The following is a 115,343-nucleotide window of genomic DNA, read 5'->3' as shown; positions in this document are numbered from 1 at the left end:
AGCGCAAGCTACAATAGGAGGAAAATAATGACACGTGATTCAGAAGAACAATTCAGTTTGCAAACGCGATTATTACATCATCAACATAAAATAGATAAAGCATCTGGAGCTGTGAGTGTTGCGATTCAGCCAGCATCTACGTTTCATCAAGAAGGACTGGATGACTTCGGAGAATTTGACTACGCACGATCTGGAAACCCGACTAGGCAAGCATTAGAAGAGACGTTTGCTGAAATGGAAAATGGAACGGCAGCATATGCCTTTTCTTCTGGCATGGCAGCTATCTCAACGACGTTTATGATGCTCTCTGCTGGAGATCACCTTGTGATCACAGAAGATGTTTACGGTGGAACATTCCGCTTTACGACAGAAGTTCTCACGCGCCATGGAATAGAGCATACATTTGTCGATATGACGAACGTTGATGAAGTAAAGAAGGCGATTCAACCGAATACGAAAATGATTCATATGGAAACCCCGTCGAATCCGACGATGAAAATTACACCGATTCGAGAAATTGTTTCATTAGCGCGGGAAAATGGCTGCTTAACCGTGTTAGACAATACGTTTATGACACCTGTATTGCAACGTCCGTTAGATTTAGGTGTCGATGTTGTTGTTCATAGTGCAACGAAATTTATTGGTGGTCACAGTGATGTCGTGGCTGGACTAGCGGTTGTAAAAGACACGGATTTAGCTAATAGACTGAAGTTTTTACAAAATAGTTTTGGTGCAATATTAGGACCGAATGACTGTTGGCTTATCCTTCGTGGGATGAAGACGATGCATACGAGAATGGAAGCTTCCTCAAAATCAGCGATGCAAATTGCGAAGTGGCTAACGGAACAACCAGAGGTGGAACGTGTGTATTATCCTGGTTTGGAAGATCATCCAGGTTATGCGGTGAACGAGTCACAGGCAGATGGACCAGGTGCGGTTCTATCATTTGAATTAACGAATCGAGAGGCGGTTAAACAAGTGGTCGATGCTGTTGAAATCCCTGTTTTTGCAGTGAGTCTTGGAGCAGTAGAGTCGATTCTTTCTTATCCTGCTAAGATGTCTCACGCTGCGATGCCAGCGGATGAAAGATCTAAGCGTGGAATTACCGATGGTCTTCTTCGACTTTCGGTAGGGCTAGAAAAAGCAGAAGATTTAATCACAGATTTTAAACAAGCGTTTGAAAAAATTACTCGCTAAATGATCGGAAAGGAGAGTACCTAGATGGGCTTTATTGAACAATTACAACAAGGCATTCTCATCGGTGATGGAGCCATGGGTACCTTGCTATATCAACAAGGGATAGATGGATGTTTTGAAGAGTTGAACGTCTCAGGTCCTGATAAAATAAAACATGTTCACGAAAACTATATTCAGGCTGGTTCGAATGTTATTCAAACGAATACGTATGCGGCTAACTCTTTGAAACTTGCTCGCTACCAGTTAGAACATCGAGTCGAGGAATTGAATACTCAGGCGGTTGTGATAGCAAAAGAGGCGGCGAAAGAGAAAGCCTTCGTATTTGCGACGATCGGTGGTATTGGAAGTATCCACCATAAGGAGTACCGAGAAGAGGATATTTATGAAAGTTTGAAGGAACAAGCGGATGTTCTTTTAAAAACGGATGTTGACGGCTTTTTACTAGAAACGTTTTATGATTTCGAAGAACTTCGAAACGTCGTTAACTATTTACGATCGAAAACAGAAAAGCCGATCATTGCCCAAGTAACACTTGGTGATATTGGTGTGTTGCAAGGAGGATTAGCATTAACAGACGCACTAAAACGATTAGAATCGGAAGGCGCGGATGTGGTTGGATTGAACTGTCGAATGGGACCGTATCACATGTTACGATCGTTAGAAGAAGTTCCCCTGTTGGAAAAAGCGGTCCTATGTGTTTATCCGAATGCTAGTTTGCCGAATGTGAGAGATGGCCGTTTCTTTTACCAGTCAAATCCAACGTACTTCGGCGATATGACAGAAGCCCTTGTCAAACAAGGGGTGCATCTCATTGGTGGATGTTGTGGAACGACACCTGAGCACGTGGAGGCAATAAGAAACGCTGTGGAAACAAATCAGCTCGTTCCTGTAACGGAAAAAGAAGTAAAAGAAACGAAGCGTCCATCTGTTACTGTTCATACGCCAACTCTCCAAGACCGGTTACCTGATTTTTCGAAAAAGCGGCGGTCCGTGATCGTAGAACTAGACCCTCCGAAAGCTTTATCTCAAGCGCCTGAATTTATGAAAGGTGTAGAGGTTCTAAAGCAAGCGGGAGCGGATGCGGTAACACTTGCAGACAATTCGTTGGCTTCAGCAAGAATTGATAATCTGTCTCTTGGAGCATTAATGAAACAACAAACGGATGCAAGGCCTCTACTCCACGTTGCTTGTCGAGATAGAAATATGATTGGGCTTCAGTCCCATTTGTTAGGTCTTCATACATTAGGTATTCACGACGTATTGGCGATTACAGGTGATCCTGCTAAGGTGGGTGATTTTCCTGGGGCGAGCTCTGTGTATGATATGTCGTCGTTAGATTTGATACGATTAATGAAGCAATTAAACGAAGGGATTTCCTTTTCAGGAAAGGACCTTGGTGCAAAAACATCGTTTACAGTCGGGGCGGCGTTTAACGCCAACGCAAGAAGGCTTGATCGAGAAGTGAAACGTTTGGAAAAAAAGGTGGAAGCTGGAGCAGATTATTTCATGAGCCAACCAGTATATAGCGAAGAACGCTTTAAGGAAATTTATGAAGCGACTAAACATCTTCCTGTCCCTGTTTTCGTTGGTATTATGCCGTTAGTGAGTAGCAGAAACGCAGAGTTTTTGCATCACGAAGTTCCAGGAATTTCATTAACGGAAGGCGTGCGAGAACGAATGGCGAAGTTTTCTGGTGATCGGGAAGCAAGTCAGCGGGAAGGGTTACGCTTAGCAAAATCATTAGTAGATGCAGCGTCCGAGTATTTTCAGAGTATATATTTGATTACGCCATTTTTACGCTATCACATGACAGCAGAGTTAACGAGACATATCTTAGTAGGCGAGAATGCTACTCCTCAATCAAATTGAAGCCGGGAGAATCGAGAAGGAAAATGTTACGAAAGAAAGGGACGATCAACATGGAAAAGTCATCCTTTGAACAAGCCTTAGAGGAAAGAATTTTAGTCCTTGATGGTGCCATGGGGACGATGTTACAAAACGCTGATTTAACTGCTGATGATTTCGGTGGTGAGGAATATGAAGGTTGTAACGAATACTTGAATCTTGTCTCTCCTCATGTCATTGAGAAGATTTATCATGATTATTTAGAAGCTGGGGCAGATATTATTGAGACGAACACATTTGGTGCGACGAATATTGTCTTAGCAGATTATGATTTACAACACCTCGCGTATCGCTTAAATAAATTAGCGGCAGAATTAGCTGTGAAAGAAGCGGAAAAATTTTCAACAGAAGACAACAAACGTTTTGTCGCAGGTGCGATGGGGCCAACAACGAAGTCATTATCCGTTACTGGAGGCACGACATTCGATGAACTAACAGAGTCGTATCGTGAACAAGTAGAAGGACTTCTTGACGGTGGTGTCGATATTTTACTATTGGAAACAAGTCAAGACATGCGTAACGTGAAAGCCGCTTATGTGGCGATCGATCAAGTAGTCAGTGAGCGAGATATTCATGTGCCGTTGATTGTTTCCGGAACGATAGAGCCGATGGGAACAACGTTAGCAGGTCAGAACATCGAGTCATTTTATATTTCGCTTGAACATATGAATCCAACGGTCGTTGGACTGAACTGTGCCACAGGTCCAGAATTCATGCAAGACCATCTACGTTCCCTTTCAGATCTTTCCACAACATATGTCCATTGTTATCCGAACGCAGGACTCCCTGATGAAGAAGGGCATTACCACGAATCACCGCAATCGTTAGCGACGAAACTGGAAGGTTTTGCGAAAAAGGGCTGGCTTAATATTGTTGGTGGTTGTTGTGGAACGACACCTGAACATATTCGAGTAATGAAAGAATCGTTAGCTGGATATAAACCACGTCAAGTAGTTGCCGATCATCCACATACGGTGTCCGGGATTGAACCTTTAGTCTATGATGATTCGATGCGTCCGCTGTTAGTTGGTGAAAGAACGAATGTGATAGGGTCTCGAAAATTCAAAAGACTGATTGCAGAGGAGAAGTTTGAAGAAGCTTCTGAAATTGCTCGTGCTCAAGTGAAAAGAGGTGCGCACGTCATTGACGTTTGTTTGGCGGATCCGGACCGAGAAGAAATGGATGACGTAGAGAATTTCTTGCAGCACGTCATTAATAAAGTGAAAGTGCCACTAATGATTGATTCCACAGATGAAAAGGTCATTGAACGTGCGTTAACATACTCGCAAGGAAAGGCCATCATCAACTCGATTAACTTAGAAGATGGAGAAGAACGATTTGAAGCTGTTGCCCCTCTCATTAGACGTTTTGGTGCAGCGGTTGTCGTTGGAACGATTGACGAAGAAGGCATGGGTGTAACCGCTGAAAAAAAGCTTGAGATTGCGAAAAGGTCGTATGATTTATTAGTGAATAAATATGGCATATCAGGTCAGGATATCATTTTTGATCCTCTCGTATTTCCAGTTGGTACAGGGGACGAGCAGTATATCGGTTCTGCGCAAGCGACGATTGAAGGCATTCGTATGATCAAAGAAGCATTACCAGAGTGTTTAACGATTCTTGGTGTAAGTAACGTTTCCTTTGGTTTACCCCCATTGGGACGAGAAGTGTTAAACGCAGCGTATATGTATTACTGTACAAAAGCAGGGCTTGATTATGCGATTGTTAATACGGAGAAATTAGAGCGCTACGGATCGATCTCTGAAGAAGAAAAGCAGTTAGCTTATAAGCTGCTTTATGAGACGAATGATGATACGTTAGCGACGTTCACTGCTTTCTATCGCGAGAAGAAGCCAGAGAAAAAAATAGAAGCATCAACGATGACGTTAGAAGAACGTTTAGCTAGCTATATTGTTGAAGGAACAAAAGAGGGGTTATTCAAAGATTTAGATGAAGCATTGCAGAAGTATGATACTCCTTTGGAGATAATCAATGGCCCATTAATGGATGGCATGGACGAAGTTGGGAAACTATTCAACAACAATGAATTGATCGTAGCAGAAGTACTCCAAAGCGCCGAAGCGATGAAGGCAGCGGTGGCCCACTTAGAACCATATATGGAAAAGAAAGAGGATGACCGTGGTAAAGGGAAGATTTTACTTGCTACGGTGAAAGGCGACGTGCATGACATTGGGAAAAACTTAGTCGAGATCATTTTGAAAAATAATGGATTCCAAATCGTCAATTTAGGGATAAAAGTGACGGCCAACGAACTCATTGAAGCGGTAGAAAGGGAAGATCCAGACGCCATTGGTTTGTCAGGACTTTTAGTGAAATCAACCCAACAGATGGTTTTGACAGCAAATGATTTGCGAGAAAGAGGCATATCAATCCCAATTTTGGTTGGAGGCGCAGCATTAACTCGTCGTTTTACGGATAATAAAATTTCGAAAGAGTACGAGGGTCTCGTTTTGTACGCGAAAGATGCCATGAACGGATTGGACTTGGCAAATCAACTTGCTAGACCAGCAGATCGAGAGCAGTTGATTGTAGCCCATCAAGAAAAGCAGAAGCAGATTCGTGAAGCCGAGGCGAATGGGGAAGGCAAGGATAAGGGAGCACCTGTAGCGACAATGGAGCTTCCGCGGTCTAAAGTGAACAAGAATGCTCCGTTGTTTAAACCAGAAGACTACAACCAGCATGTCTTGAAAAACTTTCGCTTAACTCACCTTCATCCTTATATGAATATGCAGACATTGCTTGGTCAACATCTAGGGATCCAAGGGAATATCCAACGTAACATTGAAAGAGGAGATAATAAAACGTTGGAGCTTCGAGATAAAGTCAATGATTTGATGCACCGTGCTGATAAAGATGGACTATTAAGAGCAGATGGAATGTACCAATTCTATCCAGCTCAATCAGATGGAAATGATGTCATTGTTTATGATCCAAATGATCATAGCAAAGTCGTAGAACGATTTCGTTTTCCTCGTCAGCAAAAAGAACCACATCTTTGCTTAGCGGACTTTTTGAGATCTGTGGATAGTGGAGAGATGGATCATGTTGGATTTTTGACTGTCACAGCAGGAAAAGGTGTACGGAAATTAGCGGAAGAAGCAAAAGAAGCCGGAGAATACCTCGACAGTCACTTAATTCAAGCAGTCGCTTTGGAAATAGCTGAGGCGTTTGCAGAACGAGTGCACCAGCTCATGCGAGATAAGTGGGGATTCCCAGACTCGCCAGACTTTACGATGAAGGAGCGCTTCTCTGCTCGATACCAAGGTGTTCGCGTATCATTTGGTTACCCAGCTTGCCCGAATTTAGAAGATCAGGCAAAGTTGTTTAACCTCATTGACCCAGGACAAATTGGCGTTCAACTAACGGATGAATACATGATGGAGCCAGAAGCAAGTGTATCTGCGATGGTTTTTGCTCATCCAGAAGGACGATACTTTAGTGTTTAAATGGAAAACAGTGTCAGCATTAGCTGGCGCTGTTTTTTTATCGTTCAAGAGAAAGGTAGTGGTGATTAGAAAATAATTCCTCAACAATGCGTATAAAAGATTCCTTTTTAAAAACACTAGTAAAAATGTGACAAATAAAAAGAGAAATCAATTTCGCAGTGTCTTATGAAATGAGGGATTAATTTTTGGAACAAATTCAGAGAATTTCATGGACTCAGTTAGCAGGACTTATCATCGCAACGAAATTAACAGGTACTTTAACATTCGGTTATATTGTTACGAGCGAACCTTTTGCAAAAGAAACATGGATGGTACCTTTCATTGCTGGAACTATCGGCATGTTATTTGGATTGTTAGCTTATAAGCTTTCTAGCCGATTTCCTGGAGAAACAGTCTATCAATACTCCAAAAAAATAATGGGAAAAGGATTAGGATGGATTGTTAATTTATTTATTGTTCTCTTGCTCATTGATTGGGGAGGTATTTCGATACGTCAATATTCAGAATACTATGTAAGCCTCAAATATCTAGAAACACCTGCGTTTGTTTTTTCTATCATTATTGCTCTTTTGTCCGTGCAAATAGTTCGAGCGGGTGTAGAGGTTTTAGGAAGGCAAGGCGTCATCATGGCGTTTTCTGTTATTGTCGCCAGTTTATTTATCTATTTTGGATCTTTCAACCGATGGGAATTAGAAGCCGTTCCAGCCCCGTGGGATGCAAACATGATGCATTTGATGAAGCATTCCTACACTCCGATTGGTGTTTTTGGAGAGGTTTCTTGGATTATATTACTTATGATTCCGTTTCTAAATCGTTATCAACATGGACCTCGTACAATCATATTTAGTACGGTTATTAATTCCATCATGGTAGCTCTGGCATCTATCATTCTCATTGCTGTACTAGGAGAAGATTTAATTAACTTGAGTATTTTTCCCACGTTTGAAGTGGCTCAATCGATTTCATTTGGTGTCGTAGTTGAACGAACAGAATGGCTTGTTTCGTTATTATGGCTAGGGTCGATGACCGTGAAGGTAAGCATTTTGCTTTATGGAGGAGCGGAAGGTGTACAATCGTTGTTTCAAATGAAACAGCGCAAATATGCGATTTGGATCGTAATAATATTAATGTATATCTGGTCATTTCTTGTCTTTACTAACATTCATGATGTGGCAGATTTTATTTTGCCAGAGCGATGGTTACTTCATGCTTTGCCTTTACAGTTAGGTATACCATTATTATTAATACTTGTGGCTATTATTCGTCGAGTAAAAAAGGGTGATGAATATGATAAATAATATTGAAAATAAGTTAAAATCCATAGAAGTGCTATTTGGTGAAACAGAAGATTTAGTTATTCGACGATTTACATTAAGAGAGGATAGTCACCGACGAGCGGCAGCAATTTATCTCGAAGGACTAGTAGATACAGAAGTAATCAGTCAACAGATGGTTAGACCATTAATGAATGATACAGTTCAAATCAAATCTCTAGAATCCTTAGAGCAAATAACAGATCTTATAACCGTTTCTGAAACAAAAGTTGTAAAGACTTTAGAAGAAATGGTGGCCCTAATTTTAACCGGAGATACTTGTATAGTAGTCGACGAATTAGAGGGAGGTGTGATTGCTTCCTCTAAAGGCTGGGAACAGCGAGCGGTAGAAAATCCTCTCATAGAGAGAACGACAAGAGGTCCCCATGAAGGATTTGTAGAATCGTTACAGACAAATATCGGTCTTATTCGAAGTCATGTTAAACATGGAAATTTAATATTTGAAAAATATGAGATTGGAACGGTTTCTTCTAACTCCGTGATGATTGGCTTTATAAAAGGGAAAGCAAAACCTACTGTCGTTGAGGAAGTGAGACAGCGACTTACGAAAATTGATATTGAAGCAGTATTAGAGTCGGGTTATGTTGAGCAATTAATTGAAGACGACCCTTTGTCTGTGTTTCCATCAATGAAAGTAACAGAAAGACCTGATATCGTTTCTGGAAATATTCTAGAAGGGAAAGTATGCATTCTCGTAAATGGCAGTCCGTTTGTTTTGATTGTTCCTGCCTCCATTAATAGCATGATGCAATCAAGCGATGATTATTATGAGCGTTATCCTCAAGTTATTTTAATGAGGGGGGTTCGTTGGATTGCACTCCTCATCGCGTTACTACTTCCTGCCTTTTATGTTGCAGGTACAACGTATAATCATGAAGTCATTCCGACGCCATTACTTTTTACTATTGCTGCTACAAGAGAAGGTATCCCTTTACCTGCTGTGTTAGAAGCGTTGCTAATGGAAATAGCCTTTGAAATATTACGAGAAGCAGGCATAAGACTTCCCCAACCAATTGGACCAGCTGTAAGTATTGTTGGAGTATTGGTCATTGGGGAAGCGGCAGTAAATGCAGGAATTATTAGTAATATTATGGTTGTCATTGTAGGTATGACGGCTCTATCGACTTTTGCGATACCACAATACAGTTTTGCAAATGCGGTTCGTTTTTTACGATTTCCGATGATTATTCTAGCTGGGAGCTTAGGTTTGTTAGGTATTGGAGCTGGAACCATTGTGTTACTCACTCATCTGTTGACGATGCGTTCCTTTGGAAATCCGATGATGGATCCATTTGCTCCTTTAGCACCTGATGACTTATCAGACAGTGTCATTCGATTACCGTGGAAGACGAGTATGTTAGCTCCTTTAGAAAAGTTAAGAAAGATGTTTTAAATATTTTGGAGGTTAAGATATGAAGAGAAAGCTATTATCAATCGTCATCGTAACGTTTGCTTGCCTTTTCATAACAGGCTGCTGGGATCGTCATGAAATTGAGGAAGCGGCATGGGTGACAGCACTTGGGTTTGATTTTGAGGAAGGAGAAGAACCGTTTCATGTCCACCAAACGGTCGCATTAACAAAATTACTTGCTGCTGGTGACCAAACTGGAGATGGGGAAGAGGAAGCATTTTTTGTCATATCTGATGAAGCGGAATCTGTTCAGAAAGCGGTGTATGGCGCAACAGAGTTTTTAGCAAGAGAACCGAAATATGGTCATGTATCAAACCTTATAGTAGGGGAAGAACTGCTGAGAGAAAAAGGTATTACACCTATTATTTCTTATGCGGTTCGAAACCATGTCATCCGTCCGTTTGTATGGATTTCGGTTGGGTCACCTTCAGCATTATCTGTTATGGATCATCCAACAGGATTAGAAGATATCCCTAGCCAAGCATATTTAGGGTTAATGGATCATGCTGAAGAATCAGGCGTAGGATTTGCAGTTAATTTGTTAGAAGCAAGTAAGCGATTCCTTAATGATAAACGAGATTTAGTTTTACCTATGATGATTTACAAAGATGGGCAAATACATATTGAAGGATTAGCTGTATTCCATGAAGATAAAATGGTAGATGTTTTGAAAGAAAAGGATGGGCGTGGGTTATCTTGGGCTTTAGAAAGAGCGGACGGAATAATATCGGTTCTATCAAAAGATGAGCAAATGGTAACTGTGAATTTTCGAGATGTGAATTCGAATATTACTGTTGAGACAGTAGAAGAAGATAACTTGGAAATTAATTTAGAAATAGAAATGACAGGTGATATTACGGATCTTCACAAACAAAACGCTCGAACCATTCTCTCTTTAAAAAAAGAAGATATTTCGGAAGTAACAAAAGATGTGGAAGATGAGGCAAAAGCAATTATTGAGAATTCTTTGACTAAGGTTCAAAAAGCACAATCTGATGTATTAGGTATAGCAGAAATGATTGAAGACGATTTTCCTGAAAAATGGGAAGAAATGAAAGATAAGTGGGGCGAAGAGTACTCAGCATTACCAATTAGTGTTGAAGTTAATGTAGATTTGAAAAGAAGTAAACGAATTAAGTAAAAGAGTGAATGTGGTGAATCATGGTCATACTTAATTGGAGAGTTGTGGAGGTTAGGAGTAGGGTTTAGGACCCATGAGAGCATCGTTTTGAATGTATGGGTAAGTAGAGAAAGAGATTAGTGACCCATAGGAGCGAAATTTTGAATGTATGGGTAAGAAGAGAAAGAGATTAGTGACCCATAGGAGCGAAATTTTGAATGTATGGGTAAGAAGAGAAAGAGATTAGTGACCCATGGGAGCGAAATATTGCTGGTAAGGGTAAGTAGAGAAAGAGGTTAGTGACCCATAGGAGCAGAATTTTGAATGTAAGGGTAAGTAGAGGAAGAAATTAGTGACCCATGGGAGCGAAATATTGCTGGTAAGGGTAACTAGAGGAAGAGGTTAGTGACCGATAGGAGCGAAATTTTGAATGTATGGGTAAGAAGAGAAAGAGATTAGTGACCCATGGGAGCGATATTTTGAATACAAGGGGCACTAAGGTGTGTTTTGTGTACCTAGAGAAGCAAAAATAGCACCCACATCGGGTGCTATTTTTGTTGTACTGACAATTTTATTGTGTTTCCTGCTGGATCAACAGTATAATACTCGTCTTCGATTTTATCTGTAGAAAAACCAAGTTTGTTTACATTCTCGATGGCATGTTCTCGACTTACCAAACTAGGGTATACGATCTCAAACCAATGAATACCTGCACTTGATTTAGCCGGAGCGGGAGCACCAACTCCTGCCCATGTGTTTAATCCGATATGATGATGATAATCTTGACTAGAGAGAAATAATGCTTGATCGCCAAGTTGGCTCACTTTATCGAAACCTAAACCACTGCAATAAAATACTTCTGCATCATCTAAATTGGCTACATGCATATGAATATGTCCCATGATTGTTTTAGGTGCGATACCAGACCAAACTTTTCCTTCTGCTTCAGATAGGAGACCTTCTACATCCAACGGATCGACGGTCATTTTTACGTTATCGCCATTCCATTCCCACTTACTAGGTGGCCGGTCAATGTAGATTTCTATTCCATTCCCTTCTGGATCGGCTAAATATATCGCTTCACTGACGAGATGGTCAGATGCCCCTTGTAAGGGGTATTTTTCGTCAATTAAATGTTGTAATAATAAGCCTAACTCCGCACGGGTTGGCAGTAAAAGAGCAAAGTGATATAACCCCGTTGTCCTCGGTTGGTTTTCCGTTACATTGTCTGGTTTTTCCAGAGTGATTATTGGCGTTTTGCCGTCGGCTGTGAATACAGCTGATCGCTCCGTTTTCTGGAGTAATTGCAAACCTAAAGATTTTTCATAAAAATCGCAAGTTTGCTGCAAATTTATAACCTTTAGGGAAACTTCCCTTACATATGTTGCAGGGGGCTGATGAAAAGCCATAAAAGAACCTCCTAATATATTTTTATTTACTAACTTAAAGTAAGTATATTCGATAAACACTGGAAGATCAATAACGTGATTTTTCGAAAAATGAAATGAATTCGGTAGCAGCGAAAGGATAAGAAGTTTCTTCCTTACAACGGTGACATTCTCCCTTTTTACATGATAAAATAAACCGTATTGATTAGAGTAAAGGGAGTGTCATGTCATGAGTGAAGAAAAAGTGTTGATTTTTGGGCACCAAAACCCAGATACGGATACGATTTGTTCAGCGTTAGTGTATGCTGACTTGAAAAAAGAATTAGGAAAAAATGTTGAGCCTGTTCGCCTTGGTGAAGTTGGAGGCGAAACGCAATATGCATTGGACTATTTCAAAGTAGACGCACCGCGTTTAGTGGAGACTGTAGCAAATGAAGTAAACCAAGTCATTCTTGTGGACCATAACGAAAGCCAGCAAAGTGTAAAAGACTTGGATAAAGTTCAAGTTGTTGAGGTGATTGATCATCATCGAATTGCGAACTTTGAAACGGAAGGACCTCTTTATTATCGTGCTGAACCAGTTGGTTGTACGGCAACGATCTTGAATAAGCTTTACAAAGAAAATGGTGTAAAAGTTAAGAAAGAGATAGCAGGATTAATGGTTTCTGCGATAATATCTGACTCCTTGTTATTCAAATCTCCAACATGTACAGAGGAAGATGTAGCTGCTGCAAAAGAATTGGCGGAGATTGCTGGATTAGATATGGATGAATACGGTCTTGAAATGCTCAAGGCTGGAGCAGATATGAGTGGAAAAACGGTGGACCAGTTAATTTCTCTAGATGCAAAAGAGTTTACAATGGGCAACCACAAAGTGGAGGTCGCTCAAGTTAATGTCGTGGATACAAATGATGTACTTGGACGAAAATCAGAAGTGGAAGAGGCAATGAAAAAGGTTATTTCTGAAAAAGGTCTAGGATTGTTTGTGTTAGCAGTCACTGATATATTAACGAATAATTCAGTTGTTGTTGCTGTCGGAGACGAAACAAGTGCAGTAGAAAAAGCATTTGATGTAAAACTTGAAAATGGACAAGCAACATTAGAAGGTGTTGTTTCTCGTAAAAAACAAATCGTACCGCAATTAACTAGTGCGTTATCATAAGAGAACGATGAAGTTTTAAACATACGTTTAGGAGGGTGGAAATCTTCTTAAACGTATGTTTTTTCGTTTAGACGTAGAAGGGAAAGAAGTTATAGGAATAGTAGCGGATGGCAAACGCGGAGATAGTTACTTGCGCGTCCTGTTTTTCTGCCAAAGAAAACGAAATTTTATCAAATCAGAATGTTTACGAACCTATTAAAAGGCTTTTCATAGTAGGTGTCGAATAGTTTCATATAGAAGAAATGGAGTTGATTTGGATGAAACCTTTAAAAGACAAACTTGCTTTAGTGACGGGGGTGAGTCGCACGAATGGAATTGGAGCGGCCATATGCCGAGAGTTGGCTCAAAAGGGAGCAGACATCGTATTTACATACTGGACGAATTATGATGACGAAATGCCTTGGGGAGTAGCAGAAGACGAGCAAGAAAAAATCAAAGCGGAACTCGAAACGTTTGGAGTGAGAGTTGAAAAAATAGAGTTAGATTTAATGGATACGGAGTCTATTTCCATCGTATTTAACTATATTAAACAAACGTTCCATTCAAGTCCTGACATTTTAGTTAACAACGCTGCTTTTTCAGTAAATGATAACTTGGAAACAATCTCTGCTGATAAGTTAGATCAGCATTATTTCGTGAATGTTAGAGCCGTTACGTTATTAACTCAAGCATTTGTTCAAGCTTTTTCAAATAAACAAGGGAGAATTATTAACATTGCAACCGGTTGGTCTCGGGGACAAATGCCTGAAGAATTGTCGTATGTGCTTACTAAATCAACTGTTGAAACGTTAACTTATACATTATCTTCTTCACTGGCAGCGAAGGGGATCACAATAAATACGATTAACCCAGGACCGACAAATTCAGGTTGGATGAATGACAAAGTGAAAGCAGAATTATTACCAAGGTTTCCTACTGGTCGATTAGGTGAGCCATCTGATGCTGCGAAACTGGCTGGTTTTTTAGTAAGTGAAGATGCAGCTTGGATTACGGGACAGGTTATTCATTCAGAAGGTGGATTTAAAAATGGGGATGACTAATGAAGTAGTGTACAGTAAAAATCAACAATACATTTAGAGATCCAATGCTTCATGATCTAAACAAGTTCATAGATTGGCGTGACGCGTATGAATAAAATGTCTTTCTTTCTCGTCCTTTTCGGGGCAATTCTTTGGGGAACGACAGGAACAGCACAGCATTTTGCTCCTGAAGGGGCTCACCCAATCGCTGTGGGGACGATGCGACTTGCAGTAGGTGGATCAGCTCTTTTTATAATTGTCCTTTTTACAAAGAGAATAAAACCAACCAAATGGCCAGTGAAAGCAATGTTGATAGCTGCGGTTGCGATGGCCGCGTATCAACCTTTGTTTTTTTCGGCGGTAGCGACAACAGGGGTTGCAATTGGTACAGTGATTGCTATCGGAAGTGCTCCAATATTAACAGGATTCATGGAATGGCTCATATATAGAAGGCGTCCAGATCGTCAATGGTGGCTAGCGACAGCACTCTCGATCATTGGATGTATTCTTCTTTTTGTTACACAAGGCGACATCAAACTTGACCCTATAGGTTTTGTCATGGCTATTGGTGCAGGGTTGTCTTTTTCAGCGTACACCCTTGTGAATAAACAAATTGTGCAAAAAGTGTCATCTGAAATGGCAGTTGCTGTCGTGTTTATACTGTCTGCAATCTTGTTGTCTCCGTTACTATTTATTTATGATGTTAGTTGGGTGTTCGAACCGTCAGGAATGATTGTTGTTTTACAATTAGGATTTGTCGCAACAGCGATTGCTTATTTACTCTTCGTAAGAGGGTTGATGGGAGTTCCAGCTTCGTCAGCAGTAACGCTATCGTTAGCAGAACCTTTGACAGCGGCAATACTTGGGGTAGTCGTTGTTGGAGAAGTGCTCACTCCACTGGCAGTTGTTGGTGTATGTATGATTTTTTTAGGTTTAACCGTTCTTTTTTATACACCAAAAAAGAATCGGCATGTTCTATAATGGTTTACGTATTTAGGAATCTATTTTTGAATTTGCATAGTAATACCATGGAAATTTTACCCACTCTTTTTCTCAATATTGTCTTCATAGAGTTTCCAAAAACTACGTGATCAAATTTCATGCAATATAATAAACCAACTTTTGTTCTTCATCCATAAATATTTTTACGGCAGATTGGTAGGGCTGAGTCTAGTATTGTACTAGACTCAGTCTTTTCAATTAGCTTTCGTTCGTCATGAGATTTCCTATGCTTTGATGAAATAATTGGATATTTATGTTAATATTGTATTGTAGAAAATAGATTGCTGTTGTGATAGGTTTCATTATCCTATCAGGAAGATTAGATAACGGATTGTTCATTTGGCATGCATAATAGTAGTTGTTTATAGGATGTAAATTGGAGGGGTGGGAGACTTGATTAAAAAAGGGTTGATGTTGTTTATTTCGATTTTGTTTTTAAGTGCCTGTAGTGATAACCTTGACGCTTCTGAGCAAAACGAATTAAAGCAAAAGTTGATAGAAGTTAATCAAATAAGTGATATTGGAGAACTAAATAAAGCGCTTATTGATGATGCGTTAAGTGAAGCGTCTCAGTTAGACCTTGAAGGAAAAGATAAAGATTGGTTTGTTCTATATTATTTAATTTACGCTACTACAGGTGAAGAAGCAGACAAAGAGAAAGCTTATGAGCACAGTCAACTAAGGATGCTGTATGAGCAAACATGGCAAGACTTAGCTTTTGAAAGATATGGAGTTGAAATAGAAGAAGATGAGTTGCAAGAAATGTTAGATAAATATTTAACTCCCTTAAAAGAGGGTGTACTTTCTTCTCAGACTTCGGAACTTGAAACACAGCTTTATCTTGCAGAGAAACTTGGTTATAGTGTGGACGAATATTTTTACCAAATTACGATACACATTTATGAGAACAGGGTGATAAGCGAAAGCTTATATCCACTGTTAGAAAAAGAATATGGCATGGATGACGAACATGGAATTAGTTATCAATACCGTATGGAAGTAATTGATGAAATAGTAGAAGCGAAATCTTGAGCTACCGGAAAAGCGTTAGTTCAAAAATAAATGACTAACAGAAAGGCATAGGGAACAATTCCCTATGCCTTTTCAAATACAAATAGTCATGCGATTTAGGTTGTAAAAGTGACATAATTTCTTATATATTTTATCCCACAAGAAAACTCGACAAGAATGATGATATGCGTCGGGTCTCCATTTTATATTTCACCGTATTTTTCAAAACGTTTCTCCAGATAGTTTTGTAATACGGTCATTATTGAGCAAATGCCCCAGTAAATCAAGGCGACTAAAATAAACATCGTCATGTAATCCATTTCTCGTCCAGCAACAATACGAGACATTTGAAAGATTTCTGGTACGGTAATCATGGCAGCTAGAGAAGATGCTTTGATCAAATCTAGAAGCACATTTGTTAAAGGTGGAACAGCGATGCGAGATGCTTGTGGTAATACGATGCGTCTCATCATCATCCAGTAAGAAAATCCTAGTGACCTAGCTGATTCCCATTGTCCTCTTGGTACAGCAGAGATAGCTGCTCGGTTAATTTCAGCCATGTATGCCGCACTATTTAAACTGAAGCCAATGATTGCTGCAGTAACAGCTTGAAACTCGACTCCTACAAATGGAAATCCAAAATAAAGAAGAAATAAGATGATGAGAATGGGAACACCACGCATAAAAGAGATGTACATACGTGCTGGCCAACGGAGCCAAAAACGATCTGACGCTCGAGCAATCGCTAGCAAGAGGCCAATTGCTAAACCGATGACCATACTTATTAAGGAAATGAATAGCGTATACCAAATACCTTGAAGGACATAAGGAAGGGACTCTATTGCTAATTGTATATCAAAAATGTGTCCCCATTGAATATCACTCATTTTTATTCTCCTTTATTCGTCAGCAAAATCGATGTCTGGTTCTTGAGATACGTCTTGCCCTCCGAAGAACTGCTCAGATAGTTCTTGAATCGTTCCGTCTTCTAGCATTTCTTGAATAACCTCGTTAAGATTTTCTTGAAGTTCAACATTATCTTGGTTCATGATCATTGCTTGATTATTTGGGTGATAAAATAAGTCAGGGTGAATGATAACGTCTATATCTGGAAGAGCTTCAATGGCTAATGATTGAAGGTAATAGTCATTCATGACAACATCTAATCGTCCGTTTTCAATGTCACGTAAGTACGTATCGTTCGTAACGTTTTCATACGTGACTCCCTCTGCTCCATACTCTTCTGCGATCTCCATGTAAATCGTTGTGGCAGCTCCTCCGTGGCGTTTTCCATCAAGGTCTTCTAGAGATTCGATGCCAGAGTAATCATCTGGTCGAACGATCATCGCCCCATAAGAAAATTTATATGGATCAGTAAATAGAAAGTCTTCTTCCCGTCTTTCATTGACATCGATATCATTTACAGCAATATCTACTTGCCCACTTTGAATGGATGTGAGCATTCCGTCAAATCCCATATCAGTAAAGTCTGCTTCGATTCCGAGACGTTCAGCAACTTCTCGAGTTACCTCTACTTCAAACCCTGTTAATTCATCCGTTTCATCTGAATAGAAAGAAGTCGGATAAAGTGTACCGGAAGTGGCGACTTTAATAACTCCCTCGTCTTGAATTTCATCCCACCTTGTTGGCTCGTCTTCTTCTGCAGTCTCATCATTTCCATTATCTCCACATGCAGCTAGTAAAAGTGTCGTGGTTAACACGGTTACAAAAAATAGGCTCTTTCTATTTCTAAATAATGTTAACATGTATGTTGTTCCCCCCTATTAGTATATGTGATAGTAAGTCCCTTAAAAACATAGCATGTAACTTGGGATTCAAGCAATGACAATGCTTGAAATTAATAAAGTTAAAATATTCAGTTAAAGAGACATCTAAACAAAAGTTTCAAAAAGGTTATACAAAGATGTTAGAGATGATATAATCTTGGGTATATAAAAGTTATTAATGATAAAAATATACGGAAGGTTTGATGAAAAAGGAGAATAGTAAGCATGAGCCGTAAAAAAACGATGGACCAATCTCAATTATTTTATGAGACAGAAAAGTTGATCTTGGAGTCTGGCTATGCAGGATTCCATTTCAAAGCACTTTCAGAAAGACTTGGAGTCGCTAGGAGTACAATATACAATTACTACACGAACAAAGAAGAGTTGATTACCGATTACATGCTCCACCTCCTTAATGGAGTAGTGGAAAAGATGGAGCAAGTCGAAAAGGAAGAGGAACCGCTAAAATACTTAATTTATCTCTGGTCTCGTTATGCTCATATGCACCAAATGTTGCAAATTATGCCTTATATTGATCAACATTCAACGGCACGAGTAGAAGAAAATATCAAAAAAATGTTTGCGCTTTTTCATGAAATGAAACAAAAAATTGAATCAATTTTAAAAGATGGACAAAACCAAGGTGAGATACGGACAGATATTCAAATGAAAACACTTGTTGGTTTAGTAATGGCGACAGTTCAAGTTCCTGTTCAACATACAAGTCAATCACAGTGGATAGAGGAAGTTTACCAACTAGTCGCACACGGGTTAAAAAAAGAAAAATGATTTTTTTTGATACAAAATGACACAACTGTCAACTATTTTCTCATTATGCAGATAAGGTAGGAGGAAGCCAACATGTTTCAAGCAGTTATAAAGAGTCCTAAAATTACAATGATGTTTGTGCTTATTTTGGTGGTCGTAGGGATTTTAACTCTCTTTCAACTTCCACAACGTGAAATACCAGAATTTTCGTTTGATATCGGAACCGTTTCAACCGCTTATCCAGGAGGAACTCCAGAAGAAGTGGAGCAACAAGTGACGATTCCATTAGAAAATGCAATCGAAAATATTGACGGTATAAGTGATATGAACTCGGTTTCTACATCGGGTTTTTCCAACATCGTTATTGAAATCGATGATAGTGCAGATAAAAATGACGTTTTTACTGATATTCAGCAAGCTATTTCCAGAGCTGAAAGTGAACTTCCAGAACAGGCGATAACCCCTGACTTCACTCAGGCTGCGGGATTAGGTGCTTTATCTAGTTATCATATTTTAAATGAAGATAGAGAAGAGTTATACGAATTAAAAGATTTGGTTCACGACTGGCAAGGGGAAGTAGAGTCTATTCCAGGAGTGGATGGAACAATCGTTAAAGGTTTTCCAGATCAACACTTTCAAATTGATGTTGACTCGGATGAATTGTTTTCAAGAGGATTGCAAATTCCAGATGTGATTGAAGGCGTCGATCAAGAGTTGAATACACAACCATTAGGAGTTCAGCAAATGGATAATCAAAATGTCCAATTAGCTTTATCTACTCTTGAAGAAGAAGGGGAGATTGGTTCGATTTTTATTGGTCTTGATTTTGATGATGATCCAGTTTACCTCGAAGATATTGCCGACGTTGGAAGGATGAATGAAACTCCTGATAACTTGATTTCATTTGAAGATAAGCCTGGGATATCATTTACGATCATTCCTAGTAGTGGTGTGAATATCCCTCAACTTCATGATGAGGTGGACGAACGAATCATGACTTTGGCGGAAGATGTTCCGGAAGAAATGTCTTTTGAATTGTTTTACACACAAAAAACAATTGTAGATGAAATATTTGGCGATTTAACGTTATCTTTTGCGTTGGCAGCACTATCTGTTGTAGTAGTTACACTGCTTGGACTTAACTTGTCCTCTGCGATTATCGTGGCGTTAGCGATTCCTACATCTGTATTAATTGGTCTTATCCCTCTTCCATTTTTTAATGTGGATTTGAACCAAATCTCCATTATTGGAATGATTATTGCATTAGGGATATTAGTCGACGATGCGATTGTTGTTGGAGATAATATTCGCAATAAATATCGTGAAGGATTATCCCCTTTAAAAGGGGCGCTTGCAGGTAGTAAAGAAGTTCGTGTATCGATCATTACGTCAACATTAACGATCGTATTTACTTTTTTACCACTCGTATTTATTTCTGGCGGTAGTGGTGACTTTATTAGTGCATTACCAACGGTGTTAATTGCGACGATTCTAGCCTCGACCGTTGTCGCACTAACATTTGTTCCAATTTTCTTAGTATGGCGACAGAAGAAATTGCTTCGAAAAAAGAAGAATACTCGAAGGGCTCAAAAGGATGGTCTTTTAGGTAAACAATTAGATTCGTTAGCCAATTGGTATAGTGATTCTATTCTAAAGAGAGTTGTTCGTCATCCTTGGAAAGTGGCGATTATCGGTTTTGTTATTACGACTAGTTTTTATGCGCTCATTCCGTTTATACCAGTGGAATTTTTCCCATCAACAGACAGACAAGAAGTAACTGTTGACGTACGAATGCCTGCTGGGACAACGATTGAAGACACGGAAGCTACTTTAGAAGACATGAGATCATTTATTTTAGAAGAAGATGAATTTGTTTTCGAAACAGCGATTTACGCGGGGGAAGGGTTACCTCCATTATTCGGTGAAGGTATATCTAATAGTGGAGAAGAGACAGGTAATTTACTGTTAAGAGTTGATCGAGAAGAACAGTCTGCGGTAGAAACGATTTCAAGGTGGACAGAGCCTTTACAAGAAGAATTTCCAGAGGCAGAGATTGAATTGACGACCATTGAATCTGGCCCTCCTGTTGGGGCGCCGATTGCAATTAAATTGCAAGGGCCTGAAGTAGAGACGTTAATAGATCTGAGCAATGAGTTACAGGATCGAATTGCTGAACTACCTGAAAGCGGAACGGTTCTAGATGATATGGGTCCTCTTCGACCAGTTGTTGTTTATGAACCTGTTCGAGAGGAATTAGAGGAAAACGGCATCACACTAAACCAAGTGAGTGAACAAATTGGTTTAAGGACAGACGGTATTCCATTACTGACATTCCGAACAGCTCAAGATGCCATTAACCTTCAATTGACATTAGACCGAGTGGAAGGAAATGGAGAGTTAGATTTATCAGAAATGGTGATTCCAAGTCAAGCTGGTGGTGGAGAGGGTGGTCCGCCTGAATTGATTGAACTAGACACGCTTCTTGAATCATCAGAAGGGCAAGAAATTCCTCAAGTTATTCGTGAAAATGGAGAGCGAACGATCACTGTCAGAGTTTTCCCTGCAAATGATAGCGATAGTGTATTAGAAGATGAGATTGAAGAAATAACCGATGATGTCCGAGCATCTGTAAGCAGTGATTACACGGTAAGTCTCGGAGGAGAAACAGAAGCAAGAACCGACTTCATTCTTGAATTAGCTACTCTATTTCTAGTCGTGTTATTCCTTATTTACATCGTGATGGCGATTCAATTTAACTCATTAACGATGCCGTTGTTGATCATGAGTACCGTTCATATTGCCGGAGCTGGTGCCGTAATTGGATTATTTTTAACACAGACAGGGTTAGGATTCATGGCCTTGATGGGCATTGTTTCTCTAGCAGGGATTGTTGTGAGAAACTCCATTGTTTTACTTGAATTTATTAAGCAACGTAGAGCGGAAGGAATGTCGATTGAGAATTCTGTTATTGAAGCAGGTCGAGTGAGATTAAGACCGATTTTATTAACAGCATTTACAGCTATCGGTGCATTAACTCCTGTTGCATTAAGTGGAGATGTTCTATTTGTCCCACTTGCGATTTCGATTATTTCTGGTTTGTTATTCTCGGCAATGCTAACTGTCATCATCGTGCCAGCCGCTTATACGGCATTTGCTACGAAGTTTGGAAAATAAAAGCATCTAGAACAACCCCCGGCGCTGGAAATAGGTGCCGGGGATTTTGTCGAATATTGTTATAATGCACTTTCGGGAGTCTATAATGCACTTTCACACATCTATAATGTACTTTCGAGCATCTATAATGCACTTTCACACATCTATAATGAACTTCCACCGTCCTATAACGCACTTCATCGTAATCAACCATGATTAAAGGTATGCGAGTAAAGCAGTTGCAACGGTGAAATAAATCATTAATCCAACTATGTCATTAACTGTCGTAATGAATGGGCCAGAGGCTATGGCAGGGTCTAATTTTAATTTATTTATAATTAGTGGAACGATCGTTCCAATCACTGTCGCCACACTTAAAGATAAGAAGATGGATACACCGACGATAAATGCTAATAAATAACTTTCATGAATGAAAGGAATTATAATAAGTAAAACAGCCGCACAAGTTAATCCTAATAACACGCCGGTACTAAATTCTCGAAAAATCATTTTTCCAAGCCCTTTTTTCTCTAAATTTCCAAGTGCAAGAGAACGAACAGCTACGGCTAGTGACTGTGTACCAGCATTACCAGCTGAACCCATGATTAAAGGAATAAACCCAGCTAAAAGGACAACAGCTTCTAGAGTTGCTTCAAATTGAGCGATAATATTTGCTGATATCATACCAAAGAACATTAATAAAATAATCCACGGAGCTCGTTTTTTTGCAGCTGTAAATGGAGTGATCGTTAAATCAGTTGCACCACGAGAGGCAGCAAACTCATCTAAATCCTCTGAAGCTTCTTCTTCCATTACGTCAAGAATATCATCAACAGTGATGATCCCTACTAGCTTTTTGTGTTCTGTTACAACTGGTACGGCAAGGAAATCATATTTTTTAAATAAGCTAGCGACATCTTCTTGGTCTTCGTTGACTTTAACTGACACTACACGAGTACTCATCACTTCTTCTACCAATGCATCAGGTTCTGATGTAATTAAGTCGCGTAATGATACCACACCGACCAACTCTTCTTTTTCATTCACAACATATAAATAATAGATCGTTTCTGCGTCGGGACCTTCGTGTCGCAGCAGTTTGATAACATCACGAATCGTAGAAGAAGCGTGAAGGTTAACAAAGTCTTTAGTCATAATTGATCCGGCAGTTTCATCTTCGTAACTGAGTAGTTCTTTAATGTCTTTCGCATCTTCTGCTTCTAATCCGTCGATGATTGCAAATGCTTTTGCTTCTTGAATCTCAGCTAAAAAATCAGCGGCATCGTCCGTAGACATATGAGAAATGACATCTTGAGCGTAATGTTCATCAAGTTCTTGAATGAATTTCTTTTGATCATCTAGTTCTAACTCTTCGAAAATCTCAGCAAATTCATCTGGAGAAAGGAATTCATAGATATTTTTTCTTTGAGGTTTGTTCATAGACAGATAGACATCAACTTGGTCTTGCGGATGAAGTTCGAAAAATAACTGTCTGAACTGTTGGATATGACTTTCATCTATGGCATGCAAAATGGACTGAGCATACTCTTCACGATTTTGTTCGGTTAATTTCACCATTTCGAATGGCCTCCTTTATTTAGGGACACCAATCTCTCAGAGGTGTGATGTGCTCGTAATGGAGTCCCTTTAGTATTCGGTTTGTTTTTATAATATTACAACTGGGATCAGGTACCGAGTCCATTCCACATCACTCCTTTCGGTAAATTTTGAATGCTTAAAATAGTAGGACCACTTATTTTTTGAAAAATGAAATGGATGATTCTCAAGCTAATTAGGGGAAAAATAAAACACCTTCATATCGAATGAAGGTGTTTAAGCCAAAGTTAAACAAGCCATGATGATTGAGTCATCATGTCGCCCTCCATTCGTAGAGCTTTAGCACTGTGCGGCATAGGAAAAATTCCAGCTACGTTAAAAACCACCTTATGTCGATGGTTTCTGTTGACCCATTGGCGTCTTTGGACGTTTTTGGGCAGCAGCATATCTCCAGCACAGGAGCCTCACCTAACGAGGAATGATATTTTTTCTAACAGGTGAATTATAAACGTTAAAAGAAGAGGATGTCAACCTGATCAAAGATAAAAAGAATAAAGTAGTACCAGTATGTTTTAAAAAACGATTTATCGTGCCTTTCATTCTATTCACATTTAACCTTAATCCCTTTATAATGAAGAATGAGGATGATTTTTTGATAACTAATTCTTGTTTTTATTTGAGTCTAGAGGACTTTCTAAAATCAACATTTACTTTTAACATAGCGAATAAAAATAAATGGCATTAATGTGTATGTTCAATCCATAATTATTGATTAAATGAAGCATTTGATGAACAAAGCCAAAAGTAAAAGAGGGAAATACAATGAATATTAAAGATATATATGAAAAGCTCACACTAATATCTGGTAGTCATTCCGTTTATAAGAATGAACCGATGAGTGAGCACACGTTAACGAAATTTGGTGGAAAGGCTGATTTCTTTGTTTTGCCTAACACTTATGAACAAGTAGCAGAAATTGTTCGCTTGAAAAAAGAAGAAATGATTCCTTTTATGTTGCTAGGTAATGGGTCGAATATGATTGTTCGAGACGGTGGCATCCGAGGGTTAGTGATGCACATGGAACACCTGTCCTCCATATCAGTAATAGGTAATCAACTTGTCGCTCAAGGTGGAGCAAATATCAAAGATGCCTCTCAAGTAGCATTGCAGCATCACTTAACTGGTTTGGAATTTGCCTGTGGTATCCCTGGATCTGTTGGTGGCGCGATGGTTATGAATGCGGGGGCATATGGTGGAGAAGTAAAAGATGTGATTGACCATGTGAAAGTAGTGGATGAGCAAGGGGATATTCTCAAGTTAACGAAAGAAGAGCTACAACTTAGCTACAGATCAAGCATTATAGGAAAAAGGAATATGATCGTTTTAGAAGCCGTCTTTAACCTTGCTCCAGGGAGCGAAGCAGAAATAAAAGACAAAATGGATGATCTTACATTCCAAAGAGAATCGAAACAACCATTAGAATTTCCATCAGTAGGTAGTGTATTCAAACGGCCACCTGGGTATTTTGCGGGAAAGTTGATTCAAGATAGCGGTTTGCAAGGAAAAGGTGTTGGTGGAGCAGAGGTATCGACAAAACACGCTGGTTTTATTGTTAATAAAAATGGTGCGACTGCAACAGATTATATTAATACAATTGAAATGGTTCGTAAAACTGTGAAAGAAACATTTGGTATAGAGCTAGAATTAGAAGCAAAGATTGTTGGTGAAGATTTAGATTAAACCCGGATATAAATAAGCTGGTTCTTTTATAAAGAACCAGCTTTTCATTTATTCGCCTTGGTTTGTGAAAATTAGAGGAATACTTTAAAAATGAGCTAATTTTGTAACGAAACGTTCAGATGTTCGTTTGATTGAATAGGGTTAACCTGTTAAAATATAAATAAACGATTATATAAAAACTTTATTATATAGAGCGATAACATTTAAATAAGGAGGGTGTATTGATGGAATCAGTGAAGAACGTTTCATTAGAAGAACAGGCACAACTTTTTAAAATGATGAATGACGAAAATCGATTGAAAATACTGTTGTATTTGTCTGAAGAGGAACTATGTGTGTGTAACATTATTGATTTACTTGATATGAGTCAGCCAGCCGTTAGTCAGCATCTAAAAAAACTTCGACAAGCGTCTATTATTCAAATACGAAGTCAAGGCCAATGGAAGTTTTATCGACTTAATGAAGATTACCAACATCTTCCTTTATTAAAAACAATATTAGCGGAATTACCTTCATTAAAACATGAAGTTGAATCACTTAATTCCAATGGTAAGCGAGTGTTATGTACAACAATTCTTACAAAATAAATCGAAAAAAGGATGATTAATGTGAGTGCGAAAATTGAAATATTTGATCCGGCATTATGTTGCCCAACAGGTGTCTGTGGACCGAGTGTTGATCCAGAACTAACTAGGATTTCTAGACTTCATCATCAATTAGTGAATAAAGGATATGATGTGAAACGATATAATTTGGGGCAAGAACCAGATCAATTTGCAAATAATAAACAAATAAATGACCTTTTAGGATCTGATGGACCAGATGCACTTCCGGCAGTAGTGGTTAATGGTGAACTAAGCTTTTATGGACGTTATCCAACCGTTGGGGAGTTTTCCGAGTGGTTTGGCTTTGATCCAAAAGACATGCAGGGGAAAGAACCAAAAAAGCAGTTGAATATTACATTAAAATAGGCCCTGTTAAAAATTTGCTTCAGTTAGAAGCTTTTGCGGACAGCAATCGGGATTGCTTTTCACTTCAGAAGAACAATAAAATTAAGTTTGCGAAAATACCTGAATATTAAAAGCACGCTCATTTTAGGATGAACTAAATGAGCGCGCTTTTTTGTATTCTATTACCTGCTTGCAACTTAAGGATTTCTAAGATTACCCACAGGTATTTAAAGAGATTTTTATCACTGAGCTTTTCGCTCCCAAGATATCATTTGCAGTTCCTTCCTGACTGGAACCATGTTTACTTTATTTAATACACGTATTGAAGCATCGTTGTCATGTCGACATACTGCTGTTATACGTTTGACGTTTTTGCGCTCAAATGCCCAATCAATTAAACCTTGTAATGCTTCTGTTGCATATCCTTTAGACTGTTCGGATGGTAATATTCCGTAGCCAATTTCCACAGTATGATCAGAATCAGGTTTTCCTTTAAACCCTATATCACCAACAATGTGGAGTTGATTCATGTCCAGAATTAACCATGGACCCCATCCGAAAAAAGTATGGTCTTTTTTTAGTAACTCAACATGGGAAAGGATATGGGGATAGTGATCGTAATGTTCTAACTTCATGAGTGGAAGAAGAGGTTCAGAACAAGCAGTTAACTTCAAGCGTTTCGTATTGATATTTAGCTCCATAAATGAGCTCCTTTCCATCCGGCCCACCTTTTAATTTTAACGTGTTAGAGAGAATATCGTTTATATTAGTTGATGGTGAATTACGAGAATTTTCTTCGTAACAAGCTCCTAGAAGTGTTAATTGAAAATGGTATTGACAGAGTTATAAATAATGATTATCTTATAACATATAAAGATAAATAAACCCTTTCACAAATAAAGGAGATTTTTTTATGAGTGCGGTTCTTAACTAATCCATGAACAGGATAAATTCTTGAAAGAAATCAAAACCTGCCAAATGCGGGCTTATTTGAGTTTTCTTTCTAAGAAACGTTAAGAACAAGCAGCGTAGCGAAATCATAGGGAAACCTTTAAGCTATGGCGTATTGTCATCGCTTTTTTTGGATGTGTGGATAGATAGAGGGTGTAATGAAATAATACCCTCTATCTATGTATAACAAACAATCACTCATGTGAAGGGGTCTGTTATGAACGTCTTAAGCATTTGCTTAAGACGTTTTTTGTTAAGCCAGAGTTTTTCCACATTGACGAGTTAAACTGCTGCTTGAACTAGAGGGGAAAGGTCAAAATAATCTTCGAGGTGAAAAACATGAATAATAAAACATTAGATATATTAGATTACAATCGAATTTTAGATGAAATAGCTGTACTAGCTTTAACATCAAAAGGTAAAGAAACGATTCGTGGATGTAAACCATCATCCAATAAAAAACAGGTGGAAAGAATGCTTCATGAAACAGACGAAGCAGTAAAAATATTGAAAATAAGTGCTAGTGTTCCAATTCATTCGTTGGATGAAATCACTAGTAGTTTGGAACAAGCAAAAAAAGGAATGTTCTTAAGGACTGAGCAATTGACTAGAGCACTATCATTTTTTGAGCATTGCCGAAAACTAAAGCGATTCATGTTGGATAAAGAAAGTGTAGCACCTGTGATCGCGACCTACGCGTTATCTATTAGTCACCTTTCAGATATAGAAGATGAAATTGCTCGAAGTTTAAGACATGGTCAAATAGATGATTATGCAACTCAAGAGTTGGCTAAAATTCGTCGGCACCTTCGACAAGAGCAAGAGTCATTGAAAAATAAAGCGGAGGTCATGAGTCGGTCCAAAAAAATCACATCATATTTACAGGAATCCATGATTGTAGAAAAGAATGGAAGATACGTGCTTCCGATTAAAAAACAATATAGAAATAAAGTATCTGGGACTGTTATAGATACTTCTGCATCTGGTGCTACAGTATTTATGGAGCCAAAAGAAGTAGCTGACATCCAAGATGCCGTAAACGTATTGAAACTGTCAGAAGAGCATGAAATGGAACAAATTTTATATACACTCACAGGTATTATCCTAGAAAACGAAGCGGAAATTAACATAGCGATGGAAACGATGCATCATTACGACGTGATTTTTGCAAAAGCAAAATATTGTCGTGAAATGGAAGGCAACATCCCAAAAATTAACGAGGATTATAAAGTAGATTTGATCGAAGCACGCCATCCAATGTTAGGGAAGGATGCCGTTCCGTTATCGTTAAAGTTAGAGGGGGAGACGAGAGCGTTGGTTATCACAGGTCCAAATACAGGTGGAAAAACAGTAACATTAAAAACAGTCGGATTATTAACGTTAATGGCACAAACTGGATTGTTAATTCCGGCAGATGAGGGAAGCGAAGTTCATTTATTTCAAAAAATATACGTGGATATGGGAGACGGGCAAAGTATTGATGAAAATTTAAGTACATTTAGTTCCAGGATGGGAAATATCATTCATATTTTGGAAAAAACCGACAATAATAGTCTCGTTTTGTTAGATGAACTTGGCTCGGGAACAGATCCTAGTGAAGGAATGGGATTAGCTCAAGTCATTATGGAACAATTATTTCTCAAAGGGGCAACATTACTTGCAACAACTCACTATAGAGAACTAAAAGGATTTGCTGAAGAAAAGAAAGGGTTTATCAATGGGTCGATGGAGTTCGATTTAGACTCCCTGCAACCTACTTATCGTCTTTTAGTAGGGGAAACAGGAAATAGTCAAGCTTTTGATATTGCTTTAAAACTTGGATTACATCCTGATTTAGTGAAAAGAGCCTATGAATTAACGAATAATAACACGGTGACATTTCCTGAAAAAAGAATTAGTGAATTAAATAAACAAAGTTTAGAGCGACAAATTGCAATTGATAAATATGGTCGAAAGAGAAGTAAAGTACAAAATAAAGGGGGAGACATAACCATTTTTGAGCAAGGTGATAACGTTCGAATCTCAGCGATTGATGATTTAGGAATCGTCTATCAAGGTCCTGACGACAAAGGAAATTATGTTGTACAAGTAAAAGGAGAAAAGACAATGTTTAATCATAAGAGATTGAGTTTGTATATATCCGCTAGAGAACTTTATCCGGAAGGGTATGACTTTGACATCGTTTTTAAATCGAAGGAGTATCGAAAGAAAAAACATTTAATAGGACGTAAGTTTATCGAAGGATTGAGTATAGACGAGGAACAATAAATAACATTTTAAACAACCAACTCCCAAAATTAACTGGGGAGTTGGTTGTTTAATTCTAATAAAAGCTTTTCTGGTTCCATTGGGGCGAAAAAATAGTAGCCTTGAATATATTTGCATTTTTTTTGTAAGAGAAAGTTTAATTGCTCTTTCGTTTCTACCCCCTCGGCAACACAGTCATAACCTAATTTTTTAGACAATTGAATCAAAACGTGCAATATTTCTTCCACTCTTTTATTTGTTCCGATTTGATGGATAAAGGTCATATCAATTTTTACTTTGTCTAATGGGAATTCACTTAAATAAGCGAAGTTCGAGTAACCCGTTCCGAAGTCGTCAATGGCTATTCTGACTCCCTTTTGTCGCAAAACTTGTAAATGATGATTTATTTTTGGAGAAGTTAATAGCTGAACACTTTCGGTAAGTTCTATTTCAATTGTCCCTGGTGGAAAATCATATATTTGTAATTTTTTAATAAAGTCCTCAATGAAGGCGTCTGATTCTAATAAAAGTGTTGAGAAATTAATGGCAACTTTTCCATTGAAAAGATCTTCATCAACCCAACTTTTTAGGAGTGGGAAAACGTGATCGATAAGTTTAGTCGTAATATTTTTGATGAGGCCGCTTTCCTCGGCTAAAGGGATAAACTCACCGGGAGAAATAAAGCCGAAATGCTGATCTTTCCAACGAGATAAAACTTCTATCCCTGTGATCTTTCCATCTAGTGCAGAGACTTGTGGTTGAAAGAGAAAATACAAATCATCACTGTCTATCGCTTTTTTTAATAGATCAAGTAGCAACATTCGGTGTGCTAACGTGTCTTTCATTTGTTTATGGTAGACAGCCACTTTATTTCCTTTATCTTCCTTTGCTTTATACATAGCAGTATCCGCAGCACTGAGTAAATCTTCCGTCGTTACCCCGTCGTCTGGGTATTGACTAACTCCTATGCTTGCAGTTATTGAAAATTCGCTGTAATTTAATATTTGAAATGGACGCTGAATTTCTAGTAATATACTTTTGGAAAAACGTTCATAGTCTTTCGTATGGGCTTTTCCTCTATATAACAATACAAATTCATCTCCGCCAAACCGGGCTACAAAGTGACCTTTTGTTATATCTTCTAGTCGATCCCCCAATTGTTTGAGAAGTTCATCTCCCATATGATGACCATATAGATCATTGATATTTTTAATACCATCCACATCTATAAAAAATACGGTGAATTGTTCGAGTTTATTTTCAGAAAAAGCGATAGAATCATTGATTTCTTTTTGAAGAGACTTTCGATTCGGTAAATCGGTAAGTTCATCATAGTAAGCGGAATGAAAAAGCTGCTCTTCCATTCTTTTTCGTTCATTAATACTTTGGAAGTATACAGTTAGTCCTCCGTTTTTTCTCGGGTAGAGATGAACTTGAAACCACGTTTTTTTAGGATCAAAGTATGCTTCAAGTCGGATCGTTATTCGCTCTGCTACTGCTCTTCTATATGCGTCCTCAAATTCTGTATTTAATAAGTGAGGGAAGGCATGCCAAACAGACAGCCCTATTATATCTTTTCTACTTACATGTAGTAGCCTTAAAGCTTCTTGATTCGCATGCGTTATTTTCCAATTAGGATCAAGAGCAAAAAATCCATCCGTCATACTTTCTAAAATGTCGGAAATTTGGTCTTGGGAATCGACAAATTTTGTTGTATCTATATGTTGAACCATAAGGCCGACAATGTCGTGTCCCTCTTTTATAGTTGAGACAATCATTTCAAAGTATTGGTCTTTTTCGGGTGAGTGGCAGGGGTATGTATGCCTGTATGAAGAATGTTCTCCAGATAGAACTTTTTTTATACAAAAAAGGAGCAAAAATTCTTCGGATTTTTCTAATATATCAAAATAATTCACACCAATTGCTGTAGAACCCGTGCTGCCATTTTGGTCTTTCGATGCAATTCTCCATTCGTGATTAATCATTTCAATCGTTCCGTCTAGAGAAAGTACAGCCACAAGATGATCCATGGCATCTATTGTTTGTTGAGTTGCAAGATTGATAGTGAAACTTCGATCCATTTGTCATCCCTCACTAATACATTATTTTCAAAGACTAAAAATTCATGATCACTTAGTTCTTATTATATAGCTTATTTCCTTGATATGTAATATTTTTCAGTAAATTTATCCAAAAATCGACAAAATATGAGTTCTAGTGGAAAAAGAAAACAGCTATCTCAAGGAGAGACAGCTGTTTATTGAAAAGTAAATTATAATCTTGGATCGTCTAACAGTCGTTCCATTTCTTCTTTATGGCCTGTTTCATCAGCGATGAAATCGTCTAGTTTAACGACGAGCTCTGTCAGCCCAAGTTCTTCTGCTTGTGTTTTACGCTTTTCATAACGCTCAATGGTATCTATTTCTGCTTTTAATGCATCTTCCAGCATTTCTTTTACATCTTGTAATTGTTTTACTGGTGTCGGAGTTGTTGTTGGTGTGCCACCTAATGTTTTGATTTTTTCTGAAAGGTAAAGGGCGTGGGTCGTTTCATCAGCAACTTCGCTTTCAAAGAAAGGTTTTAATACTTGCCGATAAAGCCCTGAAACAACAGCCGCATCATACGTATACATAATCATTGCTCCGTACTCATTTGCAAGATCCTCATTTAATCCGTCAATTAATTCTTCCATTTTCTTATCCATTACTAGATCATCCCTCTCTTTTGAAAAAGATTTCGTTATCTACTTCATACGTTTCCACGAACGAATGTTATTTAAACCATGGATTATTGTTTAAAATAAAAGATTTGTTGTGAAATCCGTCATATTAGCAGTAAATAGGCCTTCCTTCTAATCTCTTCCGCGGAAAGAGAGGGTAAAAGCTAGAACTCTCTATTCTATTTTCAAGGTAGGCAAAAGAACATCAATAATATCTGGATGACAAGCATAAGAATGAGAATAAACTTTCATCACTTATATAGTTAAGTTTAATGACAATCTTCATTTGTAAAAAAAAGTAGGGGATAACGGATGGCATTTATTTCGATGGTGTTTATGGTTTTTTTTATAAGCTTTGATGGCTTTATATGGGGGTGGCTTATTGGTTATAGAAGACAATATTTTCCATTGGCACACTTCTTACTTCTTACAATAGGAACAGGGGTCGTTTTATGGGGTTTTTATCAAGTCGGTCAAGTTTTAGACGCTTTTATTCCTTTTTATCTATTCAATAAATTATCAGGTGTTTTTTTACTCATATTAAGCGTGTTTCATTTAATTGATGGGGAAGGAGTATTCAAAAGGGCGATTGCGCTAAAATTATTTATTATTATTAATGTGGATAATATAGGGTTTGGTCTTTGGGCTGGATTTGAGTCAGTTGGTCGCTTTTTTCCTTTATTTGCAGCCGTTCAATTTGCCATCTTCTTTATATTTGGATTATATTTAGCTCATCGCTCTTCGTTGTATAAGTGGCAGCAATACGGTCAACTATTACCGTTTACTATATTATTTACGATGGGACTATTTAAATTAATATTCGGATAAAAAAGATCCTCGTCTGGATAATTCTCAAACGAGGAGCAAGTGTTATTTTAAGTGTTATTTGTTATTCTACAGGCGGTCCAAACTTTCCATCTTGGAAATCACGATAAGCCTGTCGGATTTCGTCTGTTGTATTCATGACAAATGGACCAGAAGCGATGACGTCTTCTTTTATGGGGGCACCAGAATAGAGTAATATCTTCGAACGATGATTTGCCTTAATCGTCAATTCACTACTTTTATCTGTTCCGTTTTCATTATAAGTGAGCGTTGCTACAGCTGTTTTAGAAAGGGGGGTTTCATTGTTACCAATCGTAACCTCTCCAGAACGGACGAAGAGAAAACCATTATGATTCTCAGGGATAACATAAGAATACTCGCCCGCTTCGTTAAAAGTAATTTCAGTCATAATGATTGGCACAAGGCTTTCCATAGGTCCAGTTACCCCTCCAACCGTTCCTGCATAGACCTTTACAGAACCAGCATTAAAAGGGACAACTGGTGCATCTTCAACGAAAACATTCTGATAAGAGCCTTTAGAATTTTTTAAATGCTTTGGTAAGTTAAGCCATAGTTGGTGCGTATGAATGAGATCATCGTCGACTGCTTCTTCTGCGTGTCTTGCACCTCCGCCGGCGTTCATATATTGCACATCGCCAGATTCTAAAATGGAGTGTCCACCGTGATTGTCGGTATGTTCCAACCTACCGTCCACAACGTATGTGATCGTTTGGAAACCGCGGTGGGGGTGGTCAGAGAAAGTTCCGCGTTTAAACCAATCGTCTGCCATTAATATAAAGGGATCGAATTCTGATTGACGATCCGGTGGTAACACCCATCCTTGTTGGACATGAGGGTAGCCATTTTTATTATAATGAACATACCAATGATCTTTTATTTCTCTCTGAAACATTCCACACAACCTCCTCTTTAAAATTGACTAGTTAAAATCCTGCTGACACCGCGACTGTTTCTTTTATACCTTCTTCAATAATTTCTTCCGCTTTTTCTGGGAACTGGTTATGACCTTCAACAATCACCGTTTCAATATCTTGAATACCCCAAAATGTAAGCATATTCTTAACATAATTGACAGCCATTTCAGCAGATTGAGCGGGACCTTCTGAATAAATGCCACCTCGTGCATTTACGAGAGCAACTTTTTTCCCTGTCAATAACCCTTCAGGGCCGTTTTCAGTATACGTAAACACTTTTCCTGCTTGAGCGAGATAATCAAAATAAGTGTGTAACACAGCTGGTACTGTGAAATTCCATAGTGGGAAAGCGAAAACAACTTTATCTGCTTCTAAAAATTGATTTAGATATTTGCTTACAAAGTTTGCATCTTCTTGTTCTTGAGAAGTTAATTCCATCCCTTTTGATTGTTTAAACATAGCAGTAATTTTTTCGTTTCCATAATAAGGGAGATTTTCTTCAAACAAATCGAGTTCGGTGATTTCATCTTTAGGATGAGTTTCTTTGAAGTTCTCAAGAAATGAATTGTAAAGTTTCACTGAAACTGATTGATCTGCTGGTCTTGAATTGGCTTTAATAAATAATACTTTAGACATATATATTACCTCCAGTAATTTAGTAAGTCGCTTGTTACGAAAAATTCGATAACTTATGCTTACAAAAAGTTAGTTTATAGTAAAAGGTTCGTAAAGTCAACCATAATGCTTAACCTAACTAATTCCTTACTCTTGTCTTGAGGCAATCGACTCAATCATTAACTCTAGCAACTTTTATAGAAGGTAATACATAATAAAAGCCAATCCCGATATGAAAAATAGTCCCTCACTCCATTTACCTGTTCGGTATAGCCCAACTTGAGATCTTTTTTTGGAAAAGGGATAAAATAGTGGAATTCCGCCGACGGAAAAGAAATCAGCAATGATATGTAAAGCTACTCCTAAGAACAGTCCGAGCAAAAACTCATGCGAAAAATGTAAGAAAGCAGTTGTCATAAGGGCGAGCATAATCCCTGAGTGAGTAATACTACGATGACCGAAAACCAAGCTTATCATTGTTGATAAAATCGGAATTCGTCGACCAATCCATGACCTTGACTCATCTAAGTCTGGAAGAACGGATCCGAGAATGATTCCGGATAACACAATAGATGACGTGATGGAAACTTGAGGTGGGAGCCAATCACTTAGTAAAATAACGGATGAAATTGAGGTTGTAATATGTGTGTAGTATCTCATGTTGTAATCCTTTCATTATTAATTAAGTCATTATCGTATCAAAATGAATGGGAGAAAGAAATAGAGAACAAGAACCCTTTGAGTGAGGGTAGTTTGTTTTTTAAGATTTCAAATCGCTTTAGGGACAGCTTTTTATTTACCGAAAAACATTAATTAAATTTATTAATAAAGATTCCATTCTTGATTTTCATCGTGTATACTTAATAAATAGAAGGTAGAAAGCACTTACAACAAATTAATTAGTTATCTTTAAAAACAAAGTTGTTACGAATCAATAAACGATTTTTTATGAAGGGAAGGATGAGAAACATGGTAGAAAAATTAAGGAAATCGTTCCAAGAAGTATTCGAAACAAATAAACAACCTCGAACATTTCTGTCTCCAGGAAGAGTGAACTTGATTGGGGAACATACGGATTATAATGGAGGGTATGTGTTTCCATGTGCGTTAAGTGTTGGTACTTATATTACAATCGCACCTAGAGAAGATCGAAACATCCGTTTTTATTCCGATAATTTCCCTGATTTAGGCATGATAGAAACATCATTAGATGAATTGGATTACAACGAAAAACACGACTGGGCGAACTATCCTAAAGGCGTGCTTTATATGTTCAAAGATCAAGGGCACCAGGGTACAAAAGGGTTTGACGCCTATTTTCATGGGAATATTCCAAATGGAGCTGGGCTCTCCTCATCCGCTTCTATTGAATTAGCGATGGCAATTGCTTGGGATGCGTTGAATGGTTTTGAAATGGAGCGAATTCCGATGGTGCAACTCTGTCAACGAGCAGAAAATGACTATATCGGTGTGAATTGTGGGATCATGGACCAGTTTGCCATTGGTATGGGCAAGAAAGATCACGCGATTTTATTAGATTGCGATACGTTAGACTATAGTTATGCACCGGTAAAGTTAGAAGGAGTGAAACTCGTTTTAGCGAATACGAATAAACGCCGTGGCTTAGCTGATTCTAAGTATAATGAACGACGAACAGAATGTGAATCTGCCTTGTCTGATTTGCAGAAAGTTGTTTCCATTAAACATCTTTGTGAATTAACTCCTGATCAATTTCGAGAGAACCAGCACGTCATTACAGGGGAAACAGAAAAACGCCGAGCAAAACATGCGGTTGAAGAGAACGATCGAACCATTCTAGCTCATAAGAAGCTTCAGGCAGGGGATGTTCAAGTATTTGGGGAATTAATGAATGAATCTCATCGATCATTAAGAGATGATTATGAAGTTACTGGGGAAGAGCTAGATGCTTTAGTGGAAGCTGCTTGGGAAGAACCAACAGTATTAGGTGCTAGGATGACTGGAGCTGGTTTTGGTGGTTGTACGGTAAATTTGATCAAAGAAGCCGATTTAGATAATACGTTGAAGCGAATAGCGAAATCATACAAACAACGAACGGGAATTGATACGGAGTTTTATGTGGTCGATATTGGAGAAGGTACTAGAGAAATGATAAACGAAACGAAATAGGAGGGGTAGAAAATGGCGGTTTTAGTTTGCGGAGGCGCAGGATATATTGGTAGTCACGGAGTCGCTGAATTATTAAATAAAAATGAAGAGGTAGTTGTGCTTGATAACTTACAAACAGGTCACAAAGGAGCAGTGCTAGAAGGTGCAACGTTCTATAAAGGAGATCTTCGAGATGAGAGTGTCCTAGACAACGTTTTTTCCAGTCATAAGATCGATTCAGTCATTCACTTTGCTGCAGATTCCCTTGTCGGTGTAAGTGTGGAACAGCCCCTTCAATATTATGATAACAATGTCTATGGAGCACTTTGTCTATTGAAAAAAATGGAGCAATACAATGTCAAACATATTGTCTTCTCATCGACCGCAGCAACATACGGTGAACCTGAGTCTGTTCCCATTAAAGAAACAGAAGTGACGAACCCAACGAACCCTTATGGTGAAACGAAACTTGCTATTGAAAAAATGTTGAAATGGTGTGCAAACGCCTACGGTATGACATATGTTGTCTTGCGTTATTTCAATGTAGCAGGAGCTCATCCGACGGTTGATATTGGAGAAGATCACAAACCAGAAACTCACTTAATTCCGATCGTGTTGCAAGTAGCTTTAGGACAGCGGGAAAAAATCATGATTTTCGGAGACGATTACAATACGGAAGATGGCACGTGTATTCGGGATTATATCCATGTGAAAGATTTGATTCAAGCTCATTTGATTGCGTTGAACTACCTACGAGATGGTGGTCCGTCCGACGTCTTTAATTTAGGTAATGGTAGTGGCTTCAGCGTGAAGCAGGTGATCGATACCGTAGAGAAAGTTACGGGGAAAGACATTAAGAGAGAAGTTGCGCCAAGACGAGATGGAGATCCTGCTAAACTCGTTGCTTCTTCGGATAAGGCGAAAACAATTCTTGGGTGGAAACCAGAATATGCTGATTTAGAATCCATCATTGAAACAGCATGGAAGTGGCACCAAAAGCACCCAGAAGGTTATCAATCTTAAATGTTAGGAGAGGGAACAATGACTATCGATCAACGATTGAATGAACTTGTCCATTATGCTTTAAGTAAGAACTTAATAGAGGAACAAGATGTTATCTTTTGTAAAAATCAGTTGATGGAGATTCTTCATTTGGATGAATCTCAAACACCGGTTATCAATGAAACGTTTGATCGGAGACCTCTATATCGAATATTGGATGATATTTTGGATTGGGCATCTTCGCAAGGATTTCTACAAAACAATACAGTGACGGAACGAGATTTACTGGATACAAAACTCATGGCGGTGTTTTCGAATAGGCCATCTGATATAACAAATCAATTCCGACAAATTCAACAAGCGGAAGGCGTTGAAGCTGCCACTGCATGGTTCTATGAGTGGAACCAAGACGTTCACTATATTCGAAGAGATCGTATCGCAAAAAATATGAGTTGGAAAACGCCAACTGAGTTTGGAGATTTAGACATTACGATTAACTTGTCGAAGCCTGAAAAAGATCCGAAAGAAATTGCTGCAGCGAAAAACGTACCGTCAGCAAACTATCCGCTCTGTCTTCTTTGTAAAGAGAATGTTGGTTATGCAGGAAGACTAAACCACCCAGCAAGACAAAATTTGCGGACGGTTCCAGTTTCATTAAATGGAGAAGAGTGGCACGTTCAATTCTCACCATACGTTTATTATCATGAGCATGCGATTGTACTTTCGGCCAAACATGAACCGATGAAAATTAACGTGCGAACGTTTCAACGGCTCTTAGATTTCGTGGAACAGTATCCTCATTATTTTATTGGATCAAATGCTGATCTACCGATTGTTGGCGGATCTATTTTGAGTCATGATCATTATCAAGCTGGAAAGTATGAATTTCCAATGGCGAGAGCGTCAGAAGAAGAAATAGAACCCCTTGAGAACTTCGGTGATGTGACAGTCGCTAAAGTGAAGTGGCCTATGTCTGTGTTGCGAGTAAAAGGAACGGACAAAGAACAAGTTGTGTTGGCGTCTGAGATGATCCGCCAAAAATGGCAACACTATGAAGATCAATCGGTAGGCGTTTTACCATTTAGTGGTGACACACCTCATCATACGATAACACCGATTGCTCGTTTTAGAGATGGTAAATTTGAATTGGACTTAGTGTTGCGTAATAACCGTACGTCGGAAGAACATCCGATGGGTATTTATCACCCTCACAAAGAAGTTCACCATATTAAAAAAGAAAACATTGGTTTGATCGAAGTGATGGGACTGGCAGTTTTACCTGGAAGGTTAAAACAAGAATTAAACGAACTGACGGACGCTTTATTGACAGATCATCCTGAGAAACAAATTGCATCAAATGAAAATATTGCCAAGCATCTTGATTGGGCATTAAAAGTGAAGGGAAATCATCCTGACTTAAATTTGTCGAATGCGGACGAAGTTCTTCAACAAGAAGTAGGCACCGTTTTTTCAACAATATTATCTCACGCAGGGGTGTTTAAAAGGGATGAAAATGGACAAAAGGCTCTTCTACGATTTATGATGACGTTACAGTAATAAACGAAAACCTATAACAAGGGGGGACACGATGGCTGCTCAAATGACAGGAAGTTTTCAGCTGATGAAGTCACTGAATCGCTCGCTTATTCTGAACACGATCCGCATGAATAGTACAATATCACGTTCAGAAATTGCGAAGAAAACAAAATTAACTCCCCCAACCGTGACGAATATCGTGAATGAACTGATTAAGGAGCAGTTGGTTCTTGAAAGTAGGGCCGGTACATCTAATGGTGGACGAAAACCAATTTTGCTTACAATCAATGCGAATAGTCGTTACATTATTGGGGTGGATGTCGGGGTGAAAAAGGTTCGTTTAGCTTTAACAAACCTTGATGCTCATATCGCTATGCGTAGAATAGTGGCAATGCCTTCTCCAAATCAATTAAATGAGGGAAGTTTCCTCGAATTTCTGCAAAAAATTATTGAGTCATTTCTCGGAGAAGTAGTGGAAGAAAAGGATAAACTAATCGGAATTGGTGTAGCCATGCACGGGATAGTTGATCACGAAACGGGTGTTTCGATTCATGCCCCGTCTCTTAAGTTAGAAGGTGTGGCAGTAAAACAAGTGCTAGAAAATACTTTTCACCTTCCAGTACGTGTGGAAAACGACGCGAAAGCCCTAGCATTAGGAGAAAAGTGGTTTGGTGCTGGAAAAGAAACAGATGACTTCGTCTGTTTAAACGTTGGCGAAGGGATCGGCGCAGGAATTATTCTAAATAATTCGTTACTCCATGGAAACGATAGCTTAGCTGGCGAGATTGGTCATACACTCATTGATGTAAATGGACCAGAATGTTCGTGCGGCAACAAGGGGTGTTTCCAAACCCTAGCATCCGGACATGCTCTTAAAGAGCGTGCGAAGGCGTTAATTGAACAAGGGGAGAAGTCGATGTTGACCGAAAAAAACGGCATGAATGCGGCATCTCTTGATGGGCAGTCGATTTATGAGTGCGCACAAGACGGGGACAAAGTGGCTAATCAAGTGTTACAAGAAACTGGAAAATATTTAGGGATGGGTATTTTGAATATCATCCACTTTATTAATCCACGAATGATTATAATTGGTGGAGGAGTATCCAAAGCACATGCCCTTATTATGCAACCAATTGTAGATATGGTTGAAAAGAGAGCGTTGAGTGATCGAGCGAAGAAAACGAAAATTGTTGTTTCAGAACTTGGAGACGAAGGCTCGTTGATCGGAGCTTGTACCCTTGTGTTATCTGAGCTTTATAGCTACGAACATGCGGAAAAGAAAGTATAAAATAGAACTTAGATAGGAGGGACAACCTCGTATTTAAGTTCTTTTCTTTTGTAGTTATAGTGACATGGGAGTCGGTTACCTCTTTCGAAAAAAAGTTCTTTCAGTTATGATAGAGAGAAGGACGATGGATACATATTTTTAAGGGGGAGTAGAGCGTTATGCCTCACATCCAAAAACTGAAAGATAAAGTATTGGAAAAAACGCAGCTTGTATTTATTATTTCGGATCCTAATCAACCGGATAACCCGATTATTTATGCAAATCAAGGCTTCACAAGTTTAACAGGATACTCGCAAGAAGAAGTCATCGGATATAATTGTCGTTTTTTACAAGGGGAGGGGACGGACCCTGCCACGATTGACAAACTAAGAGACGGGATAAAGAAATTCGAACCTGTTTCTGTGGAAATATTAAATTATAAAAAAAACGGAGACTCGTTTTGGAACTTGCTTCACATTGACCCAATTTACCTTGAAGACGAAGGAAAACATTATTTTGTTGGAATACAAAAAGACATCACTGATTTCAAAGAAGCGGAAGAAAAAATTGCGAAATACAACCGTGAAATTGAATTGCTATCTACTCCACTTGTCCCTGTCAAAGAGGGAGTGTCGGTTCTTCCTTTAATTGGTAACGTAGATGAACATCGGGTAGATATCATTGTGGAACGTATCCTACCAGAATTATCGAAAGAGGAAGTGGAAACGTTAATTTTAGATTTATCTGGATTTGCTAATATGGACGAACAAGCAACAATCGGGATTTTTCAGTTGAATGACCTATTGAAACTAAAGGGAGTAAAATTAATTATCACAGGTGTTACCCCAAAAATTGCAATGCGCACACAAGGGTTAAACATTGATTTCTCAAGTTTCATAACATATGGGTCGGTAAAACAGGCAATCGAAGCGATAGAGAACAATAATCCACATTGTAAATGATGATGGCAATAAAAAATGCCTTGTTTCCTCGATGACGTTCGTGGGTGCAAGGCGTTTTTTATTCAGTAATCCTTTTTCTCAATAAATTTAGTAGACTAGTCATCAGGTTGAAGGATCGTAAGTATGAAAAAGAGAACGTAACTGATCGCAAGTATGGATCCACTAACGATATAAAAAATTAATGAAAATACATCAGAAAGAGGAACTGTATCGAGCATGAAGATATACATACCGACATTCAAACCGATTGCTCCTATGAGTCCAGTCCAAACTTGAAATGTTGGTAGCAGACCGTTTTTTGGTTGATAGACTTTATAAAAGATACTCCATGCAAATAATGATAGCCATCCTACGACGAGGACGTGTGCATGGATAGGGCGTAATGCATAGGAACCAGCACCAGCCATATGTGCTCCCATCATGACACCAATCACCCCAAATAATGCGGATGATATTAATAGTTTTTTACTATGAGACATCTTCTACCTCTCCTTCAAATTCATATTTACCATTGGTAGTTTATCATTTTATTAATCAACATTTCGACTAAAATGCATGATTTTGTTCATTCCTTCTAAAAATATATAGGAAATGAATCTATTTAATGGTATGCTATTGTTTTGCTATCTTAGCGAAAGAATGGAGAAGTAGTGTTATGAAAAATAGATTAGTAATAGGATTGTTTTATTTGATTGGGCTCATTTTTTTATCTTTTGGAATAAGCTTGATTATTTTAGCTGGACTCGGGGCAGGGCCATGGGATGCGCTATTTGTGGCTTTATCGAATAATATCGGTCTTACGGTTGGAAGTTGGACGTTTATAATAGGATTCTTACTTATAATAGTAAACGGACTGTTGTTGAAACAGAAGCCGGACTTTGCTGCATTAATAACCATGTTTTTAATAGGTAGTTTCATTGATTTTTGGCTATTAGTTGTTTTCTCGGACGTCGTATTCGTCCTTGTGGCTTTTCGAATTGTTTTGTTAATAGTAGGGATTTTGAGCTGCGCTACTGGAATTGCGTGTTACTTGCAATCGAATTTTGCTCGAAATCCGATTGATCATTCGATGATGGTCTTTCATAAACTGACTGGTAAAAGTCTTGCTTTTTCAAAAACATTTCTTGAACTATCTGTCTTAGTTATTGCTTTTTTCATTGGCGGTCCAATTGGTTTAGGTACAGTGCTAGTCGCATTTGGTATAGGTCCACTTATCCAATTGTTTTACAAACCGATTACATCATTCAGGGGACGTATTTGTACAGAACCTTCAGTAAAATAACCCTTTAAAAGAGAGAAGAAATTGGAAAAGCAGCCTCCTACATAAGGAGCCTGCTTTTATTCATTCTATTATAAGGTAATGAAGCTTATATGTGTTCGTTCGTCATGATTATTATTCGTTAGTTCTTGTTATCCATGATCATTGATAACAGATGTGTTTGATTATAATTTTGCCACGGTAAAAATACCTGCAATAGACTTAATATTGCTTAAATAATGAAAGCCCTACCTCTCTTTCATCCTTGCGGCTCCGAGACCGCGCCAGTGTATATAAGGCATACTCGAAGTGTTCACAGGATTCCAGATCATTTATACAATCTAATGTTGCAAGTGAATGTTTGTTAGCACTTGCAAATATCTTCATCAAAACGAATTGTGCCAGAATGAAGCACAACGACCACTATAACATAAGTCTTGATAGCTGTCAATCTAGATGGGACTTAATAGAGAGGTCAAGGTTTCTGAAGTGTCTTACTTCTTCAAAGACTAGCTAGGAAGATTTCATTTGCTCGCGTGTTTGGATTACATAAACAAAAAACACCACCGATTAATTGGTGGTGTTTATCATGATTATTATTTACCAAGAAACGCATTTAGCATCCAAGTATGCTGTTGGATCGATGATTTCAAAGCGATAAACATATCGGCTGTTGCTTCATCACCATTCTCTTCAGCTAAACGAATGATTTCATCAGATTCTTTGCTGATTGTTGTGAAGTCCGCTGCCAAAGCGCTTACCATGTCTTTAGCTACCTCATTTCCAGCAGCTTCCTTAATGGAAGATCCTTCAAGATACTGCGTTAATGTAGCGACAGGCTTTCCACCAATTGTTAAAATACGTTCAGCAATTTCATCGATATTGGTTGCAGCTTCGTTATAAAACTCTTCGAATTTCTCATGTAGAGTGAAGAAATTCTCACCCTTTACATACCAGTGAAAGTTGTGAAGTTTTGTGTTTAGTACATTCCAATTTGAAAGTTGACGATTCAATTCTGTAACTAATTGTTGATTACTCATGTTTTTAAGCACTCCTTTGATTATCTGTTGTAATGGTATAATGAAATTATATAATGAATGGAACAATAAATCAAATTATAATAATTATAAATAAGGATTACAATACAGCGGTGTTATTAATTATTTTCCATATAAGTTTAGTCGGAATTAATGACAAAATAGGTGTTGGTCGATTATAATAAATGAAAACAACTTAGAGGTGTGAGGTGACGTAATGATCGATCAATTCAAACTGACTTTTGGACTAACGACGTTACTTATAGCTGGAGTTGCTATCTTCTTTTTCGTTTGGGAGGATGAACTCAAACGTAAGGCAAAAGCAGAGGCGATTTCGCTAGTTTCTGAACTAAATGGATTCGATTCAGACACTCTTACAGTTGATTCCGTAGATCATGCTAAAGAATATGGGAGTTACGCGGTGGCAGTATCTAATAAAGAGTCGAAAACGTTTCAAGTAGCAGTAATTTTAAATGAGCAACAAGATGACATTCATTTTGCGATTGATGTGACAGACACATACGATAAATACGGATTAGCTTATTGTCATTAGTGTTGACGATAAATTGAATGAAGAAACCATGCTGGAAATAGCATGGTTTTTTTAGATGATAATTGAAATTACTATTCTTCGATTAACGAAAGGTTAGTTAGCGAATAAAAATAATGGAATTCGTTACATATAATTGAGTTATAATCGGTATATTTGGTATAGTAAAGAAAGTATTTATTTAGGAGGCTAATGAAATGGACGAGAAAATAGAAAAATTTGTTGGCTATCATATGGGGAATGTCACCCATTTTATTCATAACCACCACAATCGTAATCTTTCAGAGTATGGGGTTACTAGAGCACAGGCAAAGGTTCTTTATCTGTTAAACCACTACGGTGATTCGCTTCAATCTGAACTGCAGAAGCGTCTTTTTATTCAAGCTTCTACGATGAATGGTATTATTGAATCACTCTTGAAAAGTCAACTAATTAAAAAGACGGATAGTGTTTTGGACCGTCGGACAAAAGTGATCAGTTTAACAGATAAAGGAAAACAGCTAGAAGATCGTTTGTGGGAAGAAGTTAAAGCATTAGATAGAAATTTAATGGATGGCTTTTCAGAAGAGGAACAACGCCTTTTAATTAGCTGGCTTAAAAAAATGCAAACGAATTTAGAGAATATACAACGGGGAGATGGACAGTCTTCTGACGCTAAGAAAGATGGCGATGTCTCATGAACCAAAAAGATCAAAGTACAAGGCTAGAGACAGAACCAATTCCTAAATTATTAAAACGATTATCGATTCCTGCTATTATCGGAATGATTGTTATGGCACTATATAATGTCGTTGATACGATTTTTATTTCCTACGCTGTAGGAATAGATGGGGTTGCAGCGGTGACAATCGCTTTTCCGATTATGATTATTATGATGGCTGTTGCAGCGGCTTTAGGAATCGGTGGTTCCTCCATTATTTCTCGTCGTCTAGGTGAAAAGCGAGAAGCAGACGCTAACCGAGTTTTTAGCAATATCATAACATTGATTTTGGGGATAAGTGTGATTGGAGTAATTGCTTCCTTTACTGTACTTGAACCGTTACTCCGATTATTTGGAGCAACGCCTATGATCCTCCAATATGCGATTGATTATATTTTTCCGATTACGATGGCGACAATCTTTTTTACGTTTTCATTTACAACGAATGCAATTATTCGAGCAGAAGGAAATGCACGTTTTGCAATGATGACGATGATCATTCCCTCTGTGTTGAACATTATATTAGATCCGATATTTATCATATGGTTAGATATGGGAGTGCAAGGAGCTGCCATTGCAACGGTAATTTCCCAAGCAAGTATTTCTTTTATCGTGTTACAGTATTTTTTAACAGGGAAGAGTTCGCTTCGGATACGGATATCCGAAATGGTCCCTCAGTTAGCAATCGTAAAAGAAGTTATCATTATTGGATTACCAGCATTTGTTCGGCAAGTAGCCGGTAGTGTCATGATGGTAGCGATCAATGCGATGCTCATTCTACATGGTGGAGAATTTTATGTCGGAGTTTTCGGTATTGTCCAACGTGTGTCTATGTTTGCCTTAATGCCTATGATGGGAATTTTACAAGGAATGCAGCCGATTGTTGGCTATAATTATGGAGCAAATCAATTAGAGCGTATGCGTGAAACGATTATACTTGGCTTGAAAGTGGTCACAGCTTTTTCGACGTTTGTTTTTGTAATTATGATGGTATTTCCAGGCGTATTCATGCGTATCTTCTCCCCAGATCCAACAGTAATTCAGGCAGGGTCTGATGGCATGAGAATCATGTTTGCGCTAGCCTTTTTAATCGGTGCTCAAGTGGTGAGTGGTGGATTGTACCAAGCGTTAGGGAAAGCGAAACCGGCGTTGATTTTATCTATGTCGCGGCAAGTATTATTTTTAATTCCGCTTGTTCTTATCTTGCCACAGTTTTTCGGTGTGTGGGGAGTATGGATTGCATTTCCATTAGCAGATATTCTCTCGTTTAGTTTATCGATATTTTTTATGTATCGAGATAGAAAACTCTTTTTCACCGGAGACGATTCATCTGGTGGTTCAGGTGGGATGAAACTTCAAGAAGAAGCAGTTTCTACTTAAAAAGCTTATATTAAACGTTCGTTTAGACTGTTGAAGAAAAATATACAATGTGATGGTTGTCTGTAAACAATAAAGATAAAAGACTGTCTGTCATTATAACGTTCCTTTGATAGACGGTCGTTATTTTCTACAAACCGCAATTCCTAAAGGATAATGAAGACCTTCTCTTTTTTCCTTTTCAAACATCACCCCGTGTTGATAATAAAACTCCACGTGTTCAAATGGAACATCATTTTTGAAAAGAGAAGTAAACTCTTCTTCCGTTAATTGATGGTAATGAAAAGGAGAACCACAAGGTTTTCCTCGTCCTTCTCCAAATGGGGTAGATAAGACGAGAGTTCCACCGGGAGCAAGGAGTTCATAAAGATTTTCAAGAAAATCTTTATCATTCGGAACGTGTTCAATCGTTTCAAATGAAAGGATTGTATCAAATGTTCCAATCGTGTTTTTTAAATTTTTATCCAAAGCGTCTCCTTGTTTGAAGCCTAATAAAGGATGGTAGTAATGTTGAATAGCATAAGTGATGGCGTCTTGATCGATATCAACACCAATTATTGATGAAATCTCTCTCTTTCGCCCTTTTGCGATCATTTTTGTTCCATAACCTGTTCCGCATGCAATATCGAGTGCATTGCCTTTTACGTATGCGGAAGCGAAATAATATCTAGCTACATGTTCAAGTAACATACCATTTGTAGGTTTCATTTCTTCTACTATCACTCGTTCGCCTGTGTCTTTTAACACATTGATCACCGCTATCTATAAAGTTGGCCACTATATTAGTATGTTGAACTACCCGCCACTTAATTGCTCTTGCGAACTGTTTGAAGTGGGGGATTCCTAAGAACACCTTCGTAACCGAAAGTTTTGATTAGGCTATCCCCGTCGCACCGACGGTTAGAAGCCTGATAGCTTCATTTTTAAGATTTAATCCTGCGTTCCTATCGCGGTCGTGATGCACGCCACAAACACACGTCCACTCACGCAAATTCAGATCTTTCACGTCTTTGTTTTTATAGCCGCAACTTGAACAACGTTGTGAGCTAGGGAAGGTTTTGCTCACTTCCACCACCGTCTTCCCGTACCATGTAGCTTTATATTTCAACATGGTTTTAAATTGAAACCAAGATACATCAGCGATCGATTGCGCTGTTTTCTTATTTTTCATCATGTTCGATACTTGCAGACTCTCCATTCCGATAATATCGTGGTTTTTGATTATATCCGTCGAGGTCTTATGCAAGAAATCTGTCCGCTTGTTTTCGATCTTTTCGTGCATTCGAGCGACCTTGATTCGTTGCTTATTCCAGTTGCTAGAACCGATGACTCGCCTTGATAGAACCTGTTGAGCCTTTGCTAACTTTTGTTCTAACGACTTGAAATAACGATTGTTTTTGTATCTTGTTCCATCTGCAAGGATAGCGAAGTCTTTTAGTCCTAAGTCAACGCCCGTACTGGCGTTTGTCTTCGGCATGTCAACAACTTCTGTTTCAGCTAAGATCGACACAAAGTACTTACCGCTTGGGTTGCGTCGTATGGTCGCATTTATAATTCGCCCATCCACGTCACGACTTTTGGCAAACCGAACAAGACCAAGCTTCGGCAACTTGATGTGTTTACTTGAAACAGCGATATTTCCATTCGTTTGCTTTGTGGTATAGGACTGTACCTTGTTCTTTTTACTTTTAAATGTAGGGGCTTTGGTTTGTTTTTTATAATACCGTTGGTAAGAATCAGCGAGGTTTTCAACGGACTTTTGCAGGGAAATACTATCCACTTCTTTTAAGAAAGGGTAATGCTCTTTTAACTGGCGAACCGCCTTCACAGAGTCGTATTTGTTGAAAAACTCTCCTTTCCAGTTATTTGAAGGTAGCTGACCGTTTTGCACCATTTCTTCGACGATGTACCAGTATGCGTCTTTTTGCTTCTGCTTACCGAGGAAGAAATTGAAAACAAATCTAGAACAACCGAGCGTTTTATGAATGAGATCGACCTGTTTTTGGTTAGGAAAAATACGAAATTTGAACGCTTTTTTTACTACCATGACAACACCTCATTTACAGAAACATTTGTTCTAATTATATCATGAGGTGAGTCTGTTGGCTATCGCCAATCGCCATTCATCTCCCCCTTATCGCTGGGCTAAAAGCCCTTCTCGCGATGGAAGAGGGAGTCTTCTGTCGGAAAATGATAAACTTCTACCGATTTATTTTCAATATATTAAACGAAAACCAGTAAAGGTTTATACACCCTTACTGGTCTACTCGTAATTATTTAACCATTAAAACAGGAGCTTTGACATGTTTCATGACTTTGTGACTGACACTGCCAAGAACCATCGTTTGAACGCCACTTAGTCCTCGACTACCGATGACAAGTGCATCATAATTTCCATTGTTTGCATGATCAATGATCGACTCAGCAGCACCATTACTTCCGTGCAAAATTGTCGTTGTAAAGTCAACGCTTGCCTTAGTCATCATATCTTCATATGGTGCTATCATTTTTTTTCTTTTTCTTGAAGCTGAATCTGAATCTCCATATTGAAGAACATCAGACTTTGATTTACTTCCGTCAACAACGTAAAGAATCTCCACTTTTCCTTTACCTTCAAGAATAGCTAATTCAATGGCTTTTTGCCCAGCACGCTGAGAGTGGTCGGAACCATCAATAGCTAGTAATAGATTTTTAAACATAATATCCCCCAAACGTTTAATGACCAGAAGCTTTACTTAAGCCACCGATTTTATCCATAAGATCTGTACTCTCTTTGTTCATTCCTTTAAGTTCCATTTTGATATTACGCTGTTCGAATTTATGTTCCATTTTATCAATGGCACCAATCGCCGAATCATCCCATAAATGAGCATCGGAAATATCAAGAATAACTTTATGAATATCTTCATCATAATTGATTTGATCTAAAAAGTCAGTGACAGATGCGAAAAATAATTGTCCGTGAATTTCGTATGTTCTAATATCACCTTTTGCATTAAGTGATTTTTCCACACGCACTTTCGAGACTTTCCATGCAAAGAAGATCGCACTAAGAACAACACCAGTCAACACACCAATCGCAAGATCATGTGTATAAACAACTGTTCCGACAGTTACAACCATGACGATGGCATCTGTTCGGGGAAGTTTATGAATATTTCTTAAGGATGACCAATCGAATGTTCCGATAGACACCATAATCATGACACCTGCTAAAGCGGCCATTGGGATCTGAACTACAACGCCACCAAGTACAATAATCAAAAACATCAAAAATACACCAGCTACAAGACTAGATAATCGCCCATTTCCACCAGATTTCACGTTAATGACAGATTGTCCTATCATCGCACAACCAGCCATACCACCGAAACAACCTGTGATCATATTCGCAATACCTTGCCCACGACTTTCTTTATTTTTATCACTTTCCGTATCAGTCATGTCATCAACAATGGAAGCTGTCAAAAGTGATTCTAGTAAACCAACGATGGCTAAAGTTATAGAATAAGGCAAAATAATCATCAGTGTTTCAAAACTAACAGGGATATTTGGTAAAGCAAAGATAGGTAAGGCTTGTGTTAAAGCACCCATATCTCCGACTGTTCGAACTCCTAAATTCATAAAAATAGCCATTGCAGTAACGACAATTATTGCTACCAGGGTAGAAGGAACGGCCTTCGTAAACCTTGGAAGAATATAGATGATCGCAAGTGTTAAAGCTACTAACGAATACATCAACCATGTTTCACCCACAAAATGTTGTAATTGTGATGTGAAAATCAAGATTGCTAATGCATTAACGAATCCAATCATCACGGATCTAGGAACAAATTTCATAAAACTTGATAATTTAAAAATACCAAATAATAATTGAATTATTCCGGTTAATATCGTTGCAGCTAGCAAGTATTCTAGTCCGTGTTCGGCAACTAGTGTAATCATTAATAACGCCATTGCTCCTGTTGCACCGGAAATCATTCCTGGTCGTCCTCCAATAAATGCAATGACAACAGCAATACAAAAGGCGGCATATAGTCCGACCATAGGATCTACACCAGCAATGATAGAGAAGGCGATTGCTTCAGGAATAAGAGCCAACGCAACAACAATTCCTGCAAGCACATCTCCTCTAACATTTCCTAACCAATCTTTTTTTAATTTTTCTACGTAATTCACACGTGCACCTCTTTCTTTAGTAAATGATTTCATTAAAAATGAGCTTCTCCGTAAGAAGCTCGATCCGACAAGAACAAAAGCATTGTAACAGGTATGGTAAAAAACACAAAACACGATGTAAGCGGCAATCATAGATGATATTCTCTATATTCCTCGTGTTTTTACTATAAGACGTCGTTTTTCACAAAAAAGACATATTTGGAATGGATATAATACCCAGGCACGATTGATTGAGTAAGCTAAAAAATCTAAGAATGTTGAATCACATCTAAACTGGTATAGACAACTAAACATTAAAATGGTATACTCATACTATGAAGGTGATCGAGTTGAAAGGAGAATGACGATGATTGATCAGTATTTTAAAATTATCAAACAACTAATGAACAAAATTCAAATAGATCAAAACGATGTCTTACGTCATGTTGCTAATAAATCCGCTGATGCCATTGAAAAGGATGGATTAATTCAATTTTTTGGTGCTGGACATTCTCATATTTTTGGAGAAGAAGTTTTTTATCGAGCAGGTGGGCTTGTACCAATAAAACCAATTCTTGATGAGGATGTCATGCTGCATCGAGGAGCAGTTAGATCATCCGAATTAGAAAAATCAAGTGAGTATGCTCAGGCCCTTGTGAAGAGATTAGACATTAAAGCAGAAGATTTAGTCATCGTCGCTTCCACGTCAGGGAGAAACCCTGTTCCGATAGAAGTGGCAACGTATGCGAAAGAACAGGGGGCATTTGTCGTCGCATTAACATCCCTCGCCTACTCGAATAGTCAGAAATCGAAACATCTATCAGGAAAAAGATTAGCAGAAGTTGCAGATGTAACCATCGATAATTTAAGTGAAAAAGGAGATGCCGCTTTAGAACATGAAAACGTCAAAGTTCCTTTTGGACCTACATCAACAGTGGTTGGAGCATGCATCATTAATGCGATCATTGCTGAAACCATCGTTCAATTATCAAAACGTGGCATCGAACCTCCAGTGCTATTAAGTGGAAACTTAGATGGAGCAAACGAACATAATGAAAAAATTATTCAACATTATCGAAAAAGAATTCCAATGCTGTAAAGAAGGAGGAAGGTTATGCATACTTACCAATTTGAAAATGCGACATTGATTAGTGAAAAAGGAATAGTGAAAAATCCTATTGTTTCAGTTGATGCTGGAAAAATCTACGGGATCCAACCATTTGATGAAGAAATCCAGCAAAGAATACATGAAAAAATTGTGTTTTCAGAACCTGTTCATATCGTACCGGGCTTTATCGATGTTCATATTCATGGCGTAGCTGGAGCGGATGTGATGGATGGAACTGTGGAGGCGATCGAAACGATGAAAGAATCTCTTCCTAAAGAAGGAACAACATCTTTTTTAGCTACAACAATAACTCAATCAAATAGTGAAAAAATAAATGCGTTACAAGCTGTAAAAGCTTGTAACGAAAAAAATACAGCTGGTGCTGAGATTGTTGGAGTTCATCTGGAAGGGCCATTCATTTCAAAAAAACGGGCAGGTGCTCAACCGGTGGAATATATCAAACAGGCATCCGTTGCGACCTTTAATGACTATCAAAGGGTAAGTGGAGGATTGATCAAACTTGTGACGATGGCACCTGAAGAAGATAAAAATGGGGATCTTATTAAAGAACTTAGGAAGCAAAACGTCATTGCTTCGATTGGCCATTCTGATGCAACGTATGAACAAATACTTGATGCTATTAATGATGGAATGAATCATGTAACGCATTTGTTTAATGGAATGAGAGGCGCCCATCACCGGGATATTGGTGTTGCAGGTGGCGCGATGCTACATGATGAGTTAATGACAGAGATCATTGTAGATGGAATCCACGTATCTCCTCCAATGGTCAAGCTTGCTTATAAAACAAAAGGAAACGATCGAATGATTATTGTTACGGATTCGATGAGAGCAAAAGGTTTAGAAGAAGGAGAGTATTCCTTAGCAGGGCAAAAAGTTTTCGTTAGTAAAGATCGAGCAGTTTTAGCAGATGGAACGCTAGCTGGTAGTATCGTAAAAATGAATGAAGCAGTTAAAAATATGATGGATTTTACAGGATGTTCTTTACGAGAGGCCGTTCAAATGGCGTCATTCAATCCAGCTAAACAATTAGGAATTGATGACCGTAAAGGTAGTTTAATGGAAGGGAAAGATGCGGATTTCTGTGTGTTATCAGAAGATTTAAGTGTTGTTCAGACATATGTGATGGGACAAAAGGTAGTAGGTTAAGGAGAGTGAATCATAATGAAAATAATGAAGGTTGAAAATTATCAAAACATGAGTGAGAAAGGTGCTCAGTTTATTTTAGAAAAATTAATCAATCGAGAAGTGAACGTATTAGGACTAGCCACAGGTGGAACACCAGTAGGGCTATACGAGCACCTTATTAAAAAAATTCATAATAAAGGTTTGTCATTGAGTCACCTTCATACGGTGAATTTAGATGAATACATTGGATTAGCTGCAGATGATCCTAATAGCTACCATCAATATATGGAAGATGTGTTATTTAAACACATTGACATCCCTTCAAATAATGCCCATTTACCTCATGGAGATGCGGAAAATGTTACTTATGAATGTGAAAGGTATGAACAATTGATTCATCAACTTGGTGGTGTTGATTTACAACTTCTTGGCATTGGTAACAATGGACATATAGGATTTAATGAGCCAGGAAGCCCTTTTGATGGAAGGACAATGGTAGTAGATTTGGCACCTTCAACCATTGAAGCGAATGGGCGTTATTTCAAAGATCCAAACAATGTGCCTCGCCAAGCAATTACGATGGGGATAAAAACGATCATGGATAGTAAAAGCATCTTGTTGTTGGCATCAGGTGTTGAAAAAGCAGAAGCTATAAAAGAATTAATTGAAGGGGAAGTATCTGAAAAGACGCCAGCTACGGTATTACAAAAACATCCTAATATAACAATTATTGCTGATGAAGAAGCATTATCATTAGTAAATAAAACGATCGTTTAAAAGGAAACGCTCTTCTTTAATGAAGGGCGTTTTTAATGATTAAAATCATTTCAAAATCTTAAATAAAAAATATTGTGAATATAAAAACAGATGAGAAAATAAACCTATATTGTAGTAAAATATACATAGAGTTTCCAGAATATGTTGATAGTAGGTGGTTAAATGAAATTAATGAGTATCTTATTCCTAAGTTTATCGGTGATCACTTTTCGATCATGCGGTGATTTAGAAGGGCATGAGAACGTAACACTTCAAGTTGATCCTATTTACTCAGGTGGTGTATTGTCTCTCACTCCTTACATCGTCTATGAAGGGGAAGAAGATGCTACTTTTCAATTTGGTAGCGCTATTGCTTGGATTGATCAAATTAAACAAGGGGAAGACGTCTTATACGAATATGAAGAAGAGTCGGTAGACGTTGATCAACAAACGACGTTAGAAACAGACGATGAACGAGGTGGTTTTACTGTTGATATAGAAGTGGAGCCTGGGTCTTATGAAGTTCATATGTCAGCGAATTATTTTATTCAAGACCCATTGAATGATGAAAACGGTGAAGAACTACAAGAGTATTTTCACGAGAAAATTCAAACAATCGAAATTCAAACAGAATCTTAATGAGCCTCTATTTACTATAGAAGTATTTGAAAAACCCTTTAATTTCCAATTAAGTGTGCTGATTTAGCAAATTCGGTTGATTTCACATTGTTGTCTATGATAAAATTTAATAGTAAACATGATTTGAATTCGCAAAACAATTTTCGGCCTCGAAATAGCAATATTGCAAGGCATGAAAGGTTTTACGTTATTCAAAGATTCAATTTAAGGAGGCCGTTAATATGACAGGCAAAGTAAAATGGTTTAATGCAGAAAAAGGTTTTGGTTTCATCGAGCGTGAAGATGGTGACGACGTATTCGTTCACTTCTCTGCTATTGAAGGTGAAGGGTTCAAAACTTTAGAAGAAGGTCAAGACGTTGAGTTTGAAATCGTTGAAGGTAATCGTGGACCTCAAGCTTCAAACGTAGTTAAACTATAATATACAGACATACTAATATGAGCCTGTTCCTTTTTGGAACAGGTTTTTTTATTGTAAAAGGAGGTCTCATGTTTTAGTTATCTTTTCGATGGAAAAACTATACATAGTTCCTCAAAAATAAGCATTAGTTTTACAAGAAAAAAAGGAAGTTTAAACAGTTACATAATAGCAAATGAATGTCATCGCAATGAATACTAATTGACAAATCTTCGTTTCTCTACTGATAATAAATATAGAAATAGATCAAATCTTAACGGATTTTATACATATGGAGGTGATCATATTGGTAACAATTAATGATATTGCAAAATTATCAGGTGTTTCAAGAACAACCGTGTCTAGAGTATTAAACAAATCGGGTTACGTAAGTGAAGTGGCAAAAAATAAAGTGTTAAAAGTTATAGATACGACTGGATATGTCCCGAGTGAACACGCAAAATCTCTTCGAACAAAACAAACAAAAGTGGTTGGAGTAATTTTGCCTAAAATTAGCACAGAAACAGCTAGTAGAGTTGTTGATGGTATCGATAAAAAATTGAGTGAGTATGGATATCATATTTTATTGGCAAATGCGAATTTAGAAGTGGATCAAGAGATTGAGCATTTGCGATTGTTACAAAGTAGAAGAGTTGATGGGATTATTTTAGTAGCAACAAACAGGGAACAACGATTGTTAGATGAAATTAAAGAAATTAGCATACCTGTTGTGGCACTAGGCCAAGAATTACCGGGTGTTTCTTCTGTGGTATATGATGATTATCATGCTGCATCAGATGTGACGACTTTGTTGATTGAAAAAGGACACAAAAAAATTGGGTTTATTGGTGTTAGTGAAACAGACCGAGCTGTAGGGTACGAGAGAAAACGAGCTTATTTCGATGTGATGAAAAAACATGGCTTTGAAGTAGAGTCTGCTTGGGTCCAAGAAGGAATATTTGATATTGCCTCTGGCGGGGAAGCAGCGAAAGCTATGCTTGATAAAACGTCTAATATGCCAACAGCGATATTTGCGGTGACAGATAGGTTAGCAATTGGTGCTATGCAAGTATTGAAAGAAAAAGGACTTAGAGTTCCACAAGATATTTCTGTAATGGGGATTGGTGCTTCCGATTTATCCAAATATGTTACTCCTTCTTTAGCAACAGTGGATTATTATAATGAAATTGCGGGTATAGAAACAGCAAACATAATAATTGAACAACTAATGAACAAAGATAAAAAACTAAAAAAATTAGTAATGAGCTATGGACTTATTGAAAGAGATAGTATATTATGATTATGGAATCGATTACATAGCACGTTTCTTAATATTTTTACTCTTTATGGAATCGATTCCACAAAAAGGTGAACTTATTGCATTGTTTCTTAAGACTTTGGACATAATTTAAAAGAATGAAGGGAGCGAATGTACTATGTCAGATGAAAACCGAAAAATAGCGGAAGAGCTCATTGAAGCTATTGGTGGGCTAGAAAACATTGACTCAGTAGCTCATTGTGCAACAAGATTACGTGTCATGGTGAAAGACAAGGAAAAGATTGATCAGAAAAAAGTGGAGGATCTAGACAAGGTTAAGGGAGCATTCTATAATGCTGGTCAATTCCAAGTTATTTTTGGAACAGGAACCGTTAACCGTATTCATGAACAAGTGATTGCTCTAGGGGCGCCAGAATCATCAAAGTCTGAGCAGAAACAAGAAGCTAAAAAACAAGGGAACTCTATTCAACGACTGTTACGTACGTTTGGTGACATTTTTGTTCCAATTATCCCAGTATTGGTTGCTACCGGTTTGTTTATGGGTCTTCGTGGTCTCCTAACACAAGAACAAATATTAGGTATTTTTGGAACGTCGCCTGAAGCAATTCCAGATAATTTCATTCTTTATACACAAGTATTAACGGATACAGCTTTTGCCTTTTTACCAGCACTAATCGCATGGTCCGCATTTAGGGTATTTGGTGGTAGTCCAGTAATCGGGATTGTACTAGGTTTAATGTTAGTTAATCCAGCGTTACCAAATGCGTATGCCGTTGGTGAAGGTTCTGCTGATCCACTAATGTTCTTTGGACTCATTCCTGTTGTTGGGTATCAAGGTTCTGTTTTACCAGCGTTTATTGCAGGTTTTCTTGGTGCTAAGTTGGAGAAATGGTTACGCCAAAGAGTTCCAGAATCACTCGACCTCATATTAACTCCATTTTTAACATTGTTAATTATGATTACAGCAGCATTGTTCCTCGTAGGACCAGTATTCTCATTGGTAGAAGCTTGGATTATGGCTGGAACACGTGTTGTTTTAGAACTTCCTTTAGGTATAAGTGGTATTATTGTCGGTGGACTTCACCAAGTGATCGTTATTACGGGTGTCCATCATATCTTTAACTTATTTGAAATACAACTACTTGCTGAAAATGACTTAAACCCATTTAATGCGTTAATCACTGCAGGTATTGCGGCTCAAGGTGGAGCAGCTTTAGCGGTTGGTTTGAAAACTTCTTCGAAAAAACTAAAAGCTTTAGCGATACCGTCGTCTATTTCTGCTTTCTTAGGAATTACAGAACCGGCTATATTCGGTGTCAATTTACGATATATTAAGCCGTTTGTTATGGGTCTTATTGGAGGCGCAGCCGGTGGTTTCATTGCAGCATTATTTAACTTGCAAGCTTCCGGTATGGCAATAACAGTTATCCCAGGGTCATTACTATATATTTATGATCTTCCTAGTTTGGTCCTTTATATTATCGTTAACGTTGTTGCACTAGGTGTTGCATTCACATTGACGTGGATGTTCGGTTACTCTGATAAAATGAAAGAAGAAATGGATGCATAATGTAAAGCATTTATAAGTAAAAAGATGGAAGGTGTGAAACCCGTAGCGGTTTTACACCTTTTTTTGAAGCTGTATTTAGGGTAGTCAGACAATTTTGGTCGTTCGGGCATTTTTTAAACGTGCGTAACCCGAGAGTGGACAGAGTAAGTGGTATAGTTCCATTCGAGATGGGTGCGACGATGTGAAAGGAATCAAACGAGTCTCCCACCAACCAAAAGAACCTAGCTTGAGTGACCTTCTCAAACTAGGTTTTTTAATTTAATATAGGAGCAACCCGCCTTCTTTGTCCAAATGGGCACAAATATTTGTATGATCCTGTTTGAAAATATACTGTTGATGTCCGACTTTAATTACAACATCAGCCATTGCTTCTTTGATAATAATTTTCTGATCGAAGGGTACTTCAATGATTGTTTTAACGCCGGATGATGTACCAGCTTCATTTATTTGAACTCCTTGTTTTCCAAGGATTCTACCGCCAATCGCCTTCCCTTTGATTGTTACTTTCCCGTCGGAATGTATTTTTGTATGAACGCAGCCTTTACCTTTAATTTGAACATCCCCGTTACAGTGAATATCACTATTCATGACATACTGTAAAGAGATGGTTGAGTAGTTTTCCGAAGGGCTTTGGCATATGTTCATCAAATGATGGGCATCCTCCATCACTCGTTCCAAATCTTTATACGTTTGAAAAACATTATGGTGATAGACGAGAAACCCTTTATAAAGGGTAATAGCAAAAGTTTGCCAATTTCGTTCTAATAAGTCTTGTCGTTGGTTTATCGCCCTGACTAACTGATTAGTAACCGGAATCAGTTCTTTGAATTTAGTTTCGGTTAGTGCTTTGATTAAAGGGCTAAGACCTTGTTTACTTTCGTACGATTGTTGGAATTTTTCCGTAGCTGTTAATTGTTTAGTGATCTTTACAAGCGGTTCGACTAGTCGAATGAATGGTTCAAGTTTCCCGGCGATTTCTTCAAAAATCAAACTGTTTTTTCCTGCAATGAGAGAGCAATTGATTGCATTGCCACCAACAGTGATCGAGTTTCTTGTTTGTATAGAACTATGAAAGGCGCTTTTATGAATCCATGCAGATCCATCTGCATCAACTGTCATATGTTCATTAACATGACCCGTAATTTCCACATCGCCAATAAAATGAATGTTTCCATCATCCATTTGAAGATCGCCATGATGTTTCAATTTTGGTAAGATAGATACGCGCACAAGTTGACCAAGTTGTTCTATTTTAGGTCGCCCTTTAGCCATTGCAATCAATTGTTTTTCGCTTTCCATGTACTCAATACCGTTACCGACTTTTATTTTTACTGGGTGACCAGATTTTGCTTTTAATAGTTCGCCGTAGATACTTATCCCATCTTCACCACGTGTGGGGTCAATGATCTTTCCTAATACTTCACCTTCTTTAATAGATGGTATATAGATCGATTCTCTGAAATCAATACGGCCGTCGATCTTCTCAGAGAAAGGGGTGGTTTTCTCATGAATATCGATGGAAAAATGTACGACACCATTCTCACCATCTTTTGGTAAGAGACCCTCAGCAATGACAAAGGATTCGGGAACACTGGATCTGCAGGCTGATTTAATCTTGTCATGCTGAATTCCTTCAGTAATTTTCATTTTTTCTAATTGGTCATAAATATCTTTCTCTGTCAGCTGATTGTTCGTTTGCTCGTGCTGGCTTACTTGAATACGAACTGTTTCAGCGGGAGGGTGATCTTCAATAAATGGAACAATATAGTAGCCAGGGTTAACAGTTAATGTCACTTTTTGGTTTTTTTGATCCACTTTGATCGACCATTTTGTTTCAACTGCTTTCGTTTCTAAATCAAACGATAGGCAATCTCCTTGAGTTAAGTACGTTTTATCATTGATTTTGACCCCGTTTTTTAAAACAATCGTTTTAGATGGAGATTCAAGAAGAGGTTTTTTCGTTTCTGTATCTTGGAAATAAAGACTGCCATTTTTGACCCATGCTTTCCCTTTTAAATATTCTTTATTTAGGTTCTTTATAGATGAAGCACTCTGTTCGCTTAATGGTTGGTCTTGAATTTCTTTTTTTAACCAATCTTCCCAACCAAGTTCTTTTTCACTTTGGTTGGATTTATCATTTTCAATCCTAGAGACAATGATTTTTGCTTTCGTTTTTGTTAACCCAAAGAGTCTTTCAGACCCTGGATCTATAATTTCGATATGGATGTCTTTTTTGTCTAGTTGTAGTTGTTGAACAGCTTTTTCAATGGCTAAATCAACGTTTTTCCCTTGAAATATCAATGATTCATTCATAAAAAACACCACCTCTTCTATTTAATTTCTGAGAAGCAGTATTATCTGCTTCGGTAACCCGGCGATCATAGAAGGAGGAACTTCCTTAGACCCGTGGCTTTGCGTCACTATTTTTCAATAGGTTTGCCATTATCGACAGTGAAAGTTTTTATTATTTTCTGAAAAAATAGTTATTTATACTTATATCATAACTCTAATGTTACGAAATAGAAACATATAATTACCTATACAAATGTTAAAAACTAGTTGTGCAAGAAAGTTTTTATACATATTTGGTTTTTTACATGTTTTTGAAAATAATTTTGTGAAACAAAAGTACTATTATTAGTGAGGGGGTTAATATATGACTCAACAATACTGGACGATTATATCGATATTTATTGGAGGTGCCATAGGTACGTTACTTCGATATTTCATAAACTTACAAACGGTGACCCTTCTATTTCCTATAGGGACACTATTCGAAAATTTACTTGGTAGTTTACTGTTAGGAACTTTAACAGGTTGGGTTGCTGTAAAAGTGATTCCTTCTTTTTTGAAAGTAGGGTTAGGGGTCGGCTTTTGTGGCGGATTCACAACAATGTCGACGTTAGCGGCTGATTCTGCTTTCTTAGCCGGACAAGCTTCTCTTTTTCAATCAGGAATGTATCTTATTACTTCTCTAATAGGTGGGGTTTTGTTTGCGCTTCTTGGAATGCTTCTAGGGCATCGTCTAGCAACGAAGCAGAAAGTAGGTGAAAGAGCTTGAATATTTTACTCGTAGCTTTAGGCGGTGGGTCTGGAGCCGTATGCAGGTATTTACTTGGGGTATGGTTTATAAACCATACGAAACAATGGATTATTCCTACGGCGATGGTTTATGTGAATGTCTTAGGTTCTTTTGGATTAGGAATCTTTTTTGGGTTTATTTATCAGGAAATACCATATATGGCTGATGATCTCTACGAGCAGGCTCTGTTTTTACTATTTGGTTTAGGTTTCTTTGGTGCTTTTACGACATTCTCTACGTTCAGTGTAGAAGCGTCACTCTTAGTACAAAAGAAGCGATGGAAGAGATTATCTATTTACGTGGCGTTATCGATCTTAGGAAGTATTCTAGCGTTTTTGACAGGTCTTTTTTTAGGTGGTGTGTAAAACAGATCCCCTCCACTAGGAAGGGGATGGTCCATCTAATCTGGAAAGGAACGGTAAGCGAAGTCCATAAAATATCGCTGATAGCATTGTCCATCATCAAGACAGAAATTTGTATCCAAATATTCCATATCAAATTGGTTGTAGCCTGGTAAGTTTTCGGCATTGGCTTCTACTAACTCTTGATTTGTTTGACTAATAACTGTCATGACTACGTGCCCATCAATATCATAGTCAAACGTTCTTTCATTGTTTTCTACGACGATCTTGTCTATATTATTATCAAAACTGTATGCAATACCAAGGAAATAGTACATATCTTCAATATATAAAGTTGCCGCAGGGGAATGTCCATCTTCTAAGTCTCTTAATACGCTATTTGTCACTTGGTTAGATTTAATTTGGTCAATGAGTAAACGGTCTTCTCGGTTATGGAATGCGGCTGTGCCAATAAATAAATGATCATTATTATCCACATAATGAAAGGAAGCAAAAGAAAAATCGTCTTGCCTAATGATGCCGTTTAGCTCGTATGCTTTTATCTGATGTTTTTCGTTCAAAAGTTGTTTGATTTTATTTTCAACATCTTCAGAGGAACGACTTTCCGTAGCATAATAACCGGTTTGTTCTTGAGGAACAATGTCGATTGGATCGGGATTGTTTAATCCGCTCACTGTTTCTGTATGTTCTTCTGCTGGTGTAAAGTCAATATTAATCCCGAGAGCTTGATGAGATATTTGTTCGTCTGTACCTGAAAGCAATTCCCACATAATAAAAATTACCGCAGGAAACAATAGTAAACTAGCCACAAAAGATAAGTGGTGTGAGAAACGTCGTTTATTGTTAATGGAAGGTTCTTTCTTAATAGATGTTAATAGTTTTGTCTTTGATTCATCAGATAGCTTTTTTTTCGGCATATCACGGAGTTTGTTAAGAATGTTTTGCTCATCGTTATGATATTCAGACATCATAATAACTCCTTTCTGATATAGAGTAGGCTTCTTTTAAATCTTTTAATGCGCGATGGAGAGTAACATTCACTTTATTTTCTCTCCATCCTAGGATTTGAGCAGTTTCTTGAGAAGTACATTCCATGATCCCTCTTAAGAGGACAACATCTTGTTTTTTTGAAGGGAGCTGATAAATATGATCTAGCAGCTCTTTTTTTTCTTCGTTTTCAAGAAGGACCTCTTCACTCGATACGGAAGTTAATTTATTTTTCTGAGATAAAGAATCTTTCCATGGTAGCCATTTTCCTTGTTTTTTAAAATGATCCAAGGCGGTCCTTCTTGCAATAGAGATAAGCCAAGTTTTTTCAGAGGATTCGCCTTTGAATTGATGTTGAAATCGAATAGCTTTTATAAAGGTATCTTGTACCAAATCATCGACATCTCTCGTTCCAGTGTAATAGGAAAGGTAGTTAAATATATCATCTGCGTAATTGTGAAACCATGACTCTATTTCGTCCAAATTCTCCGCCTCCTTTTGTCATTTAATTTGATTTATTGATTAGACGATTGGTGTTCTTGATGTATTACACAATTGAGCTATTTTTAATGATTTATTTTCTTCTGCACTCTGGAATGCTTCCTTCACTAGTGCCCATTAATGGGGAATTTGAGCAAACAAAGGTCATTAGAGGACCCAACTAGTGCCCATTAATGGGGAATTCGAGCAAACAAAGGTCACTAGAGGACCCAACTAGTGACCAATAATGGGGGAATCGAGTAAACAAAGGGCACTAGAGGACCCGACTAGTGCCCAATAATGGGGGAATCGAGCAAACAAAGGTCACTAGAGGACCCAACTAGTGCCCAATAATGGGGAATTCGAGCAAACAAAGGGTACTAAAACATCGAATTGAGCAAAATTCCATCCCATCAATTCATAGTAGAGTAGATATTACAAAACCTTTCGCTAACAGTCAGCCACACATTTCCTCTACACTATAACCTTTTAACTAAAAAAGCCGCCTATCAACAAATAGGCGGCTTACGTATTATCGTTTTTTATCATTGTCGTTTTGTTCTTCTTCGGAACGGTCTTCATTAGGTGTTTCTAATTCTCCGTTCAATTGATCACCGATGTCCTCACGTAAGTCATCGTATATTTTCTCTTTGAATTCTTCATAAACTTCTTTTTTGATGTCATCATACACTTCATCTTTGACTTGTTCATACACTTTGTCTTTAATGTCGTCGTATGCTTCATCTTTAAAGTCGTCATAAACTTCGTCTTTCACTTGTTCATACACTTCATCTTTGATTTCATCGTAAGCTTCATCTTTGAAGTCATCATAAATGTTTTCTTTCATTCCGCCGTAAACTTCGTCTTTCACTCGTTTACGTTCTCGTTTCGTAACCTTTAACCGGTCTGCCTTTAGATCTTTTCCCATCATTATTAATAAGGAGAAGAGCATCACAATCATGATCAGTGCAAACGGCAAGGCAGCAACAATGGAGGCGGTTTGCAACCCTTCGAGTCCACCACTTACTAGTAGAACACTTGCTGTTCCTGCAATAAGGAATCCCCAAATAACTTTAATAGATAATTTTGGAGCTAAACTACCAGCACTAGTCATTGCTCCTAAAACATAGGAGGCGGAGTCAGCTGAGGTGATAAAGAAAATGACAATCAAGATGACGGCAAGAACACTCATGATAAAACTAAGTGGTAAATTTCCTAAAGTAGCGAATAAAGCAACTTCGACATTATTCATGACGAGATCGCCTATCTCATCATTTCCACTTAAAATCATATCTAGCGCAGTTCCCCCAAATGCTGTGAACCAAAGTGCAGCAAGGAGTGAAGGTACAACTAGAACACCAGCAACAAATTCACGAATTGTTCTTCCTCTCGATATTCTTGCTATGAAAATACCCATGAAAGGTGCCCAAGATATATGCCAAGCCCAAAAGAAGATTGTATTATTACCTAGCCATTCACCATCACCAAATGGATTTAAATCTAAACTCATTTGAGTCACATTGGTGATGTATCCACCAATCGTCGTAACAAAGTTTTGGGCGATAAATAATGTTGGACCCATAATAATAACAAAAACCAATAGTATTGATGCAATCGTTAAATTAATCGTACTTAAAATTTTGATTCCCTTATTCACTCCTGTTGCAGCGGAGAAAATAAAGAGTACCGTAACGATCGCTATAATTGTTAACTGTGTTGTGGGAGTGTTTGGTATCCAATCAATTAAGTATGAAAGTCCACCACTGATCTGCAATGCACTAAGACCAAATGTTGTCGCTACCCCTGTTGATGTAGCTAATACGGCTAACGTGTCAATGCCTTTACCGAATGGACCGTGGGCTTTGTCACCTAAAATAGGTTGGAAAGCCGAGCTAATTAATGCTGGTTGATCTTTACGAAATTGAACGTACGCTAATGTAAGAGCGACTAACGAGAAGATGGCCCATGGGTGAAGTGCCCAATGGAAAACCCCGTATCGAAGCCCGGCAGCGGCTCGAACACCTTCTGATGCACCCACGTAATCTGGATGTGGATCAAAGAAATAGAGTACGGGTTCTGCAACACCCCAGAACACAAAACCTACCCCAATTCCGGCAGAAAATAACATTCCTAACCAGGTGAAAAATTTATATTCTGGTTTTTCATCAGCTTTTCCAAGTTTTAGTTTACCAAATGGACTTATAGCTAAAAAGAGAACAAAAGCAATAAAAATGGCTGTGGAAAGCATGTAAAACCAGCCAAAAGTGTTAAGAGTAAAACCTAATGCTGACTCTGAAACTGCTTGTAAGTTAGCAGGGCCAAAAAATCCCCAAAGAACGAACATGGCAACTAAGGGAGCAGAAATATAAAAAACAATATTTGGTTTTTTTGTTTCATATTCATATTTTTTCATCATAAATTCATCCGGTGGACCGGATGTCCCCCTCTCTGTGGTGAAGCGATTTTGAATAGATCGAAATTTTAGGACACAGACAAATTTGTATCTCTAAAGTGCTACGTTTGTATAGAATGACATCTTATCATCAAAACTAGTCTTTGCATAACCGACGAATAGACTAGTTGTTATGATAAATATGTTTTCCCCTTTTGTCTATAGAATGAAACTAATCGATGGAGAATGTTGAAAATTCGTCACGATTATTCTATGGTTAGCTCATCTATTTATGCTCATCGAAAAAAACTTCTTTTGTGACTTCCTCTTCTAAGATCTGATTAGAAAAAGTACGTAATGTACATTAAAACTAAAAATAGGTACAATGACAGATAATAGATGATAAAAATGGGGTGGCGTAGTGGCGAAAATGGAAGACTTTCAGCAAATTGATATGAGAATTGGGACTGTAAAAGAGGCAGAGGCTTTTCAGGAAGCAAGAGTACCAGCGATTAAATTAAAAGTCGACTTTGGGGAAGAAGTTGGGGTCAAACAGTCAAGCGCTCAAATTACGAAGCGTTATGCACCCGAAGACCTTATTGGTCGGCAAGTAGCGGCGGTAATAAATTTTCCGCCAATGAAAATAGCAGGATATACTAGTGAAGTTCTTGTTATGGGAGGGGTTCCAGAAAAAGGAGATGTTGTTTTACTGAACGTAGATGATCAGGTTCCAAATGGTACGAAAATAAGCTAATAAAAAGACAGGGGTTTGTTTAACATCCCCCTGCCTTTTACATATTCGGAGGAACGATAATAAATTCTTCCGTGGACTTCAGTTGATCATCTAAATAAATTTCCAGTCGATATTCTCCAACTTTTGCAGCAGGATCTTCTGCGTCTATCAAATCTAATGCTACACGATCGGATGAAAAAAAACGATAGGATCGTTCACGTTCTATCATCCATTCATCATTCTCATCTTCTTTATAATACAGTTTGACATTGAAAGAGCGATCACCTACAGGTTCGTCACCGTAGTAAAGAAAATTAATTCTAGCATCATATTTTTCAAAAACAAATGGTTGTTTTACATCGAATATGCCCTGAGGAGTCGGTTCGCTATCCGAAAAAATATAAACCCCAGGAGGGAGAGATGGATGGAATGTCCATGCTTCTACACTCTGGTATGGAAAGATAAGTAGTATCCAAATCACTGCTGGACTAACGATGGCACTAATCCAAGATCGACCAGTTTTATTAAACAAGGGAGCAGTTGGTCTTGTATCGATTCCTTTTTTTTGCTGTGCTATCATGATGACTCGTTTCGTATAAAAGGCATTTCCTTTTAGTCCAAAAAAAACATTAATGAGAAAAGGATAAGTGAGTTTCCAAATCCCTACCGCTGGCTCTGGTAGAATAGTGAAATGAACGAGCGCAGGCAAAAAGGCCACAATGATAATACCTAATAAATAGAGAAGAAAAAATAGAAATGTCCAAGTATACATATGTCGATAAGCAAGCCATGCTGGCGTGAAGAAAAAAGCAGCCCAATTCCAACCACTGTAGGTTGATGGGTTCGGATGTTTCTCCCATTTATTACTATAGTAACTGAGGTTTTCTTCGACGATGAGTTGAACAGTAGGGTTTTGACTTGATAAATGAATCGATGATGGATGTATTTTTTGTGAACTCATGATTAATGCTCCTTTACCTAGTCATTCTTGTATTTTATCATTAAAAACGAAACAGAGAAACGATGAAGGGTGTTAGTGAATCATAAGATCAATAAAATAGTCTCATCAATTATTTGATAAAATAGCACCATCTAGACAAGGGGGTGGGTGGATGAATAACAGAGTAGGGTTATTATTGATCACGGTAATGATAGGCCTTCTACTACCAGCCTGTATATCAAATGATCAAGGAGATGAAGGGCAGGAAGAGGTATTTCCTTATCATTTTATTAGCGATAAATTTCGTCATGGAGGATTTGATTATCCGAACGAGTGGGATGTGACTTCGGTTTCATCTAATGTACAACTAGCATATCGAGACGAAGAGAACCCTGAAAATCATGAGTACTCGAAAACCCCATATCGATATCATTTTACATTTGGTCGCAGAGCCGACGCTAACGAAGTTCCAGATGATGTATTAGAAGAATATAATGAGGTACAAGCATTTAATGAGTCCACACATCGACAACATTTCTATCACTCATACTACGATCATTTTGCTGACTTAAAAATAAGTTCCAATGGTTTTTTAAATATGATTTCGGAGTACGATGAAACAGAACAGTGGGATGTTTCTGGTGAGGTAGTTTTAATATTGAGACAAGAAAATGAGTGGCGAGCAAATTGGCGACTAAATGGGGCTTACTATGATTTATATATAGGAAATGAAGCTCAAATAGATAGTGAGGCCAAGTTTGTCGAATTATTAGAATTAATGATCTTCCATTAACGAAGCGTTTAAACTGGGGTGGAATAACCTCAGTTTTTTGTGCTTTAAGATGAGAGAGGGAGGTTAGATATTTTCAGAAGTCACCTCAATAAAGTGTCATTCAAACAATTGTTTGAATATCTTACGCATAAGAGTTATACTTTATTCAAACAGACATTTGAATGATTTGTATTTGTAGAGGAGGGATTGTTATGAGCAAAGATACGTGTGATGTGTTTTGTTTCGACGAGAAGAAAGTAACATCGGTAAAGGAACAAATAAACGATAATATGATAAAAGATACGACGATGATTTTCAAAGTTTTAGCGGATCCAACAAGACTGAAAATAGCTTATGCTCTTACTTTAGAAAGGGAATTATGCGTGTGCGATGTTGCCAATGTGATTGGATCGTCAACAGCGACCGCTTCTCACCATTTACGAACACTTAAAAAACAAGGCTTGGCCCAATATAGAAAAGAGGGAAAACTCGCATTCTATCATCTTGACGATCATCATGTGAAAGAATTAATTACGATAGCCTTTGAACATCAGTATGAGGAAAAAGATTATGAGTAATCAGGAAAAGGTTTTTCATATTGAGGGGTTTACCTGAAGTAACTGCGCTGCTCGGTTCGAGCGGAATGTGAACGATTTACCAGGAGTAACGAATGCTAAAGTGAACTTCACAGCTGAAAAAATAACGATAGATGGAGACGTCTCCATTGATGAAATTGAAAAAGCTGGTTCTTTTGAAAACTTAAAAGTACGTTCAGAGAATGCAGAATCAGAAGACAAACAACCTTTTTGGAAACAGTGGAAGTGGATACAAGTTATTATTTCATTCATATTCGTTACTGCAGGTTGGTTAGGTCACCTTTTTTATGGTGATGGTCACCTGTTGACAGTTAGTTTATTTTTAGTAGCTATGTTAATCGGCGGATATTCGATGTTCTGGCAAGGGTTAAAGAATTTATCTCAACTCATATTCGATATGAAAACACTAATGACGATTGCCATCATTGGAGCTGCGATCATTGGGGAATGGGGAGAAGGGGCATTAGTCGTTGTTCTCTTTGCTATCAGTGAAGCACTTGAATCTTTTTCGATGGATAGAGCACGTCGCTCCATTCGCTCCCTTGTTGAAACAGGTCCGAAACAGGCGTCTGTTTACCGTGATGGAGTGGAGAAAACGGTGCCTGTGGAAGAAGTCGAAATTGGAGAAACCATCTTTATACGACCTGGTGAAAAAATACCATTAGACGGTGAGGTCATTAGTGGATCATCTTCTGTAAATCAAGCTGCGATTACAGGAGAAAGTGTTCCAATTACTAAAAATTTATCAGACGATGTGTTCGCAGGGACACTTAATGAAGAAGGGCTTCTTTCTATAAGAGTGACAAAACACGTCCAAGATACAACACTTGCTACAATTATTCATCTTGTAGAAGAAGCTCAGGCAGAGAAGGCACCAGCTCAGCAGTTTATTGATCGTTTTGCTGCATACTATACACCTGCTATCATGCTATTAGCTTTCTTTGTCATGATCGGTCCTCCATTACTTATGGGGGCACCTTGGGAACAGTGGATTTATCTTGGTCTAGCAACGCTTGTTGTTGGTTGTCCGTGTGCCTTAGTTATCTCTACCCCCGTTGCGATTGTGACAGCTATCGGAAACAGTGCGAAACACGGGATTTTGATTAAGGGCGGTGTGCATTTAGAAGAAGCGGGACGTATAAAAACGCTCGCCTTTGATAAAACAGGAACGTTAACAAGAGGTGTCTTAACGGTTACGGATGTGAAAACAAAATCAAATAGTGAGGAAGAAGTATTGTTTCAGTTCGTATATGGATTAGAAAAATACTCGACACATCCTTTAGCAAAAACGTTAGTAGACTATGCAGTTACAAATGGATTTGATAAACAAGAAATCCCATTTACAGATGTGACGTCATTAACAGGGAAAGGGATGGCTGGCATATTTCATGAACAACGTTTTTTTGTCGCGAGTCCTTCATATGTGAGAAAAGAGTTTCCATTTATTTTTTCTGAAACAGATCAACGTCATGTAAATGAATTACAGAAGCAAGGGAAGACCGTAGTTATTGTTGGGAATGAAGTGGAATTATTAGGTTTGATCGCTTTAAGAGATGAAGTTCGTCCGGAAGCGAAAGGTGCCATTAGCGAGCTAATGAATTTAGGCATAAATGAGGTCGTTATGCTAACAGGGGACCAACGTTACACAGCCGAAGCTATTGGTCATGAAGCTGGTGTAACAAGAGTAGAATCAGAACTTCTTCCGAAACAAAAGCTCGAAAAAATTGAGCAATTCAAAAAAAGCGGGCAACGAGTAGCTATGGTAGGCGATGGGATGAATGATGCACCTGCCTTGGCACGCGCTCATTTAGGGATTGCCATGGGAGGGGCAGGTACAGATACAGCCCTTGAAACGGCGGATGTTGTTCTCATGGGAGATGAACTTCATAAGTTGCCTTACTTAATCGAGCTTAGTCGCAAGTCTTTAACGATTATCAAACAGAATATTGCCTTCGCTCTTGGGTTAAAAGCTCTAGCGTTAATTCTTGTCCCTTTTGGGTTATTGACGTTATGGATTGCAATCATTGCAGATATGGGGGCGACACTTCTTGTGACGTTTAACAGCCTTCGATTAATTAAAGGGAAGAAGAATAAACAATAGATCATTCTTAAATAACTTTTATGTGCAAAAAAGAATTTATCGGTCATTCACCTATAGAAAGCCCCCATCTCTTCAAAAAAGGGATGAGGGCTTTCTCTTATTTACCTAAGTCAATTTCTTTCAATGTCGTAGCATTATCAGCAATTAGATATTTAGATTGACCAAGGAATAGAGGTAACTGAAGTTTGTTAAAGTCAGGCAACCCATCTTGACCAAATTTTTCTTTATCTTGATGGAATCGTGTTATTTTACCAACAAGCCAATCATGGTCACCGTATGTATTCGTATCAATAACTTCACATTCGTAGGCAACATAAGCGCTTTGAAGGATAGGGGCACCAGTTACTTCGCCTTCTTTCCACTTGGCAAACATCCTTTCAAATTTATCGCCATCTACGCCGGTTTTTTTCCCTGATAGTTCAATGAAATGAGCATATTCAGCCGGTACAAAGTTAATTGCAAATTTTTTACTTTCTTCAATTAAATGATGAGTAAATCGTTCTTTAGCTACAGCAACGCCATAAATTGGGGGATCATAAGAGATATATGAGTGCCACCCAGCAGCCATAATATTTTGTTTGTCACCACTTTTGGCAGTAATAAGAGCGACTAAACCAGGATAACAATGCAGAACTGTTTTAGATGTACTTTCAAGCATAGATACATTCCTCCTATAAATAGTGAATCCCCTATTATTATAATAGACAAACTGGTAATATGCACTTTTCTTTCAGAGTTCGTTGACCTTTTTTAAGACTAATGAGATTAATTTGCATAAGAATAAAGCTATCTTAAGAAGTGATATTTTTTAAACAGCCTTAAAAATTTATATAAAAAAGGCTGTTGAGACTTTCTCTCAACAGCCTGATGAATCTTCGTTCATGATAGAGAACTACTCCATCCACTCATAGTCTTCTGGGTTTCCAGCTTCAATTGGTTCAGATAAATCCATATGGCCAAGAAATTCGTCCACTTCATCTCCATCAATCAAGATTTGTGTTTGGTTATAGCCGAATTGTTCCATCATCAAAGCGATCTGCTCTGTAAGCATCAATTCACCACTTGAACCAAGGTTTGCTTCGTTAATATCTGATGAGAAAGAAACATGAGCGATATTATCATGGAATTCAACAAAATCAACGGATGCTCCTTCAGGTAATAACGGATACAACCCGTCTTGAGTTGGACCGGCAGCCCAAAGTTCCATTGCTTCCATTCCACCAGCTTCATCAGAAGTTACCGACACCTCCGAGTTTACGCGGTAATTTTGAAGCAATTGGTCATCAGAGAAGTAAAGAGTAACGGAGTCAATCATTGCAACTTCTTCTTCATTGGCATTGTTTTGTTCATTATTGACTTCTTCATTCGCTTCTTCATTTTGTTCCTCATCATTATTATTGTTATTATTGTTCTCTAGTGCATTGTTGTTGCCATTGTCTTCGTTCTCATTTGCCTCAATGTTTTCATTACTGTTATTTTCTTCCTCATTTTCATTCATTTCTTCACTTGTCTCAGCATTTGCTGCACCTTCGTTATTATTCTCTAGTTCTTCGTTATTAGATTGCCCACAGGCGGATAAAACGAGGATAGTAGCTAAACTAAGTAGCAATCCTTTTGTTTTTTTCATCTAAATCCCTTCCTTCTCTAATAGTTTCACTCATATAGTCGCTGAAGTGAATAAAAGGTTTCACCTATATGAAAAACGGCCCCATTTTTCATACTTTCTAAGAGGAGTTAACCGATATGCATCCTGCTTCAATGTCTCGTATGTAGATGGAAGTATGTCTTGCATCTACTGAAAATCGGGTGCTTTTTAACTATAAACCTATTTTAGAAGAGAAAACAACCTGTCTAGAGCCAATGAAGTAAAAAATGTATGAAAGGACCAATTAATTTGACAAAAGTCTAGTCGAAATTTTAATTTACATGTGAGAATCATAGTATAATAAAGGTAAGTTACGTTAGATACGATGTTGGAGGATGAAGATGGCTAAAGAAATGGAGAACAAAAATTTGGCCGAACTAATATATGAGGGAGCCATGGTCATATTAGCTTTTGTTGCTGTAGCAACGATTTGGTACCAAACGCAATATGATTCCGTGATTATTTGGGGTACATGGTCGATATTTTTTGTTGATTTTATCATTAGAATTTATCATGCAAATAATAAGTGGCAGTTTATAAAAAGTAATCCTTTTATTGTAATTGCAGTGATTCCATTAGATGCTATTTTTCAAATGGCTAGAATAGCTAGGATTCTTCATTTTATGAGGTTAAAAGTGATTACGAAATACTATACAAAACCTGTCATAAAAAAAATTCAACAACAAAGATTTTCTTATATTATTCCAGGGGTTTTTCTCGTATTGTTTATAAGTATTATTCCTTTATATGTGCTCGAACCTCGACTAGAAAGTTATTTTGATGCGTTTATCGGTGGCCTTGCCTCTCTTGTCTTTTTTGGATATTCAACGATTGATCCGCAAACGACAACTGGAACCGTTATTATCACTTTGTTAACCATTTTCGGTGTTATTATGCATGGGGTTGTTCTTAGTTATTTATTTAGTCTGATCGGATCGTTAAAGTTTGTTGAAAATTGGAGTGAGAAGATTAAGCAGAAGAAAGATACTTTCTTTCATCACTAACATAGACAACCTAAGCCTCAAGTCTTACAGAAGATATAACTGTAGGTCGTTCTATTCTTATCACGTCCAGTTTAAAATGAAAGAGAAGAGAAAGAGGAGGAGAAGATGATGAGCAAGATTGGGCGAAAAACGTTAGGGTTATTGCTGCTGTTGGTCGGAGGCATTTTTTTAGTGCAACAATGGAGTAGTTTTAGTTTTACAGGTATATTTGGATTTATATGGCCAATCATCTTTGTTGGTATTGTTATAGAAATGATCTTTTATTATCGTTCGAAAGAGCCGGGAGAATCCTTTCAGTTTGATAAAGGAGCGATGGTCATTTTAATTATGACGATCGTTGTTAGCGCTAGCATGCAAAACTTACAGCAAAGTGGAACGAATATTATTTATGGATTCTCCTTTATGGATTGGGAGGATAGCGGAGTTAGTGTTCCAATAGAGGAAAGTTATGATCTCAGTAATGAAGTGGACGAAATTCACTTTGATATGCCAAACGCTCGTTTAAGAATTGAAGGAACGGATGAAGAACAAGTATCATTATCCGGAACGGTTAAAGCAAATAAAAACAGTGAATCAGAAGTAGAAAAACTGTTTAATAAATCTCGAAAAGTCGAAACGAAAGGAAATGAGTTTCAATATATAGTGGAACGAACGGACTCGTCATGGTTTTTTTGGAGTAATAATGTCAATGTTGAGTTTGTTATTTCGATTCCAAGGGATCGTTTAGTAGACGTGAAAATTACAAATGGCTCTGTTGACGTATTAAATGTGGATGAAGATGTTGATGTGAAAACGACAAATGGTCGAGTGACGATCGAAAGTGTTGAAGGTAATGTGGATGTGCGCAATACGAATGGAATTGTTTCTCTTCGTGATATCGCTGGTGAGGTGGAGGCTATAACAACAAATGGTCGGGTATCAGCGACGAACTTGGCGAGTGATGTTTCTTTAAAAACGACGAATGGAGCAGTGGAAGTGGAAAGTAACCAAGTCAATGGTGATTGGGATCTAGAAACAACAAACGGAAATGTAACACTTAGAATCCCACAAGATAGTGACGTGTTTTTTCAAGGGAAAACGACGAACGGAAGCGTAGATGGAGACTTGGATTGGGTCCGAGAAGATGAGGATAATTTCTTGAAAATGAACAACGAAGGTTCTGCTACGCATAATGCAGGAACATATAAAATGGAAGCAAAAGGAACCAATGGTTCTATTCGAGTCTCGTTTATACAATAACGAAGACAGGAAGAGGATGGAGAATACTCTCCATTCTCTTATTATTAACCTTTCGCGCAAGTTTATATAGTACAAGTGTTTGTTATGAAAATCTTTCAGGGTGAAAGGCACCTTTTGTATAAAGATCTAATGGTGTTCCAGAGATTAAATCTGCAACGGCTTCGCCTGTTCGAGGACTAAGTAGTATTCCATTTCGGTAATGTCCTGTTGCAAAAATAATGTGAGGTGACTCTTCCAGAGAACCCAGTAAGGGAAAACCATCTTGCGTAGCCGGACGGAGTCCTGCCCATGTATGATATGGTTGCTTTGTTTTCAAAAAAGGAAGGATGTGTTTATTCCAATGAATGAGTCGAGAAATTCCTTTTTCCGTAACATTTGTAGAAAAACCAGCAATGTCTTCTGATGCTCCGTTAACTAAAGTCCCATTTGATTTTGGAACGAGGTATCCCTGGCTAGTAGTCACAATATGATTGACTTTTTCATTGTCTAATTCATAGGCACAAATCTGTCCTCGTATCGGAAAAACGGGAATTTTTATATTAAAAATAGATTCCAATTGTTGAGTCCAAGCTCCTGAACAGATAACAAGTCGATCTGCTGTGAACGATTGGCCATGAGTTGTTTGAACAACAAGTTCCTGTTGCCAACTTTTTATATGAACATCTTCTAAATTCTCATAAATAGTCACCCCATTTTTTTCGCAAGCGACCTTCAATGCTTTGACATAATCAGGAGCAAAAACGTGGCTTTCTTCTTTTGAATAAATGGCGGCAACTACCTCATCAGATATATTAGGTTCAAGACTTTTTAATCGGTCTCCATCGATAATTTCAGCTTCTGAGCCAAAATTTTTTTGCCATGCAATCCTTGATTCAAGAGAAAGGATGTCTGATTCATGATAAACGGCATGAATACTTCCACTTTCCGTGTATTCAAAGTCAGATTTTGATATTTTTTTAATTTCATCTTGCCATTCTCTAAACATACGCAAACTATCTAAGCAAAACTTAAAAAAAGGATCAGGATCTTCACTAATCTCAGAAAATGGTGCAAGCATTCCAGCGGCAGCACCAGATGCTTGCCCACCGCAAGAATTTTTTTCGAGAATCGTCACGTTATATCCGCGACGACTTAACGAAAAAGCGGTAGATAGGCCGATCACACCTCCACCAAGAATCAATATATGTTCCTTCATTTGATATGCCCCCTCATATTAAAACCGACAAATAGTCTTTTTTGGTAAACTGCGAGAATAAATTTGCGTGTGATTTATGTAACTTGGAGATTCGAGATACTGTAAGAATATCGCCAGTTGGAGTGTCCCGAATATCCGTGCAACTGGACACTCACCAACTAACTAATGCCCCTAGTGGGAGAAGGAGATCAAATGTCTCAGTAAGATAGAGACGAGGGCAATCCACTAGACGCTGTCGCATATCTTTTTTTAGGAATTCTTCCTGCTTCATAAGACAAACGTCCCGCTTCAATTGCAAGTTTCATGGCAAGTGCCATTTTAACAGGGTCTTTTGCTTTTGCTACAGGTGTGTTCATCAGAACACCATCTGCCCCTAGCTCCATCGCTTGTGTGACATCCATCGTTGAACCTAATCCAGCATCGACGATTATTGGAACTTCTGCCTCCTCAATAATCAATGATAAATTGTAAGGATTTAAGATTCCTAGACCAGTTCCAATTGGAGATCCACCAGGCATAACGGCTGCAGCACCAGCTTGCTCCAGTCGTTTACACAAAATAGGGTCATCGGACGTATAAGGGAGCACAGTAAAACCTTCTGCCGCAAGAATTTCCGTAGCTTTTAGTGTTTCAATCGGATCGGGAAGAAGAGTTTTTTCATTAGCGCTTATCTCTACTTTAACCCAATCACTCAGTCCAGATGCTCGTGCTAACCTTGCAATTCTCACAGCTTCCTCTGCTGTTTTGGCGCCAGATGTGTTCGGCAAATACGTATAGGAAGAATGAGGATCTAAGTGTTGAAGTATAGCGTCTTCACCAGGAGATTCAAGGTTTGCTCTCCTTATGGCAAACGTTAATACGTCTGTTTCGGAAACACGTATCGCTTCGTTTTGAACGTATGGATTTGGATAACGTCCCGTCCCTAGGAAAAAACGAGATGATAATTCTTTTCCACCAATCACTAATTTCTTTCTGTTCATACAATCACCCTCCTGCGATAAATTCAACAAGTTCTATTTTCGATCCATTTTGTAAATCGGTCTCTGACCATTTATCGCGATCGACAATGTTACCGTCTACTTCAGCAATAATTAAATTTGGTTTTAACCCAAAGTGCGATACTACTTCATTAACATTTTGTACATCAATATCATGCTGTTGACCATTAATAATTAAGCCAATAGTGTTTTTGGTTTTGGTTGTAAGCTTTTCACGAAAACGAGAACAAACGTCTTGAATGTCTTCTGCACCGACAATTTCACTTATCATACAAACACTTGTAGCACCAGCGTCGAGCACGTCATCAACATTATGCATTTTGATACCGCCGATGGCGACAAAAGGAATCGATATTTCAGCAGCGACTTGTTTGATATAGTCGGTTGTGACTGGCGCGACGACATCCTTTTTACTTTTCGTTGGAAAAATTGGTCCAATGCCAATATAATCTGCTCCTCCTTTTTCAGCGGCACGAGCTTCTGAAATATGATGGGTGGAAATCCCAATGACTTTATTAGGACCGATTAGTTTTCGTGCCTCTTCTAAGGAAAGATCATCTTGCCCCAGATGGATTCCATCGGCGTCTACTTCCATAGCGATATCGATATGATCATTAACAATAAAAGGCACATCATATTTGCGAGTAAGTTCTCTAAGAGCTATTGCCTTTCTTAAAACTTCTTGCTTGGAGCTTGTTTTATCTCGGAGTTGAATGATGTCCGCTCCTCCGAGAATCGCTTGTTTCATAACTTCGACGACGTCTTTTCCTGGATGAAATTCTTCTCCTGTAATGGCGTATAAATAAAAGGCTTTCATTTCTAAATTCCTCCTCTGCTAATGGTGCAAATTGAAGCCTTTCTGATAAAGACTTCTATTCAACAACAAAAGCCGTATCCAGAGTAAATGGAATACGGCTACAATAATTTATTTATTGCGTCGACTTCCCTACGCTGGTATAAACCAGATCAGGTTCGAGGGTAAAAGGATAAGTCCTTTTTCTCAGTTTATCTTCATAAACACCCCTAGTCTTGAATCTTATTAAGTTATGATCATAAACACATTGTAAATGATATAAAAGAAAATAGAAAGGGGGAGGACATGTTAGAAATATTTATCGTTTAGTAATGGAACCTCATTATTGAGAATCTGGATTTGCTAACGAAAAAAGCTGTCCAGAAGGCGGAAACCTTCTGGACAGCTTAAGTTAACAATTTTAATACTATTGTAGATCTTCGATAGAATCGATGTCCATGTATTCAGGAACAACAAGTCCAGTACGAGCGCCTTCAAGGTTTACACCAAGGTCAACCATTGAATCACCAAAGTCTTCAAGCAAGTGATCATGAGTTAATGGTAACCAAGCAGCAACCATTCCATCAGCTTCGCCATCAGCAACAGCTTGGAACATGTAGGTTGCTTCAAGTGGTGTTAATGTAACGTCATAACCTAAGTCTTCAAGAACAAGACCGATCATATTGGTTGATGCAATTTCAGAATCCCATGCAACAAAAACCAATTCAATTTCTTCGCCATCAACAGCGTCAAGGCCTTCTGTCCACTCGCTCACAACATCTTCATTGTTGTCGATCCAATCACGTGCTGCTTCTCTTTCGTCAGCACCTTCATTTACTTCCATCATGATTGTACCCATATCCTCTTCTCCCCAGTAGAAGTTTTCAAGGACAGCGTATGCTTCTGGGTGATCTTCTTCTAACCCTTCGCGAGCGAATGTTTTAATGTCTTCTGATTCACCAAAAACACCTTCTGGATCTTCTAGGTATTTAAGGTCATACGCAGCAAACTTCCAGTGAGGAGTCCAACCTGTAACAATGATTGGCTCTTCATTTCCATATGCGTCGCCAAGAGCTTGTGTCATAGCAGCATCAGAACTTGCTTGAACAGTCCAATCTTCTAGCCCGTATACTTCGAGAGCTTCTTCGGCAGCTGACATAATTCCAGCACCTGCATCAATACCTGTGATAGTATAGTCAAGTTCTTCGCCAACATCAGCGCCAGCAGCGTCATTATTGCCTTCGTTGTTCTCTACATTACCATTGTTGTTATTACCTGTGTTTGCGGTATTATCTTCATTATTGTTATCTTCTCCACCACAACCAGCAGCAATAAGACCAAGTGATAAACCGGCGATCATTCCTACTTTATTAAGTTTCAATCTGACCCTCTCCTTGTTTCTTTTTTATAGTTACCCTTTTGAAAAAAGGGAGAAAACCGAATGTTATTAATGTTTACTTGCAGGGTTTAAAGCTTGAGTTAGTCGATCTAAAATTATCGCTAATATAACAAGACAAATACCTGCTTCAAATCCCATCGCAATATCATTACGACCAACGGCATAATAAACTTGGCGACCAATACCGTCCGTACCGATCATTGCAGCAATAACAACCATGGATAGTGCAAGCATAATCGTTTGGTTTATCCCCGCCATAATTGTTACTTTAGCCATTGGGAGTTGGACTTTATAAAGTTTCTGTTTTGCTGTAGAACCAAACGCCTCTGATGCTTCAATGAGTTCAGTTGGTACTTGTCGAATACCAAGATTTGTTAAACGAACCGTAGGAGGCATCGCAAAGATAACGGATGCTACAACACCAGGTACAATACCGATACTGAAAAATGCAACTGCAGGTATTAAATATACGAATGCAGGCATTGTCTGCATGAAATCGAGAATTGGTGTAACAATTCTTTGAACGGTGTTGTTTCTAGCCATCCATATTCCTAATGGAACACCAATAATGATCGAAATTAATGTTGCTGTAAGAACAAGTGACAAGGTTAACAACAGGTCATCCCAATAGTCGACACTTTCAATTAATAATAAACCGAAAAATACCAAAATAGGTAAACCGTATGAACCTTGTTTTTTAACAATAGCATAAGCAATTCCTGTTAAAGCTAATATAAATATAATGGGTGGTATAAGTTGGAAAAAACTTAAAAAGACATCTGTTGTGATAAAGGCAATGACGGATCTAATACCATCAAAAACAAATTGTGCATTTTTGAGCCATTCAACAAAACTTTCAACCCATGAACCTAAAGGAATTCTTGGCATAAAATTTAATAATCCATCAAACCAGTTATAAATCGATTCCCACCATTCAGCCATTATCAGTCACCTCGTTTCCAGATAAAGCAGACAGAACTGTACTACGAATAATAATTCCTTTTAAACGACGATCTTTATCAATGACCGCAAGCGGCACAGGCGATGTTGAAATAGCGTGAAATAAATCATGCATTGGAGTTTCCAATTCAACTGTTGGTACATCAGCATGCACGAGTGGTCCTAAGTCTTTAGCATTTTCTTTTACCGCTTTAGAAACCTCATCGGCATGAACGATTCCAACTAATTCTTTATTTCGTTTAACAACGAATACACTTGAAATTTTTTCGTCCTTCATTCGTTGGAGAGCCACACGTGGACCATCCTTTTCTAAGGTTACAGTTGCCGGCCTTACCATAATATTTTCAGCAGTGAATACTTTGGAACGATCTACGTCTTCCACGAATCTTTCCACATAATCATCTGCTGGGTTTGTAAGTATTTCTTCTGGTGTTCCAATCTGTACGATAGCTCCGTCTTTCATGATCGTGATTCGGTCTCCAATTCGGAGGGCTTCATCTAAATCATGTGTAATAAAAATAATCGTTTTTTGCATTTTTTCTTGTAGATCAAGTAGTTCATCTTGCATGTCTTTTCTAATTAGTGGATCAAGTGCGGAGAATGCTTCATCCATTAATAGAACACTTGGATCGTTTGCTAATGCTCGAGCCAACCCGACACGTTGTTGCATCCCACCTGAAAGTTGATCAGGGTATTGGTGTTCGTATCCCTTTAATCCGACAAGCTCTAGTGATTCCATAGCCTTTTCGTGCCGTTTTTTTTCGTCGATCCCTTGGACTTCTAAGCCGTACTCCACATTAGATAGGATTGTTCGAAACGGGAATAGTCCAAATTTTTGAAAGACCATACTCATTTTTTCTCTTCTAACTTTCCGTAATTGTTTTTCGTCCATTTGAGCTAGGTCTTCGTTGTCAATCCATACTTTTCCGTCAGTTGGTTCAATCAACCGATTTAATAAACGGACGAGCGTCGATTTACCACTGCCTGAAAGACCCATGATAACAAAAACTTCAGCATCATCAACTTCAAAAGATGCTTGATTGACTCCAACAGTCAAACCAGTTTCTGCTAAAATCTCGTCTTTCGACTTACCTTCCTTCAAGAGCTTCATGCCTTGACTCGGCTTTTTACCGAAAATCTTTGTAAGGCCCTCAACTTTAATTTTAGCCACTTCTAGCCACCTCGATCTTTTTTTAAGTAGGTATATTACATACCCTTTTTTCAACAAAAATAAACAATTCGTATGACAACATTTTTATTGTCTGCGACTTTTTTGTCATTTATTCGACCTTATCAACTATAACTCTTTAACTATTAATTTTCAAACAGGATAATATTATCGTTTTGTACGAAAAGTTTGTACAGGAAAAACTGTACAAAGATTACATTGGCATAACGTTTATTTAATCCATATTCCTCTTAAATAGTATCGAACACGTACCTTTCTTTTATTTATAGTCTTCTGTTAATATTTTACTAAGTACTTCTTTAAGTGAAGGAGGCGACCTATGAGTAGCCAAAGAGAGAGTGAAGAAGATTTGTTGAGGTTAGAAGAAGCTCGTAATAAATTTATTAGTGAAATAGCAAAGAATATTCATTTATATAATATTTCCTCATCTGTTGGCCGTTTGTATGGCACGGTTTTTTTCGCGGAAACTCCAATGACATTAGATGAGATGAGTCAATCTCTTGGGATGAGTAAAACAAGTATGAGTACTGGAATCAGAGCTCTATCAGAAGCAAATATGGTGGAGCGAGTTTGGGAAAAAGGGATTCGAAAAGACTTATATAAAACGGAGGATGATTGGTACAAATCATTTTCAAATGTATTTATTACAAGATGGCGAAACGCTACGGAACTAAATATGAGCGCCATTAAAGACTCAAAAAAAATGATGAAAGAGTTGTACAATGAGTCTAATGATGAGAGCATTAAAGAGAAAGTTGATCGCGATATGGAAAAATTAACAAAAGCAGAGGCATATTACGAATGGTTGAATGAAGTTGTTGCACTTTTTGATACGGGCGAAATTTTTGATATTGTACCTAAAAAACATTAAATAAAACGACAAAGCAAATACTAGCAATTAGATATAATATTCTTCCATCCATCATAATCAGATGGATGGCTTTTTTGGTATACTTAAAAAAGATTACGCCATTTATATAGAAATAAGTAGAAAACGATAGATGATAACTAACGTTTCGAGAAAGGTGTTTTAACATGAAATTAAAAAATTGGCAGTTAGCTATACTTTTACTTGTAATTGGGTTTATCGGAGCAGGAGGATATTGGGTATGGGTGTTTCTGCAATAGATGGAGCCTTTCGAGAAAATATTGTTTTTTCTGTAACGTGTTCACTAAAACGACGTCAAATAAGTTAGCTAGGGAGGGACTAATGTGAGGGAGGAGTTTGAACGATTATATAACACTTACCACCATCAATTATTTCAGTATTTGTTTTACTTAGTTCGAAGCCGTGAAGTCGCGGAAGAACTAGTTCAGGAAGTATATATAAAAGTTCTCGATTCATTTAATACGTTTGAAGGAAGAAGTAGTGAAAAAACGTGGTTATATTCCGTCGCTAAACATGTAGCTATCGATTGGATTCGCAAACAAACGCGAAAAAAAAGAAAAGCAGAAGGAAAAGAGTATGAATGGAGCGAAAAAGAATTCCAAGTTGAAGACAAAAATCCTCTACCGGAGGAAATTGTCATTCAAAAGGAAGAAGTTCAGCAAGTGTATAAAATGCTCGAAAAATGTAGTGAAGATCAGCAACAAGTTGTTCTTCTTCGGTATGTACAGTCACTCTCTATTTCTGAGACAGCGGATGTTTTAGGGTGGACAGAAAGTAAAGTTAAAACGACACAACATCGAGCAATTAAGTCACTGAAGAAACATTTAGAAGAAGGAACAACAGGCTTTATGCAAGAGGAGGTAAGCAAATGAGTAATGAAAAATGGAATGATTCTAAGATTGAAGAAACGTTAACAAAGCTTCCTCCTATGAAAGATAAGCAATCAAAAGATGACCTTTTCCAAGCTATTGAGTCGAGGTCGAAAAAAGAGATTCCATCGAGGTTTTCACCAAAAGCCAAGCGTCCGTGGATTTTACCTGCTATGGCTGCGGCAGCCGCTATCTTTTTGATGGTGCTTATCATTCCTCCATTTTTTAATGGAGACCAACAGTTTTCTACTAATGATGCAGATCAAAATAGTGTAATGAATACTGCCGATGTTGAAGAAAATGCCGCAGATGAATCTGCTGAACCTGAGTCCGAGTCATCGCTAGATGGAAGCGATAATGACATGAATGATGGTGGAAGTGAAGATGATGAAAACACGGAAATAGCCAATGATGAAAACGACGAGGAACAAGTTAGTCCGGAACCTAGTCAGTTAAATCAAGTCATTTATATAGCAAATTCCTACGTATTGGATAGTAATAATACAGGTGATAACTTTATTGTCATTGAAAAACAAAGCAGTGAAGATGAACAGTCTCTTGAAGAGATTCTTATGACATCCCTTCAACAAAGTGATCCGACTTCAGGACAATACCTGAGTGATTTAGACAGTGTGAAAACAGCAGAAAGTCTTGTTGAACTTCATTTTTCAAGTGCAAGTAGTTTGGAGTCCTTAACGAGTTCTGAACACGAGCAATTGAACCAAGTTTTTCAAGAAGTGCTCACGTTATACGGTTTTGCTGAGGTAGCATTTGAGTCTGGTGGAGAAACTGGAATTATATTTGGTCAACAAGGTGAAGTGACATCTCTTCCTCTTGCCACGAATAACAGAGGATATTATGTGATTTCTGACGAACAAGACTCTTACCTTATTAGTGCTCGGATGGCCGAAGAAGAAATGGCTAGTGAGTCTGGCGATCCGCTTAATTATGCAGAGACAGTAGCAAAAATGGCGGAAACAGAAGTATCAAGTGATTGGTATGAATCAGCCATCCCATCTTTTGTTGATGTTTCTGAGGTGAGGTTACCTGGGACAACTGCTGAGGTTTATTACACAGTATCAGAAAATGAAGAAATTCAAAACGAAGAAGAACAATTGGAAACATTTTTTCATGCATTGAAGTTAACGGCTAGCCCGTTTACTTTAGATAATTTGCAAATAATTAATGAAGAAACTGGTGAAGTGGTCGAAGTGGATTTAGCGGAGTGACGTGAAAATCTTTTTTGAAACACCATAGTCATCAAATCAAAAGGCTGCTCCTCATCGTCAAAATGAATGGGCAGCCTTTTTCATCGTTTTATCCTGAAAATACTCGCAAGAAGGTCTACCTAAAAAATCGTGTCATTTCCTTGGAAATAAAATTGTAGAAAAAAGCGATAAAAACTCAAGTATCAAACTATTTCCGATTGTCGATATTCAGTTTTTTCATTCGATATTGTAAACTTTGTCTACTTAGACCGAGTTTTGTGGCTGCTTTCGTTACGTTGCCTCTTTCATGTTGAAGCATTTGTTCAATATACCGCTTTTCTGTTTCGTCTAAATGCGCTTGAAGAGCTTTCGTTGGCGTTAGGTTTAAGTCGGGGGTAGCGTCTTGGCTATGAGTCTGCCCTGCATAAGGGTGGAACTTGGTTCTTACATGGACAGGTAAATGACTATAATCAATTTTTTCATCATCATAAATTAAATTCATCGCACCTTCAACCATATGTTCTAGTTCGCGAACATTTCCTGGCCATTCATATTTCTGAAAAAGTTTTTCTACCTCTGCAGTTATTCCTGGAACATTTAGTTGGAAACGATGGTTGTATTTATCGATAAAATGATCAACTAAAATAGGAATGTCTTCTTTTCGTTGTCGAAGAGGCGGAACAAGAACAGACACTACACTTAATCTATAGTATAAGTCTTCTCTTAGATGATTTTTTTGTAATGACACAATAGGGTCTTCATTAACTGTTGCAATAATGCGAACATCGACAGACCGATTTTTAATATCTCCTATTCGTCGAATCGACTTCTCTTGAAGTGCTCTCAATAACTTTGCTTGAAGGGATGTACTGAGTGAATTTATTTCGTCTAGCATGAGTGTTCCACCATCAGCTTGTTCAAATAAACCGGGATGATCGGTTGCTCCAGTGAATGCGCCTTTAACAGAACCAAATAAGATTCCTTCAATAAGAGAATCGGGAAGAGCCGCACAGTTCTGACTAATAAATGGTTTGGATGCTCGTTCACTTCCATTATGAATGCTTTGGGCGAATAGCTCTTTTCCTGTACCTGTTTCACCATAAATAAGCACGGAAGAAGAGGTTCTAGTTGCTCTTTTCGCGTTCTCAATGACCTCTTGAATGGCAAAGGTATCACCAATAATTTGATCAAACGTGAACCTGGCATCTTTTTTATCCCAAGCATTTTCTCTCGTCAAACGTTCAAGTTTTGTAATATCTTTTGCAATCTCTACAGCTCCGATTCGTTTGCCATCATGGGAAAGAGGGAATGTATCATTAACAGTTGTAATTTCTTGCCCTTTGTAATTGAAGTACGTTTGTTTCGCATGCCGGTGTGCGTAACCTTTGCTAAGTGCTTGAAGGAGACGGCTTTCGTCTTCTGAGTTAAAAAGAAAGATATCCATGATATTTTTATGTAGGACGTCTTTTCGATCCATGTCTTCAATTTCGGACATCTTTCGGTTATATATAATAGACTCCCCTTCATCATTGATAACGTGAATACCAACATCAATGGCGTCAAGAAGTTGACGATACACAATTGGTAAATGAGGGATGCTTGCTGTATTTGTCAAAACTCTTTCACTCCTCTCTAACTCCTTACAGTTTACTAATAAAAAACATCTCACTGCAAATAATTTTTGCATAATAGCGCAAAAATATTTTTCTGTGCAAAATTATTTTGCTATTTACATCAGTGAAAAGGCTTACATTGCAGAGGTTTTGTTTTGGCATGAAAATTGCAACTATACTTAAATGTAGAAAAATTTAAAAAATACAAAAGATTTTAAAGGAGTGGATCAATCCATGGTAGTACCTTACAGACATGAACCGTTTACTGATTTTACGGTGGAAGAGAACCGTAAAGAGTATCAAGATGCATTGGATTATGTGAAGGGGCAATTAGGACAAGAGTACCCTCTCATTATTAATGGTGAAAAAGTTTTCACAGAAGATAAAACAGTATCCGAAAATCCAGGTAACAGAAGTGAAATTGTCGGGTACGTATCCAAGTGTAGTCAGGAGTTAGCTGAACAAGCAATGCAAGCTGCTGATGAAGCCTTTAAAACATGGAGAAAGTGGGACCCTGCTGCACGTGCGAATATTTTATTCCGTGCATCTGCGATGATTCGTCGAAGAAAACATGAATTTTCTGCTTGGCTCACATATGAAGCAGGAAAGCCTTGGAAAGAGGCGGATGCAGATACAGCAGAAGCGATTGATTTCTTGGAGTATTATGCAAGACAAATCCTTCGTTTAAAAAATGGTGTTGAAATTAATTCAAGAGACGGTGAGCATAATCGTTTTGACTATATTCCTTTAGGCGTGGGTGTAACAATCTCCCCATGGAACTTTGCTTTTGCAATCATGGCCGGTACAACAGTTGGACCGATGGTTGCAGGAAATACAATTCTTTTAAAGCCAGCGAAGACAACACCGGTTGTCGCATATAAGTTTATGGAAGTATTACTAGAAGCGGGTCTACCAAAAGGGGTAGTAAACTACATTCCTGGAAGTAGTGCAGATATGGGAGACTATTTAGTAGATCACCCAAGAACTCGTTTTATCAATTTCACTGGTTCAAAGAAAGTTGGCCTTCATATCGCAGAGAGAGCAGCCAAAGTCCAAGAAGGACAGATTTGGATGAAGCGAATGATTGCTGAAATGGGTGGTAAAGACACGATGATCGTCGACAATGATGCGGATCTTGAATTAGCTGCGGAAACGATCGTTTATTCCGCTTTCGGTTTTTCAGGACAAAAGTGTTCTGCATGTTCTCGTGCGGTGATTCATGAAGATGTATACGATGAAGTTCTTGCCAATGTCGTGGCCAAAACAAAAGAATTAACCGTTGGTCCAACGTACAAAGACAACTCTAAATTCATGGGTCCTGTAAATGACCAAGAAGCCTTTGATAAAGTACTAGATTATATTGAGATTGGTAAAAAAGAAGGGAAATTAATGGCTGGTGGAACAGGAGACGATTCAGAAGGATACTTTATTCATCCAACTGTTATTGCTGACGTCGATCCAAAAGCTCGCATCATGCAAGAGGAAATCTTCGGACCTGTTGTTGCATTTGCGAAAGCAAAAGACTTCGATGAACTGATCGATATTGCAAACAATACGGAGTACGGTTTAACAGGGGCGGTAATTTCTAACAATCGTGAACACATCGAACAAGCTCGTCAAGATTTCCACGTGGGTAATCTTTACTTTAACCGAGGTTGTACAGCAGCAATTGTTGGTTATCATCCTTTCGGAGGATTCAACATGTCAGGGACGGATTCTAAAGCTGGTGGACCAGACTATTTGCTTAATTTCCTCCAAGCAAAAACAACGTCAGATATGTATTAATTCGTTTTATTTGAAGGGAGAGTTTGCATGACTAAAACAGCAGAAATAATTGATGTAACAGAAAAATATGGTGCAAGAAACTATCATCCATTACCAATTGTCATTGCAAAGGCTGATGGAGCATGGGTGGAAGATCCTGAAGGAAATAAGTACATTGATATGCTAAGTGCTTATTCAGCAGTGAATCAAGGACATCGTCATCCTAAAATAATTGAAGCTTTGAAAAATCAAGCGGACAGAATTACATTAACGTCGCGCGCTTTTCATAATGACCAACTAGGTCCATTTTATGAAAAGGTTTCAAAGTTGACTAATAAAGACATGGTTCTTCCAATGAATACGGGTGCCGAAGCGGTGGAGACAGCTGTAAAAGCTGTCCGTCGCTGGGCGTATCGTGTAAAGGGAGTCGAAGAAAATAAAGCGGAGATCATTGTTTGTGAAGAAAACTTTCATGGCAGAACAATGACAGCCGTCTCTTTATCTTCTAACGAAGCATATAAAAAGGATTTTGGACCAATGTTACCAGGAATTAAAGTCATTCCTTATGGAGATATTGAAGCGTTAAAGGAAGCAATCACGCCTAATACTGCGGCATTTTTATTTGAACCTATTCAAGGTGAAGCAGGGATTAACTTGCCACCTGAAGGTTTCTTAAAAGGAGCATATGATGTTTGTAAAGAAAACAACGTCCTCTATGTGGCTGATGAAATCCAATGTGGTCTTGCACGTTCAGGAAGAATGTTTGCTTGTGATTGGGAAAATGTTGAACCTGATATGTATATCCTCGGGAAAGCACTAGGTGGTGGTGTGATGCCAATCTCTGTTGTTTGTGCAAACGAAGATATTTTAGGTGTGTTCGAACCAGGATCTCACGGGTCTACATTTGGCGGAAATCCTTTGGCTTGCGCAGTCTCCATTGCAGCATTAAATGTCATTGAAGAAGAGAACCTCGTCGAACGTTCGTTGAAAATGGGTCAACACTTATCAAATGAATTAAAAACAATTAATAATCCGAAGATCAAAGAAGTTAGAGGAAGAGGATTGTTCATTGGACTAGAACTAACAGAAGCAGCTAGACCTTATTGTGAAAGATTAAAGGAGCGAGGTTTATTATGCAAGGAGACTCATCAAAATGTGATTCGCTTTGCTCCTCCACTTGTCATTTCTCAAGAAGATTTAGATTGGGCAATCGAACAAATTAAAAGTGTTTTATCTTAAAGACCGTACACTTTAGTACTGAAATTTAGTGGATTGCGATATTGAGTAAAAATTTTAGGTGTCGGAGGAGGCCTCGTTTCTAACGAAGAGGCTCCCTCTTTTTTACCTTTTCTATCTATCTTTTAAATTGATTTCAAAATAAGCGTGCATTTCGCTTCTCGTATGAACAGGTGTCGAGTTGCTACGTTGGGGGACGTATCAGGTCCGAAAGCTGCTTCATGAAAAAGAAAGGGGTTGAGTGGAGATGATTACAAGAAATTTCTTCCTGTTTTTATCCCAAAATAAATTTGTAAAATCTAAAGCAAGTAAATGGGGACCTAAACTAGGTGTTAAATCAATGATTGCAGGAGAAACAATTGATGAGGCAATGGAAACCGTTCGAAGGTTAAATGAGCAGGGACTTAGTGGAACGGTAGATCATTTAGGAGAGTTTGTTTATAGTCGTGAAGAAGCTATTGAATCTGCTGATTATTGTATTAGAACCTTGGAAGCCATCGCTGAAGCTGAAGTGGACTGTAATTTATCTCTTAAACTAACTCAGCTTGGATTAGATGTAGATCGAAACCTTTGTCGTGATAATATGATGAGGATTTTAGAAACGGCAGAAAAACATAACAATTTTGTGAGAATTGATATGGAAGACTACTCTCATCTAGATGCAACGTTGGAACTTTTACATGAGTTAAGGCAGCGCTTTGACAACGTAGGTACGGCAATTCAAGGGTACTTATATCGTGCGGAGAAAGACACCCGGCAACTAAAGGGAGTCAATCTAAGATTAATTAAAGGTGCTTACAAGGAATCTCCTGACGTTGCTTATCAAAAGAAAGAAGAAGTCGATCGTAATTATTTGAATATTATAAAAACACACATGTTAAATGGTAGTTACGCAGCAGTTGCAACTCATGACCATCAGATCATTGATGAAGTGAAGGCGTTTGCAAAAGAACATCATATCCCAAAAACTCAGTTTGAATTTCAAATGCTATACGGTTTCAGAAATGAACTCCAAGCAGAAATTGCAAAAGAAGGATATAAAATGAGAGTGTATATTCCATTTGGAAATGACTGGTTTGGTTTCTATATGAGACGCCTTGCTGAACGTCCCCAAAATATTGCATTTGCCTTAAGGGGATTACAATCTAATTAATTATTGATAGCAGCTTTTGGATTAAAAACCTTATAAACCCGTTCTAGTATAAAAATGTAGTGTACAATTGTATGAGCTCGTCGTTTATTCGAGATAGATAGAATGATAGTACTAGTGATTGAAAAAAGTAGGGGTGGAATAATTGAATAATAAAATTTCTATAATAGGGGTGCCAATGGACCTTGGTCAAACAAGACGAGGTGTTGATATGGGCCCAAGTGTGATTCGCTATGCCGGAATAGTCGAGCGTCTAAAAAATATCGGTTTTGATGTAGAAGATCGTGGAGATATCAAAATCGGACGACCGTCAGAGCTCGATGTAAAAAATGAAGATAATTTAAAAGATTTAGAAGTTGTTGTTGAAGGAAATCAAATTTTAGCAAGCGCTATAACAGATGTGTTAAGCGAAGGTAGCTTCCCGTTAGTTTTAGGTGGAGATCACAGTATTGCAATCGGAACCTTAGCAGGGGTTGCGGACAAGAATGATAACCTTGGTGTGATTTGGTACGATGCCCACGGGGATTTAAATACAGGTGACACTTCACCATCAGGAAACATTCACGGGATGCCCCTTTCGGTTAGTCTTGGAATAGGACATCCAAGTTTAACGGAAATCGGAGGGTACGCCCCGAAAATTAAGCCAGAAAATATTGTTATCATCGGTGCTCGCTCATTGGATGAAGGCGAGCGTAAACTTATTAAAGAAAAAGGTATCAAAGTCTATACGATGCATGAAATAGATCGAATGGGTATGAGTAAAGTGATGGAAGAGGCGATTGAATATGTCTCGAAAAACACAGATGGCGTTCATTTAAGCTTAGATTTGGATGCTTTAGACCCAATCGATGCACCAGGGGTAGGAACACCGGTTATCGGTGGACCGAGCTATCGAGAAACGCATTTAGCAATGGAAATGTTAGCTGAAAAAGGTATCATTACCTCTGCAGAATTTGTAGAAGTAAACCCTATCTTAGATACAAAAAACAAAACAGCAGAAGCAGCTGTAGGGTTAGTGGGATCGTTGTTTGGAGAAAAACTACTATAAATTTTAGATCGATTCTTGCTGAAATAATAAACGCATAGCTTAATAGCGAGAAATAAGCCATTCAAGTATTTTCCTTGAATGGTTTATTTTAATTGCGCAGAAGTTATGCGGAAAACTAGCAGATTAGAGAGTTTGAGAAGCAAGAAGAGGGTGGAGTCCATCTCATCGAACCTGTTGAATTAGTTGGGCTGAAATGTCATTATTCATTATAAATCGTTCTTAGTATAAGTTTATGATTCTTCTAATCGGGAAATACGAGCTCTGAGGAGGATGATAACATGTCAAAACCAGGACTAAACAACTTGAAGCAAGGTCAGCATTATCTTGCTAAGGATCTAGATAGTTTTGTATCATCAACAGATGTGGTCTTACTATCTTCCAACGATTCACAAATTTTCTCTGACCCTAACAGAGAATATAAAGTTATCCATGAATTTGATGGGTTTTTTGAACACTCTTCAGATCACGGAGAAAAGTATTTCCATGAGAAAAAAGCATATGTTGTAGAGAAGGTATAACAACGATAATAATAGTAGACGTATTTAAAACCATTCAGGACTCCTGAATGGTTTTAATGTGACAAGATAAGAACTTACTATATTAAATAATGCATCAAACTTGTTGCAATTCCGAAGTAAATAAGTAGGGAAAATATATCATTTAATGTTGTAATTAATGGACCAGATGCTACGGCTGGATCCAATCCAACGCGATACAATATAAGAGGGATAACGGTTCCTGCCATCGTCCCAATAATTAAAGTAGCTAGTAAACTGACCCCAACAACAACTCCGAATATAACGGATTGCCAAAACATAGCAATGATGAATACGAGTATGCCACAAACAATACCAATGATAATTCCTACTTTGAATTCCCGCCAGACTAATTTTAAAATAGTACCACGATCTGTTTCATTTGTAACTAGTCCGCGAACGACAACCGCTAGGGATTGCGTACCAGTGTTACCCGTCATTCCAGCGATCATTGGCATGAAAAAGATGAGAGCCACAACTTGTTCCAAAGTGTCTTCAAAGCTGTCTAAAATAGTTCCTGAAATCAGTCCAATGAATAGAAGCAAAATCAACCAAGGGAGTCGACGATAAGAAGCAACGACTGCTTTTGTTTGAAAGTCAATGTCTTTACCTGAGGCAGATAGTTTTTCGATGTCCTCTTGAGCTTCGTCTAAAAAGACATCGATAACGTCATCTACGGTTACAATTCCTTTCAACACATTTTGTTCATCAACGACAGGGGCAGCAAGAAAATCATAACGTTGGATAAGTTGTGCTACTTCTTCTTGGTCCATATGTGTTGGAACAGAAATAACTCTATTGAACATAATGTCAAAAATCTTGTCATCCATATCAGCTAATAGTAAATCACGATAAGAAACAACACCAACGAGTTTTTTATTCTCATCAATGACATACAGGTAGTAGATATTACGAGTTAATTCCGCAAAACTTTTGAATTTCTCTACTGCATCTCGAACGGTATAGTAGTCGCGAATCCAAACAAATTCATTTGTCATGATCCCGCCGGCTGTTTCAGGAGGATAACTCATTAATTGTTGAACTGTTTTCGATTCATCTGTTTCCATTGCAGAGAGGTACTCTGCCAACTTTCCTTCAGATATTTCACTAAGTAAGTCAGCTAAGTCATCATTGTCCATAATATCCATGATTTTAGAGGAACGTTCAATACCCAGTTTTTCTAATACTTCCTTTTGCATATCTGGTTCTAGTTCCATCATTAAATCAGCAATATCTTTCGATGTTATGTAGGTGAGAAATTTATAATGATGTTTTTCTGGCAACGCCCGATAAAGTTCAGCCAAATCATATGGATGCAGTTCTTCCGTCATTTCTTGAAGGAGGTGTTTTTTTTGTTCTTTTAAATGTTTGATCGTAAGGACTGTTAATTTATCTGTATCCATAAAGGCCATCCTTTCATTGCATGCTATCTTGTCATATTTTATCATTGATCGAACGCTTGTGCATAGATGATCGAACAATTAGGACTCCTGCTTAAAGGTATACCCTATTTTTATAAGAACATGTAATAAATAAAAGAGAAGAAGCTAATTATTATAGATTGTAGTGTTGGCTAAACGATAATTTTAAAAAGCTGTTCCCCCAAAGGGGAAACAGCTTTTTAAGTTCTTGTCTTCTGTTATGTGCGTATTACCTGATCAAGTTATTGAATGTTGGAGAACCAGGAGGTGCATTGACGATCATGTCGTAAATCGGAATTGTGTAAGCAAATATAATTAACACAATGGCGATAGCAATCCACAGTTTCCAGTTTTCTAAAATAGCTGGAGAGCTACGATAGTCATCTGGTTCAGCTGTTAATGGGAACTCTGTTTCTCCTTTAGGAGCAAACCATGCTAAGTAAACAAAGTTATAAAACATAAGAATTCCTGCAATAGTTAAGATAACACCACCAATAGCGACAGTAAGGTGACTGGCAAAAATACCTTCGAACCATGACATCGCTTGAGGATGGTCTTGATAAGTAGTGTAAGCGGTTCGTCTTGGAGCACCATATAACCCCATAATATGCATAGCGCCAGACATGAACATCATACCAATTGTCCATAACCACGTGGTGACCATACCAGAGCGATTCATAGACTTCGTTAACTTTCTACCTGTAATTACTGGGATTAACCAGAATGCCATACCAAAGAATGTTAATACGACCGTTGTTCCTACAGTAATGTGAAAGTGTCCTACAACCCACATCGTATTATGAATGAGCGCGTTTAGTTGAAAACTAGCGTTAATTAACCCGCCCGTTCCGGCAGGAATGAAAATAAGCATACCCATAAATGGAGCGAAGAACCTGACGTCTCCCCATGGAAGTTTCTTTAACCAACCAAACAATCCTTTTCCACCTTGTTCTCGTCCTGTTTGTTCAAAAGTTGCAAAAATGGAGAAAGCCGTTAAAAGAGACGGTACAACAACAACAAAGGTTAATATTGTTTGAATGTACTTCCAAAATTCCGTTATTCCTGCTTCCATTAACTGGTGGTGAAAACCAACAGGGATGGAGAACAATAAAAACAATACAAAGGCAAGTCTTGCTAATGAACTACTAAATAAACGACCACCGATGACTTTTGGAATGACCAAATACCATACCATGTAAGCAGGCATAATCCAGAAATAGACGAGTGGATGTCCAAAATACCAAAAGAGCGTTCTGCTTAATACAACATTAATTCCATCCGTCATGCCAAGTGCCCATGGGAGCATTTGCCCTAGAACGGTAGCTGCAACACCTAACCCAGCCACGATCCATAAAATCAATGTTGCTGTTGTCATGAATCCAAATAGTGGTGTTGGTTCTCCTGGATGTTGTTTTTTCCACTTGAAGTAGTGTGCAAGAAGTGCTGCACCAGCTATCCATGTTCCAACGATAAATAACGTTAATCCAATATAGAAAATATAATGTGCTTGTAATGGTGCATAAAAAGTGTACAAAACAGATGCTTCATTTGTAAGAATCATTGTTGCAGCCATAACTGTACCGATGAGAGTTGTTATAAAACCGATCCAACCCAGCTTTCTTAGACCATTTGAGAAAGGTCCGTGGGTTTTACTCATACCTGCAAAAAAGAAACCGTAAATAATAAACGTTGTGAAAACGAGAGCTAATAAAACACCGTGTGCAGTTAAGATTTGATAATATCCAAGCCAGCTAGGGAGTCCAATTATTCCAGCTCTTTCAAGTGCTTGAAGGACGCCACCTAAAATACCTAATAAAAATGCAAAAAATGCAACAACAACATGGTAAAAAGCAAGTTTTCCATCTTTAGGATCCACTTGGACGTCTGTAAATAATGCTTCATCTTTTAATGCTAGATTTGATTGTCTCATTATGGTGTCACCTCAATCGTCATTTGCATTAAGTGATGCCCAGTTCCGCAATATTCGTTGCAAATAACTAAGTATTCGCCTGGTTCATTAAATGTATGTTCTACCATGTTGACGTGTCCAGGTGTAATCATCATATTGACGTTTGTCCCAGGAATGGTAAAACTATGAACCACATCTTGACTAGTTACTTCAAAGATAACCGTAGAGCCAACAGGAACTTCAATGGTACCTGGATCGTAACCAAAAGCCATAGCAACAATTCTTGCTCTATAAGTGTCTTCATTAATTTGTTCTAAGCCCGGCTCTGAGAAAACAGATTCCTCTAAGTTTTGTGAGTCGACAGTTGCCATATGACTTGGTGGTTGTTGACCAAAGGCAAAGGCGGCTACTCCTAATACAACTAAAAATAAAATTAAAGAGCCAATACCGAATATGAGCCAAATTTTTTCGTATTTGTGTAAATGCATGGAATAAGTCCCCCCTCGATTACATTCTTACTAAAAATAAATAAAAAATAGCAAACCATGAAACTAAAATAAACGACCCTAAAAACATAACGAATACGAGTGTTCCTTTTAATGAAGAGTCTTCTTCTTTTTTTAGTGACTTGTTTTGTTCTGTGTTTAGATCAGTTTGACTCATGTGACAACCCCCTAATTATTAATCTTCTTAAAAGTGAATATCTGTCTATTTTTAATAATATAGGATAGATAAGGTGTGATGAAACGCAAATTGTGAAGAATTAGTGAAAATATACATTTTATTACATTTAACACTATTTGAATAGTGTTAACGATGTTTGTTCATAAACGATGTGAGATAGAAAGTCAATAATTAAACTTAATAAGTGAAAAGGTTTACAAATAAATTTGACAGTGTTTTGAACACCGTTGACGTTAAAAATTCAGGTGTGCTATAATTCACTTATAATGAAAATCATTCTCAATAAGTGGATGATTATTTACTTAATGAATGTAAGGGAAAATAAATGAAGAACAAGGGATCATTCGAAGATCTTCTGGGAGGTAGGAATGATGAGCTTTATTCAGTTAGCGAATATTACTAAATTTTTTGCAGGTGGGGAAAAGCCAGCGGTTAGCTCGTTACAATTAAATATTGAAAAAGGCGAAATAATTACGTTGCTTGGACCTAGCGGTTGTGGGAAAACAACAACACTGCGTATGATTGCAGGGTTTGAGAATCCATCGAATGGAAGTATTCATATTGATGGAAAAGAAGTATTTAGTGATAGTCATTCTCTTCCACCAGAAAAAAGAGGGATAGGAATGGTCTTTCAGGATTATGCGTTATTTCCGCATATGTCTATTTTAAAAAATGTGATGTTTGGGTTAAATAAGTGGACAAATCGAGAGAAGAAGAAGCGAGCAAAAGAAGTTTTGGAATTAGTTGGTCTGGAAGACTACGCAAACCGATACCCAACACAACTTTCAGGTGGTCAACAGCAGCGGGTAGCTTTAGCGAGAGCATTAGCACCTAAGCCTCATGTTGTGTTAATGGATGAACCTTTTAGTAACTTAGATGCAGGACTTCGTGAAAAAATGCGCTATGATGTGACGAATATTTTGCGAAAAGCGAATACAACTGCAATCATGGTTACGCACGATCAAAAAGATGCATTTGCAGTATCAGATAGAGTTGTTGTCATGAATGACGGTCTTATTCAACAAATTGCCGCACCAAAAGAGATGTATCGTTGTCCAAAAAATTGTTTTGTCGCTCAATTCGTTGGTAAAACGAATTTATTAACAGGCACGATGGATACGGATTTAAAAAATATTCATACCCATATTGGAAAAGTTTCTTTGCCGACAGAATGGCAAGAACGTTTGGATACTGTCAAACTCTCTATTCGTCCCGAAGGATGTCGTCTCTCTGATGAGGGAGCTTACTGCGGGCAAGTAGAACGAGTAACTTATGGAGGCGAGTATCAAGAACTCCATGTACGTCTTCATAATGAACCTGAGCTATCACAAGAACCGATGCTTATCTATGCACCTGTCGAACGTGACGTAGAAATTGGTTCCATCGTTACATTTGATATTAAACCAGAACTAGTCGCCTTGGTAGAATAGTTGATTTTACAACTATCTCGATTCTTTCGAGGTAGTTGTTTTTCTTTTGCTTTAAACAATAACGAGTACTTGTTAATAATTATTACAAACAAACACAGAATTGTCAAAAGAAAAATAATATTTTTTTGAAACCAATTGACAATGGTTCTCAAGTAGAGGTATCATACAGTTAATTGATAATGATAATCATTTTCAATTAAACAAAAAATGATTGATGGGGGATTTGAAATGAAAAAGGTATGGATGATATTGATGCTAGCGGTATTATCACTAGGTGTTCTCGCAGCATGTGGCAATGATAATGATACAAATGAAGCGGAGAATAATTCGAATGAGAACGTTTCAGGAAATAATGACGAAGCTATGGAATTAGATGGCGAACTTGTAGTATACTCAGCACGTAATGAAACTTTTGTGCAAGATCTGTTAGATAAGTTTTCCGATGAAACGGGTATTGATGTAAGAGCGCTTCATGAAGCTGATCCGCTTCAAGTCCAAGAAGAGGCAGGTAATGTACAAGCGGACGTGTTCATTTCAAACGACTTAGGAGCATTAGAATATTTAAATCGTCAAGAGTTACTAGAAGGGTTTGAACCTGCGAATGTGGAAAGCATTGATGAACAATTCCGTGCTGAAAACAATGAGTGGATAGCGATATCTGCTAGAGCTAGAGGTTTCATATATAATAAAGATTTAATATCTGAAGATGAGATGCCAACAAGCATGGAAGACCTTTTTGATGCACAGTGGGCAGATGTTGAGAACGGATATGCTATCACTCGTGGTGGAAATGGTGGTATGATAGGAAACATATCAGCACTTCGTTATGAGTGGGGCGATGAGAAAACAGCAGACTGGATTTCTGCAATTCAAGACAATGCAGCTGGAATTTTTGAGGGGCATGGAGATATTCGCAGGGCAGTTGGTGCAGGCGAGCATGCTTTTGGACTAGTTAACAACTATTACTACCATCAGCAACTAGAAGAACCAACGGATAATAATGTTGGATTTATATACGCGGATCAAGGGGAAGACGAGATGGGTGCAATCGCAAATGCAGCTGGATTAGGATTGGTAGCAAATGCGCCAAATGATGCTAATGCGCGAGCGTTTATTGAATGGGTATTGGAAGAAGAAAATCAATTGGCCTTTGTTGGGGAATCGTTAGAAGTGCCAATTAATCCAGAGTTAGACCCGCCGTTTGAAGAAGCAGTTCCATTCAGTGAATTGAAAGTACAAGATATGCCACTTAAAGAATTAGGAAATTATTTTGAAGATACTCGACAACTAATCGAAGAATCAGGATTAGACTTAGAATTAAGATAATTCAGAATGAATACGATGCTGGTAGCTTGTTTAACAGCAGCGGTAAGAGATAACTGAGTGATGTTTAGGAGAGGGCATATGAGACACGACAACGAGAGAGAGAAGAAACAAAATAAGTTAGACGATGCCGAGGTTGGGGATAAAAAATCCCCGACCATTCTCCGTTTCATGAAACGTAAATGGATGGATATTTGGAAAGGGAACCCCCCGGGACCTGTGTTACTTCTTATAGGGGTGTTTGTTGCCTTCATCATGTCTGTTCCAATTGTTTATGTCGTGTGGAGGTCCCTCTTTGCCGGTGCAGACAGTTGGCAACGTTTGCTTGGGGACCGTATTCCTCAACTCCTTTGGAATACGTTATCTTTAACTGCGGCAGTCACATTTGCCGCAGTTGTCATTGGGGTAACGCTTGCTTGGATTGTTATCCGTACCGATCTACCTGGTAAAAGACTTTGGCAATGGCTTATGGCTTTGCCTCTTGTTATCCCACCTTATGTAGGGGCTGTTACATATATTATTGTTTTTGGCCCTAGTGGGTGGGTAGTAAGAGTATGGAGAGAATCTGCATGGTTAACAGAAGTGTTTGGAGATTATCCATTAAATATTTACTCTTTTTGGGGTGTGTTTTTTGTTCTAACGATGTTTACATACCCTTACGTATTCTTAATTGCTAGTGCATCTTTGAAAAAAATGAATAGAAATTTTGAAGAAGTGGCCAGATCTCAAGGGATGACGACGTCTCAAATCTTTTTCAAAGTAAATTTACCGTTGTTAAGACCAGCCATTGGAGCGGGAGCGATTCTCATTTCTCTTTATGTCTTATCTGATTTTGGTGCTATAGCAATGTTGCGATATGTGACATTTACTGCGGCCATTTATTATCAACGTGCAGGATTTGATATCGCTTCAGCTTCCGTTTTAAGTCTTGTTCTTATTTTATTGACAATCATAATATTATGGGTGGAGTCTTATACAAGAAAAAAGAACAAATTTTATCAAACATCCAATACCTTTAAGGAACCAGACACCCTTTCATTAGGAAAATGGAAACCATGGGCGTTAGGGTTTGTTATTTCGGTATTTATGGTTGCTGTCGTCTTACCTATTTCTGTTTTAGTGTATTGGACAATTATTGGAGCTGGAACGGGTGCTATCGATGCGCGATTCTTCGGATTTGCCTGGAACAGCATTAGAGTGTCTGCTCTTGCGGCGATTTTCTGTATGCTACTTGCTACGCCGATTATCTATCTGAAGTCTCGCCACCCATCTATCATCTCGCAAACGATAGATAAATTAAGTTATGCTGGTTACGCTTTGCCAGGAGTCATTGTTGCATTAGGGATGGTATTTATTTTTAATAATCACATTCCTGTGCTATATAATACGTTTTATATGATCGCTATCGCTTTTGTAGTCAGGTTTTTACCTCAAGCGATGCAAGCAGGAGAAGCTTCGTTAAGTCTTGTATCACCAAGGATGGATGAAGCAGCGAGAAGTTTAGGTTATCCTGCTTGGAAAGTGATGATTAAAGTTATTATTCCCACGATTATGCCAGGGATTTTAGCCGGGGGGGCACTAGTCTTTGTGAGTTCGATTAAGGAGCTTCCTGCTACACTGATGCTTCGTCCGCCAGGTTTTGATACACTAGCAGTTAGAGTTTACTATGAGGCGTCTGAAGCTATTTATCATCAAGCGGCACCAGGAGCATTGCTAATTGTTCTTGTTTCGATTATTCCATTGCATTACTTACTAAGAAAATATTAAATAAAACGATAAAAAAGGAGCGATTGCATTTTTGCAAAAGCTCCTTTTGGCGTTTGGGCCTATTTTCGTCCACTGTTGATCTATTTATTGATGGCTTCTCTATCGAAGCGCCTATTAAACACCTGTCCATATGGGTAATAAATATACAGCTTCCTGGAAAAAACTGAAATGTAGACCATTTCCTATGTCTACATTAGAACAAAAGAGTTGAAACTAACCAGAAGAACAAAATCATTCCGGCAAAGCTCAAAATGCTGAACGTGATGATGCGTTGTTTCCTTTTAGAACGGTTTGCCCAGCGGTTCGGATTAAATCCAATATCATCTGGATCGTGAACGTTTTGATACATCGGCTGATACTTAACATTCATTAAGATTAGTGGAGCGATAGCAGCCCCGGAGATTAACCCAAAAATATGAGCGAGAACATTTATCCCAGGGTTAATGAACGTCATGACAACACCGAGTACAATGATGATCTTAATCAGCTGAGAATTGGCCTGATCAATTAAATCTTTACGATTAATCACCATATAGAGGTAAATGCCAAATAGACCAAAAATCGCTCCAGAAGCACCGAGGTGACTAACAAAATCATTACCTAAATAAAAATAAGCAATGTTTGCTAAAATACCAGCAGCTAGATATGCAATGATAAACTTCGTTTTTCCTAACATATTTTCTAAAGCGGGACCGAATAAAACGAGTGAAAATGAGTTGAAAGCCATATGCATGAGACCACCGTGGATGAATATAGGAGTGATAATACGCCAATAGTCTCCCATGCTAATTAAAATATTATTACCAATGAACAAGTATCTGATTTCTGCTCCTCCTAAAAATGGAAACCAATCCATCCATATATAGAAGAAAATATGAATAATAACAAGGGTTGTGACAACTTTGTACGATTTAATAAAACTTTCAAAGCTTTCATTTCGAATGAACATAACGTATACACCTCTTCTGTTTAACTACACACACTTAATTTTAGCATATGAGCTAATTTTTAGACTATGGTAAGATCTTAAAAAAATAATAGAACGAAGGATTCGAAAAGCGAGATTAATGATAAAATAGTATCAATATAAATGGGGTGAACCGATGATACAAGGAATTGGATTAGATATTGTTCAATTGAAAAGGATAGAATTAGCATATTTGAGGCGAAAATCGTTTGCGAAAAGAATTTTAACGGAAGAGGAAAGAGAAACGTTTGAAACTCTTTCAGATAAGAGGAAAATTGAATTTCTAGCAGGAAGATTTGCAGCAAAGGAAGCTTATGCCAAAGCATTAGGCTGTGGAATTGGAAAAGCACTTTCTTTTCAAGATATTGATGTCAAAAAAACAGCATCTGGTCAACCTTGGATTATGGATCGAAAGGTTAGAAAAGGTAAGTCTATCAATCACCTCTCCATTACTCATACGAAGGAATACGCAGCTGCACAAGTCATCATTGAAGGGGAAGGGTAGACAAGTTTGCATATTGTTGTGGACGACCTCATATAGTGTTAATGCGGATGGGAGGGACTTATAACATGTACGTGGTAACGGGTGGAGAAATGCACCAAATCGATCGCTATACCATGGATCAAATCGGCTTGAGTGAAGAAACATTAATGGAAAGTGCAGGTCAGGCATTTGTCCGTCATCTTCTAACGTCTATTTCTAAAAAAGATCGTGTCATTGTTTTAATAGGATCAGGAAACAACGGGGGAGACGGGTTTGTAATCGCGAGACTATTAGCTGAAAAAGGTTTCCAATTGAGTACATGGGTTGTACCGCCAAAAGAGCGCATCAAAGGAACTGCAAAAAAGTACATGGAAATATTTGAACGATGCGGCTATACGTTTGATAGTTATAAACAAAATCGAGAACGATTTACCCGCTCATTATCGGAATGTACCATCATTGTTGATGCATTGTTGGGGACTGGCTTAAAAGGACGGGTGAGACAACCGTATGACGAGGTAATTTATACGATCAATCAGTTTGATAAGCGGGTGGTCTCTGTAGATATTCCTAGTGGTCTATCATCTAATGAAGGAGAAGAGGATGTTGTAGGTATTTATGCAGATGAAACGTACACCCTTCAAGCACCTAAAGTTAGTAGATTCTTATATCCAGCAGCTAGTCATTATGGTGTTGTTCACACATTAGATATTGGTATTCCTACAAAAGTTTTTCGAGAAATAGCCCCAAATAGACGAGTAATAACAGAAGAAAGGGTTCGTTCAACTTTGGCTTCTAGACCTGCTAATATGCATAAAGGAAAAGCAGGCCGAGCATTAATCATTGCTGGAAGTGAAACGATGACCGGAGCACCGGTGTTAGCCACAGGAGCTTGTCTTAGAAGTGGTGCTGGATTAGTGACGATGGCCGTTCCAAAAAGCATTCATCCTCTTCTATCCGAACGAATTACGGAAAGTACTTCGATTGTGTTGGAAGAGGACCAAGGGGAAGTGAGTCAAGTAGCACTCACAAATGACATTCCTTTTCGTCAGTTTGATGGTGTGGCCATCGGACCTGGGTTAGGTAGGAAAACAGACAAAACAATGTTTGATACGCTTCAATCATATGATGGTGTCGTTGTCGTAGATGCAGACGGTTTGTATCATATGTCAAAGGAACTTCATCATTGGTTCAATCAACCAAGGTCAGCGCCAACAGTCATTACCCCTCACATGGGGGAAATGGCAATGCTTACTGGATTGTCTATTTCAGAGCTGGAACAAAATCGTTTTAAGAGCTCAAAGGATTTTGCAACAAAGTATCAAATGTACGTGGTGTTAAAAGGGCCTTTCACGATTGTGACGACACCGAATGGGAACCAATGGGTGAATACAACGGGCAATGCTTCACTAGCAAAAGGGGGGTCTGGTGATGTTCTGACAGGGATCCTTTTAGCGTTTATGCTTCAACATGACTCCCTCATAGAAGCGATATGCAATGCTGTGCATATACATGGTAAATTGGCGGATGAAATGCTTGAAACACACGATGTATTTAGCGTTAATGCAACTGATTTGATTCACTCTTTGCCGAGAGTGCTAAGATCCTACCGTTACTAATACATGATAATCCCCTCCTTTGTCGTCGAAATGACACAGAGGGGTTGAGCAAATGAAAAAGATCATGTCCTTGTTTATCTTAATCGTGGCTCTGGCGGTTCTAGTTACTGCTTGCGGAGAGAAGAGCCAAGAAGATGTGATAAAGGATTTAGAGAGTAGGTTAGACGAGTTATCAGGGTATAAAACAAATGCGAAGATGACATTGCAAACCGGAGAAGAGCCACAAGTGTATGATGTTGAAATTTGGCATGAGAGCCCTTCAGCATATAGAGTGGTTCTAAACCACTCTGAAAAAGATCAAAGTCAAATTATACTAAGAAATGAAGAAGGGGTTTTTGTTCTTACGCCAGCATTAAATAAGAGTTTTAGATTCCAAAGTGATTGGCCGGAAAACAACAGTCAGGTCTATTTATATGAGTCTTTAATTAATGACATATTAATTGACCCTGAAAGAGGATTTACAGCTACGGAGGATGATTATAAGTTTCAAACGACGACAAATTATACGAATAAGAATTTAAATCAACAAGAGGTTGTTCTAGAAAAGAAGAACTTAACACCAAAATCGGTACAGGTTATGGATGCAGAGTTATCTGTATTAGTTGAAGTAGAATTTGATGACTTTGAATTAAATACTTCTTTTTCAGAGGATGACTTCGATATGGATCGAAACATGACAGGCGCTCAGTTAGAAATGGATGTGCCAACAATGTCAGACGAAGAAGAAGTAGAAGAATCCAATGAGATAGATGAAATGAAGCGAAAAGAAGACTTTACAGTTTTCTATCCTATGCATGAACCACAAGGAACGAGTTTTTCTCATTCTGAAGATGTGGAATCAGATTCGGGAAAAAGGGTGATCTTGAATTACACAGGGGAACAGCCATTTACGTTGATTCAGCAACAAAGTAGAGTGGTAGAAGCAACTACTCCTGTTAAACTATCTGAAGGGGAACCTGTCGATCTTGGATTTTCCGTAGGCGTGTTTTCCGAAGCAGGAGACAATCAATCGATTTCTTGGACTTATGAAGGGACAGACTTCTTCCTCGTTTCAAATTCATTAGATAAAGACGAATTATCAGCCGTAGCAAGAAGTGTATATGGTACACATGAAAAATAAAATGAAATATCTAACATGAGTGTTCAGCTGAACGCTCATGTCTTTTTTTAATTATTGGTAATTTACATAAGTTATCAAACGATTATTTTTATTTTTTAAGAGGATTCATTAATTTTTTTAAAAGTATTCATAAAATAGTTTGACATAAATGTGAAAGAAGATTAATAATGAAAAGTACTTGAAGAAAGAAGTTATTATATTTGGGGGAACGTATTGTGAGACAATTACATCCTTTTTATCGAGATACATGGGCGGAAGTCGATCTAAACGCGATTTCTGAGAACGTTAAAAATATAAAAGATGGGTTACCTAAAAGCGTAGAGTTAATGGCTGTCGTGAAGGCCAATGCATATGGGCATGGCGCGGTTGATGTGGCAACCGAAGCCCTTAAGTCAGGAGCGACTTATTTAGGTGTGGCGATTCTTGATGAAGCAATCGCTTTAAGAAAGGCTGATATTGAAGCTCCGATTCTTGTGTTAGGTTATATCCGACCTGAAGACGTAGCTATTGCCATGGAATTAAACTTAACCTTAACGGTGTTTCAGAGTAGTTGGATTGATAAAGCAAAACAATATTTACCAGAAAACCTTGAAAAACGGGTGAAATGTCATATTAAAATGGACTCTGGTATGGCGAGAATAGGGATTCGCACGGATAAAGAAAGACAAGCTCTTATAGAGTCTCTTTCTCACACGGATAAGTTTGAAGTGGAAGGACTATACACGCATTTGGCCACCGCTGATGAGTTAGAGATGACTTATTTTGAAAAGCAACAAACGCGGTTTGCGCAGATGATCAATGATTTTGAAAGGGAATATGGGGAAGAAATACCGATCAAGCATTGCGGAAATAGTGCTGCGGCATTGAGGTTTTCTGACCGCTGTTACAACTTAGTAAGAGTTGGGATTTCCATGTATGGTTTATCCCCATCACCTGAGATAAACGGTGTCATAAATGTTCCTTTAAAAGAGGCGTTTTCTCTTCACAGTCGTATTACACATGTAAAGAAGCTCCCAAAAGGAGAAGGAATTAGTTATGGTGTTACTTATGAAACAACGAAGGAAGAATGGATTGCAACCGTTCCAATTGGTTATGCTGATGGATGGATTCGTGCGAACCAATCAGGAGACGTTCTCGTTCAAGGTCGGAGGGCGAAAATTGTCGGAAGAATTTGTATGGACCAAATGATGATTCTTCTTGATCAGAAAGTTTCAGAAGGTGAGATTGTAACAATCATTGGGAAAAATGGAGACGATCATATTACAGTTGATGAAGTAGCAAGGAGGCTTCAAACGATTAATTATGAAATCCCTTGTATCATTAGTTATCGGGTTCCGAGAGCAATTATGAAAAATGGCTCGGTTTCGCATGTTCATAATGAAATTTTTTAAGAGGTTTGCTACTTCATAGAGCCAAGAGATGAAGTACTTATAAACGTAAATAATTTAATTAATTAATAAGTTACACCAATAATGATGTCGAAAACATAGAAAAGAATGCAAAAGTCACTTTGCAAAGCGCCTTTACAAGTGATATGATAATGTTGGATTAAAAATCGGTCGATAGCTGTGTGGAGGTGTTTTTGTGTCTATGGATAACACAAAAAAAATTATGGTTAATTTACCACAACATCTAGTTAACGAACTAGATGCGTTAACTAACGGGGAAGACGTCAATCGTAATGATGTCATTCAGAAAGCTACGAAGATTTATTTGCAAGAACAAAAGAAATTACAGATTCGTGAAACAATGCAACAAGGGTACATGGAAATGGCGAAAATCAATTTGAATATTGCAACCGAGTCTTTTTTAGCTGAAGAGGAGGCTGAAAGCACGGTGGATCGCCTAGTAAGTGGGGTGTAAAGGATTTGATAGTAAAACGCGGTGACGTTTATTTTGCAGACCTTTCACCCGTAGTAGGATCAGAACAAGGCGGGGTGAGACCTGTATTGGTTATCCAGAATGATATTGGAAACCGATTCAGTCCTACAGTGATTGTGGCAGCAATAACTGCTCAAATTCAAAAAGCTAAATTACCAACTCATGTCGAAATTAACGCAAAAAGATATGGATTTGATCGTGATTCAGTCATTTTACTGGAACAAGTTCGTACCATTGATAAGCAGCGTTTAACAGACAAAATCACGCATCTAGATGATGATATGATGTTAAAAGTGAATGACGCGTTAAATATCAGTATAGGCTTGATTGACTTTTGAACATCATGGGAACGAAGCTACTTTATTAACTAAAGTAGCTTTTATTTTATTTTGTTAAAGCCTATCTATCTTGTTGTTAGAGTAAGAATTAACTGCTGTAGAAAAAATTTTTGGCCAAGAGATACAATTGTGTGAGAATTATATAAAAAGAGTTAAAAAGGTTATCATTGATTGCAATCTATTTAAAACAGTGAAATAATAAAAGCATAACTATAGATTAAAGTGGGGGAAGACTGGATGAATCCATTTATTTCAGATATTATATTAGAGCATAAAGAAGAAATCATGGAAAACTGGCTTGTAGAAATTAAAAAGTTTAGATCTGATGACTTGTTACAAAACATATCAGACTCCATGTATGAAAATACTAACCGAGAATTTGTAAATAAATTAATTCACTCGGTCCAAAAAGAAAAAGAAGACGAAGATTTCCAAGATGACTTAATACAGTTTTCTGAAAGGCTTATTCAGTTAGGATGGCCATTAAATTACATCACTCGAGGATTACAAGAGTTTCGAAAAATTACTGTTGAATCATTATCAGATAAGGGAGAAAATTACTGTAAAAGCATCGAGTTTTTTCAGGAAATTGAAGACTGGACAGACGATATTGTCAATTTGTTAGTAAATCAATATTCAGGATCTTGGGAGAATACCGTATTTTTGCAAAAAATGGCTCTCAAAGAGCTTTCGGCCCCGCTTATTCCTGTTTTTGAAAATATTAGTGTGATGCCATTAATAGGAACAATTGACACCGAGAGAGCTAGATTAATTATGGAAAACTTGCTTGACGGCGTGATTGAACATCGCTCTCAAGTCGTTTTAATAGATATAACAGGGGTTCCTGTTGTAGATACGATGGTAGCTCATCATATTATCCAAGCATCAGAAGCTGTTCGATTAGTAGGAGCTAAATGTATTCTCGTAGGGATTAGACCAGAAATTGCTCAAACAATTGTAAATTTAGGAATTGACCTTGGTAAATTCCCGACAAAAAGCACATTGAAAAAAGGTATAGAATCAGCATTAGAAATGACTAAACGACAAATCATTGAGATCAAGGAATAAGGAGGAACTGGCATTGCGTATCCCAATTTTGAAATTACATGATTATTTATTAATTTCTGTGCAAGTAGAACTAGATGACCAAACAGCACTCCAGTTCCAGGAAGATGTTCTGGAAAAAATCCATCAAGAAGGATCAAGGGGAGTTGTTATCGACCTAACTTCTGTTGAAATGATCGATTCATTCATTGCCAAAGTTCTAGGTGATGTCGTCGACATGTCTAATCTAATGGGGGCAAAAGTCGTCTTAACTGGAATACAACCGGCCGTTGCAATTACGTTAATTGATATGGGCATTGTTTTAGATGAAGTGCCTACTGCATTGGACCTTGAGCAAGGGTTGGAAAGACTCCAACTCGAATTGGAGGGTTGATATATGCAAGTCCAAACCCATGTAGATATCCACAGTGAGTGGGGGATAGTCGCTGCAAGACAAGCAGGGCGCAAGCTTGCACGAGAAATCGGGTTTGGTTCCGTTGATCAGGCGAGAATCACAACTGCGATTTCTGAGCTGGCTAGAAATATTTATTTATATGCAAATAAAGGTCAAATTCAAATAGAAGAAGTCACATCGTCAGGAAAGCGCGGGGTTAAAATTATAGCAGTTGATGAAGGACCTGGTATAAAGGACTTACGTCGCGTCATGGAAGATGGGTTTACAACTTCCGGTGGATTAGGTGCCGGACTTCCTGGAGTGAAACGCTTAATGGACGATTTTAATATTGATTCCGAATTGGATGCCGGAACATCTATTACGGCAATAAAGTGGCTTCGATAAGTAGGGAGGTGCTTTTGCTTGGAAGAGACGAAAATATCAATGTACCAGCTATATAAGGACATGCTTACTAGTTATTTGGCGAACAAAAGTGAACATGCTTTATACCATGCTCAACAATTTAGTAAAGAAATGATGGAGAAAGACATGTCGCCAGAAGAAACGGTCAGTCTTCATTTGTCGGTTTTCCAAGAACTGGCAGAAGATCTCCCGGAAGAAGTGGTAGACTCCTTTGATATTCTTTTGGAAGTCATGATTGGATATGGTTTAGCTTATCGAGAGCATCAAAGTTTACGTGATAGGCAGCAACAACTTGAATCTGAACTCACTGTCGCTGCTAGGATGCAAAAGTCATTGCTACCTCATGGAGAAATTTCTCTCGATTCTGTAGATCTTGGGGTCATTAGTGTCCCTGCCGGTAAGATGAGTGGGGACTATTATGATTATGCTCTAGATGAACACGGAAATATAGGAGTTGCGGTAGCAGATGTCATTGGAAAAGGAGTACCTGCTGCGATGTCGATGTCGATGATAAAATATGCGATGGATACGTTACCAGAGCAACGCACGCAGCCGGGGGCTTTATTAGAAAATTTAAACAGGGTAGTGGAAAGAAATATTGACTCGGATATGTTTATAACGATGATGTATGGTTTCTATGATCCGAATAATCATTACTTTCACTATGCCAGCGCCGGTCACGAGCCTGGCTTTGTTTATGATGCTGTTAAAGACGAATTTAGAAATCTTGAAGCAAAAGGTCTTGTTCTAGGTGTATCGCCAAAAGTGAGATACTTTCCAGATCAACTTCATCTTGATGCAGGTGACTTTATCGTTTTATTGTCTGATGGCGTAACAGAATGCAGAGTTGATGGTGAGTTTATCGAACGAGAACAACTCGTTGATATGATAAGGAAGTACAAGCATTTAACAGCGCAAGAAATAGTAGATGAAATTTTTCAAGAACTAGAAAAGGCTCAAGAATTTCAATTAAGGGATGATTTTACTCTTCTCATATTACGTCGAAAGGTTTAGAAGCATGAATTAAGTGGTATATGTAAAAACTGTAGTGATGAACGTATTAATAGGAGGGGAAAGTATGAATTTAGATATTAATGTAACAGAAACAGACAAAGGACACGTTGCTTTTATATCGGGGGAAGTGGATGTGTATACTGCTTCTAAGTTAAAAGAAACGTTGAATCCTCTTGCGGAAAAACCGAATTCAGATTTAGTAGTGGATTTGTCTGATGTTAATTATATAGATAGCACAGGGTTGGGAATTTTCATTGGTGTATTAAAGTCCACTGAGAAAACGAATAGTACATTGAAGTTAAAAGGTTTAAATGAGAGAGTGAAACGTCTTTTTGAAATCACTGGTCTAAACGAAGTCATTGATATTGAGGTTGACGAAAGGGAGGAAGCTTAGTGATGACCCATACCTCGGATGTAATTGAAATGAAAGTTCCGGCTAAGCCGGAGTACGTTGGAGTTGTCCGTTTGACAGTATCAGGAGTAGCGAATCGCTTAGGGTATTCTTATGATGATATTGAGGATATTAAAATAGCGGTAGCTGAGGCTTGTACAAATGTCGTGAACCATGCTTATGAAGAAAATCAAACGCAAGATGATATGCACCTCAGTTTTTCTGTATTTGAAGATCGTCTTGAATTGATTGTTGCAGACCACGGTGGCACTATTGACATTAATAAATTAAAAAAAGAACGTGGCCCTGTTAGTCGAGACCTAGCTATCCAGGAGTTGAAAGAAGGGGGGCTGGGACTTTTCTTAATTGAGACGTTGATGGATAAAGTTGAGATCCGTGGAGAATCAGGAGTGATGATTATCATGACAAAGTTCCTACAAGGAGATGAGGTGGAACCGCATGCCCCAGGAATCTCAGAAGAAGTCCCAAAGCAACAATAAAGCCAAACACAAAGAAGAAGTTTTAGAATGGATTGCTGAATTTCAACGAACAAATGATGATGAACTTCAAACGAAGTTAGTAATGGAATTTCAAAATCTTGTCCATGCATTAGCGAGAAAATTCTCAAGAGGTCAACGTCATGATGAAGATCTTATTCAAGTGGGAATGATTGGTTTATTAGCAGCTTTGAGACGATTTGACCATTCCTATGCAAGAAGTTTTGAGTCGTTTGCGGTACCGACTATCGTTGGTGAAATTAAACGTTTTATTCGTGACAAAACGTGGAGTGTGCACGTTCCAAGAAGGATTAAAGAATTAGGCCCTAAAATCAAAGGAGCCGTTGAAGACTTAACGACAAAGTTACAGCGTTCACCAAAAGTTGACGAAATCGCTGAACACCTCGGTGTTTCTGAAGAGGAAATTCTTGAAACGATGGAAATGGGGAAAAGTTATCAAGCCCTTTCAGTCGATCGTTCAATTGAAGCAGATGATGAAGGAAGTGCAGTGACACTTCTAGATTTAGTTGGGTCTAGTGAAGAAGGTTACGAACAAACAGACCAACAACTTCTTCTTGAAAAAGCTTTTGTTGTGTTAACGGAGCGAGAAAAAGAAATTCTACAATTAACTTATTTTGAGAATTTGAGTCAAAAAGAAACCGGAGAGAAACTAGGGATTTCGCAAATGCATGTTTCGAGATTACAACGTAGAGCATTACAGAAACTCCGTGAATCAATACGGATAGAACCAACGGAGATTTTATAATGATAGAACATCAAGACTTGAAAGAAGTGGATATTAGTATCTATCAAATAGCCAAAAAGGGTAATTGGTGTTCAGGTGATGCTTTTTATACCGTAAGGACAGACAATTACGTTTTATGTGCTGTAGCGGACGGATTAGGTAGTGGAGAAGAAGCGATGGATGCCTCTGAGGCAGCTATGTCGGTTATTAAAAGAGATCATGATCTAGATACGGAAACTCTCATGGAAAAGTGTAATCAAGTTTTATGGGGGACTCGTGGTGTTGTTATTACGATCCTCAAGTTAGATTTCCAATCTGGAATTATTGAGTATACAAATATCGGTAATATTACATGTACTTTTTATGAGCCGTCTGGTGAGATGTATCGCCCCGTTCCGACAAGAGGATACTTATCCGGGAAAAAGAATAAATTTAAAACACAGCGAATCCCATATGAAAAAGATACTATTTTCATTATTTATTCGGACGGTTTAATTTTTGACCCTGTATATCACTCGATTTTTTCAAAAAATGAAGTGCCGCGAAGAATGATTGGACAAGTTGTGGATCTGATGAAAGATTCCAATGATGATACGACCATTCTAGTAGGGAAAGTTAATCGTTAATTTTATTAACTTAAACATTGCTACAAAAAGCCGAACTATCGAGTGATTCATTTTCGATGGCTCGGCTTTTTGTTAGTATTCTCATTAACACTAGTGAAGCGTGAACAGTTTCAGTATAATGCTATTAGTAGCTACTGTAATATCATATCGGAATAAATGGAGGCGATGTTATGGATTGGAATGATCAGCAGAAGGAAATTTTAGCAATTGTAACGAAGAAGATTCAACTTCAAGAATATAGAGTGAAAAGTGTCATTGAAATGTCGGAAGAAGGGAATACGGTTCCTTTTATTGCACGTTATCGAAAAGAAATGACGGGTGGAATGGATGAAGAACAAATTCGTTCTATTTTAGAAACCTGGGAATACGGAACGAATTTAGCGAAGCGGAAAGAAGAAGTAATCCGTCTTATAGAAGAACAAGAAAAAATGACGCCGGAATTAAAGGCAGATCTTACTAAAGCAACAAAGCTTCAAGAGTTGGAAGATCTTTATCGACCTTATAAGCAAAAGCGTCGAACGAAAGCAACCGTGGCCAAAGAGAAAGGTCTCGAACCGCTAGCGCAGTGGCTCATGTCACTCCCGCAAGAAGGAGATATATACCAAGAAGCGAGTACATATATTAACGAAGAAAATGAGATACATAATAGTGAAGATGCACTGCAAGGGGCGAAAGAAATAATAAGTGAATACCTTTCCGATGACGCATCCATCCGTAAACAAATCCGTCAAATGACCTTTAAAGAAGGCAAAATGGTATCAGAAAAGAAAGCAAAGGCGGAAGATGAAAAAAGTATCTTTGAAATGTATTATGAGTACTCGGAGCAAGTAAGTAAAATTGTTCCACACCGAGTTTTAGCGTTGAACCGAGGAGAGAAAGAAAACGTATTAAAGGTTTCTATTGAGGCACCAATGGAGCGGATGGTCAGTTGGATTGACCGTCATGTAATCAATGGAAAACAAACGATAGCGAAAGCGGTCCTACTTGAAGCGATAGAAGATGGATACAAACGTTTGATTCAGCCTTCGATTGAGAGGGAGATTCGCAAAGAAGTAAGTGAAACAGCTGAAGAGCAGGCAATTCATATTTTTTCCGAAAACTTAAGAAATTTATTGCTTCAACCACCTTTGAAAGGACGTATTGTATTAGGGGTAGACCCAGCATTTCGAACAGGATGCAAATTGTCTGTCGTAGACGATACAGGAAAAATGTTGGAAGTAGGCGTCATCTACCCAACGCAACCGTGGAACAAGATAGAGGAAGCAAAGAAGAAAGTGAAAAGCTTAATTAAAACATTTGATGTTGAAATGATAGCTATTGGGAACGGAACAGCTTCAAGGGAAACAGAACAGTTTATTGCTGAGTTACTAAAAGAAGTAGAGGAAAAAGTATTTTATTTAATCGTGAATGAAGCGGGAGCTAGCGTTTACTCTGCATCGAAACTGGCAAAAGAAGAGTTTCCAGACTTACAAGTAGAAGAACGAAGTGCTGTTTCCATTGCCCGTCGCATTCAAGACCCTTTAGCGGAATTAGTGAAAATTGATCCTAAGTCAGTAGGTGTAGGGCAGTATCAGCATGATGTGCCGCAAGCGAAATTGAATGATAGCCTTACATTTGTTGTAGAGACGGTAGTAAACCGAGTGGGTGTGAATGTAAATACTGCCTCTTCATCGCTTCTTCAATACGTATCAGGCTTATCGAAGAGTGTCGCTAATAACATCATTAAACGAAGGGAAGAAGAGGGGAAATTCACGACACGCACTGAACTGAAGAAAATTCCTCGGTTAGGCGCAAAAACGTATGAACAAAGTATTGGTTTCATTCGTATTCAAGGTGGAAAACAACCGTTAGACGAAACATCTATTCACCCGGAAAGTTATCCTGTTACGAAAAAGATTATGAAAGAATTAAACATATCTATGGATCAGATAGGTTCGGCAGACGTTAAAAACAAACTGGCGGATGTGAACGTAGAAGAAATGTCAGCCAAGTTTGAGATTGGTGTTCCTACATTAAAAGATATATTTGAATCACTATCAAGACCAGGTCGAGATCCTCGTGACGATGTGCCAAAGCCACTTTTGAAAACAGATGTTTTATCAATGGAAGACTTATCAAAAGGATTAGAGTTAGAAGGGACGGTTCGAAACGTAGTTGATTTTGGTGCGTTTATTGATATCGGTGTGAAACAAGATGGATTGGTTCATATTTCTAAATTAGCGAATCGATTTATAAAACATCCAATGGAAGTTGTTTCTGTAGGAGATGTCGTTACTGTTTGGGTTGATGATGTTGATATGAAAAAAGGCCGAGTAGCTTTAACGATGCTCCAGCCTAAACAACAATAGAACGAGGAGGTCACTTGCTCTAGTAATCTAGAGCAAGTGACTTCCATTTATTATGGAAGAGTCTGGTCGACAACGAAAGTATGTGAGCCAACTTATAAAGACTTGGGGGGATTATTCTTCTTTCGTTAACGATGTATGCAGTATAAATGTTTACTCATGTCGCAGTAACAGCTATATGATGTTTGGAATAATTTAATCGGAATCTAAGTGAGAGTTTTTATAATAAAACCAACATTGGTTTAGTACGAGGATTCTTCTTAAGTCTCTTTTATCGTAAGCTTTTTGCAGTTGCATTTTTAACCAAGAAGGCATAAAGTTTCCTCCTTTCTTTTATTGCTGATATCGTGTGAACAGGTGTAGTATTAATAGTGTATGTTTATCTAGTTGTCCAAGTTAGTGAAATTTTTAGAATTTCATTGCAATGATTTGGAATTTAGTTAAACTGAATCTCATTTGTTGGTTCGTTTAAGTATTTGAGAAAGGAAAAGGTATGTTTGTTTAGCGATTTGGATTGATTTTGTGTAAAGGAAGTGCTGAAGAGTGAATGATGAACAACTGCGATTACTTACTGAAAAAATATCAATGGAGTTCTTCGGTAAGCCGTTTAAACATGCGGCCTTTTTTAACAAGCGACTTCGGACAACGGGAGGGCGCTATTCTTTAAACCATCATCATATAGAAATTAACCCTAAACATTTAGAGTATTATGGTTATGAAGAATTAGAAAGCATCATTAAGCATGAGCTATGTCATTATCACTTACATATAGAAGGAAAAGGTTATCAGCACAAAGATAAGGATTTCAAAAACTTATTAGTAAAAGTTGGTGGTAGTAGACATTGTCAAACGCTACCTAATAGTCGTAACCAACGAAAGTATCTTCATCTTTATCGGTGTAAAACTTGTGGTGTTGAATTTCAAAGGAGACGTCAGTTTAATGTGAAAAAATTTGTGTGTGGGAAGTGTAAAGGTCAAATAGAGAAAGTTAGAAGTTTGTCTTTATAAAACCATTGACGATAGAATCTCTATATGGTACATTATAAAAGTCGCTGACAAAAACTGTTTCTTGAAAAATGTATTGACATTAACAGTTAGACAAGATACAATGTAACTCGTCCCTTAAGAGAAAAAACAATATTTTTTTGTTTTTTACACGGATTTATTACGTTAATTAGCTTAGGAATCTGCGTCGTAAAAGTGAGTACATGATTAACGGTTTAATGTTAAAATATTATTCCACAGTAGCTCAGTGGTAGAGCTATCGGCTGTTAACCGATCGGTCGTAGGTTCGAATCCTACCTGTGGAGCCATTAAGGAGAAGTACCCAAGTGGCTGAAGGGGCGCCCCTGCTAAGGGTGTAGGTCGCGTGAGCGGCGCGAGGGTTCAAATCCCTCCTTCTCCGCCAGTGAATTTTCATTGGCCCGTTGGTCAAGTGGTTAAGACACCGCCCTTTCACGGCGGTAACACGGGTTCGAATCCCGTACGGGTCACCAATTGTTAAATTACTAGATAGTTGTATATTTCAAAAGTTCATTTAAATGAATACATGATAATTTGTGGAGGATTAGCTCAGTTGGGAGAGCATCTGCCTTACAAGCAGGGGGTCGGCGGTTCGAGCCCGTCATCCTCCACCATTTTATATTTATGGTCCCGTGGTGTAGCGGTTAACATGCCTGCCTGTCACGCAGGAGATCGCGGGTTCGATTCCCGTCGGGACCGCCATGAATATGCGGGTGTGGCGGAACTGGCAGACGCGCTAGACTTAGGATCTAGTGCCTTCGGGCGTGGGGGTTCGACTCCCTTCACCCGCACCATATTCATTTGAAATTGTATAGTGTTTTAGCGGTCGTGGCGGAATGGCAGACGCGCTAGGTTGAGGGCCTAGTGGGAGAAATCCCGTGGAAGTTCGACTCTTCTCGACCGCACCAATACAATACATGCTTTGCGCCCTTAGCTCAGCTGGATAGAGTGTTTGACTACGAATCAAAAGGTCGGGAGTTCGAATCTCTCAGGGCGCACCACTTTAGATTCAACATACAATATTATTATTTATACGCGATCGGGAAGTAGCTCAGCTTGGTAGAGCACTTGGTTTGGGACCAAGGGGTCGCAGGTTCGAATCCTGTCTTCCCGACCATTATTATTTTATTAGAATAGTAATTTCAATTTAATGCGGGTGTAGTTTAGTGGTAAAACCTCAGCCTTCCAAGCTGATGATGTGGGTTCGATTCCCATCACCCGCTCCAAAAAAAGTTATATTTAAAAAACTCTTGCATCATTGTTGAAGTTCATGTTATAGTTACTAATGTTGCTTGAGGGCCTGTAGCTCAGCTGGTTAGAGCGCACGCCTGATAAGCGTGAGGTCGGTGGTTCGAGTCCACTCAGGCCCACCATAACAATTATTTATTTTGACCTTTGAAAACTAAACAAGAAGCCAAGCGAAGTGGGATATTTTAAAATATCCCGTCAATAGAAACAAATCGTTGAATGGAAACATTCGACAAACGCCAGACGAAAGTTTGGTTTTGATGTCATGGACATCAAGCTTGATGAAAAGTCATCATACTTTATCGGAGAGTTTGATCCTGGCTCAGGACGAACGCTG

Annotated in this window: 105 protein-coding genes, 11 tRNA genes, 1 pseudogene and 3 riboswitches (1 of these 120 running past the window's edge); of the genes and pseudogenes, 80 read left to right on the top strand and 37 right to left on the bottom strand. The window is 38.2% G+C overall.

Annotated features, from left to right (window positions below; all coding sequences use genetic code 11):
• From QDN89_RS17150 to QDN89_RS17120, 7 genes are all read left to right on the top strand, one after another.
• A protein-coding gene (locus QDN89_RS17150; protein ID WP_280771390.1) for a methionine biosynthesis PLP-dependent protein crosses the window boundary here: on the top strand, nt 1-28 show its 3' end. It extends 1,100 nt beyond the left edge of the window; 28 of the gene's 1,128 nt are visible here — the last part of the coding sequence; its start codon lies off the left edge, out of view; its stop codon occupies nt 26-28.
• Nucleotides 28-1,197 (top strand): cystathionine beta-lyase, encoded by a 1,170-nt coding sequence (gene metC, locus QDN89_RS17145; protein WP_280771389.1) that lies wholly within the window; start codon nt 28-30, stop codon nt 1,195-1,197. The genes QDN89_RS17150 and metC overlap by 1 nt, the downstream gene beginning before the upstream one ends.
• Before the next feature lie 24 nt (nt 1,198-1,221).
• Nucleotides 1,222-3,066 carry a bifunctional homocysteine S-methyltransferase/methylenetetrahydrofolate reductase gene (locus tag QDN89_RS17140; protein WP_280771388.1) on the top strand — a complete coding sequence of 615 codons (1,845 nt, stop codon included), beginning with the start codon at nt 1,222-1,224 and terminating at the stop codon, nt 3,064-3,066.
• Between the two features lie 50 nt (nt 3,067-3,116).
• Nucleotides 3,117-6,569, top strand: coding sequence for a methionine synthase (gene metH, locus QDN89_RS17135; protein ID WP_280771387.1), 3,453 nt, complete (start codon nt 3,117-3,119; stop codon nt 6,567-6,569).
• A gap of 185 nt (nt 6,570-6,754) precedes the next feature.
• On the top strand, nt 6,755-7,867 hold the full coding sequence (locus QDN89_RS17130; protein ID WP_280771386.1) for a GerAB/ArcD/ProY family transporter: 1,113 nt from the start codon (nt 6,755-6,757) through the stop codon (nt 7,865-7,867).
• On the top strand, nt 7,857-9,296 hold the full coding sequence (locus tag QDN89_RS17125) for a spore germination protein (RefSeq protein ID WP_280771385.1): 1,440 nt from the start codon (nt 7,857-7,859) through the stop codon (nt 9,294-9,296). The genes QDN89_RS17130 and QDN89_RS17125 overlap by 11 nt, the downstream gene beginning before the upstream one ends.
• 19 nt (nt 9,297-9,315) lie before the next feature.
• Nucleotides 9,316-10,455, top strand: a complete 1,140-nt coding sequence (locus tag QDN89_RS17120) for a Ger(x)C family spore germination protein (protein ID WP_280771384.1) — start codon at nt 9,316-9,318, stop codon at nt 10,453-10,455.
• A gap of 527 nt (nt 10,456-10,982) precedes the next feature.
• On the opposite strand, the gene QDN89_RS17115 is transcribed toward QDN89_RS17120, so the two are convergent.
• Nucleotides 10,983-11,843 (bottom strand): VOC family protein, encoded by an 861-nt coding sequence (locus QDN89_RS17115; protein WP_280771383.1) that lies wholly within the window; start codon nt 11,841-11,843, stop codon nt 10,983-10,985.
• A gap of 208 nt (nt 11,844-12,051) precedes the next feature.
• On the opposite strand from QDN89_RS17115, the gene QDN89_RS17110 reads away from it, so the two are divergent.
• The 4 genes from QDN89_RS17110 (at nt 12,052) to QDN89_RS17095 (ending at nt 16,037) form a co-directional block, all read left to right on the top strand.
• The gene (locus QDN89_RS17110) at nt 12,052-12,984 is read left to right on the top strand and encodes a manganese-dependent inorganic pyrophosphatase (RefSeq protein ID WP_280771382.1); all 933 of its coding nucleotides are present in this window, start codon (nt 12,052-12,054) and stop codon (nt 12,982-12,984) included.
• A 257-nt stretch (nt 12,985-13,241) separates the two neighbouring features.
• Entirely contained in the window at nt 13,242-14,024 is a 783-nt protein-coding gene (locus QDN89_RS17105; protein WP_280771381.1) for an SDR family oxidoreductase, read from the top strand.
• Nucleotides 14,025-14,111: 87 nt separating this feature from the next.
• Entirely contained in the window at nt 14,112-14,984 is an 873-nt protein-coding gene (locus QDN89_RS17100; protein WP_280771380.1) for an EamA family transporter, read from the top strand.
• Between the two features lie 414 nt (nt 14,985-15,398).
• On the top strand, nt 15,399-16,037 hold the full coding sequence (locus QDN89_RS17095; RefSeq protein ID WP_280771379.1) for a hypothetical protein: 639 nt from the start codon (nt 15,399-15,401) through the stop codon (nt 16,035-16,037).
• A gap of 182 nt (nt 16,038-16,219) precedes the next feature.
• Here QDN89_RS17095 and QDN89_RS17090 read toward each other — a convergent pair whose 3' ends face one another.
• Both QDN89_RS17090 and QDN89_RS17085 read right to left on the bottom strand, forming a co-directional pair.
• Nucleotides 16,220-16,903, bottom strand: coding sequence for an amino acid ABC transporter permease (locus QDN89_RS17090; RefSeq protein ID WP_280771378.1), 684 nt, complete (start codon nt 16,901-16,903; stop codon nt 16,220-16,222).
• 12 nt (nt 16,904-16,915) lie between these two features.
• On the bottom strand, nt 16,916-17,782 hold the full coding sequence (locus QDN89_RS17085) for a transporter substrate-binding domain-containing protein (RefSeq protein ID WP_280771377.1): 867 nt from the start codon (nt 17,780-17,782) through the stop codon (nt 16,916-16,918).
• Between the two features lie 246 nt (nt 17,783-18,028).
• Between QDN89_RS17085 and QDN89_RS17080 the strand changes: the two genes are divergently transcribed.
• Nucleotides 18,029-18,592 carry a TetR/AcrR family transcriptional regulator gene (locus QDN89_RS17080; protein ID WP_280771376.1) on the top strand — a complete coding sequence of 188 codons (564 nt, stop codon included), beginning with the start codon at nt 18,029-18,031 and terminating at the stop codon, nt 18,590-18,592.
• Between the two features lie 72 nt (nt 18,593-18,664).
• Nucleotides 18,665-21,745 (top strand): efflux RND transporter permease subunit, encoded by a 3,081-nt coding sequence (locus QDN89_RS17075; RefSeq protein WP_280771375.1) that lies wholly within the window; start codon nt 18,665-18,667, stop codon nt 21,743-21,745.
• Nucleotides 21,746-21,940: 195 nt separating this feature from the next.
• On the opposite strand, the gene mgtE (QDN89_RS17070) is transcribed toward QDN89_RS17075, so the two are convergent.
• Nucleotides 21,941-23,302, bottom strand: a complete 1,362-nt coding sequence (gene mgtE, locus QDN89_RS17070; protein ID WP_280771374.1) for a magnesium transporter — start codon at nt 23,300-23,302, stop codon at nt 21,941-21,943.
• Nucleotides 23,303-23,598: 296 nt separating this feature from the next.
• Nucleotides 23,599-23,764, bottom strand: a riboswitch (M-box (ykoK) riboswitch).
• A gap of 339 nt (nt 23,765-24,103) precedes the next feature.
• On the opposite strand from mgtE (QDN89_RS17070), the gene murB reads away from it, so the two are divergent.
• From murB to arsD, 3 genes are all read left to right on the top strand, one after another.
• Nucleotides 24,104-25,021, top strand: a complete 918-nt coding sequence (gene murB, locus QDN89_RS17065) for a UDP-N-acetylmuramate dehydrogenase (protein WP_280771373.1) — start codon at nt 24,104-24,106, stop codon at nt 25,019-25,021.
• 224 nt (nt 25,022-25,245) lie between these two features.
• Nucleotides 25,246-25,608, top strand: coding sequence for an ArsR/SmtB family transcription factor (locus QDN89_RS17060; RefSeq protein ID WP_280771372.1), 363 nt, complete (start codon nt 25,246-25,248; stop codon nt 25,606-25,608).
• Nucleotides 25,609-25,629: 21 nt separating this feature from the next.
• The gene (gene arsD / locus QDN89_RS17055) at nt 25,630-25,992 is read left to right on the top strand and encodes an arsenite efflux transporter metallochaperone ArsD (RefSeq protein ID WP_280771371.1); all 363 of its coding nucleotides are present in this window, start codon (nt 25,630-25,632) and stop codon (nt 25,990-25,992) included.
• A gap of 221 nt (nt 25,993-26,213) precedes the next feature.
• On the opposite strand, the gene QDN89_RS17050 is transcribed toward arsD, so the two are convergent.
• Nucleotides 26,214-26,672, bottom strand: a complete 459-nt coding sequence (locus QDN89_RS17050) for a GNAT family N-acetyltransferase (protein ID WP_280771370.1) — start codon at nt 26,670-26,672, stop codon at nt 26,214-26,216.
• Between the two features lie 589 nt (nt 26,673-27,261).
• Here QDN89_RS17050 and QDN89_RS17045 point away from each other — a divergent pair.
• Entirely contained in the window at nt 27,262-29,190 is a 1,929-nt protein-coding gene (locus tag QDN89_RS17045) for an endonuclease MutS2 (protein ID WP_280771369.1), read from the top strand.
• A gap of 29 nt (nt 29,191-29,219) precedes the next feature.
• Here QDN89_RS17045 and QDN89_RS17040 read toward each other — a convergent pair whose 3' ends face one another.
• The gene (locus QDN89_RS17040) at nt 29,220-31,250 is read right to left on the bottom strand and encodes a putative bifunctional diguanylate cyclase/phosphodiesterase (RefSeq protein ID WP_280771368.1); all 2,031 of its coding nucleotides are present in this window, start codon (nt 31,248-31,250) and stop codon (nt 29,220-29,222) included.
• A gap of 191 nt (nt 31,251-31,441) precedes the next feature.
• A complete protein-coding gene (locus QDN89_RS17035) occupies nt 31,442-31,873 on the bottom strand; it encodes a ferritin-like domain-containing protein (protein ID WP_280771367.1) in 432 nt (143 codons plus the stop codon).
• Between the two features lie 327 nt (nt 31,874-32,200).
• Between QDN89_RS17035 and QDN89_RS17030 the strand changes: the two genes are divergently transcribed.
• Entirely contained in the window at nt 32,201-32,716 is a 516-nt protein-coding gene (locus QDN89_RS17030; protein WP_280771366.1) for a hypothetical protein, read from the top strand.
• Between the two features lie 61 nt (nt 32,717-32,777).
• On the opposite strand, the gene QDN89_RS17025 is transcribed toward QDN89_RS17030, so the two are convergent.
• From QDN89_RS17025 to QDN89_RS17015, 3 genes are all read right to left on the bottom strand, one after another.
• Nucleotides 32,778-33,626 carry a pirin family protein gene (locus QDN89_RS17025; protein ID WP_280771365.1) on the bottom strand — a complete coding sequence of 283 codons (849 nt, stop codon included), beginning with the start codon at nt 33,624-33,626 and terminating at the stop codon, nt 32,778-32,780.
• Between the two features lie 31 nt (nt 33,627-33,657).
• The gene (locus QDN89_RS17020) at nt 33,658-34,284 is read right to left on the bottom strand and encodes an FMN-dependent NADH-azoreductase (RefSeq protein WP_280771364.1); all 627 of its coding nucleotides are present in this window, start codon (nt 34,282-34,284) and stop codon (nt 33,658-33,660) included.
• A 174-nt stretch (nt 34,285-34,458) separates the two neighbouring features.
• A complete protein-coding gene (locus tag QDN89_RS17015) occupies nt 34,459-34,923 on the bottom strand; it encodes a metal-dependent hydrolase (protein ID WP_280771363.1) in 465 nt (154 codons plus the stop codon).
• 309 nt (nt 34,924-35,232) lie between these two features.
• On the opposite strand from QDN89_RS17015, the gene QDN89_RS17010 reads away from it, so the two are divergent.
• From QDN89_RS17010 to ytvA, 5 genes are all read left to right on the top strand, one after another.
• Nucleotides 35,233-36,411: a galactokinase gene (locus QDN89_RS17010; protein ID WP_280771362.1), complete on the top strand. Its 1,179-nt coding sequence runs from the start codon at nt 35,233-35,235 to the stop codon at nt 36,409-36,411.
• A 12-nt stretch (nt 36,412-36,423) separates the two neighbouring features.
• Nucleotides 36,424-37,413: a UDP-glucose 4-epimerase GalE gene (gene galE / locus QDN89_RS17005; protein WP_280771361.1), complete on the top strand. Its 990-nt coding sequence runs from the start codon at nt 36,424-36,426 to the stop codon at nt 37,411-37,413.
• An 18-nt stretch (nt 37,414-37,431) separates the two neighbouring features.
• Nucleotides 37,432-38,949, top strand: a complete 1,518-nt coding sequence (gene galT / locus QDN89_RS17000; protein WP_280771360.1) for a UDP-glucose--hexose-1-phosphate uridylyltransferase — start codon at nt 37,432-37,434, stop codon at nt 38,947-38,949.
• Between the two features lie 31 nt (nt 38,950-38,980).
• A complete protein-coding gene (locus QDN89_RS16995; protein WP_280771359.1) occupies nt 38,981-40,216 on the top strand; it encodes an ROK family transcriptional regulator in 1,236 nt (411 codons plus the stop codon).
• A 158-nt stretch (nt 40,217-40,374) separates the two neighbouring features.
• Nucleotides 40,375-41,157, top strand: coding sequence for a YtvA family blue-light photoreceptor (gene ytvA / locus QDN89_RS16990; RefSeq protein ID WP_280771358.1), 783 nt, complete (start codon nt 40,375-40,377; stop codon nt 41,155-41,157).
• A 95-nt stretch (nt 41,158-41,252) separates the two neighbouring features.
• Here the strand turns inward: ytvA and QDN89_RS16985 are convergent, their stop codons facing one another.
• Nucleotides 41,253-41,636, bottom strand: a complete 384-nt coding sequence (locus QDN89_RS16985; RefSeq protein ID WP_280771357.1) for a hypothetical protein — start codon at nt 41,634-41,636, stop codon at nt 41,253-41,255.
• Between the two features lie 176 nt (nt 41,637-41,812).
• Here QDN89_RS16985 and QDN89_RS16980 point away from each other — a divergent pair, with 176 nt between their 5' ends.
• Nucleotides 41,813-42,439 (top strand): YczE/YyaS/YitT family protein, encoded by a 627-nt coding sequence (locus QDN89_RS16980; RefSeq protein ID WP_280771356.1) that lies wholly within the window; start codon nt 41,813-41,815, stop codon nt 42,437-42,439.
• Between the two features lie 572 nt (nt 42,440-43,011).
• On the opposite strand, the gene QDN89_RS16975 is transcribed toward QDN89_RS16980, so the two are convergent.
• The gene (locus QDN89_RS16975) at nt 43,012-43,455 is read right to left on the bottom strand and encodes a Dps family protein (protein WP_280771355.1); all 444 of its coding nucleotides are present in this window, start codon (nt 43,453-43,455) and stop codon (nt 43,012-43,014) included.
• A 214-nt stretch (nt 43,456-43,669) separates the two neighbouring features.
• Here QDN89_RS16975 and QDN89_RS16970 point away from each other — a divergent pair, with 214 nt between their 5' ends.
• From QDN89_RS16970 to QDN89_RS16960, 3 genes are all read left to right on the top strand, one after another.
• Entirely contained in the window at nt 43,670-44,005 is a 336-nt protein-coding gene (locus tag QDN89_RS16970; protein WP_280771354.1) for a hypothetical protein, read from the top strand.
• A gap of 194 nt (nt 44,006-44,199) precedes the next feature.
• A complete protein-coding gene (locus QDN89_RS16965) occupies nt 44,200-44,682 on the top strand; it encodes a MarR family winged helix-turn-helix transcriptional regulator (protein ID WP_280771353.1) in 483 nt (160 codons plus the stop codon).
• Complete coding sequence (locus QDN89_RS16960) at nt 44,679-46,082, top strand: MATE family efflux transporter (protein ID WP_280771352.1); 1,404 nt, start codon at nt 44,679-44,681, stop codon at nt 46,080-46,082. Before QDN89_RS16965 ends, QDN89_RS16960 begins: the two co-directional genes overlap by 4 nt.
• Nucleotides 46,083-46,202: 120 nt before the next feature.
• On the opposite strand, the gene QDN89_RS16955 is transcribed toward QDN89_RS16960, so the two are convergent.
• The 4 genes from QDN89_RS16955 to QDN89_RS16940 form a co-directional block, all read right to left on the bottom strand.
• Nucleotides 46,203-46,826 (bottom strand): class I SAM-dependent methyltransferase, encoded by a 624-nt coding sequence (locus QDN89_RS16955; RefSeq protein WP_280771351.1) that lies wholly within the window; start codon nt 46,824-46,826, stop codon nt 46,203-46,205.
• A 127-nt stretch (nt 46,827-46,953) separates the two neighbouring features.
• The gene (gene tnpB / locus QDN89_RS16950) at nt 46,954-48,126 is read right to left on the bottom strand and encodes an IS200/IS605 family element RNA-guided endonuclease TnpB (protein ID WP_280771350.1); all 1,173 of its coding nucleotides are present in this window, start codon (nt 48,124-48,126) and stop codon (nt 46,954-46,956) included.
• A gap of 226 nt (nt 48,127-48,352) precedes the next feature.
• Entirely contained in the window at nt 48,353-48,778 is a 426-nt protein-coding gene (locus QDN89_RS16945; protein WP_280771349.1) for a universal stress protein, read from the bottom strand.
• 16 nt (nt 48,779-48,794) lie between these two features.
• A complete protein-coding gene (locus QDN89_RS16940; protein WP_425335418.1) occupies nt 48,795-50,291 on the bottom strand; it encodes a SulP family inorganic anion transporter in 1,497 nt (498 codons plus the stop codon).
• Nucleotides 50,292-50,604: 313 nt separating this feature from the next.
• Here QDN89_RS16940 and QDN89_RS16935 point away from each other — a divergent pair, with 313 nt between their 5' ends.
• The 7 genes from QDN89_RS16935 to QDN89_RS16905 all read left to right on the top strand — a co-directional run bounded on the left by QDN89_RS16935 (nt 50,605) and on the right by QDN89_RS16905 (nt 57,133).
• Complete coding sequence (locus QDN89_RS16935; protein WP_280771347.1) at nt 50,605-51,336, top strand: SIS domain-containing protein; 732 nt, start codon at nt 50,605-50,607, stop codon at nt 51,334-51,336.
• Between the two features lie 15 nt (nt 51,337-51,351).
• Nucleotides 51,352-52,515, top strand: a complete 1,164-nt coding sequence (gene nagA / locus QDN89_RS16930) for an N-acetylglucosamine-6-phosphate deacetylase (protein WP_280771346.1) — start codon at nt 51,352-51,354, stop codon at nt 52,513-52,515.
• Between the two features lie 15 nt (nt 52,516-52,530).
• Nucleotides 52,531-53,271 carry a glucosamine-6-phosphate deaminase gene (gene nagB, locus QDN89_RS16925; RefSeq protein ID WP_280771345.1) on the top strand — a complete coding sequence of 247 codons (741 nt, stop codon included), beginning with the start codon at nt 52,531-52,533 and terminating at the stop codon, nt 53,269-53,271.
• 162 nt (nt 53,272-53,433) lie between these two features.
• Nucleotides 53,434-53,889 (top strand): hypothetical protein, encoded by a 456-nt coding sequence (locus QDN89_RS16920; protein WP_280771344.1) that lies wholly within the window; start codon nt 53,434-53,436, stop codon nt 53,887-53,889.
• 221 nt (nt 53,890-54,110) lie between these two features.
• Entirely contained in the window at nt 54,111-54,308 is a 198-nt protein-coding gene (gene cspD, locus QDN89_RS16915) for a cold-shock protein CspD (protein WP_280771343.1), read from the top strand.
• A gap of 283 nt (nt 54,309-54,591) precedes the next feature.
• Nucleotides 54,592-55,584 (top strand): LacI family DNA-binding transcriptional regulator, encoded by a 993-nt coding sequence (locus QDN89_RS16910; protein ID WP_280771342.1) that lies wholly within the window; start codon nt 54,592-54,594, stop codon nt 55,582-55,584.
• Between the two features lie 136 nt (nt 55,585-55,720).
• Nucleotides 55,721-57,133, top strand: a complete 1,413-nt coding sequence (locus tag QDN89_RS16905; protein ID WP_280771341.1) for a sucrose-specific PTS transporter subunit IIBC — start codon at nt 55,721-55,723, stop codon at nt 57,131-57,133.
• A gap of 258 nt (nt 57,134-57,391) precedes the next feature.
• On the opposite strand, the gene QDN89_RS16900 is transcribed toward QDN89_RS16905, so the two are convergent.
• Complete coding sequence (locus QDN89_RS16900) at nt 57,392-59,446, bottom strand: flagellar assembly protein A (protein WP_280771340.1); 2,055 nt, start codon at nt 59,444-59,446, stop codon at nt 57,392-57,394.
• Nucleotides 59,447-59,495: 49 nt separating this feature from the next.
• A riboswitch (cyclic di-GMP riboswitch) is annotated at nt 59,496-59,584 on the bottom strand.
• 205 nt (nt 59,585-59,789) lie between these two features.
• On the opposite strand from QDN89_RS16900, the gene QDN89_RS16895 reads away from it, so the two are divergent.
• Both QDN89_RS16895 and crcB read left to right on the top strand, forming a co-directional pair.
• Nucleotides 59,790-60,194 carry a fluoride efflux transporter FluC gene (locus tag QDN89_RS16895; protein WP_280771339.1) on the top strand — a complete coding sequence of 135 codons (405 nt, stop codon included), beginning with the start codon at nt 59,790-59,792 and terminating at the stop codon, nt 60,192-60,194.
• Nucleotides 60,191-60,580 (top strand): fluoride efflux transporter CrcB, encoded by a 390-nt coding sequence (gene crcB / locus QDN89_RS16890; RefSeq protein ID WP_280771338.1) that lies wholly within the window; start codon nt 60,191-60,193, stop codon nt 60,578-60,580. The genes QDN89_RS16895 and crcB overlap by 4 nt, the downstream gene beginning before the upstream one ends.
• 35 nt (nt 60,581-60,615) lie before the next feature.
• Here the strand turns inward: crcB and QDN89_RS16885 are convergent, their stop codons facing one another.
• The 3 genes from QDN89_RS16885 to QDN89_RS16875 form a co-directional block, all read right to left on the bottom strand.
• Nucleotides 60,616-61,545 carry a hypothetical protein gene (locus tag QDN89_RS16885; protein ID WP_280771337.1) on the bottom strand — a complete coding sequence of 310 codons (930 nt, stop codon included), beginning with the start codon at nt 61,543-61,545 and terminating at the stop codon, nt 60,616-60,618.
• Entirely contained in the window at nt 61,538-62,047 is a 510-nt protein-coding gene (locus QDN89_RS16880; protein WP_280771336.1) for an RNA polymerase sigma factor, read from the bottom strand. Before QDN89_RS16880 ends, QDN89_RS16885 begins: the two co-directional genes overlap by 8 nt.
• Nucleotides 62,048-62,576: 529 nt before the next feature.
• Nucleotides 62,577-64,457: a BCCT family transporter gene (locus QDN89_RS16875; protein WP_280771335.1), complete on the bottom strand. Its 1,881-nt coding sequence runs from the start codon at nt 64,455-64,457 to the stop codon at nt 62,577-62,579.
• 400 nt (nt 64,458-64,857) lie between these two features.
• Here QDN89_RS16875 and csaA point away from each other — a divergent pair, with 400 nt between their 5' ends.
• Complete coding sequence (csaA, locus tag QDN89_RS16870; RefSeq protein WP_280771334.1) at nt 64,858-65,190, top strand: chaperone CsaA; 333 nt, start codon at nt 64,858-64,860, stop codon at nt 65,188-65,190.
• Nucleotides 65,191-65,227: 37 nt separating this feature from the next.
• Here csaA and QDN89_RS16865 read toward each other — a convergent pair whose 3' ends face one another.
• Nucleotides 65,228-66,130 (bottom strand): DUF2628 domain-containing protein, encoded by a 903-nt coding sequence (locus QDN89_RS16865; RefSeq protein ID WP_280771333.1) that lies wholly within the window; start codon nt 66,128-66,130, stop codon nt 65,228-65,230.
• Between the two features lie 151 nt (nt 66,131-66,281).
• Here QDN89_RS16865 and QDN89_RS16860 point away from each other — a divergent pair, with 151 nt between their 5' ends.
• The 3 genes from QDN89_RS16860 to QDN89_RS16850 all read left to right on the top strand — a co-directional run bounded on the left by QDN89_RS16860 (nt 66,282) and on the right by QDN89_RS16850 (nt 69,578).
• Nucleotides 66,282-66,902, top strand: coding sequence for a hypothetical protein (locus QDN89_RS16860; RefSeq protein WP_280771332.1), 621 nt, complete (start codon nt 66,282-66,284; stop codon nt 66,900-66,902).
• 191 nt (nt 66,903-67,093) lie between these two features.
• Nucleotides 67,094-67,459: an ArsR/SmtB family transcription factor gene (locus QDN89_RS16855; protein ID WP_280771331.1), complete on the top strand. Its 366-nt coding sequence runs from the start codon at nt 67,094-67,096 to the stop codon at nt 67,457-67,459.
• Nucleotides 67,437-69,578 (top strand): heavy metal translocating P-type ATPase, encoded by a 2,142-nt coding sequence (locus QDN89_RS16850; protein WP_280771330.1) that lies wholly within the window; start codon nt 67,437-67,439, stop codon nt 69,576-69,578. Before QDN89_RS16855 ends, QDN89_RS16850 begins: the two co-directional genes overlap by 23 nt.
• Nucleotides 69,579-69,675: 97 nt before the next feature.
• Here the strand turns inward: QDN89_RS16850 and QDN89_RS16845 are convergent, their stop codons facing one another.
• Nucleotides 69,676-70,236, bottom strand: a complete 561-nt coding sequence (locus QDN89_RS16845; RefSeq protein WP_280771329.1) for a flavin reductase family protein — start codon at nt 70,234-70,236, stop codon at nt 69,676-69,678.
• A 234-nt stretch (nt 70,237-70,470) separates the two neighbouring features.
• Nucleotides 70,471-71,205, bottom strand: a complete 735-nt coding sequence (locus tag QDN89_RS16840) for a GerMN domain-containing protein (protein ID WP_280771328.1) — start codon at nt 71,203-71,205, stop codon at nt 70,471-70,473.
• A gap of 359 nt (nt 71,206-71,564) precedes the next feature.
• Between QDN89_RS16840 and QDN89_RS16835 the strand changes: the two genes are divergently transcribed.
• Entirely contained in the window at nt 71,565-72,227 is a 663-nt protein-coding gene (locus QDN89_RS16835) for a hypothetical protein (RefSeq protein WP_280771327.1), read from the top strand.
• Nucleotides 72,228-72,335: 108 nt separating this feature from the next.
• Nucleotides 72,336-73,466, top strand: a complete 1,131-nt coding sequence (locus QDN89_RS16830) for a DUF4097 family beta strand repeat-containing protein (protein ID WP_280771326.1) — start codon at nt 72,336-72,338, stop codon at nt 73,464-73,466.
• Between the two features lie 82 nt (nt 73,467-73,548).
• On the opposite strand, the gene thiO is transcribed toward QDN89_RS16830, so the two are convergent.
• The 7 genes and pseudogenes from thiO to QDN89_RS16795 form a co-directional block, all read right to left on the bottom strand.
• On the bottom strand, nt 73,549-74,661 hold the full coding sequence (gene thiO, locus QDN89_RS16825; protein ID WP_280771325.1) for a glycine oxidase ThiO: 1,113 nt from the start codon (nt 74,659-74,661) through the stop codon (nt 73,549-73,551).
• Between the two features lie 197 nt (nt 74,662-74,858).
• Nucleotides 74,859-75,641 (bottom strand): thiazole synthase, encoded by a 783-nt coding sequence (locus QDN89_RS16820; RefSeq protein WP_280771324.1) that lies wholly within the window; start codon nt 75,639-75,641, stop codon nt 74,859-74,861.
• Between the two features lie 4 nt (nt 75,642-75,645).
• Complete coding sequence (gene thiS, locus QDN89_RS16815) at nt 75,646-75,831, bottom strand: sulfur carrier protein ThiS (protein WP_280771522.1); 186 nt, start codon at nt 75,829-75,831, stop codon at nt 75,646-75,648.
• 42 nt (nt 75,832-75,873) lie between these two features.
• Nucleotides 75,874-76,476, bottom strand: a pseudogene (gene thiE, locus QDN89_RS16810) (thiamine phosphate synthase); the annotation flags it as partial.
• Between the two features lie 109 nt (nt 76,477-76,585).
• Nucleotides 76,586-76,694: riboswitch (TPP riboswitch) on the bottom strand.
• Between the two features lie 185 nt (nt 76,695-76,879).
• Nucleotides 76,880-77,833: a glycine betaine ABC transporter substrate-binding protein gene (locus QDN89_RS16805; RefSeq protein ID WP_425335417.1), complete on the bottom strand. Its 954-nt coding sequence runs from the start codon at nt 77,831-77,833 to the stop codon at nt 76,880-76,882.
• 66 nt (nt 77,834-77,899) lie between these two features.
• Nucleotides 77,900-78,793, bottom strand: a complete 894-nt coding sequence (locus QDN89_RS16800; RefSeq protein ID WP_280771323.1) for an ABC transporter permease — start codon at nt 78,791-78,793, stop codon at nt 77,900-77,902.
• Nucleotides 78,786-79,982, bottom strand: a complete 1,197-nt coding sequence (locus QDN89_RS16795; protein WP_280771322.1) for a quaternary amine ABC transporter ATP-binding protein — start codon at nt 79,980-79,982, stop codon at nt 78,786-78,788. Before QDN89_RS16795 ends, QDN89_RS16800 begins: the two co-directional genes overlap by 8 nt.
• 337 nt (nt 79,983-80,319) lie before the next feature.
• Here QDN89_RS16795 and QDN89_RS16790 point away from each other — a divergent pair, with 337 nt between their 5' ends.
• From QDN89_RS16790 to QDN89_RS16780, 3 genes are all read left to right on the top strand, one after another.
• A complete protein-coding gene (locus QDN89_RS16790) occupies nt 80,320-80,871 on the top strand; it encodes a GbsR/MarR family transcriptional regulator (RefSeq protein WP_280771321.1) in 552 nt (183 codons plus the stop codon).
• Between the two features lie 341 nt (nt 80,872-81,212).
• Nucleotides 81,213-81,761, top strand: a complete 549-nt coding sequence (gene sigX, locus QDN89_RS16785) for an RNA polymerase sigma factor SigX (RefSeq protein ID WP_280771320.1) — start codon at nt 81,213-81,215, stop codon at nt 81,759-81,761.
• A complete protein-coding gene (locus tag QDN89_RS16780) occupies nt 81,758-82,987 on the top strand; it encodes a hypothetical protein (RefSeq protein WP_280771319.1) in 1,230 nt (409 codons plus the stop codon). Before sigX ends, QDN89_RS16780 begins: the two co-directional genes overlap by 4 nt.
• 187 nt (nt 82,988-83,174) lie before the next feature.
• Here QDN89_RS16780 and QDN89_RS16775 read toward each other — a convergent pair whose 3' ends face one another.
• Entirely contained in the window at nt 83,175-84,581 is a 1,407-nt protein-coding gene (locus QDN89_RS16775; RefSeq protein ID WP_280771318.1) for a sigma-54 interaction domain-containing protein, read from the bottom strand.
• Nucleotides 84,582-84,813: 232 nt separating this feature from the next.
• On the opposite strand from QDN89_RS16775, the gene pruA reads away from it, so the two are divergent.
• From pruA to QDN89_RS16750, 5 genes are all read left to right on the top strand, one after another.
• Nucleotides 84,814-86,364 carry an L-glutamate gamma-semialdehyde dehydrogenase gene (gene pruA, locus QDN89_RS16770; protein WP_280771317.1) on the top strand — a complete coding sequence of 517 codons (1,551 nt, stop codon included), beginning with the start codon at nt 84,814-84,816 and terminating at the stop codon, nt 86,362-86,364.
• Nucleotides 86,365-86,391: 27 nt separating this feature from the next.
• On the top strand, nt 86,392-87,582 hold the full coding sequence (locus tag QDN89_RS16765) for an ornithine--oxo-acid transaminase (RefSeq protein ID WP_280771316.1): 1,191 nt from the start codon (nt 86,392-86,394) through the stop codon (nt 87,580-87,582).
• A 244-nt stretch (nt 87,583-87,826) separates the two neighbouring features.
• Nucleotides 87,827-88,732 carry a proline dehydrogenase family protein gene (locus tag QDN89_RS16760; protein ID WP_280771315.1) on the top strand — a complete coding sequence of 302 codons (906 nt, stop codon included), beginning with the start codon at nt 87,827-87,829 and terminating at the stop codon, nt 88,730-88,732.
• Nucleotides 88,733-88,907: 175 nt separating this feature from the next.
• Nucleotides 88,908-89,777, top strand: coding sequence for an arginase (gene rocF, locus QDN89_RS16755; protein WP_425335421.1), 870 nt, complete (start codon nt 88,908-88,910; stop codon nt 89,775-89,777).
• A 278-nt stretch (nt 89,778-90,055) separates the two neighbouring features.
• Nucleotides 90,056-90,295 carry a hypothetical protein gene (locus QDN89_RS16750; protein ID WP_280771313.1) on the top strand — a complete coding sequence of 80 codons (240 nt, stop codon included), beginning with the start codon at nt 90,056-90,058 and terminating at the stop codon, nt 90,293-90,295.
• Between the two features lie 77 nt (nt 90,296-90,372).
• Here QDN89_RS16750 and mgtE (QDN89_RS16745) read toward each other — a convergent pair whose 3' ends face one another.
• From mgtE (QDN89_RS16745) to QDN89_RS16730, 4 genes are all read right to left on the bottom strand, one after another.
• On the bottom strand, nt 90,373-91,725 hold the full coding sequence (gene mgtE, locus QDN89_RS16745) for a magnesium transporter (RefSeq protein WP_280771520.1): 1,353 nt from the start codon (nt 91,723-91,725) through the stop codon (nt 90,373-90,375).
• Nucleotides 91,726-91,963: 238 nt separating this feature from the next.
• Nucleotides 91,964-93,664, bottom strand: coding sequence for a b(o/a)3-type cytochrome-c oxidase subunit 1 (locus QDN89_RS16740; RefSeq protein ID WP_280771312.1), 1,701 nt, complete (start codon nt 93,662-93,664; stop codon nt 91,964-91,966).
• Nucleotides 93,664-94,131 (bottom strand): cytochrome c oxidase subunit II, encoded by a 468-nt coding sequence (locus QDN89_RS16735; protein ID WP_280771311.1) that lies wholly within the window; start codon nt 94,129-94,131, stop codon nt 93,664-93,666. The genes QDN89_RS16740 and QDN89_RS16735 overlap by 1 nt, the downstream gene beginning before the upstream one ends.
• Before the next feature lie 19 nt (nt 94,132-94,150).
• A complete protein-coding gene (locus QDN89_RS16730; protein WP_280771310.1) occupies nt 94,151-94,306 on the bottom strand; it encodes a cytochrome c oxidase subunit 2A in 156 nt (51 codons plus the stop codon).
• Between the two features lie 392 nt (nt 94,307-94,698).
• Between QDN89_RS16730 and QDN89_RS16725 the strand changes: the two genes are divergently transcribed.
• The 3 genes from QDN89_RS16725 to QDN89_RS16715 all read left to right on the top strand — a co-directional run bounded on the left by QDN89_RS16725 (nt 94,699) and on the right by QDN89_RS16715 (nt 98,847).
• Complete coding sequence (locus QDN89_RS16725; RefSeq protein WP_280771519.1) at nt 94,699-95,757, top strand: ABC transporter ATP-binding protein; 1,059 nt, start codon at nt 94,699-94,701, stop codon at nt 95,755-95,757.
• A gap of 228 nt (nt 95,758-95,985) precedes the next feature.
• Nucleotides 95,986-97,083: an extracellular solute-binding protein gene (locus tag QDN89_RS16720; protein ID WP_280771309.1), complete on the top strand. Its 1,098-nt coding sequence runs from the start codon at nt 95,986-95,988 to the stop codon at nt 97,081-97,083.
• Between the two features lie 78 nt (nt 97,084-97,161).
• Nucleotides 97,162-98,847: an ABC transporter permease gene (locus tag QDN89_RS16715; protein ID WP_280771308.1), complete on the top strand. Its 1,686-nt coding sequence runs from the start codon at nt 97,162-97,164 to the stop codon at nt 98,845-98,847.
• A gap of 193 nt (nt 98,848-99,040) precedes the next feature.
• Here QDN89_RS16715 and QDN89_RS16710 read toward each other — a convergent pair whose 3' ends face one another.
• Nucleotides 99,041-99,796 (bottom strand): rhomboid family intramembrane serine protease, encoded by a 756-nt coding sequence (locus tag QDN89_RS16710; protein ID WP_280771307.1) that lies wholly within the window; start codon nt 99,794-99,796, stop codon nt 99,041-99,043.
• 154 nt (nt 99,797-99,950) lie between these two features.
• Between QDN89_RS16710 and acpS the strand changes: the two genes are divergently transcribed.
• The 15 genes from acpS (at nt 99,951) to QDN89_RS16635 (ending at nt 112,738) form a co-directional block, all read left to right on the top strand.
• Nucleotides 99,951-100,319 (top strand): holo-ACP synthase, encoded by a 369-nt coding sequence (acpS, locus tag QDN89_RS16705; protein WP_280771306.1) that lies wholly within the window; start codon nt 99,951-99,953, stop codon nt 100,317-100,319.
• A 65-nt stretch (nt 100,320-100,384) separates the two neighbouring features.
• On the top strand, nt 100,385-101,917 hold the full coding sequence (locus QDN89_RS16700) for an NAD(P)H-hydrate dehydratase (protein WP_280771305.1): 1,533 nt from the start codon (nt 100,385-100,387) through the stop codon (nt 101,915-101,917).
• Between the two features lie 52 nt (nt 101,918-101,969).
• Nucleotides 101,970-103,037 carry a LolA family protein gene (locus QDN89_RS16695; RefSeq protein ID WP_280771304.1) on the top strand — a complete coding sequence of 356 codons (1,068 nt, stop codon included), beginning with the start codon at nt 101,970-101,972 and terminating at the stop codon, nt 103,035-103,037.
• Nucleotides 103,038-103,252: 215 nt separating this feature from the next.
• Complete coding sequence (gene alr, locus QDN89_RS16690; RefSeq protein ID WP_280771303.1) at nt 103,253-104,428, top strand: alanine racemase; 1,176 nt, start codon at nt 103,253-103,255, stop codon at nt 104,426-104,428.
• Nucleotides 104,429-104,627: 199 nt separating this feature from the next.
• The gene (locus QDN89_RS16685) at nt 104,628-104,900 is read left to right on the top strand and encodes a CopG family ribbon-helix-helix protein (protein ID WP_280771518.1); all 273 of its coding nucleotides are present in this window, start codon (nt 104,628-104,630) and stop codon (nt 104,898-104,900) included.
• Nucleotides 104,901-104,905: 5 nt separating this feature from the next.
• Nucleotides 104,906-105,256: a type II toxin-antitoxin system PemK/MazF family toxin gene (locus QDN89_RS16680; RefSeq protein WP_280771302.1), complete on the top strand. Its 351-nt coding sequence runs from the start codon at nt 104,906-104,908 to the stop codon at nt 105,254-105,256.
• A gap of 237 nt (nt 105,257-105,493) precedes the next feature.
• Nucleotides 105,494-106,324 (top strand): RsbT co-antagonist protein RsbRA, encoded by an 831-nt coding sequence (locus tag QDN89_RS16675; protein ID WP_280771301.1) that lies wholly within the window; start codon nt 105,494-105,496, stop codon nt 106,322-106,324.
• Nucleotides 106,325-106,337: 13 nt separating this feature from the next.
• A complete protein-coding gene (locus QDN89_RS16670) occupies nt 106,338-106,694 on the top strand; it encodes an STAS domain-containing protein (RefSeq protein WP_280771300.1) in 357 nt (118 codons plus the stop codon).
• Between the two features lie 3 nt (nt 106,695-106,697).
• The gene (locus QDN89_RS16665; protein ID WP_280771299.1) at nt 106,698-107,099 is read left to right on the top strand and encodes an anti-sigma regulatory factor; all 402 of its coding nucleotides are present in this window, start codon (nt 106,698-106,700) and stop codon (nt 107,097-107,099) included.
• An 18-nt stretch (nt 107,100-107,117) separates the two neighbouring features.
• Nucleotides 107,118-108,131 carry a PP2C family protein-serine/threonine phosphatase gene (locus tag QDN89_RS16660; protein ID WP_280771298.1) on the top strand — a complete coding sequence of 338 codons (1,014 nt, stop codon included), beginning with the start codon at nt 107,118-107,120 and terminating at the stop codon, nt 108,129-108,131.
• Between the two features lie 64 nt (nt 108,132-108,195).
• Nucleotides 108,196-108,525 carry an STAS domain-containing protein gene (locus QDN89_RS16655; protein ID WP_280771297.1) on the top strand — a complete coding sequence of 110 codons (330 nt, stop codon included), beginning with the start codon at nt 108,196-108,198 and terminating at the stop codon, nt 108,523-108,525.
• Nucleotides 108,526-108,527: 2 nt separating this feature from the next.
• Entirely contained in the window at nt 108,528-109,022 is a 495-nt protein-coding gene (gene rsbW / locus QDN89_RS16650) for an anti-sigma B factor RsbW (RefSeq protein ID WP_280771517.1), read from the top strand.
• Nucleotides 108,982-109,785 (top strand): RNA polymerase sigma factor SigB, encoded by an 804-nt coding sequence (gene sigB / locus QDN89_RS16645; protein ID WP_280771296.1) that lies wholly within the window; start codon nt 108,982-108,984, stop codon nt 109,783-109,785. Before rsbW ends, sigB begins: the two co-directional genes overlap by 41 nt.
• On the top strand, nt 109,785-110,390 hold the full coding sequence (locus QDN89_RS16640) for a PP2C family serine/threonine-protein phosphatase (protein ID WP_280771295.1): 606 nt from the start codon (nt 109,785-109,787) through the stop codon (nt 110,388-110,390). Before sigB ends, QDN89_RS16640 begins: the two co-directional genes overlap by 1 nt.
• 170 nt (nt 110,391-110,560) lie before the next feature.
• Nucleotides 110,561-112,738: a Tex family protein gene (locus QDN89_RS16635; protein WP_280771294.1), complete on the top strand. Its 2,178-nt coding sequence runs from the start codon at nt 110,561-110,563 to the stop codon at nt 112,736-112,738.
• A 192-nt stretch (nt 112,739-112,930) separates the two neighbouring features.
• Here QDN89_RS16635 and cmpA read toward each other — a convergent pair whose 3' ends face one another.
• On the bottom strand, nt 112,931-113,050 hold the full coding sequence (cmpA, locus tag QDN89_RS16630) for a cortex morphogenetic protein CmpA (protein WP_280771293.1): 120 nt from the start codon (nt 113,048-113,050) through the stop codon (nt 112,931-112,933).
• Nucleotides 113,051-113,278: 228 nt separating this feature from the next.
• Here cmpA and QDN89_RS16625 point away from each other — a divergent pair, with 228 nt between their 5' ends.
• The 12 genes from QDN89_RS16625 (at nt 113,279) to QDN89_RS16570 (ending at nt 115,131) form a co-directional block, all read left to right on the top strand.
• On the top strand, nt 113,279-113,743 hold the full coding sequence (locus QDN89_RS16625; RefSeq protein WP_280771292.1) for a SprT family protein: 465 nt from the start codon (nt 113,279-113,281) through the stop codon (nt 113,741-113,743).
• A 230-nt stretch (nt 113,744-113,973) separates the two neighbouring features.
• Nucleotides 113,974-114,048: transfer RNA gene (locus QDN89_RS16620), tRNA-Asn, on the top strand.
• A 4-nt stretch (nt 114,049-114,052) separates the two neighbouring features.
• Nucleotides 114,053-114,143: transfer RNA gene (locus QDN89_RS16615), tRNA-Ser, on the top strand.
• 13 nt (nt 114,144-114,156) lie between these two features.
• Nucleotides 114,157-114,231 (top strand) — tRNA-Glu (locus tag QDN89_RS16610).
• Between the two features lie 65 nt (nt 114,232-114,296).
• Nucleotides 114,297-114,372 (top strand) — tRNA-Val (locus QDN89_RS16605).
• A 12-nt stretch (nt 114,373-114,384) separates the two neighbouring features.
• Nucleotides 114,385-114,460 (top strand) — tRNA-Asp (locus QDN89_RS16600).
• A gap of 7 nt (nt 114,461-114,467) precedes the next feature.
• Nucleotides 114,468-114,552 (top strand) — tRNA-Leu (locus QDN89_RS16595).
• Nucleotides 114,553-114,580: 28 nt separating this feature from the next.
• Nucleotides 114,581-114,666: transfer RNA gene (locus tag QDN89_RS16590), tRNA-Leu, on the top strand.
• Nucleotides 114,667-114,682: 16 nt separating this feature from the next.
• Nucleotides 114,683-114,759, top strand: a tRNA-Arg gene (locus QDN89_RS16585).
• Nucleotides 114,760-114,798: 39 nt separating this feature from the next.
• Nucleotides 114,799-114,875, top strand: a tRNA-Pro gene (locus QDN89_RS16580).
• Nucleotides 114,876-114,910: 35 nt separating this feature from the next.
• Nucleotides 114,911-114,984 (top strand) — tRNA-Gly (locus tag QDN89_RS16575).
• Between the two features lie 70 nt (nt 114,985-115,054).
• Nucleotides 115,055-115,131, top strand: a tRNA-Ile gene (locus QDN89_RS16570).
• Nucleotides 115,132-115,343 lie beyond the last annotated feature (212 nt).

It is taken from the genome of Salipaludibacillus daqingensis, from assembly GCF_029891575.1.
Taxonomy (GTDB): domain Bacteria; phylum Bacillota; class Bacilli; order Bacillales; family Salisediminibacteriaceae; genus Salipaludibacillus; species Salipaludibacillus daqingensis.
Note: the sequence above shows the minus strand (reverse complement) of the source record. Positions and strands in the feature narration are given on the sequence as shown.

What these genes read in the sequence shown, in the direction of transcription:
- metC (WP_280771389.1), top strand. Translation starts at nt 28, where the DNA reads ATGACACGTGATTCAGAAGAACAATTCAGTTTGCAAACGCGATTATTA.
- QDN89_RS17140 (WP_280771388.1), top strand. Translation starts at nt 1,222, where the DNA reads ATGGGCTTTATTGAACAATTACAACAAGGCATTCTCATCGGTGATGGA.
- metH (WP_280771387.1), top strand. Translation starts at nt 3,117, where the DNA reads ATGGAAAAGTCATCCTTTGAACAAGCCTTAGAGGAAAGAATTTTAGTC.
- QDN89_RS17125 (WP_280771385.1), top strand. Translation starts at nt 7,857, where the DNA reads ATGATAAATAATATTGAAAATAAGTTAAAATCCATAGAAGTGCTATTT.
- QDN89_RS17120 (WP_280771384.1), top strand. Translation starts at nt 9,316, where the DNA reads ATGAAGAGAAAGCTATTATCAATCGTCATCGTAACGTTTGCTTGCCTT.
- QDN89_RS17115 (WP_280771383.1), bottom strand. Translation starts at nt 11,843, where the DNA reads ATGGCTTTTCATCAGCCCCCTGCAACATATGTAAGGGAAGTTTCCCTA.
- QDN89_RS17110 (WP_280771382.1), top strand. Translation starts at nt 12,052, where the DNA reads ATGAGTGAAGAAAAAGTGTTGATTTTTGGGCACCAAAACCCAGATACG.
- QDN89_RS17105 (WP_280771381.1), top strand. Translation starts at nt 13,242, where the DNA reads ATGAAACCTTTAAAAGACAAACTTGCTTTAGTGACGGGGGTGAGTCGC.
- QDN89_RS17100 (WP_280771380.1), top strand. Translation starts at nt 14,112, where the DNA reads ATGAATAAAATGTCTTTCTTTCTCGTCCTTTTCGGGGCAATTCTTTGG.
- QDN89_RS17090 (WP_280771378.1), bottom strand. Translation starts at nt 16,903, where the DNA reads ATGAGTGATATTCAATGGGGACACATTTTTGATATACAATTAGCAATA.
- QDN89_RS17085 (WP_280771377.1), bottom strand. Translation starts at nt 17,782, where the DNA reads ATGTTAACATTATTTAGAAATAGAAAGAGCCTATTTTTTGTAACCGTG.
- QDN89_RS17080 (WP_280771376.1), top strand. Translation starts at nt 18,029, where the DNA reads ATGAGCCGTAAAAAAACGATGGACCAATCTCAATTATTTTATGAGACA.
- QDN89_RS17075 (WP_280771375.1), top strand. Translation starts at nt 18,665, where the DNA reads ATGTTTCAAGCAGTTATAAAGAGTCCTAAAATTACAATGATGTTTGTG.
- mgtE (WP_280771374.1), bottom strand. Translation starts at nt 23,302, where the DNA reads ATGGTGAAATTAACCGAACAAAATCGTGAAGAGTATGCTCAGTCCATT.
- murB (WP_280771373.1), top strand. Translation starts at nt 24,104, where the DNA reads ATGAATATTAAAGATATATATGAAAAGCTCACACTAATATCTGGTAGT.
- QDN89_RS17060 (WP_280771372.1), top strand. Translation starts at nt 25,246, where the DNA reads ATGGAATCAGTGAAGAACGTTTCATTAGAAGAACAGGCACAACTTTTT.
- QDN89_RS17050 (WP_280771370.1), bottom strand. Translation starts at nt 26,672, where the DNA reads ATGGAGCTAAATATCAATACGAAACGCTTGAAGTTAACTGCTTGTTCT.
- QDN89_RS17045 (WP_280771369.1), top strand. Translation starts at nt 27,262, where the DNA reads ATGAATAATAAAACATTAGATATATTAGATTACAATCGAATTTTAGAT.
- QDN89_RS17040 (WP_280771368.1), bottom strand. Translation starts at nt 31,250, where the DNA reads ATGGATCGAAGTTTCACTATCAATCTTGCAACTCAACAAACAATAGAT.
- QDN89_RS17035 (WP_280771367.1), bottom strand. Translation starts at nt 31,873, where the DNA reads ATGGATAAGAAAATGGAAGAATTAATTGACGGATTAAATGAGGATCTT.
- QDN89_RS17030 (WP_280771366.1), top strand. Translation starts at nt 32,201, where the DNA reads ATGGCATTTATTTCGATGGTGTTTATGGTTTTTTTTATAAGCTTTGAT.
- QDN89_RS17025 (WP_280771365.1), bottom strand. Translation starts at nt 33,626, where the DNA reads ATGTTTCAGAGAGAAATAAAAGATCATTGGTATGTTCATTATAATAAA.
- QDN89_RS17020 (WP_280771364.1), bottom strand. Translation starts at nt 34,284, where the DNA reads ATGTCTAAAGTATTATTTATTAAAGCCAATTCAAGACCAGCAGATCAA.
- QDN89_RS17015 (WP_280771363.1), bottom strand. Translation starts at nt 34,923, where the DNA reads ATGAGATACTACACACATATTACAACCTCAATTTCATCCGTTATTTTA.
- QDN89_RS17010 (WP_280771362.1), top strand. Translation starts at nt 35,233, where the DNA reads ATGGTAGAAAAATTAAGGAAATCGTTCCAAGAAGTATTCGAAACAAAT.
- galE (WP_280771361.1), top strand. Translation starts at nt 36,424, where the DNA reads ATGGCGGTTTTAGTTTGCGGAGGCGCAGGATATATTGGTAGTCACGGA.
- galT (WP_280771360.1), top strand. Translation starts at nt 37,432, where the DNA reads ATGACTATCGATCAACGATTGAATGAACTTGTCCATTATGCTTTAAGT.
- QDN89_RS16995 (WP_280771359.1), top strand. Translation starts at nt 38,981, where the DNA reads ATGGCTGCTCAAATGACAGGAAGTTTTCAGCTGATGAAGTCACTGAAT.
- ytvA (WP_280771358.1), top strand. Translation starts at nt 40,375, where the DNA reads ATGCCTCACATCCAAAAACTGAAAGATAAAGTATTGGAAAAAACGCAG.
- QDN89_RS16985 (WP_280771357.1), bottom strand. Translation starts at nt 41,636, where the DNA reads ATGTCTCATAGTAAAAAACTATTAATATCATCCGCATTATTTGGGGTG.
- QDN89_RS16980 (WP_280771356.1), top strand. Translation starts at nt 41,813, where the DNA reads ATGAAAAATAGATTAGTAATAGGATTGTTTTATTTGATTGGGCTCATT.
- QDN89_RS16975 (WP_280771355.1), bottom strand. Translation starts at nt 43,455, where the DNA reads ATGAGTAATCAACAATTAGTTACAGAATTGAATCGTCAACTTTCAAAT.
- QDN89_RS16970 (WP_280771354.1), top strand. Translation starts at nt 43,670, where the DNA reads ATGATCGATCAATTCAAACTGACTTTTGGACTAACGACGTTACTTATA.
- QDN89_RS16965 (WP_280771353.1), top strand. Translation starts at nt 44,200, where the DNA reads ATGGACGAGAAAATAGAAAAATTTGTTGGCTATCATATGGGGAATGTC.
- QDN89_RS16960 (WP_280771352.1), top strand. Translation starts at nt 44,679, where the DNA reads ATGAACCAAAAAGATCAAAGTACAAGGCTAGAGACAGAACCAATTCCT.
- tnpB (WP_280771350.1), bottom strand. Translation starts at nt 48,126, where the DNA reads ATGGTAGTAAAAAAAGCGTTCAAATTTCGTATTTTTCCTAACCAAAAA.
- QDN89_RS16945 (WP_280771349.1), bottom strand. Translation starts at nt 48,778, where the DNA reads ATGTTTAAAAATCTATTACTAGCTATTGATGGTTCCGACCACTCTCAG.
- QDN89_RS16940 (WP_425335418.1), bottom strand. Translation starts at nt 50,291, where the DNA reads ATGAAATCATTTACTAAAGAAAGAGGTGCACGTGTGAATTACGTAGAA.
- QDN89_RS16935 (WP_280771347.1), top strand. Translation starts at nt 50,605, where the DNA reads ATGATTGATCAGTATTTTAAAATTATCAAACAACTAATGAACAAAATT.
- nagA (WP_280771346.1), top strand. Translation starts at nt 51,352, where the DNA reads ATGCATACTTACCAATTTGAAAATGCGACATTGATTAGTGAAAAAGGA.
- nagB (WP_280771345.1), top strand. Translation starts at nt 52,531, where the DNA reads ATGAAAATAATGAAGGTTGAAAATTATCAAAACATGAGTGAGAAAGGT.
- QDN89_RS16920 (WP_280771344.1), top strand. Translation starts at nt 53,434, where the DNA reads ATGAAATTAATGAGTATCTTATTCCTAAGTTTATCGGTGATCACTTTT.
- cspD (WP_280771343.1), top strand. Translation starts at nt 54,111, where the DNA reads ATGACAGGCAAAGTAAAATGGTTTAATGCAGAAAAAGGTTTTGGTTTC.
- QDN89_RS16905 (WP_280771341.1), top strand. Translation starts at nt 55,721, where the DNA reads ATGTCAGATGAAAACCGAAAAATAGCGGAAGAGCTCATTGAAGCTATT.
- QDN89_RS16900 (WP_280771340.1), bottom strand. Translation starts at nt 59,446, where the DNA reads ATGAATGAATCATTGATATTTCAAGGGAAAAACGTTGATTTAGCCATT.
- QDN89_RS16895 (WP_280771339.1), top strand. Translation starts at nt 59,790, where the DNA reads ATGACTCAACAATACTGGACGATTATATCGATATTTATTGGAGGTGCC.
- QDN89_RS16885 (WP_280771337.1), bottom strand. Translation starts at nt 61,545, where the DNA reads ATGTCTGAATATCATAACGATGAGCAAAACATTCTTAACAAACTCCGT.
- QDN89_RS16875 (WP_280771335.1), bottom strand. Translation starts at nt 64,457, where the DNA reads ATGAAAAAATATGAATATGAAACAAAAAAACCAAATATTGTTTTTTAT.
- QDN89_RS16865 (WP_280771333.1), bottom strand. Translation starts at nt 66,130, where the DNA reads ATGAGTTCACAAAAAATACATCCATCATCGATTCATTTATCAAGTCAA.
- QDN89_RS16860 (WP_280771332.1), top strand. Translation starts at nt 66,282, where the DNA reads ATGAATAACAGAGTAGGGTTATTATTGATCACGGTAATGATAGGCCTT.
- QDN89_RS16855 (WP_280771331.1), top strand. Translation starts at nt 67,094, where the DNA reads ATGAGCAAAGATACGTGTGATGTGTTTTGTTTCGACGAGAAGAAAGTA.
- QDN89_RS16845 (WP_280771329.1), bottom strand. Translation starts at nt 70,236, where the DNA reads ATGCTTGAAAGTACATCTAAAACAGTTCTGCATTGTTATCCTGGTTTA.
- QDN89_RS16840 (WP_280771328.1), bottom strand. Translation starts at nt 71,205, where the DNA reads ATGAAAAAAACAAAAGGATTGCTACTTAGTTTAGCTACTATCCTCGTT.
- QDN89_RS16835 (WP_280771327.1), top strand. Translation starts at nt 71,565, where the DNA reads ATGGCTAAAGAAATGGAGAACAAAAATTTGGCCGAACTAATATATGAG.
- QDN89_RS16830 (WP_280771326.1), top strand. Translation starts at nt 72,336, where the DNA reads ATGAGCAAGATTGGGCGAAAAACGTTAGGGTTATTGCTGCTGTTGGTC.
- thiO (WP_280771325.1), bottom strand. Translation starts at nt 74,661, where the DNA reads ATGAAGGAACATATATTGATTCTTGGTGGAGGTGTGATCGGCCTATCT.
- QDN89_RS16820 (WP_280771324.1), bottom strand. Translation starts at nt 75,641, where the DNA reads ATGAACAGAAAGAAATTAGTGATTGGTGGAAAAGAATTATCATCTCGT.
- QDN89_RS16800 (WP_280771323.1), bottom strand. Translation starts at nt 78,793, where the DNA reads ATGGCTGAATGGTGGGAATCGATTTATAACTGGTTTGATGGATTATTA.
- QDN89_RS16790 (WP_280771321.1), top strand. Translation starts at nt 80,320, where the DNA reads ATGAGTAGCCAAAGAGAGAGTGAAGAAGATTTGTTGAGGTTAGAAGAA.
- QDN89_RS16780 (WP_280771319.1), top strand. Translation starts at nt 81,758, where the DNA reads ATGAGTAATGAAAAATGGAATGATTCTAAGATTGAAGAAACGTTAACA.
- pruA (WP_280771317.1), top strand. Translation starts at nt 84,814, where the DNA reads ATGGTAGTACCTTACAGACATGAACCGTTTACTGATTTTACGGTGGAA.
- QDN89_RS16765 (WP_280771316.1), top strand. Translation starts at nt 86,392, where the DNA reads ATGACTAAAACAGCAGAAATAATTGATGTAACAGAAAAATATGGTGCA.
- QDN89_RS16760 (WP_280771315.1), top strand. Translation starts at nt 87,827, where the DNA reads ATGATTACAAGAAATTTCTTCCTGTTTTTATCCCAAAATAAATTTGTA.
- rocF (WP_425335421.1), top strand. Translation starts at nt 88,908, where the DNA reads ATGGACCTTGGTCAAACAAGACGAGGTGTTGATATGGGCCCAAGTGTG.
- QDN89_RS16750 (WP_280771313.1), top strand. Translation starts at nt 90,056, where the DNA reads ATGTCAAAACCAGGACTAAACAACTTGAAGCAAGGTCAGCATTATCTT.
- mgtE (WP_280771520.1), bottom strand. Translation starts at nt 91,725, where the DNA reads ATGGCCTTTATGGATACAGATAAATTAACAGTCCTTACGATCAAACAT.
- QDN89_RS16740 (WP_280771312.1), bottom strand. Translation starts at nt 93,664, where the DNA reads ATGAGACAATCAAATCTAGCATTAAAAGATGAAGCATTATTTACAGAC.
- QDN89_RS16735 (WP_280771311.1), bottom strand. Translation starts at nt 94,131, where the DNA reads ATGCATTTACACAAATACGAAAAAATTTGGCTCATATTCGGTATTGGC.
- QDN89_RS16730 (WP_280771310.1), bottom strand. Translation starts at nt 94,306, where the DNA reads ATGAGTCAAACTGATCTAAACACAGAACAAAACAAGTCACTAAAAAAA.
- QDN89_RS16725 (WP_280771519.1), top strand. Translation starts at nt 94,699, where the DNA reads ATGAGCTTTATTCAGTTAGCGAATATTACTAAATTTTTTGCAGGTGGG.
- QDN89_RS16720 (WP_280771309.1), top strand. Translation starts at nt 95,986, where the DNA reads ATGAAAAAGGTATGGATGATATTGATGCTAGCGGTATTATCACTAGGT.
- QDN89_RS16715 (WP_280771308.1), top strand. Translation starts at nt 97,162, where the DNA reads ATGAGACACGACAACGAGAGAGAGAAGAAACAAAATAAGTTAGACGAT.
- QDN89_RS16710 (WP_280771307.1), bottom strand. Translation starts at nt 99,796, where the DNA reads ATGTTCATTCGAAATGAAAGCTTTGAAAGTTTTATTAAATCGTACAAA.
- acpS (WP_280771306.1), top strand. Translation starts at nt 99,951, where the DNA reads ATGATACAAGGAATTGGATTAGATATTGTTCAATTGAAAAGGATAGAA.
- QDN89_RS16700 (WP_280771305.1), top strand. Translation starts at nt 100,385, where the DNA reads ATGTACGTGGTAACGGGTGGAGAAATGCACCAAATCGATCGCTATACC.
- QDN89_RS16695 (WP_280771304.1), top strand. Translation starts at nt 101,970, where the DNA reads ATGAAAAAGATCATGTCCTTGTTTATCTTAATCGTGGCTCTGGCGGTT.
- QDN89_RS16685 (WP_280771518.1), top strand. Translation starts at nt 104,628, where the DNA reads ATGGATAACACAAAAAAAATTATGGTTAATTTACCACAACATCTAGTT.
- QDN89_RS16675 (WP_280771301.1), top strand. Translation starts at nt 105,494, where the DNA reads ATGAATCCATTTATTTCAGATATTATATTAGAGCATAAAGAAGAAATC.
- QDN89_RS16665 (WP_280771299.1), top strand. Translation starts at nt 106,698, where the DNA reads ATGCAAGTCCAAACCCATGTAGATATCCACAGTGAGTGGGGGATAGTC.
- QDN89_RS16655 (WP_280771297.1), top strand. Translation starts at nt 108,196, where the DNA reads ATGAATTTAGATATTAATGTAACAGAAACAGACAAAGGACACGTTGCT.
- rsbW (WP_280771517.1), top strand. Translation starts at nt 108,528, where the DNA reads ATGACCCATACCTCGGATGTAATTGAAATGAAAGTTCCGGCTAAGCCG.
- sigB (WP_280771296.1), top strand. Translation starts at nt 108,982, where the DNA reads ATGCCCCAGGAATCTCAGAAGAAGTCCCAAAGCAACAATAAAGCCAAA.
- QDN89_RS16640 (WP_280771295.1), top strand. Translation starts at nt 109,785, where the DNA reads ATGATAGAACATCAAGACTTGAAAGAAGTGGATATTAGTATCTATCAA.
- QDN89_RS16635 (WP_280771294.1), top strand. Translation starts at nt 110,561, where the DNA reads ATGGATTGGAATGATCAGCAGAAGGAAATTTTAGCAATTGTAACGAAG.
- cmpA (WP_280771293.1), bottom strand. Translation starts at nt 113,050, where the DNA reads ATGCCTTCTTGGTTAAAAATGCAACTGCAAAAAGCTTACGATAAAAGA.